This is a genomic window from Paenibacillus sp. LX16 (assembly GCF_036252815.1).
GTDB lineage: Bacteria > Bacillota > Bacilli > Paenibacillales > Paenibacillaceae > Paenibacillus > Paenibacillus polymyxa_B.
Genome location: NZ_CP141152.1, coordinates 2,295,772 through 2,411,114 on the forward strand (window position 1 = coordinate 2,295,772; position 115,343 = coordinate 2,411,114).

Below are 115,343 nucleotides of genomic sequence, written 5' to 3' on the forward strand. Positions count from 1 at the left end.
GGCTGGCGAGGTTCGACAGAAAATATCGCATTGAATACGTTTAAGGGAGAAATGCTGGATTGCCTGATTTATGGACATTCGCATATTCCGGTGGTCAAAACGATTGACGGTCAGCTTGTCCTTAATCCGGGGTCTCCGACGGACAAACGCGGCGAAGACGAATATTCATTTATCGTGCTGACGATTGAAGCTGGTCAGATGGAAGCACAGCTTGTTCTTTATCCAGATAAACATTGATTTAAAACCAACAACTGTTGATTAAAGGGGAAGCTATGGCCATTTTTGAATTAGAACCGATGAAGCATCATGTGTTGATCTGCAATGGAGGCACATGTATGCGAAATGAGGGTGAAGAAGTTACACAGGCAATTCGGGATGAAATTCGTAAACAAAATGCAGAAGCATATATTCACACGACTAGAACTCGCTGTAATGGGCGTTGTCATGATGCTGCGGTTGTAATCGTATATCCTCAAGGGGACTGGTATGGTCAAATGACCCCCGACTCGGGGACTCAACTGGTGCAGAAGCTCGTAACGGGAGAGAAGCTGGAACCTCATCTTTTTCATGAGTGTACAGGGCAATCCAGCTCGGAATAATCCAATCAACCATCTATAAGTACATGAGTAGAGAAAATCTTTGCGGAGATTTTCTCTTTTTTGCGTTTAATCCCCGATGTGAAAGGTAAAAGTATACTGTGGACACCAATCCGATAGGGAGGGAAGTAAAATGGCCCCATTTGAAGATAACCTGCACGATCAGAATGAGCAGAAAGGACAGACGGGGAAAGGAAGAACGGAGTCTAAACATCAGAAACAGTCGATCAATCGAGATCATGCAGAGCAGTATCCGACAGAGCAGGAAAGCTTGTTCGACCGTTTTGAGACCGAGCAGACGGTAGACGCCATTCCTGTAGAGGATTTGAAGATGGAAAGACAGGAGGAGAGAGACAAGGATGCAACCAAGCACACCTCTTCCAGTGAGAAAAAATACAATGGTGGCGTATAATCATCAACTAACTGGTAATATTTAAAAAGAAATCTCTTGACTTTAAGATATATGTAATGTATATTAAGTTACGAAAAGTAATTAATTTTTCTCAGGAGGTAACAAAATGACTAAAGACTTCTTTACAGCTCTGAAAGACAGACGCTCCTATTATGGTATTAGCAAAGAACAAGTCATTTCTGACCAACGAATTCAAGAAATTGTAGAGGAAGCTGTGAAGTACACACCTACCTCTTTCAACTCCCAAACTTCACGCGCTGTAGTGTTGCTTGGAGAGCATCATGACAAACTGTGGAATATTACAGAAGGTATTTTGCGGGAAGTGGTAGGCAATGAAGAACAATTCAAATCTACTGCTGAGAAAATGAACGGTTTCCGCAGCGGTTACGGAACAGTCTTGTTCTTTGAAGACAACAACGTGATAGCTGGTCTGCAACAACAATTCGAAGCCTATGCGGACAATTTCCCAATCTGGGCTAACCAATCTAATGGTATGCTGCAATTGGTTGTATGGACGGCTCTGGAACAAGAAGGACTGGGGGCATCCCTTCAGCATTACAACCCATTGATTGATGAAAAAGTGAAAAACGAATGGAACATTCCTGAGCATTGGAAACTGATTGCCGAAATGCCGTTCGGTAAACCGACATTCCAACCAGGTGACAAAGAATTCCAACCTATTGAAGAACGCGTAAAAACGTTTAAATAATTCAAACCGATACAACGACGATTCAGGTTCAGCCTGATTAGAGCACTGTGGTTATCTACAGTGCTCTTTGTCATTCCATTTTTAAGGCATGAAAGCTTTTGATATGTACGGACACAGGGGTTAATTCATCCGTTAGTGGGTGATATTATGTTTAAAATTGGATGAGAAGTTTACATAGGTGTTATTGCGGTTTTATGCAGACGTCTAGGATAATGCGCATTCAAAGGAGGAAAAGTGATGAACTATGATTGCATTATTGTTGGTGGGGGAATTGCCGGATTGCAAGCAGCGATTCAATTGGGGAGATACAGCAGTCATCGAGTTCTAGTGATAGATTCGGGCTATGGTCGATCTACGCTGTGCCACCAGTATCATAATATTTTGGGCTTTCCTGACGGAATTTCTGGTGAAGAGCTGCGACGGCTTGGACGTAGTGAAGCCACGAAACTAGGTACTGAATTTGTTGAAGAGAAGGCGGTAAAAGCCGCCAAAAGAGATGAGCTTTTTGACATTCAAGTGGAAGGTGGATCCGTGTATTCGTCAAAAACGCTGCTGTTGGCGACAGGGCTAACGGACCGTTTTCCAAAGCTGGATGGGTTACAAGCCTGCTTGGGCAACAGTGTATATGTATGCCCGGATTGTGACGGTTATGAGGTTCAGGATCGCAGCACGGTCGTTATGGGGGCAGGCAAAGCAGGAGCTTCCATGGCTCTGACTTTATCAGCGCGCACCGATCAACTTGTTTATGTCAATCATGAACGTTCAGAGGTGCCGGACGAGCTGATCTTAAAGCTGCGGGAAAAAGGGATTGGCTATAAGGAAGCAGCCATTTCTGAGATTATAACCGGAGAACCGGGCTGTTTTGAAGGAGTGCGGCTGGCTGATGGACAAGTGGTTCGAGCAGAGCGAGGCTTTTTAGCTTTTGGCAGCAATCATGTTCATTCAGAGCTGGCAGAGCAACTGGGTGTACATCTGCTGCACAATAAGCATATTGAAACTCATCCTCGCAGCAAAATGACAAATGTGGAAAATGTATGGGTAGCCGGGGACTTAGGAGCTCATGCCGAGCAAGCGACTGTGGCGATGGGAGAAGGAGCTATGTCAGCGATTTGGATACACAAGGTATTAACTGGTATGAAAACAAAAGTACCGCAGCTCTGAGAGCTGCGGTTTAGAACGATGGGCGTATACTCGTTGGGAGTTGAAGTTCAAAGCGTTTAAATTGATCGCTAATGCCATACTTACGTAAAATTTCCGCTTGTTTGTTGCCGATAAGATCAAAATGCGGATAGGGTTGACGCTGATGAATATATTGGGGGTCTAATCCGTTTTGGTTGCACCATAAGCGCAGCTTGTCCAAATCAGAACATCCTACCTTGGTGACAGTTGTAATGCCTGGAAAGCGATCATCCAGCCAGTAATGTGTCAGAAAAGCAATTTCACCATGACTGACCTTTCTTTTCCAGGCCATAAGTTCCTGGCGGGTAATGCCAAATGCCATCGTTCTCATCCTTCCTTGGCCCATTCTGAAATTATGAGATGCTGAGCGGTTGTCCCATTATTTTCGTACTATAGTTTGTATTATGATCCACATGGGGTAACACAATAACAGGAGACCCTGTGTGATGACCTCCTGTTAGCGGTTAAAGCCATCTCTCGGCCCAGCTCTCCACACCATTCAATGCATCACCTAGCTCTTTACCCTTGCGTGTCAGCGAATACTCAGTACGCACAGGCCGCTCTGTGATAACATTGCGAAGGATCAGGCCGGAAAGCTCTAGTTCCTTGATGCGTTCGTTCAGCATGCGTTTGCTAAGATCAGGTATGGAGACGTGAATTTCACTAAATCGTTTGGGATGTTCCATCAAAGTATGAATGATGAGAGCGGTCCATTTTTTGCTGATGATCTGAAAGGACTGTTCCACCTTACCGCACAAAAGCTTAGGCTGCCTGTCGTCGCTCATCTGAATCCCCTCAATTTCATTGTTGTTTTAAACAGTATACTAAAAGTAACTCTGTATACCAATAGTAACTATAACGCTTTGTATCAACTGTGACATATTTAACAGTTTTTTCTCTTTCCTTTCGTCAATCATACCACAGAAAACGTTATCATTACAGGATATATCGAATGTTCACGATTTCGCTAAAATTTGATTGACTTGCCCCTTATTTTGGGTGTATTATGGGTTACGTTAATTCCTCAGGTAACTTTTAATAACCTCATCTTTATAATGGGAAGAAGGAATATTTCATGGATTCAATGACATTTGTCTTATTTGGAGCGACAGGGGATTTGGCGAAACGCAAAATTTACCCTGCCTTGTATAATTTGTTTGTAGAAGGTAAAATTCCGGCTTCCTTTTCTGTAATTGGGATGGGGCGTCGTGAAGTGGCGGACGAGCAATTTCAAAGTAATGTAGAGCAATCCATTAAGGATTTTTCCAGACACGTGAATGATGACCGTGCACAGATGGATCAGTTCTTAAGTGCTTTCCGTTACAGCGCATTGAACGTCAACCACCCGGAAGATTATAAAAAGCTGCTACAGCTTGCTGAGCAACGTGAAAATGACTTGGGAATTCCGGGGAACCGCATGTTTTACTTATCGGTGGCACCGGAATTTTTTGATGTGATTGCCCTCAATATTCGGGAGAGTGGTTTAGCTGAAACAAAGGGTTGGAAACGGCTCATTATCGAAAAACCATTTGGGCATGATTTGGAATCCGCACGTGAGCTGAATGATCGCCTAAGCAGAACATTTGCTGAGGATGAGATTTATCGTATTGACCATTACTTAGGTAAACCCATGGTGCAAAACCTGGAAGCCTTAAAATTTGCTAATCCATTGCTCCAAGGAATATGGAACAATCAATACATCGCCAATGTGCAAATTACCGCTTCCGAGACTGTAGGGGTGGAGGAGCGAGCGGGATACTACGATCACTCCGGCGCTATTCGTGATATGGTACAAAATCACATGCTGCAGGTGTTGATGATGACGGCTATGAACAAGCCGGGACATGTCACGGCTGACCAGGTGCGTGACGAAAAAAGCAAGGTGATGGACGCGCTTCGTGCGCTTGATCCTTCCGACATTGCTTCCAACGTGGTTAGAGGCCAATATACCAACGGTGAGATCAACGGAAAAGCAGTTCCTTCCTATAAAGAAGAGCCGGATATCGGACCTGATTCGCAAAATGATACTTTCATTTCAGCTCGCCTATGGATTGACAACGAACAATGGTCGGGTGTGCCGTTCTATATTCGCACTGGCAAACGCATGAAAGAAAAATCGACTCGGATCGTCGTGGAATTCAAAAAGGACAGCACAGATCCTTATGCCGCTCAAGGGCAACCGACTGACCCGAACTTGCTGATCATTCATGTTAACCCGGATGAAAAGGTGACGCTGCGTCTGAACAGTAGAGACCCGCTGAACAATGGTCAACTGGAGACGGTTCTGATGAATTATCATTCCGAGGCCAAGGATGTACCAGAAGCCTATGAGCGCCTCATCTTTGATGCGCTACGCGGCGATTCCACCTTTTTTGCTCATTGGAACGAAGTTGAGCTTTCATGGGTGTGGGTTCAACCTGTACTGGAAGCTTTTGCTCGTGGTGAGGTTCCACTTCACACGTATGCAGCAGGCTCTTACGGTCCAGAAGCTTCAGATCAATTGTTAGAGGAGCAAGGCTTTACATGGTGGTTGGACGAAAAGTCCGAAAGCTCTGAGAAAGCAGTCGTTCGTTCTTAACACTTATAAGAAAGTATATACAAAATATGTTTGCTATGGCAGGAGGCCTTTACTATGCAAGTAGGATTAATTGGTTTGGGAAAAATGGGCTTGAATCTCGGAAGAAATTTGATCGATCATAAGCATGAACTTGTCGCTTACGACGTCAATGCGGCCGCAATTCAAGAAATGAAGGATTATGGAGCTAAAGGTGCTTCTACATTGGAAGAGCTTGTACAGGCAACTCAATCCCCTAGAGTATTGTGGATTATGGTTCCTCACCAAATTGTGGATTCTGTGCTGGATCAGCTTCAACCGATGTTGTCCAAAGGGGACATCATTATTGAAGGTGGTAATTCTCATTATAAAGAGTCTATTGCTCGTCATGCCCGTCTAAAAGAATATGGTATCAGTTTCATGGATGCTGGAACTTCAGGCGGGATGGAAGGCGCACGCAATGGCGCTTGTTACATGATCGGTGGCGATCCGGAAGCTTGGGCGGTTGTTGAGCCTATTTTCCGCGACACAGCAGTGGAAAATGGATATCTGTATGCAGGTAAATCCGGAAGCGGACATTTTCTGAAAATGGTTCATAACGGTGTGGAATACGGCATGATGGCTTCCATTGGTGAAGGATTTGAAGTACTAGAAAAAAGCAGCTTTGACTTTGATTATGAACAAGTAGCGCGTGTGTGGAACAACGGTTCTGTTATTCGCTCTTGGCTGATGGGCTTGACTGAACGTGCATTTTCCAAAGATGCAAACCTGGACGAAATTCGTGGGGTTATGCACTCTTCTGGTGAAGGAAAATGGACGGTAGAGGAAGCACTGGACATTCAAGCTGCAACTCCAGTCATTGCTTTGTCCCTGCTGATGCGCTATCGTTCTCTTGATGCAGACACGTTCAACGGGAAAGTGGTTGCTGCGCTGCGCAATGAATTTGGCGGTCACGCGGTAGAAAAGAAGTAATAACAATATAAGTTAGTATCTATCCCCGTAGCTTCACAACTGCGGGGATATTGCTATATGTTTTGTCGTTTATTGGATTTTTGCAAAACCAGCATATGCATATTTTTCCTTGTATATCCGCACAATAGGTGAAAAAGGCGGAAGGATGAATAGCAAATGTGCAAAAGGTTTTCGTTATCGGCTGATTTGGATGAGGTAAGGGATCACTTTGGTATACAACGGGTGATGTATTATTACAAAACACGCTATAACATGAGTCCCACTCAGCATGTTCCAATTGTGCTGTATCAGGATGGAGAACGGGTACTTGATGAATTTCGCTGGGGATTTATTCCCTACTGGGGCAAGGATTGTGTCAATGCAGACTTGAATACGGTTCGGGTAAATCCGAGTTATCGCAAGATGGCGGAAACCCGGCGCTGTATCATTCCATGCAATGGATTTTATTACTGGCGAAAATTAGGTAAACGTATGTGTGCTGTACGGGTGGTATTGCCGGAACAGAAGATGTTTGCGGTCGCGGGGCTATATGAAGTCTGGCAGGATAGTCGTAAGGAGCCTTTACGCACCTGTACGATGATGACAGTTCATGCCAATACGGATATACGTGAATTCGATACCCGTATGCCAGCTATTTTGGAAGCTGATCATATAGATTCATGGCTGGACCCGTCTGTCCAGAACATAGATGAGCTGTTGCCTCTACTGCGCACGTATGAGCAAGGCGACATGAGCATCTATCCAGTGACCCCACTGGTGGCCAATGATGAACATGATAACCGTGAATGTATTCAGGAAATGGATTTGCAGTGGTCCTGGATTAAACCTTAAACGTATGAAGATTTTCATCCATTATTGATCATAAGCTTCCCGCCACCTGCATAGGTATGTATTGGGGAACAAGCGTCATGATCCGGGGAGAGGGGAAACGGCCGAAGGAGTATCTCATATGGGATGGAGGCGATTGGAATGAGTAACGATACACTCATCCAGCTGCTGGTGCTCATGGTGACGATCATCGGTCTGGTCCAAAACCGGTAAGTGGCAGGTTCCAGAAGGCGGGAGAATTGCCGTAGGCAATCTTCCGTTTTTTTCTGTGCTAAAAAGCTCGCAGATTAAGGAAGCTTACGGTACAATAGATGCTAGGCTACAGGTGACAAGACACCTGAATATACGTCTACATACGATATACTTTTAAGGGAGAGCAAATCATGAGTGAATTAACTTCATTACCACCAGCCAAAAAAAGAAAATTGCTGTTTAGCGCAGGGCTTAGCTGGTTGTTTGATGCTATGGATGTGGGGCTGCTTTCATTTATAGTCGCAGCGTTGGCAAAGGAGTGGCATCTGGGATCGGAGCAAATTGGACTGCTGACTGCAATGAATTCGATAGGAATGGTGTTCGGAGCCGCTTTGGCGGGGATTTTGGCTGATCGTTACGGCAGACGCGCCATATTAGTGTGGACATTGTTGATTTTTTCTATTGCCAGCGGCTTATCCGCTTTGGCAACAGGTCTCGGAATGCTGCTGGTACTGCGTTTTATTGCTGGTGCAGGCTTGGGTGGGGAATTGCCTGTTGCTTCGACGCTGGTGTCAGAATCAGTGCCTGTGAAAGAACGAGGGAGAGCAGTTGTGCTGCTGGAAAGCTTCTGGGCGGCAGGTTGGATCCTTTCGGCTCTTATTGCTTATTTTGTTATTCCGAAGTATGGTTGGCAAATGGCATTTATTCTCGGCGCAGTACCTGCGCTGTACGCTCTTTATCTGCGCAGAGCTATTGATGATTCACCGCGTTACAAACAGCAAAGCGTCAAACTTCCGCTGCGTGCACGATTGGCGTCGATTTGGTCGGGACCTAATCGCAAGTCTACGCTGATGCTGTGGATTTTATGGTTCACAGTTGTATTTTCATACTACGGCATGTTCCTGTGGCTACCGAGCATGATGTTTATGAAAGGTTTCGAACTGGTTAAAAGCTTTGAGTATGTGCTGATCATGACGCTTGCGCAACTACCAGGTTACTTTACCGCCGCCTATCTAATTGAAAAGCTGGGACGCAAATTCGTACTGATCATCTACTTGCTGCTCACAGCAGTGTCCGCCATATGGTTTGGTACCTCGGAAACGGCAGGAATGCTGCTGGCTGCTGGTATTTGCTTGTCCTTTTTTAATCTCGGTGCATGGGGAGCCATGTACGCCTATACTCCGGAATTGTACCCGACAGCCGTACGTTCAACCGGTGTAGGTATGGCGGCTGCATTTGGTCGTATTGGAGGCGTTATCGGGCCGTTTGCGGTCGGTATACTCGTAGGACAGGGCGTAGCGTTACCATCTATCTTTGTGATTTTCTTCGTAGCTATCTTGATCGGTGCAGCGGCTGTATGGTTGCTGGGTACGGAAACCAAAAATCAGGAGATTGACTAACCTTTACATTCACCTGTGTAAAGATTCATAATATAAGAGAGAGGAGTGACCTGTAATGGAGCATACCTTTCTGCTCAAGGCAGACTGGAACGGGGGGCGCAACAGCGACGGCCGTATTGAGGCTGGACAGTTGCGGACTGCAATTTCGATCCCGGCTGAAATGGGAGGCCCTGGTGTGGGCACCAATCCAGATGAAATGCTGCTCGGTGCCGCCGCTACCTGCTATTTGATTACGTTGGCGGCGATGATGGAGCGCGCGAGTCTCCCGGTGGCATCACTGGCGCTGGAATCCGAAGGGATTGTCGATGTAACGAACAATATTTTTACATATCGCCGAATTGTGCATCGTCCGCAGGTTCAATTGGCCGCCGATGCGACAGAATCGCAGATCGAACAAGCATTGCGACTGGCAGAGCAGGCAGAAACCTCATGCATGATCTCGCGTGCCGTAGCGGGAAATGTGGCGTTGTCCACAGAGCCCGTGGTGGAGCGCGCCTCGTGAAGCGATATTTGTAACAGGAGCAATCATTCCAATTGCCCATCATTTTTTTAATCCAAGGAGGACACAACCATGACAGCACAACAAAAATTGCTCGTATTCGCAGGCTCTTACGCCGAATTGGAAGGTAACGGAGTTTATTCGTACACTTTTAATGAACAGACAGGAGCACTTACACTACAGGATGAGTTCTCCGGCTTGAAAAATCCTACATTCCTGAATGTGGACGTCAAAAATCGGAAGCTGTATTCCATTGGAGAGACGACTTCTGCTGCAGGAGTGAAAGTAGGCGAAGCCTCTGCTTTCGAAATTGACCCAGTTAAAGGAACATTTACATTGCTGAATCGTGCGGAAAACGTGGGTGCAACAACTTGCCACATTCAGCGTGATCCATCTGATCGTTACCTTATTGTAGTCAGCTACCACGGTGGTATGGTGGGACTGGTGTCTCTGACTGAGGACGGACGTATCGGTGAGTTGCTGGATGTTAAACAGCATGAGGGCAAAGGAGCGCACCCTGAACGTCAGGACCGTCCACATCCACATTCCAGTTTCTTTAGTCCGGACGGCCGCTTCCTGTTCGTACAAGATCTCGGTCTGGATCTGATCCGCGTTTACACCATTGATGACAGCAAAGGACAACTGGTGCTTCATGGTGAAACAAAAACCCATGCAGGTGCAGGTCCACGTCATTTGACGTTCCACCCGAATGGTAAATTCGCTTTTGTGATTAACGAAGTGGATTCTTCCATTACTTCTTTTGCATATGATGCAGAGGCTGGCAAGCTCACTGAGCTTGAGAGCGTACCGACATTGCCGTCTGACTTTACAGGTGAAAACACAACTGCTGAAATTGCGATTTCGGGGGATGGAACTTATCTGTACGGTTCCAACCGTGGGCATGACAGCATTGTGGTATACGCTGTAGACGAAGCAACTGGCAAGCTGAGCCTAGTCGAGCATGTATCTGCTGAAGGAGAGCATCCACGCCATTTTGCTTTGACTCCAAATGGTGACCATATGCTCGTAGCCAACCGCGACACCAACAACATCGTTACGTTCAAAGTGGACAAGGCAAGTGGACGCTTGACCTACACCGGGCAACAAGTAACCGTATCCAAGCCAGTATGCGTACAGCCTTTTTACTTTTCCGTGTAAAAATCGTTCTACATTAATATCATGCAGAGTGACTAAGTAACGGTATGCGGCTTGTGATCGCTACGAGAACGGATCATTCTTCCGATCGCTGTTGCTCCCAGATTTCTTGTTTGTATGTTCAAGGGTAGAAATCGGGGGGGGGCAAAGGCGAACGCTCCGCTTCTTCAGAACGATTCCGTTCTCTCCGCTGCTTTAGTGCTTTTGGCGACCATTTTTTTATGCAGAAACAATAAACGAATACGTATATGTTGATGATACTGATAGATTAACCAAGCATAGAAAATTTTTTAGTGAAAACGGCTCGTAGGATAACCTACAGCCGTTTTTATTTTAGGGCTTAGTCATTTCAAAAGAAGTCACTACCTACAAAAATAATATAAAATTTTATGGCTACAAATAAGATACGAATAATCTCGGCAGGAAAAGGGTACATATGTTATAAGCGGGACAAGAATCTCTCAAGCACTCCGATAATGCAAATCTAGGACAAGCATTGTGAGTTCCATATAAGGGTTAGAGGCTTAAAATAAAAGTATTATATTTGGCCTAAGTATTAGTTTAGGTCGTTGGCTTTTTTAGAGGCAAACTCATGAAAAATGAGCAATGGCAAGGATAAACTGAGTAACGAAGCGGGCAGATGGATTTCGGAGAAGCGATAGCGTTCGCCTTTGGAACTTGATTTTAACCATTAAAATATATTCAAAAAATCAAGCTCCAACAGCGATCGGAGAAACCATCTGATCGCGAAGTGGGCCTCATAGACCGATAAGAGTATATAAAGGAGGAAACGAAATGAAAATTATCATTACGCAAAAGGAAGCCGTCGACAAAGGAATATGGACAGAGATCATGGGGATGTTTGCTGTAACCAAAGAGGACGAGGTATGGCAGAATGAAGAGTTTATTCTCACCGAAGAACAGGCACGTCAGGTCGGGTTATTAAGATAGCAAAGATAAATAGGACATGTTATCAAGTTTTAAGACCAAGTCTTAAAAAATCGTAACTTCTTTTTTATGTATCTGATACACTTTTTAACCGTGCAACGTTTATGATGGGTACACAAGGGTAATGAAGCTTACAGACACCGTGCACATACCCAAACGGCAAGGAGAGATCAGACATGATGAAACTAGCTTCGAAATGGACCGTATTGGCTTTAATGATGATGCTGATTACGACGGCAGGGGCAACAGCGCAAGGCTACACACCCGTAATACCTGCTGAAAATCAGGAGACCGTATATATAAACCAAATGGAGATTCGTGACGGACAAATTTATTTGTCGGCAGACCCGATTGAATGGTATGAAGGCGCGGCAGCTGACAAAGCATTATTGGAGCATGAAGGAAATACAGGATTGGATGGAGCTCCAGATGGCTACTACATCGTAAATAATTCCGTACAAAATGACGTGTATCAGGTTGCACCAGATGCTTCGGTAGAGGTGCAGATTTATGATCACACGGGTAACATAGAAGATACAGACGTGCAATGGAACGAATCGATTCCTCTGGCACAGTTTGAGAAAGATTTTGCTAAAAAGGACGTTCTGGACCTCAGTCAATTTCCATACCATGTTACGCTTCGTGAAGGTAAAGTTGTAAAAATCGTGCAGCAATTCATTCCTTAAAATAGAAGTAATCTCATTTCACAAACACGTGCTTTCACTTGATTATAGATCAGGGGAGCACGTGTTTTTTTATACTTTATAACAAAAAAGAGGATATCCAGCCCATATAGGGCGCGGATATCCTCTTCTCTTCATAATATACGATTAGAACGATTTTGCTGTGTCTACTGCACGTTGTACAGCAGAAGCAACGATTTCTTGTGCTTGATCTGGAGCTTGGTTATGTCCTTCCAGTACAACTTTCACGATGTCTTTCACTCCGAAGAAGGATAAGATGTTGTTCATGTAGTTCAAAGACATTTCAGCTGCAGCAGCTGGTCCTTCGGAATAAACGCCGCCTCTTGCATTCAACAGGGCTACTTTAGTTTCAGTTACGAGACCAACTGGACCTTCAGCAGTGTATTTGAATGTTTTACCAGCTTGGTTCAGGTAGTCAATGTACGTATGCAGTACAGCTGGAATCGTCATGTTCCAGAGCGGGAAAGCAAATACGACTTTGTCTGCTGCCAGGAATTGATCCAGGTAGCCATTAGCGATGTTTGCTAGGCGAGCTTCTTCTGCGTTCAGCTCCATGCCTCTAGCGGATTTGAACGTGCCGTTGATCATGTTAGCGTTCAAATAAGGAAGCTCGACGGAGAACAGGTCCAGCTCAGTGATTTCATCAGTTGGGTGGGAAGACTTGTAGCTTTCTACGAAGGCGTTATACAATTTAACTGTTGCAGATTCTTCAGCTGTACGATCATTAGCTTTGACAAATAATACTTTAGACATGATTTATTTCCCCCTAAGTAAGTTGAATAAGTAAGTTAAGTTAGTAAGTTACCACGTAATATTACAATATAAAGATAATATCTGTCAACACTTTTATATTAAATTTACTTTGAAAAGCTACTTTATTTTTTACACTGTAAATTTTACGTGTTTCTTTTGCAAAATATCAGTTTTGCGGTAAAATTTAAATGTAAAGTTTAATGAAGAGAATGGTTTGAGTAGGCGAAGAAGAAAATGAACATGGTGCCTGCAAAATATGGCACAATAGTTGAACGAAAAAAGGTGAGTAGCTTGAAGATAGGTTTTTTTGATTCAGGATTGGGTGGAATTACAGTATTGTCCGAGGCACTAAGACGTTTGCCAAACGAAAATTTTGTATACATGGCGGATACCCTTCATGTGCCTTACGGGACGAAAACTCCCCAAGAGGTGCTTGGTTATGTCAAGGCTTCAGTAGAAACGATCCTTAAAGAAGATGTTAAGGCATTGGTAATTGCCTGCAATACGGCTACAAGTATCGCGGTTGCGGAGCTAAGGAAGGAATATCCTATTCCGATTATTGGTATGGAGCCAGCTGTGAAGCCAGCGGTCGAGATGAACCGAGCCAATGGTAAAAGAGTTCTGGTGTTAGCCACACCATTGACGTTGAAACAATCCTGTTATGCAGCGCTGGTATCCAGGGTTGACGATCATGGGAGCGTGGACTCACTACCTCTGCCGGAGCTAGTACATTATTGCGAACAGTTGAATTTTGACCGGGCAGAAATGTCCGAATATTTTAACCATGAGCTGTCTTCGTTCAATCTAGACATATATGGTACGGTGGTATTGGGATGTACTCATTATCCTTTTTATAAGGAAATTCTAAGGGAACTACTACCTTCTCATATTCAGTTAATTGACGGGAGCCAGGGAACAGTTAGACGGTTGAAACAGGTGTTGTCTGAGCGCAATTTGCTGGAACCTTCGCCAAAATCCGGTCCATCGCAAGAGGGACACATTACATTTCTATGTTCTAGTCAGGATGAGGCCTATATGCATAAGATGGAGCGGGCGCTTGAAATCTATGCGGAGCATGAAAAGATTTATTTTTAAAAGAATAGCGGCTGGCGAACGTGTGGGAGCTTAATGAAATATCCAATTCGCCAGCCGTATTGTGTGTCAGACGCATGGAGGGAGGCGTGAGATGGATGTTCAACTGATCCTGAATGAGCTTCACGAAACGGGCGTGCTTGAAAGCCGTATGCGAAATCTCAAACCACTGACCGGCGGAACTTCGAGCAAAGTGGTAGTTGTCATGGACGGAACTAAGCTGCGATACGTGATTAAGCAAAATGATCCCGCTGTCGTAGAAGCCGAGGCGGAATTCTTGCATACCTATGTACAGATTGAGAAACTATCGCGTTTGGTTTATGTAGATCCGTTGAACCGTTATTTGGTATACATGTTCAGGTCAGGGTTCACACAGTATCATGAACGAAACAAAAGCGATTTGTTGCTTCGTCTAGCAACGGAGGTGATCTCGCACTACAAGTCTTTTGGTGAGGAACGTCATTATGGTTATCCGGATCACCCGTTTGTGGAATGGAGAGATTTTCTGCTACATAGAACGAAGGAATCTGAAAAGATCATACAAGGCGTTTTACCCCGAGAGAATCATCGGTTCGTTCATACCCTTGTGGCTGGTTTGCCACAACGTAATATTAAATATTTGCTTCATGGTGACTGTGGAGTACATAATTTTGTGTTTACCGAAAACGGTACATTGACGGGTATTATTGACCCTGATCCAGTGGTAGGAGAACCTCTGTATGATCTGATATACGCCTTTTGTTCTTCACCGGATAGGCTGACCGTCGATACTATTTTGCCTGCCTTAGAGAAGCTTGAGCCGGAGATGACAGGGGAATACAAGCAGACAGGGAAGTGTTACTGGGATTATACTTTCGTGTAGCTACCTGCATTCGCCAGCATCCTAAAGACCTCGATAAATATACAGAAGCGTGGACCTATTGGCTAGACAGGGTTCGCTGAAAGGAATAGGGAACATGAGCATACAAGGGTGGAATCATATTTGCTTTTCGGTGTCTGATTTGGAGAAGTCTATACATTTCTATCAGAATGTACTAGATGGAAAACTGCTCGTTAAAGGACGTAAGCTGGCTTATCTGGACTGCCTAGGAATGTGGTTAGCTCTCAATGTGGAAGAGGATATCCCGAGAAATGAAATTCATCATTCCTATACGCATATTGCATTTTCGATAGCGGAAGCTGATTTTGAGAATATGCTCAACAAGCTGAGAACTTTTAATGTCACCATTTTGCCCGGACGAGAGCGGAATGAACAGGATAAAAGATCGGTCTATTTTACAGATCCAGACGGACATAATTTTGAATTCCACACAGGACAATTGCAGGACCGCTTGGAATATTATAAAAAAGATAAAAAGCATATGACTTTTTATGATTGATTAATTGACGTGTAGGTATTAAGTAATAATTGGGTCGCATTTAGGAGGAATACAGAAGGATGTCACTTTCTCAGGAAAACGGTTCCAAGCAAGCACAAGTCGTTAAAACGATGACGGTTTTTGCAATCACTTGGCCGATCTTTATAGAAATGTTGTTTCACATTTTGATGGGTAGCGTGGATACGTTCATGCTAAGCCATGTTTCTGATGAGGTTGTATCGGCTGTGGGTGTATCAAGACAGTTGATTGAATTTACGATTATACTTTTCAATCTGCTTGGTCTTGGAGTAGGTGTGATCATTGCTCAGCTATTGGGGGCGCAAAAGCATGTGGATGCAAGCCGTGTTACGGCTTCGGCACTAACCTTTAATCTGGTGTTTGGTCTGGCGCTGAGTTTGATGTTTATTGTGAGCCGGGATTTTTTGCTATCCTTTTACCATATTACCCCGACGATCAAGGAAAATGCAGAGATTTATATGATGCTGGCAGGGGGGTCACTGTTTCTGGAAGCGCTTATGTTAACCGCAGGTCCGGTTATTCGATCGCATGGTTTTACTAAAGACACGATGATCGTGGGCATTGGTATGAATATATTGCATATCGTGGGGAATGCGCTGCTCATTTATGGCTGGTTTGGTCTGCCGCAGATGGGAGTGGCGGGTGCAGCGATTTCAACGGTGATTAGCCGTGCTGTAGCATGTGTCTGGATTTTTCTACTGCTGTACAAGCGTGTGAGTGCGCCGATTCGCATCCGGTATTATGTACAGCTTCAATGGAGTAAGCTGGTAGCCATCCTGAAGATTGGTATTCCTGCCGGGCTGGAATGGTTGTCTTATCAACTTAGCCAAATGATGGTGACCCGGTTTGTCAGCTTTATGGGTACAACAGCGATCGCAACCCATTTTTATACGAATACAATTGTGTACTTTTTTATGGTATTTGGAATGGCTGTAGGTGAGGGGACGGAAATTATTGTTGCCCGCCTAATTGGAGCAGGAGACAAGGAAAAAGCCTATCATCAACTTTTACGGAGCCTTAAATGGTCTTTGGTCATTACGATTGCTGTGATCGTAGTAGTTTCCTTTTTCCGATATGAAGTGATGGCGATCTTTACAGATGAGCCGGCGATCATTCAATTAGGAGCAGCGATTTTGCTCTTCTGTATATTGCTGGAGCCGGGCCGTGTGTTTAATCATGTTGTCATTAACTCCTTGCGAGCAGCGGGAGATGTTCAGTTCCCGTTGATGATGGCCATTATTTCAATGTGGGGGATTAAAATCCCGCTAGCATATGTGCTGGGCATTCATATGGGATATGGTGTGCTGGGTGTGTGGATTGCACATGCCTGCGATGAGTGGGTACGAGGCATTTTCCACTATTTACGCTGGAAGGGTCGGAAATGGCAGCACAAATCGCTGTTATCTAAGGCTGAACTTCAGGCGGAATCAGTCTAAGGCTGAAAGAGATTCTACAACAGACATTCTCCAAGAAAATTGGGGGATGTCTGTTTTTTTACAAAAATAAGCAAAATGGGGATGTTAAAACTTTTCAAAAATTGCTAGAATATAGTAACCTCGAACGTAGTAGAGGTTTTCAAAGTTTCAAAGACGGATGGTTTCCGATTGAATCCATGAAGGAGGGAATAGGATGGAACGTAAAGTGCATATCATTCCTTACCAAGTGATCAAGCAGGAGCAACAAGTGAATGAAATACCGCGAGGGGTAGAGTTGATTCAGGCTCCTGCGGTATGGAACCAGACTCGAGGCCGAGGCGTGAAGGTGGCGGTGCTGGACACGGGCTGTGATTCGGACCATCCTGATTTGAAGGCGCGCATTATTGGCGGCCGGAATTTCACGGATGATGACCAAGGTGATCCGGAAATTTTCAAGGATTACAACGGCCACGGTACACATGTGGCAGGAACCATCGCGGCAGCGGAAAATGCGAATGGTGTCGTGGGTGTTGCTCCAGAGGCAGACCTGCTCATCATCAAGGTGCTAAACAAGCAGGGCTCCGGTCAATATGACTGGATTATTCAAGGCATCTATTATGCAATTGAGCAAAAGGCAGATATCATCTCGATGTCACTTGGCGGTTCTGAGGATGTGGCAGAGCTTCATGAAGCCGTAAAAAAGGCTGTGGCTAGCCAAATCTTAGTCATCTGTGCAGCTGGAAATGAGGGGGACGGTGACGACAGAACGGACGAGCTCGGCTACCCCGGCTGCTATAATGAAGTGATTAGCGTAGGTGCTATCAACTTTGACAGGCACGCCTCAGAATTCAGTAATTCTAATAATGAGGTGGATTTGGTTGCACCGGGAGAAGATATTTTGTCCACCGTTCCAGGCGGCAAATATGCGACCTTTAGCGGAACTTCGATGGCTACTCCGCACGTAGCAGGTGCATTGGCGTTGATTAAGCAGCTGGCGAATGCGAGCTTTGAGCGTGATCTCACCGAACCGGAATTATACGCACAACTCATCAAACGCACGATTCCACTCGGCAATTCTCCTAAACTGGAGGGCAACGGTCTACTGTACTTGACGGCAGTGGAGGAGCTCTCCCGTATTTTCGACGCACAGCGTGTAGCGGGAATACTCACTACAGGATCATTGAAGGTTAAATAAACCGTAACTTCAACTTCGGATATACAGCGGCTCTCCTAAAGGGAGAGTCGTTTTTTTTTGCGTTTCAGATCTTTTGGAAAATCTCCGTTTACATTGCATTCCAGTGTCGGGTAACATATATCACAAAGATAGAGGCGTAAGTTAGAATTGGAGGATTAGTATGAATGATATTATTGTGCAAGCCAGCGAGCTAAGACGCACAGGGCAAGCAGAGGAAGCGCGAGAGCTTCTATTGAAGGCATTAGAACAGCAGCAACATGATGGAGAACTGTGGTATCAGACAGCTTGGACGCATGACTCACTGGGCTTGGAGAGGGAGGCGGTTCCCTTTTATGAAAAAAGCCTAGGTATGGCACTATCCACAGAATCAAGGAAAGGAGCCATCCTGGGATTAAGCAGTACATATCGTGTATTGGGAGATTACGCCAAGGCGAAAGCGTGGTTGGACACAGGAATGAACGAATTTCCGGATTACAGACCGTTTCGGGTATTTTACGCGATGGTGTTATACAATCTGGGGGAATACGGGAAAGCCATGCAGGAGCTGCTAATGGAGGTGGCTGAGACGACCTCGGATTTATCTACACAGGAGTACTCACGTGCTATTCAATATTATGCAGATAAACTGGATCAGATCGAGGCATAGGTGAACCGGAGTGAGAGCATAAGCAGTAACGTATATATATGCTCGTACATAAAAAGATCACAGTCAGAGAGCAGTAATTCTCTTCCCTGACTGTGATCTTTTACTGTTTATTGTTTAGCTATAGGGTCCGTAACTTGAAGAGTTATATAACTGTGATTACTGCGCACCTTCAGTAACGGCGATTTCTTTTTCCAGGTTTTCTCTGGACAGGTTGGCCTTCAAGTAATCCGGTGTATCGGGTAGTACAAGATGCAAATTGGATTTTTGACAAATGCGGATGGTGCACTTTTCGACGGTAAAATCAAAGACATGCCCACCCCCAGTGCGTTCATCGTTAATAAAATGCAGATGAAATCCGGCTACCCCAATACCTTGAGCATAGGCAGGTGTCCAAAAACCTGTAATCACTCCAGAAGCGTCGTTAAAAGAGAACGTGGGCTGTGATTTGGTCGCCTCAATAAAAGGTTTGTAAGGCTTCACCTGGTGAGGGACGGTACGTGTTTTTACTTCACGAAAAACGCCATCCATACGGAAGGCATAGAACAGATTACGGCTTGGAAACAACTTTAACAGCAGGGCTTCCAACTCTTCGCGATGCATGGGGCGGTCAATAGTATATGTGAAATCTTCATGAAAAAAGGTGACGGTGGAAAAAGGTGTGGTTTCTTCCGGTTTTACGCGATGGGCCGTACCGTCTGGAAGCAAGTGATAGAATTCACCATCGAACGCGATCATCTCGCCATTCAGTTGATCAAAGGTACCAATTCCGAAATCCCCGTGCTTTTGCAACTCCTCAAAGGCAATAACTCCATCATAAAGACCATCTAATAGAGCAAGCATAGTGGACGTTTGGTAAATATCATGATCAGTTTCTTGCTTGGTTTCCAGTCCTGCAACGGTCATGGTAATACACTTCCTTTTGTAATTGTATGCATTTATTTTCTTTCTTTTTCAATAATAAACGTAAAGTTTCAGTGAATAACATGAATAACTCAAAAAAATCATAAAAAAAACGTTATACTCCAAAATTGTCATAAAGCCGTCACGAGTGAGACATGGTTAAGGTTAGTTTAATTGGTTAGGCAGCAGTTTACGTCCCAACTGGATGTTATCCTGGTAATCAATCGGAATATCGACAACCACAGGACCATCGGTATGAAGTGCCTGCTGCAATACACTTTCTAGTTCTTCAGGAGAGTGCACGCGTAATCCAGTGGCCCCGAAGCTTTCAGCATATTTCACTACATCAACATCTCCAAATTTTACACCAGACGTTCTGCCATATTTAATCTGTTGTTGAAATGCGACCATGTCATAGGTGCCATCTCTCCATACGATATGCACTAGCGGAGAGTTAAGACGTACAGCGGTTTCGAGCTCCATGGATGAAAACAGAAATCCTCCGTCTCCAGAAATAGAAACGACTTTTTGACCGGGATTGACGAGTGTGGCAGCAATCCCCCAAGGCAGTGCTACGCCTAACGTCTGCATCCCGTTGCTGAATAGAAGGTGACGCGGCTCATACGAACGGAAATATCGTGCCATCCAAATGTAGTGTGAGCCGACATCACAGGTGACTGTGACATTATCGTCAATCAGGCTGCGCAGTGTGCGAATGAATTGTAATGGATGAATCAGATAATCATGCTTGCGCACAGGAACAGCAGCTTGCTCGTTCAGATCATGGCGAAGACGATTTAATTGGCTGCAGGAAGCTTTAGATAGCTTTAAGGTAGGCAATTCTTCTGCAAGGCTACTTACAATCAGGGCTATATTTCCGATAAGCTCGTAATCCGGTTGATAATCATGATCAATATCTGCTTGATGATCATCCAGATGAATGAGTGTTCGGTTTGCAGGAATGTTCCAGTTTTTTGGATCATATTCAATAGGATCATAGCCTATCGTCAGTACCAAATCTGCGGCTCCCAGAAGCATGTCACCCGGCTGATTATGGAACAGACCGACTCTTCCAAAATAGTGACTTTCCAGTTCACGGGAGATGGCTCCAGCGGCCTGGAAGGTTTCGACAACAGGCAGATCTGTATCTCGGATGAGAGCACGGATAGCTGCGGTGGCTTCAGGCGTGCTGGCTTTCATGCCGAGAAGAAGTACGGGCAGCTTGGCTTTTTTGATTTGCTCTGCGACTTGTTTGATGAGTCCGGCGGGTGCGGTTCCGAGTTGGGGAAGAGAAACCTTCTCAATGACTGTTACTTCAGATGACGAAGTCAACACGTCCTGCGGCAGGCTGACGAATGTGGCTCCAGGCTGGGCTGAGGTCGCAATTCGAAATGCATTAGCAATTGCTTCCGGTACATTATCAGGATGTTCTACTTCTACACTGTATTTGGTGATGGGTTCGAATAGTCCGGCGTTATCCATAGATTGGTGCGTGCGTTTCAAGCGTTCGGATCTTGGGACTGCACCCGCAATGGCGACGACAGGATCACTTTCTGCATTAGCGGTGACAAGTCCTGTCGCCAAGTTAGATGCGCCTGGACCTGAGGTAACAATGCATACGCCCGGTTTACCGGTTAATCGACCGACTGCCGCTGCCATAAAGGCGGCATTTTGTTCATGACGACATACGATCAATTCGGGCCCCCGATCTTGAAGAACATCAAAAACAGAATCGATCTTGGCACCTGGAATGCCAAAAATATGGGTAACCCCTTGCTTGATCAAGCAATCGACAACAAGGTCGGCTCCTTTTGTATCGGATATAGTTTTAGTTTGAACAGCTTGCACTTTTGTACTCAATGCTACCACCTCTTCTTCTTCTCTGTGAAATAACTAATGAAATACTTTTAATGTAAATCAATGGATGTATATTGCAATTATAATACAATAACTGGTATTTTCAAGAAAGAAATTTTCAGAAAAAAGGAGAAAAATACATAAAACGTTTTCAAAGTTTGATCTATCACGGAAAATTAAAATTGTGGAATTTTCTTGTGGTGTCGGTCATCGAGAAGGTATAGAACAGATCTGTCCCAAATGGAGGCAGATCATTTTTATCCGCTCACATGATAAAAATCACTTTCCTCTACAAAGGATAGCGGTTACAATGTAATTGTTGTTAACGTAAACATTAAATTTAAGGTGAAGTAATCCAGCTTGCAATGATGTACAGGTATCGTATTATAGCTATATTATCTTATGTAATCACGAGACCTGCTATGTGGTGGAGAATGTTATTGTTGAAAAACAAGTAGAGCATGAACATTTTTGTTCACGTTAACAATTTATTGGGTAACACGATTATAGAAGGGATGAGAGAGTAATGACTAAAGCGTTTTTAGACGAAAACTTTTTGTTGAGCAATCCAACGGCTGAAATCTTGTACCATCAGTACGCCAAGGATATGCCGATTATCGACTATCATTGCCATTTAAGTCCACAAGAAATTTATGAAAATAAAGCGTTCAAGAATATTACGGAAGCCTGGTTGTACGGAGATCATTACAAATGGAGACTGATGCGGGCCAATGGGGTTGAAGAACGCCTGATTACGGGAGATGGCGAAGATTATGACAAATTTTTGGCTTGGGCCAAAACCGTACCTACACTGATCGGTAACCCACTGTACCATTGGACCCACTTGGAGCTTCAACGCTTTTTTGGTGTCTATGAGCTGCTGAATGAACAGAACGCACCAGTGATCTGGGAAAAAGTAAACCAAAAGCTGCAGGGAAAGGGCTTTGGCGCACGTGATCTGATTGTGAACTCGAAGGTAACTGTGGTGTGCACCACTGATGATCCGACAGACCATCTCGAATACCACAAACAAATCAGCAAGCTGAACGATTTCCCAGTGGCAGTGCTGCCAAGCTTCCGCCCCGACAAAGCTTTGGAAATTAATCGCGAAACTTTCCAGCCTTGGGTGGCTCGGTTGGGTGAAGTCAGCGGACTGGATGTTTCTGGCCTGGAAGGATTTTTGAATGCGCTGGCGAGCCGGGTGCGCCATTTCCATGCTGCCGGAGGTCGGGTATCTGATCATGCCCTCGATACTGTTGTCTATGAAGAAACGACACTGGAGGAAGCAGCAGCCATATTCAGCAAGGCGCTGGAGGAAGGTCATGTGACTCCTGTAGAGGAGGCGAAATATAAATCGTACGTTCTGGTTTTTCTTGGAAAACAGTATGCAGAACATGGCTGGGCAATGCAATATCACATTCACGCGCTGCGTAACAACAACACGGCTATGTTCCGTCATTTGGGACCGGATACAGGCTATGATGCCGTAAATGATGGCTCGATCGCACGTCCATTGGCGGCATTGCTGGACGCACAGGAGCTGGCAGGAGGATTACCGAGAACTATTTTGTATTCGCTTAATTCGGTTGATTATCCAGTACTGGCAAGTCTCGCAGGCTGCTTCCAATCTGGTGGAACTGTAGGGAAAATCCAGTTTGGTACTGCATGGTGGTATAACGACCACATCGAAGGTATGCAGGAGCAGATGAAGCTACTGGCTAACTACGGAGTGCTGTCCCGCTTTATTGGTATGCTGACGGATTCCCGCAGCTTCCTATCCTATACACGCCATGAATATTTCCGCCGTATACTCTGTGACTTAATTGGGACGTGGGTTCAGGAGGGTAAGGCGCCTGAGGATCTGGAACTGCTCGGAGCCATGGTACAAAACATTTGCTACAATAACGCTGAGCAATATTTTAATTTCCCAACGGTTGTTCATAGTAAGTGAAGTTATTGCCTAGGTGAGAACTCACTAACCTCATAAAAAATGGCTCTTGCCAGGAGCTTGTTTCAAAACTCCCGGTAAGAGCAATTAAAAATAAAATAGTTATCAACTGAGGATTTTGCAAAAATCTCATAAGCGACTTCCAATGAACAAGATATAGATCGAAATGGTTTAGTTCGTCTATATTTTGCACTTCGGAGCGACTGGAATCGAATTTTGCAAAATCCTGAACTAAATATGTGAAAATAATTACAAACATAGAGGAGTGTGTAGGTATGGGAGTGCCTATCGTGCAGGAGAGCGTCCAACCTGACAACAAGACAGGCGAGCTTATTAGCCTGAAAGAAAAGATTTCGTATGGTATGGGTGACTTTGGAAACGGATTCATGTTTGATTTGGGACAGTTGTATTTGCTGAAATTTTTTACAGATGTAGCTGGGGTTTCTGCAGGAGCCGCCGCAGGTATTTTCTTGGTCAGCAAGCTGTTTGCCGCCGTCTGTGATCCCATTGTCGGGTCCTTTGTTGATTACCGCAAACATATCGGTACACGTGGAAAATTTAGACCTTTTCTTATCGTTGGAAGCGTTATCCTTGCAATTCTTACGATCCTTACCTTTATTTCGCCGAATATTTCACCCACAGGCAAACTCATTTACGCCTATGCGTCCTATATGATCTGGGGGATCGGCTACTCTATTGTAAACATTCCATACGGCTCGCTGGGCGCCGCCATTACGCAGGATACTCATCAGCGTGCCTCATTGTCATCTTTCCGTCAGGCGGGATCGCTGGGCGCATTATTCGTCACCAGTGTCGTTGTCATGCCACTTATTTTACTGTTTCCTAACCATCATGTTGGCTATCCGGTTGTGATGGGGATTATGTCACTCATTGGTGTGATTGCTTTCATCATATGTTACCGAGGAACGAAAGAACGCATTGTTAGCCAGTCCGGGCCAAAAGAGAAGCTATCTATAGGCGTTATCGTGCATACCTTTACGAATAACAAGCCTTTACTGGTACTCGTTTTGATGACGATTTTCACCATATCCGCGTACAATATTAAGTCCGCACTGCTGATCTATTTTGCCGAATATAACTTGGGGCATGTAGAATTAATGGCTTATATGAATTTTATTATTATCGGTTCGTCGCTACTGGGTGTGTTGTTCCTGCCCAAGCTGGTACGGCGCTTCGGTAAACGTAAAACAGCCATACTGGGGATGCTGGTTAGTGTCATTGCCGACTCCATTAACTTTTTTATGCCTTCAAATGTATACATTTTCACAATCCTGGCCAGTATTTCGTTCATTGGTATTAGTATTCCTAATGGGGTTACCTGGGCCTTCGTGTCCGATATTATTGATTATGGCGAATGGTCATCCGGGGAGCGTAAGGAAGGGATTACTTACTCACTATTTAACTTTTCACGTAAATTGGCTCAATCCTTGTCTGGCTTTCTATCGGGCATTGGACTAGCGCTCATCGGGTATGTTCCGAATGTGGTTCAGTCCTCGGGAACGCTGCTTGGGATCAAAGCCTTGCTTTGTCTCTATCCGGCTGTTGCTTTGGCTTTGGCCATGCTGGTGATCGGTAAAATGTATAAGCTGACGGACAGCAGACATGCAGAAATGGTTCAAGAGTTACAGCGTCGACATGCGGATAAACGCGTATAATTTGTGAAAGTCTTCTTTTCCGGGCGGCTCCTGTGGTATGGTGGGTATATAATTTTTTTAGAGCCTCACTAAGGAAAGGATACGTATATGGCAGCTACCATTAAAGACATTGCCAAATTGGCTAATGTTTCCCATACAACCGTCTCCCGGGCGCTCAATAATAGCCCGCTGATTAAAGAAGATACGAAACGCAAAATTATGGAGTTGGCAGAGCAACTCAATTACATTCCAAATTTTAATGCCAAAAGCCTGGTTCTCCAGCGCTCGCATACGATTGGCCTGTTTTTCACCAGTATTTCAGAAGGCACCAGCTCCAGCTTTTTTGCGGATACCATCCGTGGAGTTAATCATGTCATCGGGGTGGATTACAATCTGTTTGTGCGAGGGATTGACGATTACGCCGATTTTTCGGCCATTCACCGCAAGCGTTTTGATGGTATCATTCTGATGAGCCAGAGCGAGGCAGACAACCCTTTTATTTATCATGTGCTCGGTCAAGGTATTCCGCTTGTTGTACTGAATCGGCAGGTGTCCGGGGCGGGGATTGTAAATGTGATTTCAAATGATAAGGAAGGCTCCTATGAAGCAGTCTCCTTTCTCATTGAAAGCGGGCATGAACGTATTGCGATCATCGAAGGGGTAGAAGGCTTTAAGTCTACCCAGCAACGCCGTGAAGGTTTCATGAATGCATTAATTGATAGTGGTAAGCCGATTCGACATGAATATATCGTGCAAGGTCATTATGATACTGAAAGCGGAAGCCAGGCAATGAAGCAACTGCTTTCCTTGCAGGAGCCACCGACAGCGGTATTTTGCTCTAATGATGATATGGCTATTGGGGCAATGAATGCGGTATTCGAAAACGGCTTGAAGGTACCAGAGGATATCTCTGTCATTGGTTTTGATGATATCGGATTCTCAATGTATACGACTCCACCATTAACAACGGTCAAAAGACCGATTGAGCAGATAAGTGAGCGCGGAGCCGCCTGCATTCTGGAACGAATTCAGTCACCGTCCAATGAGGGTGAGCTTATATTTATGGAGACCGCGCTCATGAAGCGGAAATCAACGGCAGACAGACCACGCTGAGTTTTGTTTGATTAACAGGCAGGACAAATGGGCAGAAACCATGCTAGATATATGGTTTCTGCCCATTTTAGGTTGAAATGCGTTCTGCTTCATCTGTATTTAACGAAAGAGATTGGTCTTAGCCAGTTCAACAATCTCGTCACCGCGTCCGTTCAGCATCGCTTTCATCATCCATAGTGTAAAGCCTTGTGCTTGTTTAAGATTAATTTTGGGTGGCATAGATAGCTCCTGACGGTTCACCACCACATCTACCACAACAGGACCGTCATGAGCCAATGCTTGCTGAATGGCATCCTCCAGCATGGTCGGATCTTCAACCCGGATGCCCTTGAGTCCCATGGCTTTCGCTACAGCACCAAAATCAGGATTCACCAGTTCAGTGCCGTTTTCCAGGAATCCGGCCGCTTTCATTTCCAGCTCGACAAAACCGAGAGCGCCATTATTGAAAACAATGACTTTAATAGGCAGCTGATGCTGCTTCAGGGTGAGCAGGTCGCCCATCAGCATCGTGAGTCCGCCATCGCCTGAGAGGGCAATCACTTGTCGGTCAGGCTCAGTGGCCTGCGCTCCGATTGCCTGCGGCAGGGCATTTGCCATCGTGCCGTGGTTGAACGAGCCGAGAAGCCGACGCTGTCCGTTCATCTGCAAATAACGCGCCGCCCATACAGTGGGAGTACCGACATCACAGGTGAAAATAGCATTTTCCTGCGCGGCGTCACTGATGACCTTGGCGAGATATTGCGGATGGATCGGCGTATGACCTGGTTTACCGATGGCAAGGTCATCCAACTCCTGGCGTACCTTGGTATAGTGGGAGACGGTTTTCTCTAGATGCTTGGAATCATGCTCTGACGTTAAATGCGGTAGCAGCATTTCCAATGTGGCTTTTACATCTCCACATAAACCATACGTCAACGGAGTACGTCTGCCGAGATGGGCTGGCTCTATATCTACCTGTAGGACAATCGCATCTTCAGGGTAAAACTGTCTGTAAGGGAAGTCTGTTCCGAGCATAAGCAGGACGTCACAATCCATCATCGCATGGTACCCGGAAGAATACCCGATCAGTCCCGTCAATCCAGCATAATAAGGGTTGTCATACTCCAGATATTCCTTGCCTCGTAGAGCGGATACCATGGGGGACTTTAGCTTGTCACATAGCTGCATGAGCAAGTCGTGAGATTGTGCACAGCCGGCGCCGCATAGTAACGTAATTCGTTTGCCTTTATTCAAATATTCGGCCAGTCGGGAAATTTCTGAAGCTGACGGGTGCACTACAGGTGCAGTGGGATGGTAGACATGTTCAGGGACGGGTACCTTTTCCGCCTCCAAAGCTGCTACATCACCGGGAAGAACAATGACGGATACACCTGAGCGTGAAATTGCCTGTTGAATGGCCATCGTCACCGTTCTGGGAATTTGTCGCGGTGTCGTAATAACCTCACAGAAGTGACTGCATTCTCCGAAAAGATGCTCAGGATGGGTAGCTTGAAAATATTCACTTCCGATTTCGTCGCTTGGAATATGAGCGGCAATAGCCAGTACAGGCACCCGATTGCGGTGGCAATCATATAAACCATTAATCAGATGTAAATTTCCGGGACCACTGCTTCCAGCACATACAGCAATGCTGCCACTAAGGTCAGCATCTGCTCCAGCTGCAAAGGCAGCCACTTCTTCATGCCTTACATGAATCCACTCGATTTGACCGTTGCTGCGAATGGAATCAACCATATTATTTAGAGAATCTCCAACAATGCCATAAATCCGCTTGACCCCTGCATTGACCAAAACTTGTACAATAGCATCTGCGATTGTCTTCATAGATGTTCCTCCTGCCTAGTAAGTAGTGTTATCCTGCCCGTGCTTTCTTGCGTCTATTCTTCTGAAATGTATATAAGAACAAGGTCTCGGGATAGGGTGATAGTTAGCCTTAACCGTCTTGGATCAGATGCGAAACAACAGAAAAAGGGCGATATACTTGCAGATTTTTATATAAACGTATATGTTAACGTGTTCATATTATTGTCATTATTATTTTTTTAAACTAAAAATGTTGATAAAACTATTTTGTTAACGTGTGCATTGTGATAAAATAATGATGAAATCATTATGGTAATTGTGGGAGGTTACTCCGGATGAAACAAGTAGATGAATTAGACCAATTAAACAGAAAAAGCTTTATTGTTACTGAACCATATCCCGAGAGGGTGCTGCAATTCGGGGAAGGGAACTTCCTGCGTGCTTTTGTAGACTGGCAATTTGACAAAATGAATAAGCTGGCAGAATGGAATACGGGAGTTGTGATTGTACAACCGCAGCCAGGAGGCCTCGTGAAGAAGCTTAACGAGCAGGATGGCCTGTATACGGTTATTCTTGAAGGGATTAAGGATGGGAAGGCCATGAAGGAGCATACCGTTGTGGAGTGCGTCACTCGTGGGATTAATCCGTACGGTTCGGACTTTTTGGAGTATGAAGCATTATCCCAAAAGCCGGAGCTGCGTTTTGTCGTGTCGAACACGACGGAAGCGGGAATCGCTTATGCCCCAGAGGATCAGCTAGAAGATCGTCCGCAAAAGAGCTTCCCAGGCAAACTGGCCGCCTTTCTGTACAAGCGCTTTCAATTTTTCAGGGGCGATCCGAGCAAGGGGCTGGTGATCATTCCGTGCGAGCTCATCGACCGTAATGGAGACGCTCTCAAGGAAATCGTACTGAAATATGCGGACCAATGGAAGCTTGGGGCTGAGTTTATTGCATGGTTGGAGGAATCGAATACGTTCTGCAACAGTTTGGTCGATCGGATTGTACCTGGTTATCCCAAAGACCGGATTCATGAAATTCAATCAGAATTGGGTTACAAGGACGATTTGGTTGTTGTGGGCGAACAGTATCATTTATGGGTTATTGAAGGGCCACAGTGGCTTAAAGAAGAATTACCTGCTCATTTGGCCGGATTGAATGTACTGATTGTCGACGATATGGCGCCATACCGTACACGGAAAGTACGCATTTTGAATGGAGCACATACGGCGCTTACACCTGTAGCTTATTTATATGGCCTGGACACGGTGGGGCAGGCGGTCGAGCATGATATTATGGGAAACTTTATCCAGTCGCTGATTCGAGAAGAAATTATTCCGACGTTGGACTCGCCAGAGGGTGATTTGAATGTATATGCCGACGATGTTATTGAACGATTCCGTAATCCATATGTAAGTCATTATGTCATGAGTATTGCGTTGAATTCGGTGTCTAAGTTCAAGACACGGAATTTGCCATCTTTGCTCCAGTATGTGGCACAACGTAAGGCGCTGCCTGTAAAAATCGTATTTTCACTGGCGTCCTTGCTCGTATTTTACCGGGGTGACAGAAATGGCGAGTCGATTGTGTTGGCAGACGAAGCTGAAGTGTTGGGTACGTTTGGTGAACTGTGGAGTCGATATGACGGTACTCTCGCCGGGGCGAAGCAATTGACTGCGCTGGTACTTGGCCGGCAGACATGGTGGGGTCAAGACCTGAACCAGATCGAAGGGCTGGCTGAACAAACGGCACAGCACGTGTATGAAATTACAAGCAGAGGAATGAAGGAGACGCTCGATTCTCTAACCGGGAACAGCGTGCCCAGAGCATAAGCAAGGAGGAGACCGGAATGCTGGAATTCATTCAAATTCATGATCAAGATAACGTGGCTGTCGCCTTGCGTGATTACAAGCAGGGAGAGACACTGGCGTGGGGAGCACAAGAAGAACAACGGGTGGAGCTTGCCGAGGATGTAGCACGTGGGCATAAAATTGCCTTGCAGGATATAGCTGAAGGTGGGCATGTTCTGAAATACGGATATCCCATCGGTCATGCCATTCAGCCCATTCAGGCAGGTCAGCATGTGCATACGCATAATACGAAGACGAACCTGACAGGCGTGGAGGAGTACACTTATAAGCCTAAGCCAGCTCCTCATTTATATGAACAGGAGAGCCGTACGTTTCAAGGTTTTCGGCGAAAGGACGGTCGTGTGGGGATTCGCAATGAGTTGTGGATTGTGCCGACGGTCGGCTGTGTGAACGGGATCGCTGAACTTATTTTAAATCGTTTCAAGCAGGAAGCGGGAGATATTTCACCTTTTGAAAATGCACTTGTGCTCAAGCATAACTATGGTTGTTCTCAGTTGGGTGACGATCATGCACATACACGCACGATTTTGATCGATGCCGTGAAACATGCGAACGCAGGTGGCGTACTTGTACTGGGTTTGGGCTGTGAGAACAATGAAATGAAAGAATTTAAGGAAGCCATCGGGGAATATGATTCGGAGCGGGTAAAGTTTTTGCTTTCCCAGGATGTGTCGGATGAAGTAGAGGAAGGGGTAAGGCTGCTCCACGAAATTTTTGCGGCCGTGCAAGAAGATCGACGGGAACCTGTACCTTTGTCTGAGCTGAACATCGGCTTGAAATGCGGTGGTTCTGATGGTTTATCGGGTATTACTGCCAACCCACTACTCGGACGATTGTCGGATTATATGGCCGCGCAAGGTGGAACAACGGTATTGACAGAAGTACCTGAAATGTTCGGGGCGGAGACGATTTTAATGGAGCGCGCTGCCGATGAGCAAGTATTTAATAAGATTGTACATCTGATTAACGATTTCAAACAATATTTTCTGGATTACAAGCAGCCAGTATACGAAAATCCGTCACCGGGCAATAAAGCAGGGGGCATCACGACACTGGAGGATAAATCACTGGGCTGTACGCAAAAATCCGGGTCTTCCACGGTCACTGATGTCATTCAGTACGGGGAACGTCTCAAGACCAAGGGACTCAATCTGCTCAGCGCGCCGGGCAACGATCTAGTGGCATCTTCAGCTCTCGCCGCAGCGGGCTGCCAGCTCGTCATTTTCACAACCGGACGCGGTACGCCGTTTGGCTCCTTTGTTCCGACGATGAAGGTCTCAACCAACTCGCCGTTGTATAAGGCTAAACCTCATTGGATCGACTATAACGCCGGTTCACTCGTGGAGGATGTCAGTATGGAAGATGCGCTCCGCAACTTTGTCGATTACATCGTCGATGTAGCCAGCGGAACCTGGGTGAATAATGAGAAAAACAATTTCAGAGAGCTCGCTATTTTTAAAAACGGTGTTACGTTGTAAAAGGCTGTAGTGTAAGGGAGGCGGAATTATTCCGCTTCCCTTTTTGTGTTTGTATGCTTCTAAAAAGGCATGTTAGACTTACTGCAAAACATGCAATATCGATTTTTAAATGAAGGGGGTAGTACAAGTGCAAAATGAAATTGTTGCTTATCGGGAAGAAAATCATGATCAACTCGTTGATATTTGGCAGCGGGCTGTACGCCGGACGCACACATTTTTGTCGGAAGAGGACATTCAATTTTATCATCATATCGTAGGCAATGGTGTTTTAAGAGAACTTGAAGTTTGGATGGAATGGAATACAAGTCAAGAACCAACAGGTTTTATCGGGCTGGACGGATTGAAAATAGAGATGCTGTTTGTGGACCCTGAACGGCATGGGCAGGGCATAGGCAGCCGACTCATCCAGCATGCTGAAAAAATAAAAGGGAAGCATCTCAAAGTGGACGTGAATGAGCAGAACGAGAAAGCGTATGCTTTCTACAGACATTACGGCTTTGTACAAACGGGGCGATCTGCACTGGATGGATCAGGTAGGGCATTTCCTTTGCTTCACATGGAATTGAACAAGTGAACGCTCCACTTTCATCGCTATTTTAAAAACTGGAATATATTATCATAATGCACTTGTCATATGTTTGATTTTATGATATAACTTAATTACGTAATAAATACGTAATTAAGTTATTTTTAGTTAGGATTTAGATCTTACTTTTGTTTGGTGAATATAAAAAGTCGGACAAGGAGGCGGGAACGGTGGATGATCTTGTTCACTCCGACATCACAGATCTAGACACACTTGTTAACATGATTAAGCTGTCTTTTTCATTTGCGGATGGTGCCAATATGATTGTTTTATGCGATCGGCTGTATAGCCAGGTCAACCAAAAGTATCAGGAATTGCAGCTCTACAAAGCGCGCAAGAAACCTATACAACCCATACATACCAAACGGCCGCTAGTCTACTACTACGGCTACAGTCATCTCATGAAAGGCATGGCCTTCCAAAAACAGGGCAAGTATGAGGCCGCTCGCGATTGCATCGAAAAATATGCAGAATTGGGCTGGTTTAATGGTCTTGATCAATATGGGGAAGCAGAGGTCGAATATTACCGCTATGCTGCCAGAGCTAATTTGTATGCTCTTGATATTTTGACAGGTCATGCCGAAGTGTTGCAGGAATACATCCAATTTCTTCGTAACAATCCGGAAGAGCTGTTACCGGGGCTTCTTTCCATCGTTGAGGGAGCGTCGAGATACGACTATCCTTTAGAGGCTGTGCTTAAATCATTTGCCGAACAAATTGAAGGTTTTAAATATTTTGAAGAGCCTGTGAATGTATCTTATTATTTTCGCTTCTGCTATCAACTGGCTCTTTATTATATCAAGCAACAACAGTTTACGGTTGCGTTGGGCTATATCCTGCAATCTCTCATGCTGTCCGATACTCTGGGTATGGAACATGAGCATGAGTTTAGGAAATGTACCGCTATATTTGAAATTTTCAGATCCCAAGCTACAGCAACACAGCAAGACCAATATATAACTATTTTAAAAGGAGTGTTAAAGGATGAAAAAATTGATTTTACGCCCTCTGTCGCTCAGTCTGTTTAGCTTGCTAGTGTTTGTTACAAGTCATGACCTCATCACGGTGTTTTATCATGGAGCCAATCATTAAGAAGGCAGAAGTAAAGTGGAAAATTAGTTGTTTTTGCAGGTAGGCAGTTGATTTGAAAATATGATGTGGAAGTACACCCAATAGCAAGTAAGCTCATTAAGATCAGGGCTCACTTGCTATTTGGTGTATTATGAAGACCGATCATAGCGTATATATAACGTGGCACATGTCCCAAAAATATTTAAGCTATTGTAGGTTTATGCAGCAAACCTTGTTCTGATGGATGCAATGAAATTCTTGTCTGTTGGTAAACGGGGAATGGTTCTTCCGTACTGTATGATCTGCTTTTTAACGCTGCATCCAGTGCCCGTAGCAAGGAACCAATGAATTGCTCTGGAGAAAAGAAAATGCTTTTCCCGACCATATGAATGTGAAGCTCGTTATGGTCACGGTTGCTTACAGACAGCAATAAACCTTGCCCCTGAAAACCCGTACCGATGGCGCGTATTTTGTTTATACCCGAGAGTAACATTTCTGTCTTCACCGCACGCCCCTGTTCCTCCACAAATACAGAAATCAGGCGTTTGTCTGTAACGATAACAATTTGGTTACCCCGAAATGTATGACTCAGGTGTAGAAAATCTTTATATACCCCAATAGTCTGCTCATGCGGAGAAACAATCCCCATCCGTACAAACTCCTCCAGCTCAGTGACATCGGGTTCCTGATGATTTTTAATACGTTTTTTGATACTGAACTGAATAGTCAGGATACCCAAGATAGCTATGAGAAAAGCGCTAAGTCGGACGTTAAATATAAAGAACATCAGGACAATAAGGCCGCCTACTAACCACTGTCCCCAAGTTAGATAGCGCAGCTTTTGTTGTACCGTACGGCGATAATAACCGTAGCCCTTTCCTGGTTGATACTCTTTAGTAAACTTTGTCATGCCACGCATCATGGTTAATCCATAGACGGATAAAATTGTCATCGCGAGCGCCAAGAGCGTCATAAGCCATTCCTGAGCTGCAATGCCAACTAAAGTACACAGGCCAAACATGATGAGCCCCGCCCAGCAGGCAACCCTTTTAATTCGAACCTGTTTCTGAATCGAACGAACCAATTCTTCCATTCTTAATCCTCCTGATCTAGGTATATAGGTAATGATTGGAATCACATATAGTCTTATCGTACCATCTGATAGTCTTTTTCGTAAATTAATAGATGTAAAAATCCAAAGGCTGGAAGAAAACTTGTGCGTATAGTCAGATCCCCACCTGAACTTTAGATACCAAAATCAAAAAATCCAGTACTACTCATTCGAAGTAAAAGCCTCTAAAATAATAAATGTAAGTGCTTACATTACAAAGAAGGGAGGTCTTCGTATGAGTACAGGATGGAAGAATCCGCAGCCACAGCCGCCGATTCGATCGCGTAGAGGAGCATCACTAGCGCGCAAATGGGTTCAACAAAGACATTTGCAGACTATGGCGCTGCTTGGGGTGGTTTGGATGATTATTTTTCATTACATTCCGATGTACGGGATATTGATTGCTTTCAAACATTTTGACATCATTGGTACCCTATCAAGCGCGCCTTGGGCGGGATTAGAGCATTTTCGGGCCTTTTTGGAGGATGATAACTTTTGGTACATTGTCAAAAACACACTGGGCATCAGCTTGCTTAAGCTGGCGATCGGGTTCCCGTTGCCTATTGTATTTGCTCTGTTCCTAAATGAAATACGATCTACTCGGTTCAAAAAATCTATTCAGACCATTTCGTACCTTCCTCACTTTTTATCTTGGGTCATTCTTGGCGGGATCTTAACAACGTGGCTGGCAGATACCGGGATGATCAATCAACTGTTGCTGGCCTGGGGGTGGATTGACCAGCCAATCAGTTATTTGGCAGAGCCGAGCTATTTTTGGGCTATCGTCGTTAGCTCGGATATTTGGAAGGAGCTTGGGTGGTCAGCCATTATCTATTTGGCAGCCATGGCGGGCGTATCTACGGACATGTACGAAGCGGCCACCATTGACGGAGCCGGACGGTTTCAGAAAATGTGGTACGTCACACTACCCGCTATCAAGGGGACAATATCCATTTTATTTATTTTGGCGGTCAGCGGCATATTAAACTCCAACTTTGATCAAATTCTCGTCCTGCGCAACTCGCTGAATGAAAGTGCAAGTAATGTAGTTGATATTTATGTATATCAGGTGGGTATTCAGCAGGGCCGCTTCTCGTATTCTACTGCGGTGGGTTTGCTGAAATCGGTTCTTGCTCTCATTTTGCTGCTAATTGCCAATTCGGTGACCAAGCGGGTGAATAATACATCCCTATTTTGAAGGAGGACGGCTGCATGCAGCTATTGCAACGCAGAACAGCAGGCGAAGCGATATTCGATTTCGTGAACAACGTCTTCATGCTGATCATTTGTTTTGTGACGTTGTATCCGGTGTGGTATGTGCTGGTGAACTCCTTTAACGAAGGAGCAGACGCTATGCGGGGCGGCATTTACTGGTGGCCGAGGGTCTTCAGTCTGGGCAGCTATCAGGCTGTGTTTGCCAACAACGGTATTATGACCGCGATGGGGGTGACTATTGCCAAGACGCTAATCGGCACGATTGTTCATGTGTTTTTTACCGCCATGATTGCATATGCATATTCCCGTAGGGAGCTGATCGGCCGCAAGCTGTATATGCTGATTGGCACCATTACCCTGTTTTTCGGTGGGGGATTGATTCCAACGTACTTGCTGATTCGTGATCTCGGACTGCTGGACAGCTTTTGGGTGTACATCATTCCTGCGATGTTCAGCTTTTTTGACCTCATTATTTTTATGGCTTTTTTCCGAGAACTGCCGGATGCATTGGAAGAGGCGGCGAAAATAGACGGTGCGAACGATTTCGGTATCTTTTGCCGGATCGTGCTTCCTGTTTCTATGCCGGTAGTAGCGACGATTGCGTTGTTTCATGGAGTATACCAGTGGAACGATTATTTTACTGGAATGATCTATATTAATAATACGGATCTTCAGCCGATTCAAACGTATTTGTACCGGGTTGTTGCTCAATCCAGCTCTAATCAGATGATGGCTGCTGCACCGGGGGTCGTTGCCCAGTCCGTCACTTCGCAATCGATCAAGCTGGCGACGATGGTTGTGACGACGCTGCCCATTGTACTGGTATATCCTTTTCTGCAAAAATATTTCGTCAAGGGTCTGATGATCGGCTCGATTAAGGGATAGCACATCATCCAAGGGGGAGATTTATAATGAACATTCGCAAATGGCAGAAGGGGCTGTTGGCTTCTGTTCTGCTGGTGGGTTTGCTCGCGGCATGTACGTCCGGTGGAGGCGGTACTGTCACGGAATTACAGGACGAGAAGACCAAGGCTACGGCAGATGCACCGGGATGGAAGGCGGATATGGAGCCGATTACGTTTGACTGGTATTTGAACTTTTCCTGGTTCCCGAACAAGTGGGGGACGGATATGACCTCGAAGTATGTTACGCAAAAGACCGGGGTCAGCGTCAATTTTATCGTACCCGCAGGAAATGAAAATGAAAAGCTCAACACCATGCTGGCCTCCGGCAAGCTGCCTGATTTTGTCACGCTTGGTTGGGGAGAGGACGCGGTCAAAAAAATGATTGAGGGCAAGATGGTGCTTCCGCTCAACAAGCTGGCCGAGAAATACGATCCATATCTGATTAAAATAGCTGATCCGGCGAAAATGTCCTGGTATCGCCAAACGGACGGGAATGTATACGGGTATCCTAACGCTTCTTCTTCACCACAGGATTATCAAAAATACGGCCAAAATTTTGTTTCCAACCAGACGTTTATGGTTCGGAAGGATATGTACGAGGCGATCGGCAAGCCGGATATGAGAACACCGGAAGGATTTTTGAAAGCGCTTCAAAAAGTGAAAGAGAAATTTCCGGAGGTGAACGGTCAGCCTCTTATCCCGATAGGATTTCATGAATTTACAGATAACGGAAATTATTCTTTTGAAGACTATTTACTCAATTTCCTAGCCATTCCTCATGAAAAGGACGGCAAGCTATACGATCGTCGTTCGGACGAAGAGTATATTCGCTGGCTCAAAACATTCCGTCAAGCCAATGAGCAGGGCCTGATCGCCAAGGACGTATTTATCGACAAACGTCCGCAAATGGAGGAAAAGGTGGCACAGGGCCGATATTTTGCCATGTTATATCAGCGTTCCGACTTTGCCACGCAACAGGTAATGTTATATGCGAAGGACCCGAACTCCGTCTATATCGCGGTGGATGGACCTTCGAACAGTAAGCTGGACCCGCCGACGCTGGCCGGGCCGGGTATTTCCGGTTGGACGGTGACGCTTATTTCGAAGGATGTCAAAGACAAGGAGCGGGCTATTGAATTTCTGACTTATCTGATTAGCGAGGAAGGAAATCGCGACCTGTATCTGGGAGAGCAAGGCAAGCTGTGGGACATGGTTAACGGTAAGCCAGCCTTCAAGCCGGAGGTGCAGGAGCTGCTGAACAAGGATCGTTCTGCTTTTGATAAAAAATATGGCGCCTCCTTCACCTTCTGGATGCTGATGGATACGAATATGAATTTGCAGTGGGCGCCGCCCAGCGTCGAGCCGTATAAGCAGCCAGAGGATTGGACGAAAGGCAAGACGAAAGGCTTCTCCCAATACGACAACATCAAACCGACCGGAACTTCGGCAGAGGGCATTGCGTCAGGCCAGATAGATAAAATTTGGGGCAAGGCATTACCGAAGCTGCTGCTGGCTTCCTCAGATGAGGAATTCGACCAGCTGTTTGCTCGCTTTTTGGAAGACCGCAGAAAAGCAGGATATGACAAAGTTATGGCCTATCAGCAAAAAGCATATGAGGAAAACCTTAAGAAAATTGAACAGTTCACCAAATGATTTAATTCAATGACTTAATCTATTGAACCCCTAAGGATGTGATTACATGCCAGGCCGTGCACGTTCACAGATGAAGAGCCTGCTGCGCCACACGATATGGCAGTGGATGAAGGGTACGGCCGATCGGCTTGGCGGCTGCTCCCTTCAAGTTAAGCTCATTGTCGCGTATATCGGCGTCATTTTAATCCCGGTGGTATTATTCTCGCTATATACCTTTCACCAACTGTACGAGAATACCATGCAAGACATCACCGTACAAAATCAGTATGTGTTGGATACAGAGCTGGCCCATATTCACAGCAATATGGAAATTATGGAGCGGACCGCACAGCTTGCGATCTCAGATCGCAACGTACTTCGTTATCTGACCGAGGAACGTGAAATAAGCAGCGATGAGCTAGTCCAATTCAACTTGAATGTGTTTCCAAATTTACAGCACTTGCTGTACAGTAATCCCAATGTAGAGAACATTCGACTGTATACGAATAATCCCCAGGCGCATGAAATATGGCCGATGATTTTTAATGAATCACGATTGCCTAAGGCTTCCTGGCTGAAAACGGCCCAACTCCGACAAGGGAAAATATGGTGGGAAATGTACAAGGGGCCCAAAAGCTTACTTCTGGGGCAATCCCGGCAGGAAAGTGAGACAGTGCAGTATATGGCACTGCTGCGTGAAATTCAGTCTACCGGAGGAAGACACGCAGGGTTGGTAGAAACAAATATGAGGCTGGAGCTATTTTCACCTCGAGTATTTGGAATCCCACAACGTGATCGCGCATGGCAAATGTTCATTCTGGACGGCGACGATTCCAGCTCACGGAACGCTGACAAACCAATGTCTTCTACCAATATAGCTACAGCTTCCTCTCAATCAGATTCACTTTCGATCCCTCTGTCCCATGTGCACCATCTGTTTCAGTCCCGTGTTAAGGGACCGGGTGGTGTTTTTGATTTTTCCTATGAGAATAAGCCTTATCTCGGTATGTACCGTTATATAGAAGGGTTGGACGCCTATTTGCTAAATGTGGTGGCGCTGGACGGTCCGCTGGGTGATCTCCGTCAGAAACGCAATGCCATGCTACTCATTATTTGTATGCTGATTTTGTTTATGTCCGTCATTTCTTATACCCTGCATGCCTTCATTCTCAAGCAGCTACATACACTGCGTGAATCCATGAAAAAAGTAGAGCAGGAGGGTGACTTTCAGCTTAGAATTCCAGTATATGGGCAGGGAGAAGTGGCTGAGCTGGCTCTATATTTTCGTAGTCTGCTGAGTCGGATTAACGGACTCATTGCCGAGGCAGTACACAAGCAGGCCGCTGCTCAGGAGGCTGAACTGCTAGCGCTCAAGCATCAGATTGATTCCCATTTTCTCTATAATACATTGGAAAATTTAAAAATGATGGCGGAGATAGAACGACAGTATCCACTGTCGGACGCCCTTACCTCCCTTGGCTCGATGATGCGTTATAATCTCCAATGGTCCGGGTCGTGTGTTGCGTTGCGGGATGAAATCCGCCATATCCAGCATTATGTGGCCATCATGAACATTCGCCACGATAACCAAATTGGATTGGAAATTCATCTATCGTCGGCGTTTATGGAACTGGAGATGCTGAAAATGTCGCTGCAGCCTGTAGTCGAAAATGCTATCAAGCACGGTTGGAGTACATTGCAAAGCCCATTCAGCATCACGATTGAAGCCTGCTCTAAGCAGGATATCATAGAATTGCGTATACAGGATAACGGAGTGGGGATATCTGAAGAAAGAAGAAACGCCATCATGGCTGGTCTAGCGCGAACGGATATGGATTCCCACGAGCCCGGGATGAATGGGGGAATCGGTTTGTATAATGTGCATCGCCGTTTAAGTATGCAGTATGGCGAAGAGTATGGCATAAGACTGGACAGCATCCCCGGACAATCGACGACAGTGACCCTAATTTTGCCTAGACGTTACATGATGAGGGGGGCGGACCATGACGACCAAGCTGTTGATTGCGGATGACGAGAAAAATATTCGAATGGGACTTCAAGCCATGATCGAACGGGAATTTTCCAGTCTCTATGAATGTGTACTGGTCAAGGACGGAAGGGAAGCCTGGCAGCATGTGAAGCAGTTTTTGCCCGAGTTGGTGATAACGGATATCCGTATGCCTGTTATGGATGGCATTATGCTGATGCAGCATATTCGCGAGCTGGAGCCGGAACGCAGACCTTTGGTGATCATTCTCAGTGGATATGACGAGTTCCAGTATGCGCGCGAAGCGATTCGCTGCGGGGCACGGGAGTATTTGCTCAAGCCTATCGTAAGGGAGGAACTGTTCGGTGCGCTGGCAGTTTTGAACGAGGAATTGAAGCAAAGAAACCACCTCACATACGATAATGTTGTCAGCGTAGAGAAAGATAGACTGGCTGGTGCGAGTGTCATCGCCGATAGAAACGGTAGCATGACACGTGCTATCCAATACATCCATGCTCATTACAGCGAGGATTTAAATATGGCAGTAGTATCCAATTCAGTATCCTTGAATTATACGTATTTTAGTCAGGCTTTCAAAGCCTATACAGGCCTTAGCTTTGTTCAATATGTAAAAAGGCTGCGCATTGCAGAAGCCAAAAAGCTGCTGGAGTGTCAAGGGGGCAAGATTTATGAAATTGCGGCTAACGTGGGTTTTGACAACGCAAAGCACTTTAACAAAGTGTTTCGTGAGCTAGAGGGGATGACCCCGCAGCAGTTTCGAGTGCAGAATCAAAAGGGTAATTAGTTATAAAGAGGCGGAAAACTTGCCTGCCTTTTTACCCTTATCCTGATATAATAAACGTAAGCATAACCATGGCCTTCGTCAGAGAGTTTGTACACAATCACACGAATCGCCGAACGGAAGGGGAGAGCATATGGTTATTTATGAAACGGACCAAGCTTATATCATGACAACGCAGCATGACCATGCCCATATTTCGGGTGAGTTGGCTTCACAATGGGAAGAGAGTGCCTTCAAGAATAGACGTCACAAGCAGGATTTTGTATATGCAGCAAGGGAGCATGATCGGGGTTGGATACAGTTAGACGCTGCTCCTTTCTGGAATGATCATTTGTCTGCACCTTATACATTTATTGATTTTCCGCTCAATCCGCGTTTTGTTTTCTATCGTCTTGGGATTGATGAAGTCGAACAAAGTAATACGTATGCGGCGTTGCTGTGTAGCTTGATGTACAAGGAGCTAGTCGGACGGACCGAGCATCAAAACGCTCAGGACAAGCAAATTACGCACGCTTATCAGGAAGCGGAGGCACAGCGTCGTCAGAGGCTCAAACAGGAGCTGGCATGTGGCGTAACCTTCGACCATCAAGTGCGGACGGATGTACGGAGAATGTTGTTTTGCGACGAATTGAGTCTGTTTTTGTGCAGTCGAGAGCCGGGTACGCCTACAGCAGATTATGAATGGTTTGCTGAAGGTTTGAGCTTCCCGGCTGTTCGACATGAAAGCGGGCGAGTTTGGGCCGAGTGGCTGTCGGATCAGACTGTAGGTCTATCCTTTTTTCCTTTCAGGGGCAAGGTAGGGATTACTCATACCTTTAAGATGGTGGACAAGGAGAAAATTCGTACCTTGGGTCTCCTAGAGGCTTACCGTTCTTCCGAATGGACGCATCGAACCTTTACCGTTGAACATATCATGGAAGTAGAAGAACATAAGGAGAATGCCTGACCGTCTACGGATACAGCCTCGAACAATATTTTGTTCGTAGACGCAGAAAAAAGTCAGAGCAAAGCCTCCCTGAACCATGATTCAGAGAGGCTCTTTTTTTCTAGCTTTAACATTTTACGATTTTGCAGATATTTTCGCACGATTGACAATAGTCTGTACCTTATTCAATACCTTATCGCGTGCCCCTTTATTTTTCATCAGATACGTAACACCCATTCCCAATGCTGCTACCACCCATTTTTTATTCTTCATGAATAACGCCTCCTTATGATCATGTTGTCATACACAAATGCTTAAAAGTATCCAAAATGTGAAAAGATGAACGGGATTTTACGATTTAGTGATTCCTTGCACTCGTTCCGCATAACTATGATTTTACCCTTCTCCATCACATCTTACCCGTTCCTTCGCCAATGAAACGATTACGACTGTCTTTTCATGTTTAATGGATATTATTAAATATCCCGCCACAATGGCTTCAGACGCACATGACAGGGAGGTCTTTGTTATGAGAAAGAAGGAAGTGGTTGCCATGCTGCTCGCCGGCGGACAAGGCAAAAGACTCAAAGGACTTACCCGTACACTAGCCAAACCGGCAGTGTTTTTTGGAGGGACTTACCGCATTATTGATTTCCCTCTCAGCAATTGCACTCATTCTGGTATAGACACCGTAGGCGTATTGACCCAATATGAGCCGTTGGTGCTTCATTCCTATATCGGCGTTGGGAGCGACTGGGATTTGGATCGCCTGGATGGAGGAGTTTTTGTTTTACCACCGCACGAGAAAGAAGATGGAAACAACTGGTACAGGGGCACGGCAGATGCAATTTATCGAAACCTGCATTTCTTGGATCAGTATGACCCAGAGCATGTACTCATTCTGTCAGGGGATCACATTTATAAAATGGACTACAGTCGAATGCTCCACTATCACAAGGAGAAGGAAGCAGACTGCACCATTTCTGTCATCAATGTCACGATTCAGGAAGCCCAACGATTTGGGATACTGAACGCCGACGATGATCTGAAAATATATGACTTTGAGGAAAAGCCTGAACAGCCGAAAAGTACATTGGCCTCCATGGGTATTTATTTGTTCAAATGGGAGGTGTTGCGTCGCTATTTACTGGAAAGCGCAAGTGATTCTGAATCCTCACATGATTTTGGCAAGGATATCATTCCGTTGCTGCTTCAGCATGGCCGGTCGCTGTATGCGTATCCGTTTGCTGGGTATTGGAAGGATGTGGGTACCATTCAGAGCTTGTGGGAGTCCAACATGGATCTTTTGGTTCAGGACCCGCCTTTGGATCTGAACGATCCTTTCTGGCGCATCTATACTCGCAGTCCCAATCAACCGGCCCAGTATATAACCCAACGGGCGATTCTCAAAAACAGTATTGTAAATGAAGGCTGCGTGGTGGATGGCGAAGTAAGGCATTCTGTACTATTTTATGGGGTCGAAGTAGGTGAAGGGAGCGTTATTACAGATTCTGTCATCATGCCAAACGTAAAAATTGGGCGCAATGTACGTATCCACCGGGCTATCGTGAATGAGAACATCGTTATTGAAGACAACGCGTTTATCGGACCTGAAGATAGTTCTATTGAGATTATTTTGTTCGATCAGGAAAGCCAGCTTCATGCACGAATTTAACCCGGATAAGGACGGTGTCTGCTATGAGCCGACTCATTGGAGTTATCAACCTAGATCACGAACTGGATCAGTTGAAAGAATTGACCTATTTTCGGTGCGGGGCCGCAGTTCCCTTTGCCAGTCGATATCGGCTCATTGATTTTACCTTATCCAACATGATGCATGCAGGGGTGCATGATATTGCACTGTTTATCCGCCGCAAATACCGTTCGCTGCTGGATCATCTGGGTGAAGGCCGTCCTTGGGATCTAGACCGCAGACGGGGCGGGTTGTTTATTTTGCCACCGGACTGGAATGATCCGACGGATGCATCACGTGGGGATTTGCAGCATGTGCACAACAATCTGGACTTTTTCCATCGCTCATCGGGGCAAACCATTGTTCACGCAGGAACTCAGCATGTCAATAAGGTTGATATTGAGGATGTATACCGTTATCATCGGGAGAAAAATGCAGATGTTACCCTCGTATATAAACCCATCGACCAGCTCGAATCTGAGCATGCTCCTTGTGCACGACTGGAGATTGATGAGAACGGACGAGTGACTGGTATTCATCAGGAGCAGGATCATCATAATATTTATCTAGAAATGTTCGTAATGGACAAAGGCTTGTATCTGGATCAGGTGAAGCATTGCATTGCCCATCAGGATAGTCATTTCTTTCGCGATGCCATCCAGAAAAACCCAAGTGGACTTCGCATTTATGCGTATCGTTATGAAGGTTATCACGCGGTCATCAATTCTATCGAGAGCTACTATAAAAATAGCATGAAGCTGCTGGATCAGCAGCAGTATCAAGCACTGTTTCAGAATCAGCCGGTGCATACCAAAATCAAGTATGAAGCCCCGACCCGTTATACGCATAGCGCCGAGGTGGATCATTCACTTGTTGCCAATGGCTGCACCATTGGGGGCAAGGTCGAGAACAGTATTCTTTTCCGTGGAGTGCGGGTAGAGGAGGGCGCGCGGGTAAGCAACTCGATTATTATGCAAAAATGTGTCATCCGTAAAGGGGCAGTTGTGGAGAATGTGGTTTTAGATAAAGATGTACAGCTTTCACCAGATCGAACTCTGATTGGCGACATTAGAGTGCCCTATGTCATTGCCAAGAATAGCGTAATTTAAAGGATATACTTAGCCATTAAAACGGAAATAACAGGAGGTACAACTTTGTTCAGCAATAAAGAAGCTTTTAAGCAGGCTTTTCGAGAGCAACTGGTCGGAAGGCTGGGCAAACCGATGCAGGAGGCTCAGTCGGAAGACGTATATAAGGTTTTGGGTGGCATGATTCGTGAACAAGTCGGCAAGAATTGGGCAGAAACGAACCAAGCCTACAAAGAAGGACAAGAGAAGCAGATTTATTATTTTTCACTGGAATTTTTGATAGGTCGTCTACTGGGCAGTAATCTGCTGAATTTGGGCGTACTGGATATGGTTCGGCAGGCATTGGGTGAACTGGGCTGGGATCTGGAGGAAATTGAAGAACAGGAGGCGGACGCGGGGCTAGGCAATGGTGGTCTTGGCCGTCTGGCGGCTTGCTTCATGGACTCGCTGGCATCCCTTGGCTATGCAGGACATGGCTGCGGCATTCGATATAAATATGGTCTGTTTGAACAGCGTATTGTGGATGGCAATCAGGTTGAACTGCCGGATTACTGGCTACAGAAAGGAAATGTCTGGGAGGAACGCCGTCCTGACAAAAAGGTCGAGGTTCATTTTTGGGGAAGAGTGGAAACCCGTGAACAGGAGGGACGTCTTGTATTCGAGACACAGGATGCCGAAACAGTCTGGGCTGTCCCTTACGATATTCCGCTGGTGGGCTATGGTCATGCGCAGGTGAATACGCTGCGGATTTGGAGTGCGGAATCAGCGCTTGATCCCGTTCGAGGACCGATTCGAGGCGAGGGCGGTTATTACCGCTTTCTCGACTACAATCGATCGGTGGAGTCCATCTCGGCATTTCTATATCCGGATGACTCCAATTATGAGGGCAAGCTGCTTCGCTTGAAGCAGCAGTATTTCCTGTGCTCGGCCGGATTGCAAAGTATTTTGCGTACGTTCGAGAAGCTTCGTTTACCTTATAGCCAGTTGCCCGATAAAATAGCACTGCACATTAACGATACACATCCGACGCTGGTTATACCGGAACTGATGCGTATTCTGATAGACGTGAAGGGCTTGGGCTGGGACGATGCATGGGATATTACGACGCGAACCGTTTCTTATACGAATCATACGATATTAAGTGAGGCGCTGGAACAATGGCCTGTCAATATGGTACGGGAGCTGCTTCCTCGTATTTCCTTAATCATTGAAGAAATTAACAAACGTTATTGCGCTATGCTACTGGAGCGTTACCCGGGTCAGGACATCAAAATTGGTGAAATGGCGATTATTCACGGTGAACAAATCCGTATGGCTCACTTGGCAATCGTCGGCAGCTACAGCGTTAATGGGGTAGCTGCGCTGCATACGCAAATATTAAAGGAACGAGAGATGAAGTCGTTTCACGAGCTGTACCCTGACCGTTTTAATAATAAAACAAACGGGATTGCCCATCGCCGCTGGCTAATACACGCCAACCCGGAGCTGGCAAGCTTGTACGATGAGACCATCGGCACACGTTGGAGGACCCGTCCAAGGGAGCTCATCGACCTGCTTCGTTACAGTGGGGACGAGTCGTTCAAAGAACGGATACAGGCGATTAAGCGAAATAATAAAGTCAGGCTCGCAGAGCATGTTTTTGCAAAACAGGGCGTGCGGCTGGATACGTCCTCCATTTTTGATGTACAGGTCAAACGGTTGCATGGTTATAAGCGACAGCTGCTCAACATTTTGCATGTGATGCATCTATACAGTCAGCTTAAAAGTAATCCTGGCCTGGATGTGACGCCACGCACGTTTGTTTTTGGAGCCAAAGCCGCCCCCGGTTATTTTCTCGCCAAACAGACGATCAAGCTCATTAACAACGTGGCGGACACGATCAATCGGGATGTAGATGTCAAGGACAAGCTGAAAGTCGTTTTCCTTGAAAATTATTCGGTCTCGCTGGCGGAGCTGATTATTCCTGCGGCGGATGTCAGTGAGCAGATTTCCACGGCAGGCAAAGAAGCCTCAGGCACAGGGAACATGAAATTTATGATGAACGGTGCGCTCACAATAGGTACATTAGACGGAGCCAATGTTGAAATGCATGAAATGGTAGGCGATACCAACATGTTCATTTTTGGATTGAAGGTGGATCAGATCGAGGCATATTACCGGGACGGCCAGTATTCGGCGCGCAAAACAGCCAACAGTGACGAAAGACTGCGTGAGGTGTTGGATCAACTCGTGAACGAAGCTCCTTTTACGCGGCATGAACGGGAATTTGAGGCCATATATCAATCCCTGATTGATCATAATGATGAATACTTTGTGCTCAAGGACTTCGCAGCCTATGTGGATACACAGGTTCATATTGAACAGGTGTATCGGAATCCCTCGGAGTGGAATCGACGTGCTATTGTCAATATGGCGCATTCTGGTAAATTCTCTAGTGATTGTACGATTCAGCAGTACGCGGGTGAGATTTGGGACATTGTACCTCTCCAAAACGATGTCAACAAGCGAATTCTGTCCTAAAACGGCGAAACAGGCGGAATAACATTGCTTTTCGAACGCTGAGGGTTATAATGACAGTATAGACATAAGTAAGGATGGGAGCTGTATTGACTCATTCCTAACTTGAATAGTACTGTTGAAGGAGTCCTCCTATTGATAAAGCTCAATCCGAAAAGGCTCAAACCTCATAAATCGAAGAAGAAATATAATATGTTTCAAAATATATGGCGTGCGATTCGGCTGAATTTCATCAAGCTGTTGCGCGCCCCTGGTGGAGTTAAAAAGATTTCTTTGGGCTTCGCCATTGGCTTTGCGCTGGAGATGATCGTGATTTCCACGGCTTCTCTGGTATACCTTGTTTTTTATCCGATTGTTCGTCTCTCTGGCGGCTCGCTGCCTGCGGCCATTGTGGGTAACGTTGTAGGTAAACTGACCTTTTTGCCAATTGTACTGATGCCATTCGCCAAGCAAGTGGGAGCTTGGATTTATCCATCTCATTATCCGGTACATGTCAGGGGCGGACGACTTCACGAGCATTCTTTTATGGAGCTGTTTCACGGCAACTGGTCTGTATTCAGAGACTTGCTGCACGGAGGCTTGCACATCCTGATCGGCATGTCGATTTTCGGTGTGGTGCTGGGCATTATCTCGTATTTTGTCATTCAGGTTCTGTATAATCGTTCGCTGCACAAACGGTTGGAAAAGCGGAAGTTGCGTCATGGTGCAGCATTTTCGGCGGCCAGACTGCTGAAGAATGGATAATGTAGTGAATGAGAAGCTCCTTGAGCCTATAAATTAGGCCTAAGGGGCTTCTTTGAGTTGGGGCAAGCAACTTTTATTTTTGAATGCTTTTATTCCCTAGAGGCTATGCCCGCGAATGGAGTTCGAAATTAAGCAGATTGATTTTATTGAAAAGCGTATGATCTCTATAAGTGTCATACGCTTTTTACATATTTTGTAACAGGATTGAATTCATTCGCTCGAATCGTTTACAATACGTGTGCATACAACAATGGACGACAGGTTAATGTACATACGAGGAGTGATGAAGTTGCGGAAGATATGGCAAATCTACTTAACAGACTGGAGAAATGTATTCAAAGTATCGACCGGGACTTTATTAGTCATTGGCATCATTCTTTTGCCTTCCGTCTATGCATGGGTGAATTTGAAAGCAATGTGGGATCCGTATGCGAATACATCTGGGATTAAAATTGCAGTAACCAGCCAAGATCAGGGTGCAGAAGTGAATGGTAAAAAGATTAATATCGGCGATGAGGTTTTGCATAACCTTCAAAATAACAAGAAGCTGGGTTGGACTTTTGTAAATGAAGCGGAAGCACGAAAAGGTGTGTTGGATGGTGATTATTATGCCAGCCTGCTGATCCCGAAAGATTTTTCAGAGAAAATTACGAGTGTGCTAACAGAAAATCCGCAAAAGCCGGAAATTGATTACGCCGTAAATGAAAAAATTAATGCAGTAGCTCCGAAAATTACATCATCGGGGGCAACCTCTCTGACGAACCAGATTAGCCAAAACTTTATTGAAACTGCCAGCCAGGCAGTATTGACAAAGTTGAAGGAAGCTGGAGTCAAGTTGGAAGAGGAGCTTCCGACGATTCGTAACATTGAGAATCGGGTGTTGGAGCTGAATAATCGATTGCCGGATATCGAAAGGTTGGGCAAACAGGCATTGGAGCTGGAGCAAAATCTGCCGAAAATAAAGGCACAGGGACAAAAGATTATTGCATTGAAGGAGAAGATTCCTGAAATTAACCGTGCCGGTGACCTGGTGCTCAAAATTGACAAAAACATGCCTGAGCTGGACAAGGTAGCCACTGTTATTTTGGATATCCAAAAAAGACTACCTGATATTCAAAAGGCCGGTGATCGAATTGTTGAACTGGATCAAAATTTCAGCAAGGTAGAAAGCGCACTGGCCACCGCTTTAGAGGACACGCAAACGGCTCTTAAAGTTATTAATGCTGCCCAGAAGGCACTGCCAGAAGTACAGAAGATAGCGGACACAGGCAAAGACTTTACAACCGGTTTACTTGAATATCTGGACAAAAACGAGGGTGCGCTTGATTCGGTGGGTACTGTAGTTAAAGAAGACTTACAGCTGGTACAACAAATTGCGAATGAAGTTTCTCAAATTACAGACATCATTCGTGGTGTGGATTTTGATCCTAAAGCAGCACAAGCTGCGGTGAATCGTGTCAGCGGTAGGCTGACAACTGCTGTGGGAGTGTTGGATCATATTTCTCAATTGCTGAACCGTGTGAACGGATATTTGCCAAGTCAACCTCTGGATTCACTTATTTCCCGTGTGAGCGGGGTAGAGGATCGTTTCCGTCGTCTGAATAACACTGTAACTAGCATCGGGGATGCCATTCAGCGCGGCGAAAAGCCTGCGCAAAATTTGCTGGATGACACTGATCGCCTTGCAGGAGAAATCAGTAGCGGAATTGACAGCATTTTGGGCAATTATGATACGGAGTATGCACCCGCTATTCAAAAAGCGCTGGATCAGATCAAATCCGTTGCCCGCAATTCTGCCAATGTGCTGACTACAGCTCAAGAGCAGCTACCGAATATTGAAAAGCTATTAAATGACGCACAGGCTGCAGCAGAATTCGGTCAGCAAGAGCTAACACGTCTTCAGCAGGATCTGCCACAATACCGTCAGAAGCTGCATGAAGCGGCGACGACGATTCAGGGACGTATGGGCGAATTTACGAATGCTGTGAACAAAGCGGCAGACTTTGTAAATAACGATTTGCCGGCGGTTAAAAGTAAAATTCATCAGGCAGCAGATTTTGTGCGTAATGATTTGCCCAAAGCGGAACAACAGTTTGTCAAAATGGCTGATTTAATTGAAAATAAATTTCCTGAGGCTGAAAAAGCGGTACACCAAGTAGCCAATTTTGTAAGGACCGATCTCCCAGCTGCCGAGGATTCCATACGTCAGGCCGCAGACACAATCCGCAAGCTTAAGGGTGAAAATGCACTCGGACGCGCTATTGCATTGCTCAAGGGGGATGTGAAAAAGGAAAGTGATTTTCTCGGCAGTCCGGTATCGTTGAAGCAGGAACGGATATACCCAATCCCCAACTATGGTTCGGCGATGTCACCTTTTTACACTACATTGTCGATTTGGGTGGGTGCGATGCTACTGGTCTCGATGTTCAGGGTAGATGTGGACGACCCGGAAGGACAATTTAAAAGCTACCAAGTGTATTTCGGACGGCTTATGACATTTTCCACGATTGGTATTTTTCAGGCGCTGAGCGTATCTCTCGGTGACTTGTTCCTGCTCGGGGCGTATGTGGATGCCAAAGTAGCCTTTGTACTGTCCTCTATGCTGATCAGTCTGGTGTTTACGGCGATGACCTATACACTAGTTTCTGTGTTCGGCAATATCGGCAAGGGACTGGCAGTCATCCTACTGGTGCTTCAATTCTCCAGTTCAGGAGGGACGTTCCCGATTGCGACGAGTACACCGTTCTTTCAGGCGCTGAATCCGTTTGTACCATTCACCTATGCGGTTAGTCTTTTACGAGAGACAGTAGGAGGGATGTTGCCTTCAACGGTGACACGGGATGTGGTGATGCTGTTTGTATTTATCGGTGTTTGCTTCCTGTTTGGATTGGTGTTTAAGAAGCCGCTCAGCAAGCATACGAAAAAAATGGCCGAGAGAGCGAAAGAAACGAAATTAATTCCTTGATTGTTAAAAAGAGAGTGAGTTACGGTGGTTGAAGTGAGCCGCTCCGCGTAGGATTTGATCTTACGATCGCTGTTGCCACGGGATTCTTTGGATTAGATAGACATGAAAAGGTAAGAATCCCGTGGCAAAGGCGAACGCTTCGCTTCTCCAGATTCAAATTCTCCGCTTCGCTGGCAACCACCGGAAAGTCACTTCTTTTAACATTCGACGGGTAGTGCAAAGGGGATGGCCTCCGCATGTAATGCTTCAGCATGGTGTGGGGGCTTTTTTGCATGCGTTATCTAACCTATAAAATGCATTTTGGGGTGTTTCAAAGTGGTTTGTTCTGGTGAATAAACTGAGTATGGTCTTTTTTGGTATGTAATTATGCGGAATTTTAAAATCCTTAGGCAAAGGCGGGAGGCAGTATGGAGTATTCATACTTAGGAAAGTCAGGCTTGAAGGTTAGTCGGTTATGTCTGGGCACAATGAATTTCGGACCGGAAACCGAAGAAAAGGATGCGTTTAAAATTATGGATGCCGCGCTGGATGCGGGCATTAACTTTTTTGATACGGCTAATGTATATGGCCATGACCGTAAAGGCTGGACAGAGGAAATTATCGGACGCTGGTTCCAGCAGGGCGGCGGAAGACGCGAGAAGGTCGTGTTGGCGACGAAGGTATACGGGGATATGAAAAATGAACATGACGGACCCAATGCAGGATCAGGCTTGTCTGCTTACAAAATTCGCCGTCATTTGGACGCGTCGCTGAAACGTCTTCAAACCGACCATGTAGAGCTATATCAAATGCATCACATTGACCGAAATGTGTCATGGGATGAACTGTGGGGTGTATTCGAGTCCGTGGTGGATCGGGGACAGGTTGATTATATCGGTTCCAGTAATTTTGCAGGCTGGCATATTGCGGTGGCGCAGGCAGAAGCGAAGGCACGGCGTTTTCTGGGGCTTGTATCGGAGCAGCATTTGTACAACCTGAACGAACGTTCCGCCGAGCTTGAAGTATTACCGGCAGCTCAGGAGCTGGGTCTGGGTGTGATTCCATGGAGCCCGCTGGCGGGCGGACTGCTGGGACGGAATGCGTTAGCAGGTACTGGTTCTCGCAGCGCACGTGCCAAAGAAAAGGTGGAGCAGAATCGTGCGAAGCTGGAGCAATTTGCAGCATTGTCCCGCGAGCTGGGTGAAAAGGAAGACGTGATTGCATTGGCTTGGGTACTGTCCCATCCGGCTGTAACGGCTCCAATTATCGGACCACGGACCTTAGAACAGTTAGAGGATGCTCTACGGGTACCTGAGGTCAAATTGAGCGAAGATGTGCTTGCCAAGCTAAATGAGATTTTCCCCGGTCCGGGAAAACCTGCGCCAGAAGCCTACGCTTGGTAATAATACTTCGTACTCGTCATAAAGTATCATTCTTTGTGAGAAATAATCGCCAAAAAAGCAGCAGATCGGGAATAGTCTCCTTGATCTGCTGCTTTTATACTAGTGTCCTATCCTAAATCGTGGTTGACAAAACGGCTATAATCAAGGGTTCATATTAAAGCTAATCGGAAAAGCTAACAACTATTCGCTAATCTTTCGCACTATTCGTACATACTCCCGGGGGAGAAAGGGAATGCTTATTAGAACAGGTTCAGCAAAAATGGCTGAACGGAATTTGTAACTTTCATTTGCTGAAACTTTTGGTTGCTCTTAACTGTTTTTTCATGAATATTATATTCAAGTCTCCAACCCACGACAAGCAACAGGATAAAGAGATTCGTGCAGATCATCACTTTGCGCATCAACATGTGAACCCCTCCTTTGTATGAAGATTCTCCATTTATACTAGGTGCTATACGCAAAAGGATTACCTTTACAATCTCTCCGGCAAACTATATAATTAAAACTAATTGTATATTGGTTTACCCGGAGGAGCCTGCCAACAGCGGGCTCTTTTTGTGTTTTTTCGTAAATTGGAAACAGGAGGCAGAGAAAATGTTGGCGGAGATGAACAATGAGAGCATTATGGTGTGTGTCCATTATGGTCCGCATGGACAGCGGTTAATTCAAAGAGGTAGCGAATTTTGTCAACGATTTGATTGAACAGCTGGGTCCTATTGATCTTCATATTGTGGCTGTACAGCGTTACCCCGAGCTTTTAGAGCACTCACATGAGAAGGGGGCTTCCGCTTATTTGGTGAAGCAGGATGGAAGTTATGTACTGAGCGAAGAGCCTGGTGGAGAAGATACGATAAAAGGGATATTTTTTCGTGAGTTGGATACTGATTTCAACAGCGGTCTATTCAAAATCGTTAGAAATGGCGAAGCCCAGTATTTGAGAATTCTGCAAAGTGAATGGGTAAAGCCGCATTCCTAGAAGTTCATATACAAAAAAATAAATTTATATAGGGGGGAGTGCTCGACTGTGTTGCATGCTGCAATTTTGATTCCATTTCTGCTGGCTGTCCTAATCCCGTTGACCAAGGGCATTTCGCGCGCTCATACAGGTTGGACAGTATTGCCCGTACCCACAGCTCTTTTCCTATACTTCCTGACAAGGATATCGGACATTCAGGCTGGAAATGATACGATGTCAACTATATCTTGGATGCCTTCGCTTGGGATTAATATTACGTTGCATTTGGATGGACTTAGCCTGCTGTTTGCTCTGCTGATTACGGGAATGGGTGCGCTGGTGATCTTGTATTCCATTTATTATCTTAATAAGCGGACGGAAGCGATTCGCCATTTCTACATCTATTTGCTCATGTTTATGGGAGCAATGCTCGGTGTCGTATTATCCGACAATTTGATGGTTCTATATGGATTCTGGGAGTTAACCAGTATTACGTCATTCCTGCTGATCGCCTTTTGGCACCGACGGGAAAGATCCCGTTATGGAGCGTTGAAGTCGATGCTAATCACTGTTTTTGGCGGGCTGGCGATGTTCGCGGGGTTCAATCTGCTCTACGTAATGAGTGGAACGTACAGCATTCGGGAGATTATAACCCAAGTCAGCTTATTGACCGAGTCCCCGTTGTTTGTTCCGGCGATGCTGCTGATTCTACTGGGGGCATTTACTAAGTCCGCACAATTTCCTTTTCACATCTGGCTACCCGATGCCATGGAGGCACCGACACCTGTCAGTGCTTATCTGCATTCAGCTACAATGGTTAAGGCGGGGATATACCTTGTGGCGCGTCTTAGCCCCATATTCGCTGGACAGTCCGAATGGTTCTGGTTGGTCTCACTTTCCGGTCTGGTCACACTTTTTTATGGATCGTTTAAAGCGATTAAACAAACAGATCTTAAAGCTCTGCTTGCCTATTCCACCATTAGTCAGCTCGGTCTGATTATGTGTTTGCTCGGGCTGGGATCGGCTTCTGCCTTTTTTTTCGGTACAGAGGAGTCGTTATTCTATACGACGGCTACTGCGGCGGCCATCTTTCATCTGATCAACCATGCCGTCTTTAAAGGCTCTCTTTTTATGGTGGTTGGTATTGTCGACCACGAGGTGAACACTCGGGATCTGCGCAAGCTCGGCGGTTTAATATCCTTAATGCCAGTCACCTTTTCTGTGGCATTGATGGGGGCTTTCTCCATGGCAGGGTTACCACCATTCAGCGGTTTTCTGAGTAAAGAAATGTTCTTTACCGCTGTGTTGAATATTCGAGAGTTGGATGTTCTGAATACACAGTCGTGGATGATTCTAATTCCGGTGATTGCATGGATTGCCAGTGTACTCACTTTTGTTTACAGTATGATTCTCGTATTTGATACTTTTACTGGTAAACTCCAGTCGGAGAAGCTCGATAAAATACCGCATGAAGCGCCGCTGGGTCTGTTGATTTCCCCAGTCCTGCTGGTTTCACTCGCTGTGGTATTCGGCTTATTTCCTGATCTCTTGTCTTATTCTCTGATTGAGCCGGCTATGGGCTCGATTTATAACGAGCTATTGTCGCCAGTGGAAACCTTCGGTGTCTCCATTCATTTCTGGCATGGTTGGACACCTGAGATATTCATGACACTGGGTGTTATCGCTGCCGGGACACTTCTCTATAGAAGATACAGCCGACTGCGGATTCTGGATCGGGGATGGAACGGTAGCAATTTTCTTAATCTCTTGTATGACGGATCTCTTCAAGTGCTGGAGCGTGGATCGAACCGCTTCACAAATCTCTATATGACGGGATCAAACAGACACTATTTGCTTTATATATTTGGCTTTTTCGTCATTGCCTTGGGAAGTGTGATGCTTGGGACGCAAGGGATATCGCTGGGTATGAGCCACTATGCTCCGTTAGCCTTTTATGAGGCTGTCATTGTTGTTGTAATGCTTCTAGCAGCATTTGCCGTACCCTTTGCTAAGTCGCGGGTCAACGCGATTTTGTTCACCGGTGCAGTCGGGTACATGGTGACCCTGCTGTTTGTTATCTTCCGCGCACCGGATCTTGCGTTAACACAAATGATCGTGGAAACAGTATCCGTCATTCTGTTCCTTCTGTGCTTTAAGTATCTTCCAAAGTTAAAGAAGGAGAAGGAGCGTCTGAGCTTTAGATTGCCGAATTTGATTATCGCTGTAGGTGTAGGAATTACGATGACACTCATTGCGCTGGCAGCCATGGGCAGTAGTCCATTCGCTCCCATTTCGGAGTTTTTCCTTAAAGAAAGCTATTCCTTGGCCGGGGGGAAAAACGTAGTCAATGTCATTCTCGTTGACTTCCGGGGATTCGATACTTTATTCGAAATTATGGTTCTGGCCATTGCATCCCTCGGCATTTATGCCTTGATTAACTTGAAAATGGAGCCTGGTATTTCACCCGCCAACAAAAATAAGAAGGGGGGAAGAATTGCCTTTCCGCTCCGGAGTAATGATGTGATCCTGCGAACCCTGTCCAAGGTTATCATAATCGTGATTCTCACCTTCTCAATGTATTTGTTCTTTGCCGGACACAATAACCCGGGAGGTGGCTTTATCGGAGCGCTGATGACTTCAGCTGCGCTTATTTTGATGGCGATCTCTTTCGGAATGGACACAGTTCGTAAAGTCCTTCCGGTGAATTACCGCATGATCACCGCGGTGGGGCTGCTCATTGCAATTCTGACTGCGGCTGGCTCGTTTGTTTTCGGAGCCCCTTTTCTCAGCCATGCTTTTGGTCACTTTGATCTGCCTATTATGGGTGATACCGAGCTGGCTACAGCAGTCCTCTTTGATCTGGGGGTATACCTGGCTGTAGTAGGTGTGACCATGAGTATTATTTTTACCATAGGGGGGGATGAGTGAAATGGAACTGATTATGGCTGTAGCAGTCGGTATTTTATTTACAATTGGAGTGTACCTGATTCTATCTAAGAGTCTTCTTCGTATTGTTTTGGGTACTTCCTTGCTAACACATGGCGTTCATCTGCTGCTACTGACGATGGCCGGACTAAAGACAGGAGCTGCTCCAGTATTAGGAGGTAAAGCGGAAACTTATGTGGACCCTTTACCGCAGGCGTTAATTCTGACCTCTATCGTTATCAGTTTTGGAGTCACTGCCTTTTTCTTCGTGCTTGCTTACCGCTCATACCAGACGTTGGGCACCGATGAAATCGACAGTGTTAAGGGGGAAGAACAATGACCAATCTCTTGGCACTACCGATTTTAATTCCCTTGTGTACCGCCGTTATATTGATTTTTCTGAAGGAGAAGATTCTGCTTCAGCGGCTCATTAGTACAGTTAGCGCCATTTTGAATATTATAATTGCTCTTGTGCTGATTTACCGCATTCATAGCGGGGGTATACAAACTTTGCAAATGGGGGGATGGGTGCCGCCGTATGGCATTGTGTTCGTGGGGGACATGTTTGCGGCTCTGCTTGTGCTGACCGCTTCAGTGGTAAGCTTGGGTATTCTCCTCTACTCCTTCCGCAGTATAGGGGCAGAACGGGAGCGTTTTTATTACTATACCTTTTTTCACTTCCTGCTTGTAGGTGTCTATGGATCATTTCTTACAGGAGATATGTTCAATTTGTTCGTTTTCTTCGAGGTTATGCTGATTTCCTCCTATGCCTTGATTTCACTGGGGGGAACGAAGCTCCAGCTTCGGGAAACGTCCAAATATTTGCTTATTAACATTGTGTCTTCCACACTCTTTGTGGCGGCAGTTGCTTATCTATATGCGGCTGTAGGCACCCTGAATATGGCTCATTTGTCTCAGCGGGTTGCTGAAGCGGGGCAGGGCGGCGTACTCAATGTGATCGCTGTTCTGTTCCTGATTGTGTTCGCATTGAAGGCGGGGTTATTCCTCTTTTTCTGGCTGCCGGGTTCTTACAGTTCGCCGCCGTCTGCTATAAGAGCCTTGTTCGGTGCGTTACTGACAAAAGTGGGACTGTATGCAATCATTCGGACCTTTACTCTTATTTTTGTGAATGATCCCGGACTCACGCATACGTGGATCGCCTGGATGGCGGCGGCTACGATGATTCTGGGAGGACTGGGAGCGGTAGCTTATAATGATATTCCCCGTATTTTTAATTACAACGTCATTATCAGTGTAGGTTTTGTGGCCTTCGGTCTGGCTGCAGCGACACCAGATGCATTGAATGGGGCGGTTTTCTATTTGCTTCACGATATGCTGGCGAAAGGATTAATGTTTATTCTTGGGGGCATCATTATCACTGCAGCGGGAACGGACCAATTAAAAGATATGGGGGGCCTCATCAAACGCTATCCCTTAATCGGCTGGATGTTCTTTACACTGGCCCTTGCACTTGTAGGTATTCCGCCGCTTAGCGGGTTTGCTGGTAAAGTGTTGATCACTCGGGGCGGACTTGATGCCGGGATGCTGACATTATCCTTGATTGGGCTAGGCTCGAGTTTCCTTGTACTGTATTCGCTGATCAAAGTATTCAGGCTTGCATTTTGGGGGAATGAACCCGAAGGCGACTTGCCGAAGATAGGGCTAAAAAGTGTGAATGCTGTGGCGGCCGGTTTGCTCGTCCTGGTTATATTGATGGGCATCGGGGCGGATTGGGTCTATTCCTATGTTGCACAAGCCGGTGATGTGCTAGCTCATCCCGCGCTATACATCGAAGCTGTAATAAAGGAGTAGATGAAGATGGTCTTTCAAATATTATTAAATCTGATGATTGCGTTGCTGTGGATGCTACTTAACAACGACTGGTCAGGGTCGCGGTTCACCATCGGCATTCTGCTAGGGATAGCCATATTGCTTGTTTTGCGTAAATTCCGTCCAGAACCTTTCTACCTGAAGCGTATATGGGCCATCCTAAAGCTGCTACTTCTGTTTATGCGGGAGCTAATCGTTTCCAGCTTTGCGGTTATCCATCATATTCTCCGCCCGAAGCTGACGATCCGCCCAGGCATTTTTGCCTATGAGACCGCCCTAAAGTCAGATTGGGAGATCACTATTTTATCGTGCCTCATTTGTCTGACACCAGGAACGCTCACTCTGGAAGTATCTGGAGAAGGTCAAATGCTGTATATTCATGCCATGGACATACAGGACGCGACACTGCTTTCTGAGCAAATTAGAGGGACATTTGAAAAAGCGATCATGGAGGTGACACAGTGATAGTTTCGGCACTTTTGACTGCATCACTGGCTATTCTCTCCTTAGCCATATTAGGTTGCTTGTACCGTTTGATTAAAGGACCGACCCGTCCGGATAGGGTAGCCGCGCTGGACACGATAGGTATAAATCTGCTAGCTATGATTGCTGTGATCTGCATGCAGCTGGAGACACAGGATTTTATTGAGATTGTTCTTGTTATAGGAATCCTGACATTTATAGGAACAACGGCGTTGGCGAGATATATAGAAAGAGATGCCGTCATAGATACTGGGGGTGATGAACTTGATCGGTGAGTTGCTTATTGCGATCCTTGTTTTATTCGGCGCTCTGTTCTGTGGATTGAGCGCGTTTGGATTGATTCGGCTGCCAGATGTTTATTTACGTTCTCATGCCGCAACCAAAAGTGCAACGCTTGGCGTGCTTTGCGTATTAACAGGAGCCTTTCTTTATTTTTTGTTTTATGTAGACGTGGTCAGCATCAAATTACTGCTTGCCATTGTGTTTGTCTTTATCACTTCTCCCGTAGCCGGACATCTAAATGGAAGAGCTGCCTACCGTTCGGGAGTCCCTTTATGGGAGAACAGTGTTCAGGATGAGCTGGCGCCGGTATTGGAACAAAATACGTCTTCAAAACAACCAAAATGAAAGCAGCCCATAGTGCAGGATTTGCGTCATGTCCGTCTGGATTGATAATAAATGTGGAGGGATCATGTGCACAATATTATTTCAGTCCAGCCAGCCGTATTACAAAGCGGAAAGGATCGTAACTCCGTTAAAACAGGAAACAGTCATTCATCGTCGAGTTTTACACTTGTATACAACTAAAATTGTATCAGCGTACCGGGAGTTTTCTCTCAATGAGGTATATGATATATCGTTTAAAAGTATCGGGCAGGGTCATGGTGTTCTTTATTTGCATACGAAACAAGGTGTATTTCCTTATACTGTAGAATCAGATCCTAAAGACTTTATAATCGAATTCAAAAAAATTGTAGAAAAGTAAGATCGTTCGATATAAGAAATTTAAAAAGACCGCATCTATTTTGCGGTCTTTTTCTAATGCCTGAAGTTACATAAAGCTTTTAGCATGTGTTACATAACTGCGCAGAATCATGCCGAGGATGACGATGAACATACTCATCCATGATAAAGGAGACGGCATGGGGATATACAAAAAAAAAATTCTCCCATTAATGCATAAAGAACTTCCAGAGATTGTGTTGCTTCTACGGTCCCAGCTTTTGCATATTTCCACGAACCTGATCTGTAGCTTTAAAAAATAAAACCGTAGCGATCACCCCCGAAAAACACAGCCACCAAGGCAGACTGAATCGTCTGATCCTTACTTGGCATTCCCGCGCTGAAAACTCCATATAACGAAAGCAGTAACCAGAAGGGTAAGCTGGCTAAAGTCATCCCGAGCACACGTTGATAGGCATCTAACCGCCCCGCACAGACTTCCATCATTTTGCGATTACCTAATGGATAGGCGAATGAGGCGAGTATGACAGGCAGAATACCGAATAAAAAATCTTGGGTAGAAATAGATTGCGATTGTTCGACTTGCATAACAATAATGCCGATTAAAATAACGAGAGACATCAACAGTCCTTGGATGGGGATTTTTCCTCGTACTTTGATTGGGCCGTTCTCCGTTTGTACAACCTCAGCAAATAAAGGGACAAGCAAAGATCCGGAAATAATGGTAATTTGCCAGGTTCCCGCGATCAACCAACCCGGTGAATAAGCCGATGCGAAACATAACGGAGCATAAAATAAGCCAAATCCGAGGAAGCTCCACCACAGCCACGTTCCCGGTTGTTCTTTCATGACTTTCCAAAGAGGCTTAAGCTTATGTTGGGTCATCACAATGACGATTAGAATAGGAAGCATAAACAGATATCGCAACGAAGCAACCTTAGATTATTCATTTCAAGAGTTTCTTTACAGTTGACAAGGTAAAAGGGATGCTGTATATTACTGAATGTTAATGTTAATAGTAATTATTACGATTTAAAGAAATGAAAATGATAAGCCTATATTAAAGGGAGCATACGAGCAATGAATAAGAAAGTAATACCGGTAACAGTGCTGAGCGGATATTTGGGTGCAGGAAAAACGACGATTTTGAATCATGTGTTAAACAATCGGGACGGAATGAAAGTGGCAGTCATCGTCAATGACATGAGTGAAGTAAATATAGATGCCGAGCTGGTTAAAAAAGAGGGCGGCTTGTCCAGAACAGAAGAAAAACTGGTCGAGTTATCTAATGGTTGTATTTGTTGCACATTACGTGAAGATTTATTGATTGAGGTCAAGAAGCTGACGGAACAAGGCGAGTTTGATTATATTTTAATCGAATCTACAGGCATCAGTGAGCCCGTGCCAATCGCTCAAACCTTTACGTACGCCGATGAAGGAACTGGCATTGATTTGGCTTCGCTGGCAAAACTGGATTGCATGGTGACCGTAGTTGATGCGAACCGTTTCTGGCATGATTTTGAATCAGGAGAAACGCTACTGGATCGTAGGCAGGCTACTGGTGAAGACGACACGCGTGATATCTCGGACTTGTTGATTGACCAGATTGAAACTTGTGATGTATTGATTTTGAATAAGTGCGATCTGGTTCAGCCTGTGGAGCTAGACAAGCTGGAGGGTGTGCTGCGGAGATTACAACCTGAAGCCCGAATCATTCGAACTTCTAAGGGAAAGGTCGCTCCTTCGGACATTTTGAATACAGGGCTGTTCAATTTTGACAAAGCTAGTCAATCCGCTGGATGGATTCGGGAGCTGGAGCTTGAAAGCCATACACCGGAAACAGACGAATATGGGATCAATTCCTTTGTATATCGCCGTAGAAGACCATTTCATCCTGCGAGATTGGCTGAATTTATGAGCTACTGGCCGGAGGAGGTCGTTCGCGCCAAAGGTTTGGCCTGGATTGCAACCCCGCAGGATTGGGCAGCGAGTATTAGCCAGGCAGGACCATCTATTCAATTTGGCCCTGCGGGAAGCTGGCTTGCTGCGTTATCTGAAGAAGAACGGCAGGAGATCGTGGCAGCCGATCCTGAGGCTCTGGACCATTGGGATGAACAATGGGGCGACCGCATGAACGAAATCGTCATGATAGGTATCGGAATGAATCGACCGGACTTGGAAGAAGAGCTAGATGAATGCCTACTGAACGATAACGAAATGGATATGGACTGGTCCAGTTTTGAGAATCCGCTTCCTTGGCCGACATGATGAAGCTAGTTGATCCATTCAGTAATAAAGTCCATACATTTTTTAGCGGCTGGAGAAACATTTTTTAAGGAAGCGGTAGCGATACCGATAGTACGGGAATGCCTTTCGTCCAAAGGTCGAATAGAGATGTCGTAAGGAATGTGAGACAGGATCATTTCAGGAAGAATACTCACGCCTAGGCCATTCTGCACCATAGCCATAATCGCATGGTCATCTTCTAATTCATATTTGATTTTAGGTGACATATTATGCTGTGAAAAAATATTTCTTACATCCGTGTCACAGCCTGCAACAGGCATAATGAAAGGCTCATCTCTGAGCTGTTCTATTCCAATTGAGGCTTGCTTTCCAAGAATATGATCGGAAGGAAGTAGACAAAGCATACTTTCTTCTTTTAATGGCAATGCCTCTAATGCGTCTAACGTGGGTAGGTTCACAAAGCCGAAATCAGCTTCCCCACTGACTATCCAGCTCTCAATTTCATGGTAGTTCCCATCGAGCAGTTTTACTTCAATAAGAGGAAACTGCTCATTGAATTTTTTTAGAATACGGGGCAGCCAATGAATAGAGACGCTTGAAAATGTGCCGATCTTTACGGTTCCGATTTCCAATCCTTTAATTAAAGCTACCTCTTGGTAGAGCTTTTCATCCATTTGTACAATCTCTCTAAATCGCTTCATTAATCTTTCCCCGTTATTGGTCAATCGGATGCCTGAACGACCTCGGATCAGAAGAGTCAACCCTAGTTCATGTTCCAATCCAGAGATCGCATGGCTGATTGCTGATTGTGTAAGATTTAAAACTTCCCCGGCCTTTGTGAAACTTCCCATTTCAACTACGCAAAGAAAAATCTTATATTTAAACAAATTCGTGTTCACTCCTATTTTTTATGAAATATATTCATGCATCATATCAGATATATTCATTTTTTTTATTTAATATTTATGATTATAATCAAATTAAAGAAAGGTTATTTAATTTTGTTTTAGGAGGAACATGTCATATGAACTCAATTGCTAAAACTCCTCGACCGCCTTATTATGCGGCTATCTTTACTTCTGAACGTACGGAAGGAGATGGCGGATACGGAGTGATGGGAGACAAAATGGTGGAACTGGCTGCCCAACAGCCGGGTTTTCTAGGTGTGGAAAGTGTTCGTGACCACAATGGAGTAGGCATCACAGTTTCCTATTGGGAGTCTCTGGACGCTATAAAAAATTGGAAACATAACGAGATGCACAAGGTAGCGCAGGAAAAAGGGAAATCCGAGTGGTATAAAACATTTGGTTTAAGAGTGAGCAAGGTAGAACGAGATTATTTTTTTACAATGTAAATAGGTTCAATATCCATGTTAGTGCTAGCATGAAGCCGAATCTGGAAATAAAGGTTTTCCATTATTCATTAAAAGGACATCCATGAGTTGAAGCCAAAGAAGTCCCATATGGGACTTCTTTGGCTTCTCTGTCAGAAAGGAATCGTCGACCATTTTGGGAAATGTAAACGGTTCTATTCATATTCAGTTCATAAACGTGGGTTATCCTCTCTATAGAAACCGTACAGGGAGGATATGAATGTGGATTATACAGACAGAAAAGAGACCTTGGCCATTGAAGCAAGGGGACTCGTAAAAGCTTTTGGTGACAAGCAGGCGGTTGACGGTGTCGATTTGAATGTACGTGCTGGCACGATCTACGGTGTGCTCGGTCCTAATGGAGCAGGTAAGACGACTACCATCCGAATGCTGTCAACATTATTGCGGCCTGATAGGGGATCGGCCCGTATCTTCGGGCACGATGCAGTAAAGGAACCGCAGGTGGTGCGTCAATTGATCGGGGTGACAGGCCAATACGCATCGGTCGATGAGTCGCTTAGCGCTACCGAGAACCTGATCATCTTCTCCAGACTGCTTGGGCTGGGACGTGCCGAGGCGCGTCATAAGGCAGCGGAGCTGCTGGAGGAATTCGGCTTGGCCGAAGCGGCCAAAAGACCGCTAAAGCATTTCTCCGGAGGTATGCGCCGCCGGCTGGATTTGGCCGCAAGTCTCATTGCCAAGCCGCCGCTGATTTTCCTGGATGAGCCGACTACAGGACTAGACCCGCGCACGCGTGTCCAGATGTGGGACACGATCCGGCGTCTGGTCAAGATCGGTTCCACCGTACTGCTCACTACCCAGTACCTCGACGAGGCGGATCAACTTGCTGATCGAATCGCGGTGATCGATCATGGCCGGGTAGTCGCTGAGGGTACGGTGGATGAACTGAAAGCGGCAGTGGGGGCGTCGACTCTGCAACTCAAAGTGCAAAATCAACAGGATATTGAGAGAACTGTTCAGATCGTCGAACAGGTGCTTTCAGTTAAGTCCAGCGTGTCAGTGGAAGCTGGAAAGATTATTTCTCCGATGGCCAATGCAGATCGGGTAACGGACCTGCTGATTGCCCTCCGTACTGGAGAGATTCGCCTAGCAGAGATGAGTGTGCAAAAGCCGACGCTTGACGAGGTGTTTTTGTCCATCACTGGTCATGGAGCACAAGTAAAAAAGCAGCAGACGTCCCAAGGAGCGCATGCTGTGGAGGGGGCGAGAGCATGAAGAGTACTACTGTTATGACAGGTTCTGATCGCACATTGAAGAAGTCTGTGAGTTTCAGGCAGGCGTTCTCCAATTCCATGACGATGGCCTACCGGGGCATTCTGAAGATCCGGCATACTCCCGAACAATTGTTTGATGTCACGCTCCAGCCGATCATTTTTACCCTGATGTTCACCTATATCTTTGGCGGCGCCATCTCAGGAGACGTGCAGCATTATTTGCCGGTTATTATTCCAGGCATCCTCGTGCAGACTGTGATCTCGACCTCCGTCGTTACCGGCGTTCAACTACGTGAGGATATGGACAAAGGAGTGTTCGACAGGTTCAAGTCACTCCCAATCGCACGTATTGCGCCTTTGGCTGGAGCTCTGCTGGCTGACAGTATCCGGTATACTATTGCAACTGTACTTACCTTCGCCATGGGGTATATTTTGGGGTATCAGCCAGGGGGAGGACTGCTGAGTGTCGCTATCGCGGCTCTTCTGGTCATCGTGTGTTCCTGGGCAGTCAGCTGGATTTTTGCCTTCTTTGGCGTGATTGCCCGCACTGCTTCTAGTGTACAGGGCATCTCCATGATTGTTCTGTTTCCGCTCACTTTTGTTTCCAACGCATTTGTGCCTGTCGGCACAATGCCTGGTTGGTTGCAGTGGTTTGTGAACGCCAACCCGATTTCACATCTTGTGAACGCAGTCAGAGAGCTTGCGAATACGGGAACGATTGGCGGGGAACTGGCGATCTCCCTACTTGGCGCTACAGTCATTGTGGCGATCTTCGCGCCGCTTACGGTGCGTGCTTATATGCGTAAAGCATAAGATGGCGGTCTTCTTGACGAGGACGAGAGATTTAAGGCAGAGTTAGTTAGGGGGGATTGAAATGACGCGTGTATTGGTCGTTGATGATGATCCGCATATTCGTGAACTGGTCGGACACTTTTTGAGAATGGAAGGTCTGGAGGTAGTCGAGGCGGTGGATGGTTTGGACGCGATGCGCATTTTTGATGAAATCAAGGTCGATTTGCTTGTTCTTGATATCATGATGCCGGGAATGGACGGTTGGGAGCTGTGCCGTAAGCTGCGAGAGCAGACCGACCTGCCGCTGCTTATGCTTACAGCCAAAGGCGAGACGTCACAGATCGTGAAAGGCTTCGCGCTCGGAACGGACGACTATCTTGTCAAGCCATTCGACCCCATGGTGCTTGTCGCACGAGTGAGGGCTTTATTAAAACGTTATCGTATCATGGCTTCAAAATCAGTAACTGTCGGAGATCTTGTCCTGCGCAGCGATACATTTGAGTGTCGGGCTGGAGAGAAGGAGATTACCCTGCCGCTCAAGGAATTTGAGCTGCTCTTCAAGCTGGCCAGCTATCCTGGCAAAACTTTTACCCGCGACCAGCTGATCGAACAGATCTGGGGTTATGATTATGAGGGAGACGAAAGAACGGTTGATGTCCATATCAAACGCCTTCGGGAACGGTTTCCGGAGGCAAGCCACTCCTTCCGGATCAGTACGATCCGGGGGTTGGGTTATCGGCTGGAGGTACGGCAATGAAGAGGGAACCGGGGTTACTCCATATTCTTGCCAGAGTCCTGCTGGTAGTATTGGTGCTATATCTTAGCTGGGCTGCCGCGTACTTTATTATGGAGGCGATCTATTCGCACATGTCATGGGCTCCCCATGGTTTGTTCGTCTTTCTTATGAATACGACGCTAGGCTTTTTCTTCTTCGGTATTATCAGTATGACGGTAAGGCGTTTCTTCCAGCCTAGAGAACAGCACGCTTTTACCGAAATGATCGATGCTTTAAAACGTATTTCGCAAGGAGACTTTCACATTAATCTGGATTGGGGCCTCGGCGGGCGGAACGGAAAACATCGGAGGCCGCATCCTTATGTACAGTTGGTGGACAGTATCAATGATATGGCTGCAAATCTGAAGGCTATGGAAAAACTGCGGGAGGAGTTTATTTCGAACGTATCCCATGAAATCGGCTCACCGCTGACCTCGATAATCGGATTCGCCAAAGCGCTCAAGGACGAAAATCTGGATCGTGAGCAACGAGATCGGTATTTGACGATCATTGAGACGGAGTGTATTCGTCTATCCAAGCTAAGCGATAATCTCATGAAGCTGGCGATTCTGGATTCGGAGCGGCATCTGTTTCGTCCGTCCCTTTATCGGCTGGATAAGCAGCTGATTTCGCTTATTCTCGCCTGCGAACCGCAATGGGAGGCTAAAAAAATCGATATGACTGTTGAGGTGGATATAGTTGAGGTCAACGCAGACGAGGATCTGATGGGCCAGGTTTGGGTGAATCTCCTTCACAATGCCATTAAATTTACACCACAGTGTGGAGGCGTATCTGTTTCTCTTTCAAGTAACGATGATCGGGCGGTTGTCTGCATTGCCGATACGGGACAGGGCATCAACGAACAGGATCAGCAGCGCATTTTTGAACGATTTTATAAAGCAGACCAGTCACGGGCCCGAACTGCAGGAGGCAGCGGCTTGGGACTGTCCATTGCTTATAAAATAACAGAGATGCATACCGGCTCTATCTCTGTATCCAGCAAGGTGGGAGAAGGAACGGTATTTACGGTTATGCTGCCGCTGCGCCAGAAAGGAATGAAAGGCAGCAACAACTGTGAAATGTACACCGGCACAGTAATATAAAAAGGAGCGTCTTCAAAGCCATAAGTGGCTGAAGGACGCTCCTTTTTAGTTCCCATGCTTATACTCTTATGGTTTATGCGTATGTGCTCAGGACTTAGATGTATTTACCGGCTGCATCTCCTGGATAGCTTCCTTCAAGTTGTGTGAGCATAGCTCATACAACTGTTTCCTTTGCTGTTCGCTGGAATTCGTAGCCAGTTTTTGCAGCTCGGTTGTACATTGCTGCAGCAGCGTCAACACAGCTTGATTAGAGTCCTGTGCCTTGGACATCTGTACGTTATCACTGTATTGGTCAATATATAGCTCCCCTTGCGTGTCCACCTGCGCGAAAAACACATCTTTGACCGTCAGGCTCTTTTCCTTTAGCTTGGCATCCAGCCATTGTTGAGTAATCCCCATATATGCCATTTGTTGCTCCATAAGTTGTCCATCCATAATGACTGCTGTGGGCTCCTTCTCCGGCAATTGCAGCATATTCAGATCCTTAAGCGTCACCGGCTGCTTGTCTTTGGTTAACAGCACATTGACTTCGCCACTAGTTTCCATAAGAGCAAATTCCACGTCAGCTACTTTGAATACATTCTTGCTTCGAAGCTGCTCCATGAGTTCATCCAGGGTGAGCCGTTCTTTTCTCAGATTATCCTCTAAAATTTTGCCGTCTTTGATCAGGATTGTTGTCCTTCCATCTGTTATATCTCTGATTTTCTTGCTTTTAATTTGCAAATATTCAATGCCAAGTGTTGTCAGTACCCATACTGACAAGGCTATGAGGCCTAGATACCAGGTGGATTCACGCTCCATAGGAATGGTAGCAGCCAGGTTACCTATCGTGATTCCTGTTATATATTCGAACAAGGAAAGCTGGGATACCTGACGTTTTCCAAGAATTTTGGTGATTAAAAATAATATAGCGACAGCCATTAATGTGCGTATAGCAACCTCGGCCCAATCCTGCATTTGCTCAACCTCATTTCATTTCGCCACAAGGGCGCTACTATTCCAAGGATATCCGCGTCAAGGCCCATTTAAACTCCAATTCCCCTAAATTTAAATAACCGAGCTGCCAACAAACCGATTGATTACGATATAAAATTAAAATTTTCTATCGTTGGATTGTCAATGTCTATTACACAAGCGATTGACGAAAAAGGGACGGCAGGATACATTATAAATATAATTCTTATTTAATTCATCGGGATTATAAACATTAAGCTCACGGAGGTATGTATATGTCGTCCAAACCTAAAGTTGTATTGTGGAGCAAAACCGGCTGTCATTTTTGTGGAGAGATCAAATCGTACCTGGAATCCCAAAATCAGCCGTATGAAAATATCCAAGTGGACGGAAATGATGCGCTGCGTGACGTGCTGGAGACCAAATATGGTATTCGTTATGTCCCTGTCGTCGAGGTAGGCGGCGATAACAAATATGAAGCATTGCTCAACCCGGATCTGGAAGAGTTGGGTAAAGTGTTGGAAAGTTACAATCAAGTGGTATAAGCCGACGGAAATCATTATTTTCAAGAGAGGTGGAAGAGTTATGGCTAAGAATAGACAAATTAAATTTGGTGCGATTATTCACGGTGTTGGGGGAAGCATGACGACTTGGCGTCACCCTGAGGTACCTGCGGATGCGAGTGTTAACTTTGAATTTTATAAAACGCAGGCACAAAAGGCAGAGGCAGGAAAGTTTGACCTCGTATTTATCGCAGATGGCCTGTTCATTAACGAAAAATCCATTCCCCACTTTCTGAACCGTTTTGAACCAATTACGATTTTGTCCGCTTTGGCTGGGGTGACGAAGCATATCGGACTGGTCGGCACACTGTCGACTTCCTATAGCGAACCGTTCACGGTAGCACGCCAGTTTTCTTCCATTGATCATATTAGCGGAGGTCGGGCAGGCTGGAATGTGGTGACTTCCCCGCTGGAAGGCTCTGCCCTTAACTTTAGTAAAGGCGAGCACCCGTCGCATCCGCAGCGCTATAAAATTGCAGAGGAATATTTGCAGGTTACCAAAGGACTGTGGGACTCGTGGGAAGAGGATGCGTTCGTTCGTGATAAGGAAGCCGGCGTATTCTTTGATCCTGAAAAGCTGCATACATTGAACCATAAAGGTGAGTTTTTCTCGGTGCAGGGTCCGCTGAATATTGGACGATCCAAGCAGGGACAGCCGGTTATTTTCCAGGCAGGTTCCTCGGAGGATGGCAAAAACCTGGCCGCCAAGGAAGCGGATGCTGTATTTACAGGACATGAAACGTTAGAGGAAGCGCAACAGTTTTATCGTGATGTGAAAGAACGTGCGGTACGCTATGGTAGATCCGAAGAGGATATTGTCATTTTGCCGGGCATATCGCCGATTATTGGCAGCACGACGGAGGAAGCGGAACGTAAGTATGAAGAGATCACTAATCTGGTGACGATTGAGGCTGCGTTAAAATATTTGGGACGTTTCTTCGATCATCATGATTTCTCACAATATCCGCTGGATGAGCCATTCCCTGAGCTTGATGGTATTGGCAGCAATGCGTTCCGCAGCGGTACAGATAAAATCAAACGAGTAGCCAAGGAACAAAACTTGACCTTACGCGAGGTTGCGTTGCGTTCAGCTACGCCGAGAACCTCTTTTATCGGAACCGCTGAGCAGGTAGCGGATCGAGTGCAGGAGTGGTTCGAAAGAAAAGGCGCAGACGGGTTTATTATTGGTTCAGATGTGCCATCGGGTCTGCATGACTTCGTAAATCTAGTTGTGCCTATTTTGCAGGAACGCGGTATTTACCGTCAGGATTATGAATTTAGCACACTGCGTGAAAACCTGGGCGTGCCTATTCCTGAGAACCGCTATACAGCAGCCAGATCCAAAGTGAAGATTGACGCATAACAGAAGGAGGAAAAAATATGTCCAAGGTTGTCATCCTATCAGGCAGTCCGTCTACACAATCCCGTTTATACGGCTTGATTAACTATACAACTGAGCAGTTGCAGCAGGCTGGAGCGGAGGTCACATTACTGAATGTGGTCGACTTGCCAGCGGAGGATCTGGTCACAGCTAACTTTAACAGCCCCGACGTCACAGCATCACTTGCATTGATTGCAGCAGCGGATGCCGTTATTGTGGCTTCTCCAGTCTATAAGGCGTCCTATTCAGGACTATTGAAAATATTCCTGGATTTGGTTCCGCAGGAGGGGCTAAGAGGGAAACCTGTCTTGCCTTTATTTATCGGAGGTACACTGGCTCACCTGCTGGTCATTGACTATGCCTTGAAGCCGGTTATTAATGCACTGGGCGGAAGACATATTCTTGGCGGGGTGTATGCAGTGGATCAGTGGATTGAACGTCTGCCAGATGGAGCATACGGGTTGTCCGAAGAATTGGTTGCACGGTTGGAACGCTCTGTTAAAGAACTAAATGAGCTATTTAAATTATAGATATTTTCAATATTTCCATTGACAGGTCGTTCAGTGAGTTTTATGATACAAAAAAACCAAGTTAACTTATTGGATAAATGTATATAAAACTTACTGGGGGACTTGCGTATGAATATCGAGAATATGGAAGCCTTTGTATACGTGAATCATTATGGGAGCTTTAATAAGGCTGCAGAAGCCTTGTTCTTGTCCCAGCCCTCTGTTACAGCCCGGATTCAGACGCTAGAGCGCGAGCTAGAATGCAAGTTGTTCGACCGCCAAAGCAAGCAAACGGTTCTGACGGAGGATGGACGAAAGTTTCTTCCTTATGCGGAGCAGATGCTTCAGGTGCTGCAAAAAGGGAAGCAAAAGCTCCAACAGCGTAAGAAAGCCCCTCAGCAAATTCGAATTGGCTGCACGATATCGGTGTCGAACTTCATCATTCCTGAAATATTAAAGCAACTTCGTGCCCGTTATCCAGAGGTTAACTACAAAATTGTGACGGCTACGACGGATCAACTGGTACATAAACTGTTGAACCGTGAGGTAGACATTAGTTTTGTCCGTAAAGTGATGCATCCGGCTATCCGTACGCTTGCTTTTCATGAAGATCCGATTTCCCTGTATGTATACGACGGCCATCCGTTTATGAAGACAGGAAAGGCCAGCATACAGGATATTCAACGTGAAACACTGGTGTTTTTCGAATGCGGATCACTAGATTGGATGAGAATTCATCGCGCTTTTGAATCACTGGAGCAGCCACCGGACATTGCTTTTCAGGTTGACAATGTGGTCACGGCCAAAAAGCTGGTATTGGAAGAAGCGGGTATTGCCTTTTTGCCGGATGTCTGTGTGAACCGTGAAGTGAAGGATCAGAAACTGTTCCGTATCCATGTTCCAGAGGTAGCTGGGGTGTCGATGCAGATTAGCATAATAGCGACCAAAGAAGACTGTGCAGTGACTTCGGATTTTGCAGATGCACTGACAGAAGGTTTCCGGGGTGCTGTTTTGTTATAGAAAAGTTCTATAGCTTGGTGGATTGACGTATAGGTTTTCAGGTGTTACATTAATCACATCCTAAAACCGATTAAACTTATAGGAATTATTAATTATTGGATGTTGTAGCTACCATGTATGTCGCAAACTGCTGATATACAAAGAGATGAGGGGGATTCATATGAAAAAGTGGTTTGCAATATTGTCTGTTATGGCAATCATCTTGGTGCTGGCAGGCTGCGGCTCCTCAGATAACGCGTCTAGCGCGTCAGGTTCAAGCGGAGACGTGAAGAAAATTATCGTAGGCACAGGTACTCAATTCAAAAATGTATGCTTTATTGACGAAAACGGAAATTTAACAGGCTTTGATGTGGAGCTGATTAAGGAGCTGGACGAGCGCCTGCCTCAATACGAATTTGAATTCAAAACGATGGACTTTGGAAATTTGCTGCTAAGTCTCGATGCCGGCAAAATTGATCTGGTATCGCATCAAATGGAAAAAAACCCGGAGCGTGAAGCCAAGTATCTGTTCAACAAAAATCCGTATAGCATTTTTCTGAACAGAGTCGCTGTAGCGAAGGATAACAATACCATTCACTCCATTGATGATTTGAAAGGGAAAAAGGTACTCACCAGCCCAACCAGTAATGCGGCGTATGTGCTGAAAGAGTATAACAAAACCCACGGAGATGCCCTAAATATCGTTTATACGAGTGGTGCAGCCAATGATACGGTGCAACAAATTACGAGCGGCCGTATAGATGCTACCGTTACGACAGACTTTGCGAACCGTTTTAACACCGATGAAAAAGGAGAAGTAGCTCTGAAAACCGTTGGTGGTCCTTTGACTCAATCGGATGTACTGTATGTACTGAACAAAAATGAGCAAGGGTTGGCGGATGACCTCGACAAAGCCATTCAGGAAGTGAAGGACGACGGTACGCTGTCGAAGCTGAGCATTAAATGGCTTGGAGAGGATTTCACTAAGTCTCTGGAAGATGTGAAAAAAGAAGGTAGCAGCAGTAAGAAGTAAGGATAGACTTGGATATTTCAGCGGTCAGGGTACTCTATGTATTCTGGCCGCTGATGTATAGAAAGGAGGCAGGCATATGAGCAGAGAGTTCAATATTGACTATGTTTTTAGCTTTATCCCGAAAATGCTGTCTTACTTACACATCACCTTGTTTATTGTGGCAAGCTCGCTTGTATTGGGGCTTATCATTGGTCTGTTGGTTGCGCTGCCTCGCATGTATAACATTCCATTTTTCAAACGTGTTTCTCAAGTGTATGTTTCCTTTTTTCGCGGAACACCTATTCTAATCCAATTGTTTCTGGTGTATTACGGCCTGCCAGAGCTACTGAAGCTGGTGGATATCAATTCCTCCAGATGGGATGTGCTGTGGTTTGCCGTAGCAACCTACGCGCTCAATAGTGGAGCCTTTATTTCCGAAATTATCAGGTCAGGAGTAGAGGCTGTAGATCGGGGACAAATCGAGGCTGCACAGTCCGTCGGCATGTCAGGCTATCAGACCTTTACACGTATCATTATGCCGCAAGCGCTGGCTGTCGTGGTTCCGGTATTTTCCAATCTGGTGATTGGCAATCTGAAGGATACTTCGCTGGCATTTACGATCGGAGCGATGGAGATGACAGGGAAATCACAGACATTAGGGTCGGCTACCCAGCATTTTGTTGAAACCTATATCGCGTTATCCCTTATCTATCTGGTGATCAGTCTGATTTTACAAAAATTGTTCAAGGTACTGGAAAATGCGCTTCTCCGGCATGAGCATCGGGACACAGTGCATAAAGAACCCGAAAAACGAAAAAGTTTTGTGGTGCGTTACCTGAGAAGTCCCCGTCTTAGTAAAGGAGGTAAAGGCATATGAGTCTGGATTTTGGATTTATATATACTGCCTTTTTAGGGTTGTTCTCCGCGTTGCCCAACACCTTAATTATTACGGTGGTTTCCGTACTGGCAGGGTTGGTCATCGGTATTATAACGGCGCTGGCGCGAATCTATAAGGTTCCTGTGTTGTCCCAGATTTCTCACGGTTACGTTACCTTTATCCGTGGCACACCGATGCTGATGCATTTGCTGCTTATTTATTTCAGTTTGCCTTTGTTGATTGATGCGGGAGCGAAGCATTTCGGCTGGCCGCTGCAATCCAAAGATGTTCCTTATATGGTATTTGCACTCATTTCGTTTTCCATTACCAGTGGCGCGTATATGTCTGAGGTCGTCCGTTCTGGAATTCAATCGGTCAACAAGGGACAAATCGAGGCAGCTTATGCTGTCGGTATGACGACGTGGCAAGTGCTGAGACGGATTGTATTTCCGCAAGCGTTCGTGGTGAGTTTGCCAAATCTGACGAATTCCGTTATTGGGATGCTTCATGGCTCTACCTTGGCCTTCACGGTTTCGGTCACAGAAATCCAGGCACAGGCTGAAATTCTGGCATCTACCAACTGGAAATATTTAGAGGTATATATCGCAGCTGCACTGCTATTTTGGGGCTTGACGGTATTGATTGAGCGAATATCCGGCTTGGTGGAGAAAAAAATCAATGTGTTTAATGGAGGTCGAGCATCATGATCCGTCTGCAAAATATTACGAAGTCGTTCGGCAAACATGAAGTGCTCAAAGGCATTGATTTGACCGTGAACAAAGGCGAGGTCGTCGTTATTTTAGGCCCGAGCGGTTCAGGAAAAACGACTCTGCTACGCTGCATTAATTATCTGGAAAAGCCAAATGATGGGGAAGTCAGCATTGGCGATTTTACAGTGAACTGCAAGCGACCTGCAAAGAGGGATGTTTTGGCTCTACGTCAAAAGACGGCTATGGTTTTCCAGCAATACAATTTGTTCAAGCATAAAACAGCACTAGAAAATGTCATGGAAGGACTTGTCGTTGTCCGCAAGGTCAAGCAGGAGGAAGCGAAAAAAATCAGCATTGAAGTGCTGGAAAAGGTCGGTCTGGGTGAAAAGCTGAATCATTATCCAAGCCAGCTATCCGGCGGACAGCAGCAGCGTGTCGGCATAGCGCGTGCTTTGGCGCTGAACCCGGAAGTGATTTTGTTTGATGAGCCGACTTCGGCGCTGGACCCTGAGTTGGTGGGTGAGGTGCTGTCGGTGATCCGCAAGATTGCGAAGGAAGGCATTACGATGATTGTCGTTACACATGAAATGGGCTTTGCGCGCGATGTTTCAAATCATGTGGTATTTATGGATGGCGGTCATATTATCGAGGAAGGCACACCGGAAGACATTTTTAACCACCCCAAAGAGGAACGTACCAAACAATTTCTGAAACGGATTACACCGGAATATAACTATTCAATTTAGACGGGAGAGGGAGACATGAGTATTAAAATCGGAGTATTGGATCAAAGCCCTATACACGAGGGGGAAACGGTAGCGCAGGCCCTTCGTAATACGATTAAGCTAGCACAGCGTGTAGAGGAATTGGGATTTACGCGCTTCTGGGTATCAGAGCATCACGATTCCGAGCAGGTTGCGGGCTCTTCGCCAGAGGTACTCATTTCCCACTTGCTGGCACGCACTGAGCGTATTAAAGTCGGTTCTGGTGGAGTGATGCTTCAGCATTACAGCCCTTATAAAGTAGCCGAAAACTTTAATGTGCTGTCCTCTCTTGCACCGGGTCGCGTAGATTTGGGAATCGGACGCGCACCGGGCGGGTTGCCGAAATCCACACAGGCGTTACAACGAAATGTTCATGATGCGCCTTCTCTCGAAGAAAAAATTGATGAAGTAAGTCGCTATATTCATAATATTCCGTCTGAAGAAGGACCGTTAGCCGGGTTACAGGCGAATCCGATTCCAGAAATACCAGCGGATATTTACGTTTTGGGTACAAGTACAGACAGTGCTGGAATTGCTGCGCGTCTGGGGTTGCCCTACGTTTTCTCGCAATTTATCAATAGTAATGAGCAGGTTGCATTGGACTCATTCCGTACGTATCGGGCGTCCTTCGATTATAGTTATGGACGTGAGCCGAAAGCTCTTTTTGCGCTTTCGGTCATCGTAGCGGACACTTCCGAGGAAGCTGCGGAGTTGGCAGGTGAGCACAAGCTGTACAAAATTCATCTGGCCAGTGGCAAAACGGCTACGGTGGGCACGCTGGAAAGTGCAGAAGAGTTTGGCAAGCAATCGGGTGAAGAATATACAATTGAAGCTACACAAGCGCAAATTAACAAAGGGAATAAAGACGAAATTTATGCTGTGCTGACGGAAATTCAAGCGAAGTATCAGGTCGATGAGCTGATCGTTACGACAGGAATAAGAGATATACACAAGCGCGTGCGCTCGTTCGAGTTGTTGCATGAAGCTTTTGCCGGATTGCCTGTGCAGTCCTAGAAATTGTTGGTCTGAGAGAATTGTAACTATTTTGGGTTCACGAAGGAGGAATAGGGATGAGTGGATCAACCGGGACGAAGGAGCAGGTTTTGGAGCAGAAGCTGGTGGACATTCGCCGCCATCTTCATCGAAATCCCGAGCTATCTAACGAGGAGGTTGAAACTACCGCCTTTATCCGTGGTCTGCTGGAAGAACAGAACATAACGATTCTGGATGTGCCGCTGCGTACCGGATTAGTAGCGGAAATTGGCGGACGGCAGGAGGGACCAACTGTCGCGCTTCGTGCAGACATTGATGCGTTGCCTATTCAGGAGGAGACGGGATTGCCTTATGCTTCGGTGCATCCGGGCAAGATGCATGCTTGTGGGCATGATTTTCATACTGCGTCCTTGTTAGGAGCAGCCATACTCCTGAAGCAGCGGGAGCAGGAGCTGAAAGGCACGGTTCGGCTGGTGTTCCAGCCAGCGGAGGAAAAGGCCAAAGGCGCTGCCCAAGTGCTGGACAGCGGTGCGTTGGCAGGGGTGCAGGCCATATTTGGCCTGCATAACAAGCCAGACCTGCCCGTAGGCACGGTCGGCATCAAAGAAGGTCCGCTAATGGCAGCGGCGGATGGTTTTTACATCGAGGTGGAGGGTCTGAGCACACATGCGGCAGTGCCGCATGCAGGGATTGACCCCATCGTGGTATCGTCACATATCATTACGGCGCTGCAATCCATTGTGAGTCGCAGCGTTAATCCGCTGGATAGCGCGGTCATTAGCGTCACCAAGCTGCACAGTGGCAACGCCTGGAACATCATCCCTGACCGTGCACATTTGGACGGAACCATTCGCACATTTGACGAGAACGTTCGCGCCCAGGTGACTGAACGCTTCGAGCAGGTCGTAAAAGGTGTTGCCGATGCTTTTGGCACGAAAGCAACCATTCGCTGGATCGAGGGCCCGCCACCTGTGCTAAACGACGGTAAGTTGGCCGCCATCGCGGAGGAGGTGGCCAAAGCGGTCGGTCTGGAAGTCGTTCGCCCCGTACCATCCTCGGCAAGCGAGGACTTTGGGTTTTATCAGAAGAACATCCCCGGTGTGTTTGTCTTTGTCGGCACTGCTGGAAGCCAAGAATGGCATCATCCTGCTTTTGATTTGGACGAACGCGCGTTGCCCGGAACAGCGAAGCTACTGGCTTCACTGGCTGAGTCGGCATTGATATCCATAGAGTAGGAGCGTGAGCCTAGCGGTGGTTTTCCTATGCCAACTATTATGTGGGCCGGAAATTCTCCCAAAATAACAGAGTGGGATACCTGAATGTTGCGTTATACCTGGAGCCGAGTCAAGAAGGATACCACTCGTTTTCCCACCCGCTAAAAAAAGCTAGAGTAGTGTGAAAAAGCTTATAAATAGAGCCGTTTATTCCAAAATCAAATTCTGTGATGGAATTGATTCAGTGAATAAACGGTTTTTTCATTTTATAAAATACCAGTTTTGTGCATGCAAAGAGTAAGTATATGTCCCAAAATACGATTAAAAATCCTAATTTAAATCATTAAGGAAAATATTGACGATGCAATAATCCAGTGATAATATGATTTGTGATTATTTACAAAAAACGACAAGGAGGATTGATAGTGTACTCTTGATCTCCTAGATTAGTTCGCAAACACGAAAAGAGAGCTGATAGAGATCATCGTTTCAGGAAAACTACTGCAATAATACAAATGGATATGGAGGTACATACATGTTGAACAGAAAAGGAATGATGATGGCTTCTTTTTCAGTAGTCATTGCTAGTTCATTACTGATGGGAAACGCTAGTTTTGTATCAGCGGATTCTCATCTAAACGGGGATTCTGTGGTTGCGGCAACGGGTGATTCGACATTGGCTGACATGCCAGCTTATCTCAAATCATCGGTGGAATGGGTTTGGAAGAATAGAATGTTGACCGAAGGCTCGACGGCTCGTAAAAATACGATTTTTGATCAAATTTTTGCGGGAAAAGGGACTCTTAATTATGTTATACGCTGGCAATCTTCTAAGCCCGTTACACTGAAGCAACGCCAAGATATTGCTAAAATGATAGATCGGCAGATGAACCATTGGACAGATCATCTTCAAGGATATGACGGCTGGCCTTATAAGAATATTAAAGTAAAAGTGGTAGGCTGGGCTGTTGCTGATCCTTCACTGCTGCTGGACAAGCAGCCGGATGAGGTCGTTTATACGGATACCATTACAGATACACTAGCTTCTGAAAAACCGGAAATTCCCGCTGCACTTCCCGTTGCGCCTAATGAAATATCCCGATTTGAGCATTTTTCGGACCCAAACTATTCTTATCCGGGTGGATTGGATAAACGCTTTGATATGTATCTCTGGGCCACAGAAAATTTTGACGGGGGAGCTGGCGGCGACTGGGGACAGCGTATGAATGATGAATACGTTCTGAGTACGGTGAATTCGGATGAGATTGAGATTACTGAACATGAAATTGGGCATGGATTTGGATTAAACGATTTTTATGAAGAACATGAGCGTCCACCAGGTGGATTCCCAACGAACACCATTATGTGGGCCGGTAATTCCGATCATATCACCGACTGGGATATCTGGATGCTGCGTTATACCTGGAGTCAGCTCAAAAAAGATACTTCCCGTTTCCCAATCACGACTAAAGACGACGATGGCCCAATTGAAACAGATCCTGATAAAATCGTGAACATAGCACCTGCGGCAACGGCTAGCAGCTCTTATACTTCATCTTGGGAAAATGTAAGCGCGCTAAACGATGGATTTGAACCTTCTAATTCCAATGATAGAAGTCATGCCGTGTATGGTAACTGGCCTGAGATAGGTACACAATGGGTTCAATATGATTTTGATCAAGAGTATACGGTGTCTCAAACGGATGTCTATTGGTTCCAAGATGGCGCGGGCATTGATGTTCCTAAGTCTTACAAGATTAAGTATTGGAATGGTCGCAGCTGGTCTAATGTCAAGCAGGCTAATGGATTGGGTACTTCGGCAGACCAGTATAATACGACTACTTTTACGCCTGTAAAAACAACGAAATTAAGAATTGAAATGGTATCCAAAGGTTCAGCATCCACAGGAATATTAGAGTGGAAAGTAGCAGCTAACAAACTTTAAACATCATATTATTTGTCCAAAGGTTGTCTCCTACGATATTTGTGGGAGACAACCTTTTCTAATTCATAGCTGAACAGTTAGAGTCTGATGAGATCAGGCTTTTTTTGCGCTTTGATTATGACGCTTATTACGTTCATATTTGTATCTGTGTTTTGCTAAACTCTCGTATGAAGGGACACTAAGAATGAACGGGTGTACGATAGTATGTATAATGGACATCAGACATGAAAGAAAAGAGGACAGAAAGCGATGAGTCATGACGTGAATGCTCCTTACGATGTACATGTAGCATATGGACCGGTGTTTGAACTGCTCAGCAGCTTACACACCTTTATTTGCCGCAAGGCTTACAAGAAGACCGATTTATCAGCCGGGTGGGCGGAGCAAGTGCGTGGAACGCTGTCTCCAGGTTTGTCCGAATTGCTGGAGTCCATGGAAATCAATGCAGATTGGAAGATCATTTATGGACTCGTCTGTATGCTTTCTGATCAGGGGAAGGTTGAAGAGGTCGTAAACCGTCTGGAGAACCGGACTGTACAGGAATTAAATGAACAGGCATCAGCCTATGGAATCCTGCTGCCTGACGACATGGAGAAGCTTCGCAAACTTGCTTTGCAACTGCTATCTGGCTGGGACGAAGAGTATTTTCGCCATGTGGATATAAGTATTCTAAGCGGTCTGGAACAAGAAGCTGAACGAAGAAATAAGGAGAAGGGCATATATAGCTCTATGGAGTGGGTGGATCGTACCACTAATGGCTTCCGGTTCGAGCCTTCCGAAGGACTGACGCGCGTGTTGCTGGTGCCTCAATACCATTTTCAGCCGATAAATATTATTTATCGATTTGGGTCTCTCCTGTTGTGCCATTACTCGGCAGGAATTTATGTTCAGGAGGACGATTTTTTATCCCCACAGGAATATCGAATGATCCGAAGCTTGGGGGAGAAGAGCAGGCTTAAGATTTTAAAATATTTGTATCAGAGCCAGTCTCCACGCACCTTTATTGAGATTGTCCGTCATCTCAAGCTGTCCAAGGGAATCACGCACGACCATATTTTTAAGCTTCGTGCCTCTGGCTTCATCCATGCACATTTTGATGGCGAAACACTGCTCGGCTACAGTGCACGGCTTGCGGCTGTGGATGAGATGTATGGAAGTATCCTTGGCTATATGGAGCGAATGTAGAATTAATCTTTTGTTTGCCAAGGTCCCATTGAGGAGTTCGATCGTTTTTGATTATGCAGAGAAAGCCTTTTTTAAGAGAAAGGCGTGTCTAATACAGTTGAAAATATAGTAAAAATGGATGCTGAACGCTATGCTTTGAGTCGCCAGATCCAGAGCGCCTTGGCGAGACCTGCCTGAACATTATGGCTTATGGAAAAGCGTGTACACGTGTTTCCGACGCTGGCAGATTGCCGGAATTTGGAATGGAATATTAAAGCATGTTTCTATCACACCTGACTTGAAAACATCATGTTAGCGGCTTTTTTGTTTTAAAAGTGCTGGTGCGTCAGTCTGTTTTCATAAAACTTCAACACGGTTTCCATTTATATCAATACCGAGAAATGTATGATATGATGAAGGATGATTTAAAGAAATCGGTATTGTAGTGAAGGGATGATTCGTATTGATAAATCACGATAATCTTGAAGAGTATCGAGACCCGATTAATTATGATCTTGAATTTGGCGGCGAGACTAACAAATACAATTTCTATCTTGATCTTGCTAGATTGAACCCAGGCGAGGTTTTGGAACTTGCATGTGGTACGGGATTGACAACCATTCATTTATCAAAATCGGGGATACATATAACAGGTGTTGATATTTCTTCATCGATGCTTGAATATGCGCGGGTTAAAGCTCAAGGTTTGCCTGTGGATTTTATTGAAGCTGATGCTCGTACATTCGATTCCGAAAAGCGTTTTTCCATGATTTATCTGACAGGAAATGCATTCCAGGCATTTTTGAGCGACGAGGATCAACGAGCTTTACTCGAAACTGTCTACAAGCACTTAGAGCCAAATGGGGTGTTTGTTTTTGAAACACGAAACCCCTTGGGAACCGATTTATCCAACCAAGAGGAAAGCATCTGGGGAAAATTTATCGATAAGGATGGAATTAAAGTTAAGGTATCTGGGACACAGTCGTATGATTCAAGTAGCCAGATCATGCACTGGGTCACGTTCCGTGATTGGGGATCGGAGAAAACAACTTCTCGAATTGCATGTCGCTTTACTGATAATGACACGCTTCAGCATTTATTAACGAGCCGCGGCTTTTGTATCGAAAATCAATATTCGGACTGGGATAAAACACCGTTCACTCCTTTATCTCCTTCCATCATTAGTGTTTGTCGAAAAAAACATGGAGCCTAAAACGAATAATCCCGGAATGTTCATCCCAAGTGTTTGACGACCGCGCGTAAGATATCCATGTCATTCGCATGTTTTTGAAGGAACAACAGGCTATTCCAGTGATTCTCGGAAAGAAAAATCGCCGAGTCATCCTAAAATAAGATCGGTGCGTTTACAAAAAACGTTATTTGGTGGAATGCTTCTTTAATGAAGTGAAGAATTTATCGTCGTCTGACGACTCACCATGATAAATTGGCGTGTACATTCAATAACCCTTTCTTTAATAACAGAGCAGATTATTTGTCCGCGTTCTAAACGATTCATTAGATCCATACTATAAAAAATAATATATCAAATGAGTAAGAGACTGCCTCTCAATCTACTATTAGGGATTGAGAGGTTTTATTTATATTTGTACATGAAATCGGATAGATATCTATGAACAGAGCTTTTTACATAAAAAAATGTAGTTCTCCCTTTACAGAACCCCAATAAATTCCTATAATGAGGTTTATCTTCTTAATCACAACTTGTTCTATCGGAATTTAATAATTTAACTCGGGGGGATTATGTTGAAAAAGAGTATTATTTTACTTAGCAGTCTACTTCTGGCGAGCTCTATTTTGCTGGCGGCTTGCTCTAACGGTGGACCGGACAGCTCCAACAATGCTACTGCCCAAAATAATGGGGACACACAGACAGCTACTACAGCGCAGCGATTAACAAGTTTGGTAAAGGCTTCTGATATGTCCAAATTGCCGGAAGTGTCCAAAAAGAGAAGCGACACGATTATTGTGGGTCTGACTGACCCAGCCGGGGTGTTTACTCCGTATTTTAACCAAAGCGGCTATGACGGCAACGTGATTTCGCAATTGTGGACTCCGCTGGTCACGGTAGACGAGAAGGGGCTTCCGCTGCCCAATCTGGCTAAGAGCTGGGATATTTCTAAAGATAATCTAACGTATACATTTCATCTGGTTCCCGGTACTAAATTCAGTGATGGCTCCCCTTTGACAGCAGAAGATGTCGCTTTTACCTGGACGTTGATCTATGACAAAGCCTATCCTGGCGACAGTCAAATCCGAAAGCTGAACATTAAAGGCGGCAACGCCTATGCGGAAGGCAAGGCCAAACAAATTGAAGGAATCAAGGTGATTGATGCGCAGACCATTTCTGCGACGTTGGAAAAACCAAACGCGCTGGCTCTGCCGATTCTGGGTGAATATGTACTGTCCAAAGCTTACTATGGCAAGGATTATAAGTTCGGACAACTGGATTATTTTAAAAATCTACATAGTACTCCTCTGGGAAATGGGGCTTATAAGTTAGAAAAATTTATTCCGGGACAAGAAGTTCGTCTGGAGGCGAATGATTACTTTTTCAAAGGCAAACCGAAAACACAGCATTTCATTTACAAAACAGCAGAAGGCGACGCTTGGCAATTCATAGAAACAGGCGATACCGATTTTGCTCAATTCACCGCAACTCAGGAAAATATCGATAAACTAAAAGGGCTTGGCTTTTTAAACATTTTGCCGTATACCCCTAGCACTTACGGATATTTGCAAGTAAATCTTGAAAATGAAAAGCTTAAGGATAAAAAGGTTCGTCAAGCATTGACCTATGGACTGGATCGGAAAAGCATTTATGTCGACGCAGCTCAGGGAGCAGGGGCGGTCGCAAATATTCCAGCTTCCCCAATATTCTGGTCTTACACGACCGATGGAATCAATCCATACAACTACGACCCGGAGCAAGCGAAAAAGCTGCTGGATGAAGCGGGTTGGATAGAAGGTAGTGATGGTATCCGTGAGAAAAACGGACAGAAGCTGACCATTCACCTGCTGACCTCTAAACGTCCAGAAACAGACACCTTTATTGCGCTTGCGGCTGAAAATTACAAAGCGATTGGTGTTGACCTTCAGCCGGAAATCTTTGCAGACTTTAATGCAATGGTCGCCAAAGTAGAAGGTAAAGATTATGATCTTGCCGCCTTCTCGACAGGCATGCTGACAGATCCATCAGATGGAATCGAGCAATTCGTCAATGGAGAAGTCAAGGGATATAACAATCCAAAGGTAAAAGAGCTATATGAAAAAGGCTTGTCTACGACGAATATGGAAGAACGCAAGAAAATATATCAAGAATTATATGTGCTGCTAAACGATGAACTGCCCGTTATTTTTACCAACTATAAGAAGACGGTGTATGCCTACAATGGTCGGATGGAACATGTAAAGGTCAGTCCGTTCATTGGCTTGTCTGGTAATCTGTTCGAATGGTCCCTTAAATAAGCCACATATGCGGGCCCCTTGTGAAGAACATCAGGTTCGGATCAAGGGGCCTCCCAAATGGGGGAAACGTAATGAGTAGCCTGACCTTGAATTGAAAGGAGTCTGTCATGAGCTCGTTTTTAACGAAAAGACTGACGTATATGGTTATTATTTTGTTGGCCGCTTCGATGATGATTTTTTTCCTGTATGCCATGACACCGGGAGATTTCATTAGCGGCAATCTGAAGCTGTCGCCAGAGAGAAAGGCGGAGCTGAGGGAAATTTATGGCCTGAATAAGCCTATTCTTGAACGCTATGGAAATTGGTTGGGCAATGCGCTGCATGGAAATTTTGGTTATTCGCTTGCCCAGCAGAAGCCGGTGCTGACCTTATTTAATGAGTATATCTGGAACTCGTTTTTGCTGGCCGTTGTATCGACCTTCCTGACCTGGTTTATCGCGGTCATTATCGGTGTGGTTGCTGCTTATAAGCAGTATTCATGGTTTGATACTTTGGTAATGGTGGTGATTTTCGCTGCCATGTCTGTGCCCTCTTTTTTTATCGGGTTGTATCTGATTAAAATCGCAGCGGTTGACCTGAAGTGGTTGCCACCCGGTGGCATGCTCAATACGGGCAGTAACGCTACAGGTATGGAGTATGTGAAGGAGGTTCTCCAGCATATGACCTTACCAGTGATCGTTATGACGCTGCTGGGACTGGGGTCGTTGACTCGCTACTTCCGTAGCAATATGATCGACGTGATCCAGCAGGATTATATACGCACAGCCCGTGCAAAGGGCTTAAAGGAAAGAAAGGTACTTTTTACGCACGCATTGAGAAATGCATTGCTGCCTGCCATTACGCTCGTTGGCTTCGAATTACCTGCACTGTTTGGCGGGTCCCTGATTATTGAAAAGATTTTTAATTGGCCGGGAATCGGTCAGTTGTACATGCAATCCTTTTCGCTCCGGGATTATCCGCTACTTATGGGCTTTACGATGCTAATTGCCATATTGAGCGTTATCGGGACACTGTTGTCCGATATTTTGTATCGCATCGCGGACCCGCGTGTGAAAGTGTAAGAAGGGGGCTAAGGAATGTCATCCGTGAGCAGTAATTTGAGCAAGAGCAACGGCAGACTGCGAACAACTGTTAAATCTTCAATGTGGCAGCAAGCGCTCCGGCAGCTGTTCAGAAACAAGCTTGCTATGGCTGGTCTGCTTGTCGTGGTATTTATGTTTTTGCTCTGTTTTATCGGTCCGCTATTTTCTCCTTATTCCGATAATAAAACAAATATATTAATGATGAACAAGGCGCCAAATATCCATCACTGGTTAGGAACAGACAAGCTGGGACGGGATGTGCTGACACGTGTGATGCAGGCAGGTCAAATTTCTCTTACCGTGGGTTTGGCTTCAATGGTATTGTCAGTCTTTTTAGGGGCTACGCTGGGGGTCATATCCGCATATTTTCGCGGGATTGCAGATCAGATTATTATGCGCGTTGCTGATTTGCTGCTGACAATTCCCAGTTTGCCCCTGCTATTTATTATGGGCGCGCTGCTATCTGACTGGAAGGTTCCACCCGATCAACGGATGTATATTGTCATGCTGATGCTTAGTCTGGTCAACTGGCCGGGGATTGCACGGATGGTGAGGGGCCAGATGCTTAGTTTGCGGGAACGTGAATTTATGCAAGCCGCGACGGTACTGGGACTCTCGAATCGTCGAAAGCTGTTCAAGCATCTGCTGCCGAATATTTTACCGTTGTTGATCGTTATCGCTACGTTGAATATTGGTGGAGCTATCTTGAGTGAATCTGTACTCAGCTTCTTTGGCCTTGGCGTGCTACCCACGACACCGACTTGGGGCAATATGATTGATGCCGCTAACAATGTGCTGGATTTTCAGCAACGACCGTGGTTGTGGATACCGCCAGGACTGTCTATTTTTGCTACAGTCATCGCTATTAATATTTTTGGTGACGGGCTGCGGGATGTACTTGACCCGAAACATAAGAGGTAGGTGATCATACACCATGGACAATTTACTTTCCATTGAACATTTAAGCACTCATTTTTATACAGAAGAAGGAACGGTTAAAGCGGTGGATGATATCAGCTTCCGTGTGAAGCCGGGGGAAACGGTATGCATTGTCGGTGAATCGGGCTGCGGCAAAAGTATTACCGCGATGTCGATCATGGGTCTCATCCAGAGTCCTGGTGGTAAAGTGGCAGGCGGAAGCATCCGTTTTGAGGAAACCGATCTGCTAGAGCTTAGCAGAAATGAGATGCGCACGATTCGCGGGCATGAAATATCCATGATCTTTCAGGAGCCGATGTCTTCATTGAATCCAGTCATGACCATTGGTGAACAGCTATCCGAACCACTGATTGAGCATTTGAAAATAGGCCGTAAGGAAGCTCGTAAGCGAGCACTGGAGCTGATCGAACAGGTCGGTATATCCCGGCCGGAGCAGATTTTAAAAAGCTATCCGCATGAGCTGAGCGGGGGGATGCTGCAGCGAATTATGATTGCCATTGCTGTTTCTTGCGGTCCCAAACTGCTTATCGCGGATGAGCCAACCACGGCGCTGGATGTAACGATTCAGGCGCAAATTCTCGATATGCTGCGTGAATTTAAAGCCCAATCCAATATGTCGCTCATGCTAATCACCCATGATCTGGGTGTTGTCGCCGAAATGGCTGATTACGTCATAGTGATGTATGCAGGCAAGATCGTCGAGGAAGGCGAAGTGGTACAGCTGTTCAATCATCCCAAGCATCCTTATACACAGGGGTTACTAAAATCCAAACCGGTGCTTAATCAGCGCCAAGAGGAACTGTATTCCATCCCCGGGCAGGTCCCTAATCCGCTGGAGCTGACGACTTCCTGTTATTTTCACGACCGCTGTGGGCATTGCATGGACATTTGCCGTATAAAAGAGCCTACATTAAAAGAAGTTTCAGCTCAGCAGAAAGCATCCTGCTGGTTATATGAGGAGGCGGTTGTTCATGGCTGAGCCGTTGTTGGAAATAGACCGCTTAAAAACGTACTTTCCGGTGAAGTCCGGATTTATGAACCGTACTTCAGGACATGTGCGGGCGGTAGACGATATTAGCTTTACGATCCGTCAGGGTGAAACCTTTGGATTGGTAGGGGAATCGGGGAGCGGTAAAAGCACGGTGGGCCGGACGATTGTTAGATTGACGGATAAAACGGACGGTACCGTAAAATACAAAGGGGTAGATCTGCACAGCCTGTCTGCCAAAGGGATGCAGGAACTTCGTCCCAAAATTCAGCTGATCTTTCAAGACCCGTACAGCTCGCTGAATCCGCGTGTACGGATTGGTGATGCCATTGGCGAGGCGTTACTGGATCACGGTATAGCAACGAAGGAGGAGGTCCGGCAGATTGTGCTGGACGTGCTCAAGCTATGTGGATTGTCAGAGTATCATATCGACCGTTTTCCCCATGAATTTTCGGGAGGTCAACGCCAACGGATCGGCATTGCCCGAGCGCTGGCGCTTCAGCCGGATCTAATTATCGCTGATGAGCCGGTATCAGCGCTGGATGTGTCCATACAGGCGCAGATTATTAACCTATTCGCCAAATTGCAGGCCGAACGGGGTCTGACATACTTGTTCATCTCGCATGATTTGAGCGTGGTGGAACATTTGTGTTCCCGTATTGGCGTAATGTATCTAGGCTCCATGGTCGAAACGGCTTCGCGTGACGAGCTATTCGGGAATCCGTTGCATCCGTATACGAAGGCGTTGCTGTCGGCTGTACCTATTCCGGTGCCGAAGCTGAAAAGAGAACGAATTTTGCTCAAGGGGGATATTCCTAGTCCGGTTAATCCGCCTTCGGGCTGCAAGTTCCACACTCGCTGCCCCTTTGCAATCGATCGTTGCTCTAAAGAAATTCCACTCTATCGTGAGGCTCGTCTAGATCACTGGGTAGCTTGCCATTTGGCTGAATGAACAGAGCTAGTCAACAAATTTTAAAGCCGTTGAAACGGCAGACCGATCACAAGAGTGAAGGGGGCTACTGTTTCAACGGCTTTTTAATGTTGTGTCAAACCGCTTGGTTGACAACACACCTAGAGTAACGTTATATTAAATAATAATCGTAATGATTACTATTTAATGTGAAATCAAGTCCATATCCGTGTTCATCAATCTCGTGGTAGTGATGGTGAACCTACATGATTGGCATATATCACAAGGAGGAGCTTTACATGGCCAAGAAGTCAAAAGTCGTAAAAGAGAAGAAACGCCAGGAAATTGTAGCTAAATATGCGGATCTGAGACGTGAATTGAAAGCAAAAGGGGACTACGAAGCTTTGCAAAAGCTTCCGCGTGACTCATCTTCAACCCGCCTGAAAAGCCGTTGCGAGCTGACAGGCAGACCCAGAGGATACTTGCGCAAATTCAAGCTGTCTCGTATCGCATTTCGCGAGTTGGCACATAAAGGCCAAATTCCAGGAATTACGAAATCAAGCTGGTAAACAGGCACTTATGTCGATCGTCAGCGCATGGAGATTATCTGTGTTGTTAACCTGAGGGTATGTCTGATAGAAGGTTGTAACGGGAATGCTTCATGTCGTAGGGGGACATAGGGCATTCCTTTTCCATGGAAAATATTATCGTTTGTATTGATTCTCCTCAGATGGTTAGGTAGAATATGGACGGGTTAAAAATAATACATAACAAACGATTATATATCAGATTATGTATACCTCAGGAGGAGCTACAAGATGGAAGTGAAACAGAAAGAGGACTCCTTTTGGAGTATGGTCAAAAAAGGAAACAAATCCTCGGGCTCGGCGGCGTTAGGAAATACTGGCATTGCCTTGATTAAGGGGATTGCTTTTGCCTTGACAGGTAGCGGTTCTATGTTTGCTACGATGATGCATTCCATTGCGGATGCAGTGAATCAAATGTTTGTATTTGCGGGCAGTGTACTGGCAGAGAAAAAACCGACAAAACGCTTTCCTACCGGCTTTGGACGAGTGATTAACCTGTTCTGTATGGTTGCCGTTATTGTCGTAACGATCATGGCCTATGAAACCGCATTGGAAGGCATTCATTTGCTTCAGCATCCGGCTGAATCAACACATGGATTTTGGATTAATGTAGTGGTGCTGATTTTGTCACTAGTGGTGGACGGATTTGTATGGAGCAAAGCGATGAAAGAAGTGCTGCATGAATCCAGAGTAGAAGCGAAGGGGCTAAGCATTTTCACCACTGCGTTCCGCCATGTGGGGCGTGCTGCACCGCCAACCCGGCTGGTATTTTATGAAGATTTGGTAGCAACAACAGGTGGGGTACTCGCCCTGCTAGCAGTGGTGGTCACATCGCTGACAGATTTTAAACTGTTGGACGGAATTTCGAGTATTCTCATTGGATGTTTGATGGTCGGTGTTGCTTTCCGGGTCGGTTACGACAACATGGTAGGTTTGATCGGTGTATCTGCTCCTCCTGATATCGAAGAACGTGTGGCTTCCATTATTCTAGCAGATACACATGTAACGGATATTTATCAAATGCGTATTCTGCAGGAAGGACGCTACTATCACGTGGAAGGATTGATTGAGCTTACACCGGGCATGACACTGGCAGATGCTGACGATATTAAATTTAGAGTCGAGGACGCTTTGCTACGTGATCCTAATATCTCAGATGCAGCACTGGGTATTCTGGAGGATGACGGGATTAGAAAGTGGAAACAGGAGGAACCCACAGTTTAGAAAACATGATCAAAGCGAATCTGGACGGAGATTGGCAATAGTGTTATAAAAGAACTTCCATGACCACGGCAACGGGGCTTGGAGGTTCTTTTATTTTTTCTCCATTGTTTTACTACCCCTTTGAATTTAGGATGATTGTTAGATACAATGAAAGCGTTAACAAAAAAAGAGGGTGAAACGAATGCTTCTCATGGGGAGGAAAGGCAAATGAGTCTTCTGAGGGAGGCTTGGCCTGCTTCGCGGCTCGTTAAGGCGCTGGCTGGCGGCTTGCAGGATTCAGCAAGGCAACGCTTAAGGAGTAATTGGACAAAAAGGCTACGGACGACTGTCTCTGAGCCGATGTACGCCGAGCTTTGGATGGATATTGAGCGTGTCTGTAAAGATAATCGGGAAGCATCATGGCCTGAACTACCGTTGTCTCTGTTTCGGGAATTTGCTAATACAGGAGAGCGCAAGCCGTATGAGGATGTGTACTTTGAACGGCGTGGACGACTGGTTGCTATAGTGCTGGAAGCTATTGTCAAGCCGGAGCCTCGAAAGATGAAAGAGGTGGAAAGCGGTCTGCTGGACATATGCAGCGAGTACACATGGGCGCTTCCTGCACACGTCAATGAAGAGGACACCGTAACACCGCCTTGGCAGCAGGTGGATTTATTCGCGTCCGAAACAGCACAAACGCTGGTTGAAATTTTATTGCTGCTAGGAGAACAACTGGCTAGCCATGTGGTCGCTCAGGTGCACGAAGAGATTGAACATCGTGTGCTGGAACCCGTTTTTTGGAAGCCACGTCATTTTGGATGGGAAACCGCAGATCATAACTGGTCGGCAGTATGTGCTTCCGGTTGCGGAATTGCAGCATTGCTGCTGGTAGAAGACGACTTTTCCAGAGCGGTAGCCATCGAGAGTATGCTGGGCGCGCTGGATTGCTTTTTGGCAGGCTACAGTGAGGACGGGGGATGTCCCGAAGGCGTAGGTTACTGGGTGTACGGCTTTGGTTATTTCATTTATTTTGCCGATATGCTGCATGAGTTTACCGAGGGAGCTGTGGATATTTTAAACTCGGAAAAGGTTAGGCAAATCGCAGCCTTTGCAGAGCGGGTTCATCTGTCGGATGGTATTTTTGCTAATTATTCGGACAGTAGTGAAACGGAACGATTACCTTCTGGACTCATCTCTTATTTGAATTCATTGCAAAAACGACCATCTACACTCCCTTTCCGCGTACCTGGTCTGTTGGAAGACCCCTGTCACCGCTGGGCTCATGTATTGCGTAACCTGGTTTGGACGAATCATTTGGCATTTGGGAGCGGTGAGACCGTTGCCAATTATTTGCCGCAACTCAGTTGGCTGATGTGCCGCAGCCGCAGTCCCAGACATAGTGGACCCGGAAGCCAAAAGGGTGAACCAGGTGTCATGCTTGCTTTTTCAGCGAAGGCTGGGCATAACAATGAACCGCACAATCATAACGATCTTGGACATTTCATCCTTCATGGCGGTGGCGAAAATCTATTGTGTGATCTGGGAGCAGGCTTGTACACAAAAGCCTATTTTTCACCGGGACGAGAGTCGATTATTAATATCTCCTCTAGTGGTCATTCCGTGCCTGTCATCAATGGGAGTATGCAGCAATCGGGTGCAAAGGCAAAGGCGGTTGTGCTGGATATTGCTATGGATGAGCAGGAGGAGGTACAGACGGGCACAAGGCTTAAGCTTGATTTGACATCTGCTTATCCCGTAGAAGAATTGGCGGTTTTCACCCGCTCCTTTACATGGAATGTGCTGGAGGGAAACGAGGGGGCAAGGCTTACCGTCACAGATCATTTTGAATTTGAAACGTCCGGCGTGAGCATGAAGCCATGGGATGTGGAGGAGCTTTTGATCAGCCGTATTCAGCCTAATCTGGGAGCAGGCTTCGTAGAATGGAAGGGAGCGAACGCAGTCGTCAGGCTAGATTATGATGCCAGCGTGCTGCGGGCGGGGGTGGAGGCTGTGAAGCACATAGATCATGACGGAGTTCCCTTTGTGTTTTATAAAACATCGCTGCAACTGGACTCCAAACACTGGAATGATTCTGCAAGCGTAGATTGCAATCTGTTTTTTACCATACATTAATTTTCATTTTGAATGGGAGGCAGACAGGATGAATAAGCTGCAGACAGGCAGCGTGTACCCTTGGCAGACGGAGCTGGAGAGATTTATAGAACAGGTGGAAAGCGCGCCAAATCGAGTGAATGACGGATGGACTCACCAACATAAGCTGGCCGTGCTGGAAAAGCTGGTTCGCGCATATGCCCTGCATCAGGATGATACCGGAGCTATCATTGACCCCCATTCTGAAAGTGAACGATACTACTCCACGCCGTCCTATGCGTTGGCTGCGGCGGTGTTGGTCAAAGAAGGCCGGCATGATTTACTGGAATCTGCTGCTGCGGCCTTGACGCATAGCATAGCTTGTGTAGTGGAGGAAAAAGCGCCAGATCACCACCCAGACTTTTTTCCAATTATGATGATGGGCGCGTATCGGCTCCTTAAAAATCTACTGCCAGAGCAAGCCACGGCTTGGAAGCAGCAACTGAGCAGGATTCAGCCGGAGCAGACCTACATTTTTACGATGAGCAAAATGAAAAATCCGAATCGGATGATCAACTGGAATGCGATTATGATTTCCGGCGAGTTTTTGCGTGCAGCGGAAGGAATTGCAGCCGATTCGGAATGGATGGAGACATATATCCGCAGCTACCATCTGCCTCGTTTTACCGGTTTGGGCCTGTACCAGGATGGACCGCTGGATCGGCCCAATAGCCCATTTGCCTACGATATCGTTACACGTTTTCATTTGGGCGTGATGCTGGAGAATGGATATGATGGCAGCTGCGCACTCGAACTGCGTGACCACCTTCGCAGGGGGGCGCTCAGCACATTACTGGCGCTATCCCCGCACGGGGAAATTCCGCCGCGTGGAAGAAGCGCGCAGCATCAGTGGAACGAAGCGGCGGCGGCCTTTGTCTTTACAACACATGCTCAGCAGGCTATTACAGCAGGAGAGAATGGGCTCGCAGGTGCGTTCCGACGGGCAGCAGATCTATGCTGGCAAGCGATTAGCCGCTGGCAGACCGATGACGGCAAGCTGCATATCGTCCGCAACCATTATTCGTCCGAGGCACGGCATGGCTTTGAGGTGTACTCGAATCATACCTGCTATAGTCTGTGGACGGCGGCTGTGCTGGCCCACACCCTTCTACATGGAGAGGAGTTGGCTCGCATTTCCCCAACCCTCATCCCGGCGGAGATCGGCAGCCGGGTGTTGGCAACGGATGGCTGGTTCCAGACTGTTATTGCAGCCGTAGAGGGGCAGCAAATGCTTGTGCAAACATCGGTCAACGATCCGTACAATGTTCCGGGCATCGTGCGTATTCAGCAGTCTGCACTGCCGTCGCTGATCGGTCCGTCCTCAGCAGGTCATGCAGACCGCGGCTTTACAGGCTTCGCGGAGGGAGATATTTTCCCGCTAAGCTATACCCCGGCCTGGCAAACGGAGGATGGAAAGTGGCACAGCTTGTCGGAAGGTATTCCCGGTACACTGGAGTTCGACCGGGATGGAGGGATTGACCCGCAGGATGGTGGAGGAACCGTACAGATGGAACAAAGCTCAGTGTCTGACGGAGCAACGGATTTTGCACTCCTGTGGAAAGGTCCATTCCCGGGAGTGAGGGAAATCCGAACGCATTATCGTCAGGTACCCGGCAAAATTGAAGTGGCGTATGAGCTTCAAGGCAATATTCAGAAGGTAGGGGCACTTATTCCCTTAATGGCGTATGACGGTCGGGAGCGCAGCGTTATTCATCATGTCATGTCAGCCGGGAAGGAAACGGAAAGCATTCGAGTAGAATACGCAGGTGCAAGCCTCGAAGTCATCCCGACGACGGAAGGAACGAACGTGGTATGGCCGGAAGATTTAGCTTCCGTGGCCTGTCGGAATGGTTTACTTAAGGGAGCGCGTCTGGAATGTGAAGGCAATCGCATTTCCTTTATCATTCGGTTACCTGAATAGATAGAGCTAGAGCCATAAATATGATTTAACATGTGGAAAAAGGAGAGGAAATAGAAATGACAAAAGCAGAAGCGTGGCTGGAGCAATCGTGGGAGCTGGCTTTGGATAAGACGCTTGCCTTGGCGGCAAGACTGGGGGAGGCTTTTCCACATGTTGCTGAGGGTGGACGTTATGATAATCGTGAAGAATCGTGGTGGACAGCAGGCTTTTATCCGGGGCTGCTGTGGCTGGCCAATCGGGCGCGTCCTGACAGTGTGGCCGCCGGGATTGCACAGCAGTGCGAGGTTCGTTTGGAAAAAATACTCTATAATAGCGAAGCTGTAGACCATGATCTTGGCTTTATTTGGCTGCTCAGCGGTGTGGCCGCCCATCGGCAGACCGGAGATTCAGAGTCCAGAAGACGTGGGTTGTTGGCTGCCAATCTGCTGGCTGCCCGTTTTAACGTGAATGGCCGTTTTATTCGCGCGTGGAACTTCCCCTCGAAGGACATGGATACACGGGGCGTTGCGATTATAGACAGTATGATGAATCTACCTTTGCTTTATTGGGCTTCGGAGGAAAGCGGAGATCCGCGTTTTGCCGCTCTCGCTGTGCAGCATGCAGATACCGTAGCACGTGAATTTGTCCGTTCGGACGGTTCTATCACACATGTGGTCGAATTCGATCCGGAGATTGGAAAAAAGGTCGCCGAGCATGGCGGACAGGGATTTGCTCCCGGTTCTGCCTGGGCGCGTGGCACGGCTTGGGCTTTGTATGGTTTTACGCTTTCGTATGGGTACACGCGTGATTCGCGTTATTTGAAGGTGGCCGAGAACACGGCTGACTTTTTCCTATCCCAACTGGGCGATGCCTGCCTGCCTGTGTGGGATTTTAGAGCAGAAGAAGAGCACCGCGGGGCATGGGATTCATCGGCTGCGGCAATTGCGGCCAGTGGTTTGCTGGAGCTGGCAAAATATTCGACGCGTGCGGAGCATTTTACAGAAGCAGCAGAATCTATTCTCAAGGGCTTGCATCATACGTGTACGGAGTGGGGCGAGGAGCATGAGGGATTGCTGATGAACGGGACCGTACATTATCCTGAGCAAAAACACATCAACGTTCCCATTATCTATGGCGATTATTTCTTTGTCGAGGCATTGGCAAAGCTGCGCGGTGAAGAAGGTTTGTTTAGTGTTGAATGCAAAAAAATATAGTGTATAAGCGTGCAAGAACGAACTCATTTTTAATCGTCCTATCGTTTGTCAGATTTACGGAATGAATTGTGAGACAGCGTGTGTGTAATTTTATTACATATACGCTGTTTTTTATGTATGAAAAGGCTGAATTTATTTCGATGCCAAAGTACTACTTATAGGGGGTTAAAAGATTGTAGCTGCGCTTAATTTGTACCCAATCAGAGAAAAATCATTGTATATAGACTCTTAACTCCTATGAAAATTTTCATTTTGATGCATGGAAATAGGTCCTTTTACTTGTTTAAGAGCATTTACTCTTAAATTGACAATATAGGTGGGTAACCGTATGATATCTTCTTGGGTAAAGGAATAAACTGGATTTTAAATCTCATTTGCAAAAGGAGTTATACATATCATGACAGGAACAAGTTATAGTACAAAAAGAATATACGGAGGATTTTGGATAAGAACGGCGGCGTTTTTGATTGATCTGATCATCATGACTTTATTAGTCATTTTAGTAGGGAGTATGCTTTCTATTACTCCAGACCTACTGGGCATAGAGGAGACTGGCTTCATATTAGAGTTTTTAATTTGGATGCCGCTGATTTTTTGGCTCGTGCTACCATGGCTGTATTGTGGTTTATGGGAATCATCGAAAGTACAGGCTACACCGGGTAAGCTTGTGTTCTCTTTAGTTGTCGTGGACAAGGAAGGAAAACGCCTTGGATTTTTACACGCCTCAGGGCGTTATTGGATTAAAGCTATTTCTTTTGTAATTGTTCATATTATTTATATTGTGGTTGCTTTTACTGCCAAAAAACAGGGACTCCACGATCTTTGTTCCAACACCTTGGTTGTGAATAAAAAAGAGTTGCAGCGACATGAGCAGCAATTGTCTTTTCTGTAAGTATCGGAGGAGACCACCAAAGCTTCTGTTTAATGCATATTTTTCAATTAACAAGAAACCAGCTAATGCTTGCAATACATTAGGTGGTTATTTGTTTTTTCATTTTGTTATGATGGTTTACTTTTTTTGTCAGGAAAGCAAGACATTTTTCATTTATAAAATAACGATACAACTGTGGTGTGCAGCGTAGTGGAGGATTTGAATCTGGAGAAGCGAAGCGTTTGCCTTTGCCATGGGATTCTTACCTTTTAAAAGGTTTTTGAAAATCTGAGAACCCCGGGCCAACAGCGATCGTAGGATCAAATGCTACACGTAGCGTCTCACTCAGACGAAAGTATGTCCCTTTATTTTAAAGGGTTTTCTTATACCAACATAAAAAATGTAAGCTGTTCTTACAGTTTTCATGTTCTTTTTAGCTTGTTTTGCGTTATAATGAAAGGATGCACATTATGAACGAATTGGAGGCACAGCCCGATTGACTACTTACCCTTTTGCCTTTGATCCGTCCAAGCCGTTTATTGAGCAGGCAAGTGACTGGATTGCGGATGTATTTTATGAAGTTTTGCCTGAAGTCGGCTTTGAGGTTCGGGATGAACAAATTTATATGGCATTCCAGCTAGAACGTGCCTATAAGGAAAAAAAGACCATTTTTGCAGAAGCAGGTGTGGGCACTGGTAAAACGCTGGTATACCTGCTGTACGCTATTGCATATGCCCGATACATGAGAAAACCGGCGATTATCGCCTGTGCAGATGAATCGTTAATTGAACAATTGGTAAAGCCGGAAGGGGATATCGCCAAGCTGGCACAGCATTTGAATCTGACGATTGATGCCAGATTGGGGAAGTCGCCGGATCAGTATATTTGCCTGAATAAGCTGGATGAGGTGCGAAGCGGACTGGATGAGGACGCAGATGTTTTTCGTGATATTTATCAGGAACTGCCGGATTTTGTTCATTTTCCAGATACGCTACAATCTTTCACTCCTTACGGGAACCGAAAGGAATATCCCGAGCTAACAGATGGACAGTGGAGTAGACTCGGATGGGATGTATTTCAAGACTGTCTCGTTTGCCATCAGCGCCATCGTTGCGGCCAGACGTTGTCTCGTGATCATTACCGCAAAGCGGCAGATCTGGTCATCTGCTCTCATGACTTTTATATGGAGCATGTATGGACCTACGAAGCGAGAAAGCGCGAGGGCCAGCTGCCGTTGCTGCCGGAGCACAGCTCTGTCGTCTTTGACGAAGGGCATTTGCTGGAGACAGCGGCACAAAATGCGCTTACCTACAAGCTTAAGCACGCTCAGTTTGAGTCTATAATTACCCGATTGCTGGAGGGAGAAGTACGGGAATCTTTGGCAATGACGATCGAAGATGCGATCTCCCAAAGTGAGGCTTTGTTCGCTGCGCTTGATAAGAACAGTCAGCCTGTACAGGGTTCTAATCGCAAAGAGTTCATCCTGAATGAGTCACTGATTCGAGAGGTAAACCGCTTTGGTGAACTGATCGGCACGATCGAAGAAGAGCTTGTATTTGAAAGCGGGCTATTCTCTTTGGATGAGTACCAAGTCAAAATTGTGGAAGAACATTTGGAAATGATTCAAACCGCGTTGGCTTTGTTTAAGCGTCCTGAACTTCTCATTTCGTGGGTGATGGAGGATCAGGATGGATTAACGCTTGTGGTTATGCCGAAGATGGTAAAAGAGATTCTCAAAGAACGAGTATTTGCGCAGCATATACCGATCGTATTCTCTTCAGCTACGCTTTCCGTAGAAAGCTCTTTTGACTATATGGCACAGAGTCTCGGTATTGAAAATCCGCTAACGTTTTCTGTTGCTTCACCTTATGACTACAGCGATCAGATGCAAGCTGCACTGTACCCGTTGCAAGCGGGGGATGATCCAATCCCGAGAGCGCTGGCACTGCTGGAGAAATCGCAGGGAAGAGCGCTTATCCTGTTTCCTTCACAGGAGGAACTGGCTGCATTCCAAACGGGTCTCGTTGCTTACCCGGAGGCGTCTGCCTATCGTTTTCTGTACGAAGGTTCGGCTGAAATCAGCCATCTGATCTCAGCTTTTCAGAATGATGAGGAAAGTGTGTTGTGCGCTGTTACATTATGGGAAGGATTGGATATTCCTGGACCTTCTCTGTCGCACGTGATTATCTGGTCACTGCCATTTCCTCCGAATGATCCGGTTTTTACGGCTCTGCGCAAGGATGCAGCAGATCCGTTTAATCAGATAGATATGCCTCACATGGCACTTAGACTCAGACAAGGCATAGGACGTTTAATCCGCTCGCGTAATGATCGGGGCTGGATATCCATCATGGGCCAGGATTTGAGTCGCCAAGAAGTACGTACACAAGTTGAACAACTACTGCCTGCGGGCGTAGAATGCACCGTAATTGAAGGAAACCCGGGGGGAATAAAAACATGTTGAACTTTACAACGTACACAGTAGATCAGATTAAAGATGCTTTTGGCATTTTGACTGGACAGCGTTATGAATTTATCATTGATGTAGAGGTAGAGGAGGACGACGAGCTATATACTGAAAACGGACTGTATATCCGTTGTCTTTATTTAGTAGACGAAGAAAAGACGGGACTGCTAAAGTATGAATTAATTGAAAAAGTAACGAATCGTTACATTGATCTTGAACTTGAAGATGATGAGCTGCAAGCTGTTGAGAACTTCTGTAAAGAACATGTACAGGATGAAACAGTGAAGTAACCGTATAGAACACTTAGCTAGCAAAGCTGGTATATAGCTAACATATAATGAAGATATCAAGGAGTCCTGACATGATCAGGCTCCTTTTTTTATGACCAATGAAGAGAACTTATTTGCACTAGCGTAGTCTATCCCACACATTCACCATAAACAGTAATGTCCCCCCCGAGAGTAACACCCACCCTATGACGATCCAAACTCCAGCCTCTGGAACCTTGTAATTTTCACCTATAATCGCCAATATCAATACAGGCAGACCGATATTATGCATCCAAAAATGGATATGTGCCAGAATAGTAACTGAAAGTGCAGGAAAGGTCACATAGATCAGACCTATAATTCCAAGAGCCATCCAACCCAACAAATGGATATGAGACTGAACATTGGACAGGCTGTGATCACCCGACAAACCAATAATTACACTAAGCAGCACACTGAGGGCAAAATATACGGCAGCTATCTTCAGAAATTGCTTTCCCATATATGAACTCCTCCTTATGTTGCACGGGGATATTTTGTGACATCTTCTCTATCATATCGAGCAAGCAGGCAGGGGGTGTGGGTATTGTGACTGGTCCATTTGACAAAAGCTTCAAATACACATAAAATCTTATTGCATCAATACTTACCGTATTACTGTGTTTTCTCGGAGATGATAGCGAACTTCTCCGACAATAGGCGTTAATTTTTGACCATTGGTTTATTTTGGATTCGCCATTAAAAGGAGCTTGAAATTATGAATGTATATCAAAATACCCTTGAACTCATCGGACGTACGCCATTAGTGGAGCTGAACAGCTATTCTCTACCGAGAGGAATTCGCTTGTTTGCGAAGCTGGAGTTTATGAATCCCGGCGGCAGCGTTAAGGATCGGGTGGGTAAGGCTCTAATTGAAAAAGCATTAAAAACAGGTCAGCTGAAGCCAGGTGGGACATTAATTGAAGCAACAGCAGGCAACGCAGGTATTGGTCTTGCGATGGCGGCGCTTCATTATAATATCTCGGTTATTTTTGCTGTGCCTGAGAAGTTCAGCCAAGAGAAGCAGGACCTGATGAAGGCATTGGGAGCACGCATCGTTCATACCCCGACAAGTGAGGGGATGAAAGGAGCTATCGAAAAAACAAAAGAATTAGCTGCTGAAATAAAAGATGCATACTTGCCACGGCAATTCAGTAATCCGGATAATCCCGAGGCATACTATGCGACAATGGGACCTGAAATATGGAACGATCTAGACGGCAAAGTAGACGTATTTGTGGCAGGTGCAGGCTCGGGGGGAACGTTTATGGGAACCTCGCGTTATCTTAAGGAACAAAATGCAGCCCTTAAAACGGTCATCGTGGAGCCCGAAGGGTCTATTTTGAATGGCGGCGAGTCAGGCCCACATAAAACGGAAGGAATTGGCATGGAATTAATCCCTGAATTTGTGGATAAAGGATATTTTAATGCCATTCACACCATTAGCGATGTCGATGCTTTTGACCGTGTCAAGGAACTGGCTGCACGTGAAGGTCTTCTCGTTGGCAGTTCTTCTGGGTCTGCTTTACATGCCGCTTTACTGGAAGCAGAAAATGCACCGGATGGCGCACATATTGTTACCATTTTCCCGGATAGCAGCGAACGTTATCTGAGCAAAAAAATATATGAAGGCGGGATATAAAATGAAACGCAAAACAAAACTGATTCACGGCGGGCTTCCTACCGATCCCCATACAGGCGCGGTTAACGTTCCTATTTATCAGGTAAGCACTTATGAGCAAGAGGAAATTGGCGTCCATAAGGGATACGAATATTCGCGTACAGGCAATCCGACCCGGTTTGCCCTGGAGGAGCTGATCAAGGATCTGGAGGAAGGAAAGCGTGGTTTTGCTTTCGGTTCAGGTATGGCAGCCATTCATGCGGTATTTTCACTGTTTAACGCAGGAGATCATATTTTGCTGACCGATGATGTATACGGGGGCACCTACCGCATTGTAAGCAAAGTCCTCAGTCGGATCGGAATTGAATCCACATTTGTGGATACGACTGACCTGGAAGCCATCTCCAAAGCAATTCGTCCGAATACAAAGGCATTGTATGTCGAAACGCCAACGAACCCGCTTTTGAAGGTTACTGATATCCGCGCTGTTTCGGAGCTTGTAAAAAAACATGATCTTTTACTGATCGTCGACAACACATTTGCTACCCCTTATTGGCAGACGCCAATTACACTTGGGGCTGATATCGTCATTCACTCTGCTACCAAGTATTTGGGCGGCCACAGCGATGTTGTAGCCGGTCTGGCTGTTGTGAACAGCGACGAGCTGGGAGAACAACTTCATTTTCTGCAAAACGCCATTGGTGCTATTCTGGGCCCGCAGGATTCTTGGTTATTGATCCGCGGTATTAAAACATTGGGTCTGCGTATGGAAGCGATTGAGCAAAATGCGAAGGAAATTGCAGCCTTTTTGGAAAAACATTCGAAGGTTAGCAAAGTGTACTACCCTGGACTGGAAAGCCATGCACAACATGAACTGTCCAAAACCCAGGCTGAAGGCTTTGGCGGCATCATTTCCTTTGATGTAGGTAGTGACGCTAACGCGGTTGCACTTTTGAAAAAGGTGAAATATTTTACACTGGCTGAAAGCTTGGGAGCGGTTGAAAGTCTGATTAGCGTTCCGGCACGTATGACGCACGCCTCTATTCCGGTAGAACGTCGTGCAGAGCTAGGCATTACCGAAGGTTTGGTGCGGATTTCGGTTGGGATCGAAGATCTGGAAGATTTGATCGAAGACTTACAGGCAGCATTGTAAGAAAATAAGTGTAATGATCAAGAGAGGTAGCTGAGGCTGCCTCTTTTTGTGTATTTTAAAGAAAGTATTGCTTTTCCTTAATAACCGAGTATAATACTCGGTAATAGATTGAGCCATAAAGGAGAGAGACCCTATGAAACAGTTAAAAACATGCAGTTACCTGCAGGTAGATGACTATCTGGATCTTCTTAATTATGCGAAACAATTGAACGATATAGAGTGGCAACAGGAGCTCAAAGAAGCCTTGCGACATCAATTGCTGGAGAATGGCAAGGAGACTAAAGATTCTGAAATTAATACGCTATGGTGGCATTTTGACCAGATTAACGATGAATTGCTGAGGTTGTTTGATCTCTTACGGAATAGTAATAACGCGGCGGAACGAAACTCGTGGAGCGAACAGATTTGGGAACTGAAGTTAGAACGCATTAAGTTGGAAAAGCAAATTCAGGCAAGTTATGCACATTTTTAAAATAGTAATTTCACCCTAAACATACTATACCCTAGTATTGTTAGCAACAATCATGGCAGCATTAAATAGTTTTTAGATATAGAAATTTTTGATAACGAAGTGAAGCACTCTGCTTTCTTCGTTTTTTTGTTTTATCATAGCTACTTTTTTGAGAAGAACAGAGGAGTACGTAGAGGTAATAACGAATAGTTTTATATAGTTAAATTGAGTGTTAAACGGAATATAACCGCGACTACGTCTCTGAGGAAACAAAAACCTGGAGGGGGAATGTTATGAGGTTCACACATCTGGAAAAAGCAACTACTGTGCTGTCGGATCATCCGGTACGTCTGGCGTCTGCTTATGCAGTCGGTCCAGTCGAGCTTCCGGAAAATTGCGGTGTGGGCAGGGAATGGTCAAGTTATTTTGCCCATGAGGATTGGAATTTGGAAAAGGCTTGTGGTGAAGAAGGAGTAGAGCTTTCAGCCGGAGGAAAGGCAGCGTGCCGATTATTGACCGAGCTGGACCCTCGGACTGCGGAACTGAATCTAGGTGTTTTTCCGCCTTTGGCCGAACAAGAAAGGCTTTTGCTGGTTTCAAATCTTCGTTGTATGGCTGCACAGGAAGTGATTTTCAGACCCTTTGAAGGAACGGGACAAATATGGATAGATGGCACACTGGTATATGCGGAATCCGGTCCTTTTCGCTTGTATCTGGAGGAAGGCGATCACACGGTAGTTATCATTGCTGCGTTTATTCCCGAGGAGGCCCGCTCTATTCGTATCAGTGGAAATCAGGTATGCGACGAACCAGATGTGATAGAACTGCATCGTGAATTTGTAGAGCGTAATATACGTTTTCATGTGGCATGGCTAGAGGTTGAGAAAAGTGCTGGCAGGGAGGGTGAAGACAGCCCGATCTTATTTTATTTACTGCGTAAGGATCGGATAGATCTTCCCTTAGATCAAACGTTATGGGTCGAGGTAACGAATGATGAGGGCATGAAGCTGGATCGCTTTCCAGCACATTGGGAGCAGGAGCAAAGCTATGACTGGGATGAGGAAAAGGCCGGGAATACGGGAATGCTGCACTTCACCGTTACATATCGGGATCATGAGGCTATGGAGCATCATTCTGTGTATTCGGTACTTGTGCGGCCTTTATCAGTGGTCGTGGAGGGCTTGCAGGAAGAGTATGACCGGTACATTCAAGCCCGCGCTATAGATATTCTTCATTCTGCGCAGAAAATACAAATAGAGGGCCTGCTTGGGGAATTAAAAAGGTTAACGGATTTGCCGGAAGATCCTTTTGAAATCTGGGATTACCGGGTTGTACGTGAATATATCAAGTTATTAAAACAAATCTTCACGTGTGGACATACCGAACAGCCACACTACCCATCCTTACTTCAAAAAGAACACATCTTTTTATCTAATGACGGAATTGGGGAAGGTTTTTTTGTTTCCCGCTTGGACAATAGTTTGCAACGCTATACAATTCAGCTTCCCAGAAGCTACTCGACTGACCGACAGTATCCTCTGATCGTCCTGATGCCAGGCAAGCGATATGAGCTGGGCTTGCCGGATTTTCAGAATCGAGGTTTTGGGCAAGGCTGGGAAGAGGAAGCTATATTTGTTACTTTTTCGTGCCGTGGTGTAACGTTGGGTAGTTATATCGGAGAAGCTGCTTTTTTGGAGGCGCTGGATGTCATACTGCAAGCATACCGAGTGGACGAAGAGCGGGTCTATCTTACGGGTTATTCGAACGGAGCATATGCTGCCTGGGCAATGGCACAGGCTTATCCTTCTCGGTTTGCGGCTATTGCGGTTATCTCTGGAGCGCCACATCCCAAGCATCTGATAAATCTGTTGAATATGCCAATATTGAATGTATGCGGAGATCAGGATTACTTATTTGCACAAGCATACACAGCCCCTGTAACAGAGCTTCCCTCAGATCATTTTAAAGGGGTTGTAGAACGGCATTCTAATCACTGGGATACGCATGAGTTGAGACTTCTGGACGGCGTACTGGGTTGGCTTATGCAATGGAAAAGAGATGCCGTACCTCAGCGTATTGCCTATCGGACGGAACGGGGCCGACATAACCGGGCTTACTGGCTGGAACTGACGCGAATGGATGAAAATGAGGAATATGCCGAGTTGTACGGTGAAATGAGTGCCACAGGTGAGTTGGATATCGAGGCAGTTCACGCCGAAGAATTTATCATTCATCTTTCTCAAGAGGTCATGCCCTTGGAGTTGGCCCAGGTTCGTATTGGAGCTCGTATTTTCGTGTTGGATTTGCGGGAATACAGCCGCTTTCGCTTTGTTAAAACACAGTCACATAAACGTCCCTCACCTGAATACCGTTTGATCGCTGAACGGGAGGAAGAAAGCAGTAAATGCTTTACAAAAGAATCGGATGCCACAAAGAAAATTGTGGATTTGAAAAGCGTGGGAAGAAACGTTTTGAGCCATGGAATGGGTGTGCTTGACGTGTATATGGATCGTCTTCACATTGTCCTTCCATCCAGTTATGCTACACCGGAGGAAGAGGAGGCGGTGAAACGGACAGCGAACGCCTTGGCTAGCCCCCGAACAGCGACTTGGAATCCGTATATTGGTGTTCATTATCCGGTGGTGTCTTCCAATGACATTACGGAGGAAGCACTGGCTGATAGCAACGTGATTTGTGTCACTTCGGGCTTGTCCAGACATGAGCTGCTTCAGAAGCATCAAGCCGACCTGCAAATTACATGTACAGAGGAAGGGTATACATTGGGCGACGATTTTATGCCAGGCGAGTATTGTCTGTCATATATTCAACCTAGCCCATGGTCTGCAACCCAGCAAATGCTTGTCGTAGCGACCAATTCACCACGGATGCTGGGTAAAAATCTATTTATGCGCAGACTGATTATGCCTGGATATTTTAATGGTCTACACCCATATTTGAATAAAGAGATTATTGTGTATGATAGCAAGGGAGTGCGTGCTTTTAACTTTACTTCCCTTAGACATGCGCAGCAAAAACTGCAAGGCCAATAAAAAAGATAACAATGTTATAATAATCCATAATTAAAAAAACCGTCTGGAGGCACGTTGGCGATCCTGACGGTTTTTTGCTGGTTCATTGCAGTGATTTGTGATCGAGATGACGTCATATATAGAAGGGCGTTAGGACAGGTCAGTTTTTATACTGCTCCATCAGGTACATGATCTTTACTTCATCGGCTAAATCTCCAAAGGGTTCTAACGGATTCTCCTGAATGATATGATATAAACGCTGGATTCGTTCCTTTGGCAACTTGCGTACATATCTGGAAATGAAAGCAGCATGGATGACTACGTAGCGCTTTTTACGGACGGCCGCACTGGCTACGCGGACGAGAATATCTTCGCCTCCTGCCAATTCTAGAATGCGGCGCTCATAAAAGACTACGTATCGGAATGTCCGGTCCTTGATCAGCTCACGATTGAGTCTGGCAATCTCTCCGATATATCTGACCATAAGCGGCTCGAAGCTCTTGATCAGGAGAGGATCAAGCGTTAATTCCATGTCTTTACGGAGAACAAAAGATTGCAGCAGGGCGACCTGCTGGAGCCTTATCCGATCATTGTGAATGAGTACAGCCATCTCACGCAGCATTTCATAGGAGACACGCTCACTGAGCTGCCGCAGGGCAACCGCGTTTTTATGATTAACGTTTAGTCCTTCCTGGATCTGCCCTATACGACCTCTGAACAGACGTATAAGCTGCCTACGCTGTTCATAAGGATAAATACCCTGCTGTAGAAGCACCAAGGGCAGCAGAAGAAGCGCACCGACGATACCGCACAAAAGCATTTGTTGCGGCGAGTGGCCGAAAAAGACAGTAGCGGCCAGCAATATGACACTGACAGCAAGGTCTTTACGAAAATAACGTTTGGCTCTGAGTCTGGCATATTGCTCTACAGGAACTAGTGTATCCCGACCACATGATGTGCACTTTTCTTCCCAAAGGGCGGTAAATTGCCCACAACGCTTGCAGACTCTTAGCTTTTGGAAGGCGTGCTCTGTGCGGGTAAATGGGCGAAATTGTACAGCTTGTTTGGAACTATTCATTGCGCTCACTTCTCCGGTTCAGCAGTGCCAGAAGCTCGGTGTCGATTTGTGTAATCGACGGGGCGCGTTTTTTATGTATATAGTAAATTAATGATTTGATGGCGACAAAAAGAAACATAATCGCCAGACATCCGTATGAGATCATAGTGTACTTCCTCTTTCTATTTGGATTTTTACTTCAATATTTTACATGGGCGGGTTTCGCTACTGTCATTTTTGTCGTATAAAGGAGAAGGCTGGTGCCCGATTGCCCTTGTTGGGGTATAATTATATCATTACTGCAGGATATTGGTAAAATCTCGCGGTATAACAGGCTTTTTGGTTGGGTTCAGACCATTCGGGCAGTATTTTCAGCTGGCGCTCATGTAAAACTCATTATAATTTAATAGTAGGGGAGTACAACTGTAATTTAGAATGAGAATTAACCGGCAAAGGGGTACAAGCGATGTTTAGTAGAGACAGAAAATGGTTTTTGGTCATCGGAATCATATGTACAATGATCATGACCTCGATTTTGGCATGGCAGCCACAGATGGCAAATGCCGCTTCACCCTCTGCTTCTAAGGTGGATGCGGTGCTGGTCGTCGATGTAAGTAATTCGATGAACACCAGTGATCCTGGGAAAATTGGCAATGAAGCCATGAAAATGTTCATTGATATGCTGTCGACGCAAAATGACAAGGTCGGGATTGTAGCGTATACGGATGTCGTACAGCGCGAGAAAGCCTTGCTTAATATTACATCCGAAGCGGATAAGCAGGAACTGAAGACGTTTATTGACGGACTGAACCGGGGGGCGTATACTGACACCTCCGTGGGTGTCAAGGAAGCGATCCGCATTTTGCAAGATGGTAAAACAGCTGGACATGCGCCTATGATCGTCATGCTTGCCGACGGTAACAACGATTTTAATAAGACGACAGGCAGAACAGAAAGCCAATCTGATCAGGATATGGCAGAGGCTGTAGCCGAGGCTAAAAATAACGGCGTTCCAATCTACACCATCGGTTTGAATGCAGATGGAAAGCTGAATAAAAACAAGCTCGCCGACATAGCGCAGCAAACGGGTGGCAAGTCCTTTATTACAAGCTCAGCGGATGACCTGCCGAACATTTTGAGTGAAATTTTCGCCAGCAATTTGAAGTTGAAAGTGGTGCCTTTGCAGTCCATTACGGCAAACGGCGACTATCAGGACGTAACGGTAACCGTACCGAACGATAGTGTGCTGGAGGCTAACATTTCGATCATGTCCTCGAAACCGGTGGATGCGAGACTGATAGACCCGTCGGGTAACACCAAGCCGATTCCTTCGAGTGATGTGCTGCTGTCCAAGTCCAAAAGCTACTCGCTGATTAAACTGCTTAAGCCTGTGGCTGGTGACTGGAAGCTCCAAGTCAAGGGAGTCCAGCAGGATCAGATTGATATTAATCTGGTGTTTAACTATGATTTGGAGCTGAAAATGGACGCACCGTCCGCCAAATCATACAAAAAAGGCGATGCGGTTCAAATTCGTTCCTACCTGACGAGCAATAGCCAGCAGCTTCAGGATCAGGAATTGTATGCAAATATGAATGCTGTTCTGAAGGTCAAGGATCTGGATTCCGGTACAACGAATGAGGTGCCGTTAACCAATGCAGGGGATTCTTTTACCGGTTCCTATACGATTCCAGATGAGCATGACTACGAACTAACCGTTAGAGCAGAGGAGAAGAGCTTCTACCGTGAAACACAGCCTGTAACTATCAGTGCTAAAGCAGGGGCGACGAGCGGTACGAATACAGGCACGACGCAGCCAACAAAACCTGCTGAAAAGTCCAGGCTAATGCCACTCATTCTTTTAGGGCTGGGACTGCTCGTTCTGCTGGTTGCCGCATATTTCATCTGGAAGGCTGTCAAAAAGGCCAACCGCGGTTTTGTCGGTCAAATCGTACTGGAAATCCGGGATGAGAACACTGGCGAAAAAACGTATCCGCAATACAAGAAGCTGAACACCTTCCGGGGCAAATTTAATCTGCACCAGTTGCTGCAACTGGCACCGGAATTTGCTGGAACCGACAAGGTCGTGTTCACACCAGCTAATCAGGATCGTATCATTGTGCGCAGTACCCCCGAGATTACGATTGAAAAATCCGGGCGGGCTGTAGACACAGGCAACGGTCTTGAACTCAAAAACGGTGATCGTCTGACCATCCCGTTAGCCAGTGTGGACAAAACCATTTTACTGGAGTTTATTTCAGTAAACAGCTAAACGAACCCTTAGGAGGTCATATCTATGAAACCAGTAGTTAGAGAGCATATCCAACAATTAGACGTATCACTCGGCGGAGGGATCGTAAGCGATAAGATCAGAGTTGATACTATTGATAATCCTATTTTAATTATCGGACTCGGAGGTACGGGGATTGATGCCCTTCTCCGCTTGAAATATCAAATTAACCGTAGATTCAAGCTTCCAGCAGATCCGATTTCCAAGAAAAAGAGCGATAAACCGGACAATGTGGAATTTCTCGCATTTGAAACGAATGAACAAGACCGCAACAAAAAATACAAGGGGATTGGTTTGGACCCCATCAATGAGTTTGTATTGCTGTCCAATGCGGAAATCGGCGGATTGCTGCAAAACCGCAGCATTCTAGAGCCGTACATTACCGATTGGCTGTCTCCAGAACTGAGCATTACCGATGGTATGAACGGGGCGGCAGGGGTACGTCAGGCTGGACGATTGCTATTGTTCACCAAAATCAATCAAGTCGTACAAAGCATTGACAAAAAAATCAAAACCTTGTCTGAAGGCACCAATAAGAAGCTTATGGTGTTCCTGCTGTCCGGTTTGTCCGGCGGTACAGGAAGCGGTACCTTCCTCGATATCTCATATATCGTCCGAGGAATTATTGAGCGTGACTATGGCTCTGCAGGTGTAGACCGTGTAAATACATTAGGTTATCTGTTTACACCAGATATTAATTTGGCGAACAAAAGCCTGAGCGAGCATACCCGTGAATATATTAAAAAGAACGGCTATGCTGCACTGAAAGAACTGGACTATTGGATGAATGTAGACAGCCGTGGTGAACGTTTTAAGCAGCAGTACGGCAACATTTTGACCGTGAACTCGCCGCTTCCGCCGTTTAATCTGTGCCACCTCATTTCGGCCACGAATACGGAAGGCAAGCTGTTGGAAAATGCTTATGATTACTGCATGAATGTCACCGCTGAGAACATCACTAACTTTATGGCGAGTGAGGAAAAACAGTCGGGCGAAGAGTTCGCCATTCATGACTATATCAGCAATATCCGTACCAACATCGCACAAATGAATAAGGCGTATCCGGCAAACTACGATTACAATATTATCGGGGCTTCCTCGGCGGTACTGCCTATGGAGGAAATGACGACATATTTGGCCTATCGAATGTTTGGCAAAATGTCCAAAATGTTCGAGCAATCGCCAAATCAAGAGGATGTAGAGAAGTTTGCCCGCAAGCTGGGCGTGGATCTGGATAGCATGATCAAAAACTTTGAATCCCGTGTACCTGAGCCGCTTCCGGGCTTTGAAAACAGTGAACGGTTAAGTTATAGCAATGTCGTTAAAATGCAAGTTGTCAATATGGACACCGAGCTGGAGCAAACGTTCCTGACGCGTGCCCGCGAAGAGTATATCAAAGCGAAGAAGCAGCTTCCTGGTGAAATTACAGGACAGTTTACGGATCAAATTCGCCGGATGTTTCTCCATCCTGAGCAAGGGCCGTTTTATGTATCCCGCATGATTTATACTGAAAAAGGATTTAGCTTGCTGAAAATGCTGCTTTCATATGTTGAAACGTTGCGGGAATCACTGCACCGTATTCCAACGGACATTGAATGGGCGCGTGAGCAGGCGAACGAAAAGCTGGGCGATGCCAAGAGCGCGTTTGTGTCCAAGGATAAAAAGAAAAATGCGTACATTGAAGCGAAAATTAATGAATATTGGCTGCGGGCTGATGTGGAACGTACAGAGCAGCTCATTGAATTTTATGAAGACCTGTATGACTTGTTGAACAAGGAAAATAGCCGGATTTATAATGTATTTACTGAAATTTTGAACGCATTGAGCGCAATTTTCGAGAAGAATGGCGATCTGCTGATTAACGGCGAGGAACAGTCCGATCACAAAGGTAACAAAACGTACTATTGGAATCTGGTAAGTGTACCGGATATTTCTGAAGTTGTGACCAAGCTGCTGGATAACCGCAACGGTGATGATTTGATTCGTGATTTTGCCCAAGAATTGCTGGAAAATTCAGATCAATGGGTGAAGGATCAGGATATGGACATCATTAGCTCAATCTCCAACTTCTTGACTGATAAGTTCGGTGATCTCATTACCCGTTCCATGGAGGATTTCCTCGTCATGAAATACGGGCAAGATGAAGCCATTGAAAAATTTGTGGAGCGCTACATTGCGAGCAAACTGGATGAGGAAGCTGTACCTGTGTTCCATCTGAGTAATAGCTCTGGCAACTTGTACTTCCCATCATGGGGATTCGTTTCAGTACCTGTACAGTCGCCTAATATCCTGAAGGGCGTTCGCAATTATCAAAATAATGCAATTGGCAAATCACACTTTACTATTAAAGAGAGTGAAGTTCGTAATCGGATTTTCTGGCTCAATACGCGTAATGGTGTTCCTCTGTTTGTATATACGCCGCTCAAAGTGTATGAAGAAAGCTATGAAAAAACGATTCTTGACCGCGAAGGTATTGGCCGCCATCTGGTGCAAACAGGTCAGAACAACTGGACTAATCTGCCGTCGCCGATTCCTGAAAAGTCATGGGGCGAAACTTACGTCAATTCGCGTGTGCAAGCTTACAATGCCCGCATTCGTAATGATTTTGACCGTGCCAAGTCACTTGGCGTGATTCGGGAAAAGGATGTCGATCAGAATACAAGCAGCCGCTTCACTGTAATCCGTTCACATGCGCTAGATCTGAATGCGCTGCTGGCAGGCTACGATATGCGCTTGCAGGAATCCAAGCCGAATTTGGGTGAGGTGAAAAGAGCATGGTCTGAGTTGAAACGTCTGCTGGCTGAAGGGCTGGAGCAGGCAGGAAGCAAGGACATCTTTGGTAGCATCAATGAAGAGATGGCGAAGGAAAACCTGATCCGTTCACCGGAGTTAACACAGGTGGTTCGTGAAGAACTGGCGAAGTATACAGAAATTGAAGCGAAAGCCGCTGAACTGGAAGCTTTGCTGGGCAAATATCAGGATGAAGAAAAATGGCTGGATCAGTTCATTCAGGCTCTCTATACAGACACGATTACGAAAAAAGGCGCTTTGTATGTCTATGATCGTGACGAAGAGGAAGAGGCTTGGGAGCCGTTTGCGAACGTCATGAAGAGCCGCAATTATGTGGAGTTTGAAGTGTTTACAAACTTCCGTGGTTTAGAGGAAAAGAAATTTGCAACTCTAATGCGCAAGGCGGATCGCCGTGATGCTGTATTGACTTCATCTGAGGATATTACACCATTGCTGGCGAAGCTGGATGAACTGGCTGCAACTTACACAGAGGCCCGCAATCAATTGGAATATGAAAAGGTGGAGCTGGCTAACGGAGCGGAACTTTATGCATTCTATGCTCAAATGGCTGGAAAATTAAACGACATCCGCAGAAAGTTGAAGTAAAGTATGAGAGAGCAGCTGTTACGTTATGCGGCTGACTATGCAGCCGCAGAGGACCAATTAATCGGAAGCGGGGATGGACGCAGCAGCATCCATTTCCCGTCCGTGTTTCTTTTTATCGGTGATCGCATGAACCCGGTGATGAACACCATTGCAGATATCAACCGAACCAAGTGGGATAACAGCACGGGAGTAACGTATATTCAGATTCGCTCGCAGGAAGAACATGCGGCTCTAGATCGTTCGGTGGATGCTATTGTTCATACGATAGCGGTACCGGAGGAAAGTGGCCACCAAACGATACGCCGTGACTTACACCAAGCTTTTTATACACATGAATCACAGCTAATAGAGCTTAACACCGCGTTGCGCCGGGCTAGTGGACATCTGGCAGATTACGGTCGGTTGTATTCTTCGTTCGAGCGTGTCCATTTGTCGATTTTGACGACAGCGGATGACCCCATGAACGTATTAATCCCTGAAATTACGCTGTTGGCGGAGTATATTTTTGCACAGTCTTTTAAATCGGTACAAATGGATCTGTATGTGTTGGTGAATGAAAGCGATCAGGCTGTCCAATTCGGCTACAGTAGTGCAACGTCCGTTGCTTTCATGCGGGAGCTGGACTATATCCAGAGTCCAGAGTATACGTTTACGGCACCGCTTCATATGACCGAGGACAAATTGACCATTCCAGTATCCCATGCTCCATCACCGTTGTTCGATCTCGTCTATGTGCTGTCCGACAAGAACGAACGCGGGGTAACGGTGCCGAATAGCCTGCGAGAAAGCTGCGACATCATTTGCCACATTCAGCTTCTTAAAAACCGCTATCAGGCAGGAGATTCCTATCGGTCACAGGATGGGGGATACAACAATACATCGTTTAAAAACAACATCATGACGGAATCCGGGCGGCAGGGTTATGTGTCGGCTGGATTTTCCCGAGTCAACCGCCCTAACCAGTCAATCGCACTTACGGTGCTGTATCACTTTTATGTGAAGCTATTAGAGCGTATGAGAACAGAGCAGGAGTGGGACATACGCGATAAGCTGAATTATTTTGGTTTAGATGCTGCTGAGCGCGGTCGCACGCGAAATGATCTAGTTCCTGGTAATGAAGCGATCACGGACATGAGTGCACTGATGACCAGCGGAGCCAGCTACGGCTCGTTGAAGCGAATGACATTACGTGAGGCGGAGGAAGCCTTGTTTGGTCAGGGCTGCGAAGCCTTTTTCCGTGATAATTGTGAACGAATTGTGCACAAACGGTTGGGAGATTTTCAGGCGGAATCAGGTCTGCAGTCGGCTGTGAATGCAGCTGCTAAGGAATATCCTGAAATCGGCTTATTCGAGTTGACAGACTGGACGGATGAAAATAAAACTGGGAATGTGCTTACGGCTATTCGGGGGCTGATTCGGGATACGTCCAATGACTTGCAGATTAGTACCGCTGAACTAGACACCCTGTATAGCGGGCGGGTGGAGGACCAGCCTTTTCAACGACTGCCACTCATGGATAAGCATAATGTGCGCAGCTTGATTCGTTACCTGACCGAGACGGTTTACGGGCACAAACTGCACATGCTGCGAATTCAAGCCGATTTGGAGCTGCTTCGCCGCTATGAACTGGCACTAGAAAAATGGCATGCACAGGCGAAGCATATTACAGTACAGCTTTCCAGCCTGGAGCGTGAACTGCATCAAGCTGCAACGGATAGTATTCGGCAGGCTGATAGTTACACAGGTCAAAACCTGTTCGAGTATTACGAGCGTGTGACGGAGGATGTCATGCGTGAGCTGGAAAGCAAGCGGGGAAAATCTATATTCTTTGATGCCCGGCATATGGGGCCTGTATCCGGATTGCTGGACGGGGGCCTGTCCGCATTGGTGGATCGACTTACGCAGACCTGTCGCACCTTGATTCTCAGTTCCCAGCCGTTTAATCAGACCTTCGAAGAAGAATTATTGCGGCGTGCCAATGTAGCTGCTGCATATGAAAATCGGCTGGTCGTTCCGAAGGATGAGTTGTTTAAAAAACTGTATCAAACGTTGGAGGAACATGGCGGAATTAACGTACGTTTGCTCGACTATACCCATGAGCATCGGTATGAAGAAAAGTACTTCTTTGGTGACTACGAAGGTGAATTTCTTCCTTACGCTATGGATGTGGACATTACTTCGCGTATTTACAAGCTGGGTTTTGTACATGAGCGTCGCAGCAGCGGGGTGGAAAAGCTGCATTTGATGGGCGGCTTCCATCTGGAGGATCTGATGGTTTACCGCAACGGCAAAACGTATTATGAGACATATACTGCGAATGGTTTCGTGTTTCACGGAATCGACGTGGACCGGTTGCCGGAATTGCGGTAGCCACATATTCATCCTACTTTAATGATGGAAGGAAGCAATGATTCTTATGAAGCAGCGAAAATTTAACGTTCTCCTATTGCTGTTCGGCTTGCTGGGCGCTGTAGTAGGCTTCATCTTGGGAGAGCTTATTCTTCACAAATTGATAGGGCACTGGCCGCATATCGTCGTAATCGGGCTGTATTTTGGCATCATGGCCCTGTGCATTGGCCTAGGCTGTCTGATCGGCGAACTAATTTCGCCACAGTTAAATGGACACTCATGGCGGCAACGCTACTCCGGGTTATCCTGGAAGTTATTGGTGCCTGCTACGCTGGTGATGTTGTTCGTGGCAGGCCTGCTATTGGAGCTGGGCTATCAGGTTAATCCTGAAGGGCGCAAGAGCGTACAGGACCTCGTGCTGGTGATTGACAATTCCGGGAGTATGCAGCAAACAGATCCTGATAATGAACGCCTAACGGCTGCCAAGAGTCTAATTGGCCAAATGGATGGAGACAAGCGGGTAGCCATTGTTTCATTTGATTCTACTGCGCAGTTGGTTCAGCCGTTTACTCCAATTCGCACAGATGCAGAGAAGCAAGCGGTTAATTCCAAAATTGATAGTATGCAGACTATCATGTCAGGCGGTACAGAGATCGGGCTTGCTTTGGACGAGACGATCAAGGAGATTGAAACCCAAGGCAATGCAGAAAAAGGTTCTCTCGTTATTATGCTCTCTGACGGTTTTAGCGAGCTGGATACCCAGACGGCATTGGCTCCTTATATCGCCCGCCAGATTCCGATCAATACGATTGGGCTGAAGCTGGCAGAGTCGGATGGTATAGCCTTATTGCAAAATATTGCTGACCTGACAGGCGGAACTTATTCTAATGTAGCCAATGCCCAAGGACTTACGCAGGCGTTTGGTAAAATATATAACAAAATCGGTGATCGCACACTGGTAACGGAGCGGACAGGTGAGTATGCCGACAGTCTGTATTTTGCCATTTATCGCGTAACGGCTCTGGTCATTATCGGCGCTCTATTGGGATTGGCTCTTGGGCTGATGTTCGATAACCGTTTTCTCGCGCGGAATTTTGCGATTGGAGGAGTCCCGGCAGGCTTGCTCGCTGGTTTTATTTTGGAAAAGGGACTATCTGGCTCGCCTATAGGCGACTTGATGATTCGTTTGGTGGCAGCGCTCGTACTGGCGGCCCTTATTGCTGTCTTTTCGCTTGTTCTGCCGATTGCAGAAAATACTCGCCGATCTTCCGGTGGAGGAAGTCAGGGTGCGCCGTCAGGACGCCGGAGAGGGGCACCGGAAGCCCCGACGCGCAATCGACGCAGCAGTGGATTTTAGAACGGGAGGCTGGAACTTATGCAGTATAGGGAAGCACAGCCCGGTGATCCTATTATTTCGGAGCTGAGCCACAAAATTGATGACAACCGGGTTGTGTTACGCTGGCAGTGGCCTGAGGGCGCAGCCGTGGTATATATTGCGAAACAATCAGCCGATGTAGGGGGGAATGGGCAAAATGAGGGTGAAGTTTTACCACCTTTTTCAAGCCTAAAACTTTTTACACGCGAGGAATATAAGGCTGCTGGCAGCTATCGTGACCGAATTGAAGGCATTGGACGCGTGCGGTATATCGTATATCCGGCTGTTCGGGAGAATGGAGACACTTACGTGATCCGTCAGCAAGACGGAGCCAACCAACTAGAGTTGAGCACCGGGAGGGCTAAAATCAGATATGCGGTTCACCATAAAAAAAGCTGGTTTCGTAGCCGCAAAACCGTCCAGATTCAGGTGACAGCCGAAGTTCCTGTCCCGCAGGAGGCGCTTTGCTACGTAAAGAAGCGCGGGGGCTATCCGGCAGATCGGGACGATGGAACCTTGTATCCGTTCACGGCACCTTTTGCTGCGGGACGGAATGTTTTACCCGCTGTTGAAGTGGGGGGAGATGAATATGTGCGGCTGTTTTTTACGGACGGCCAGAAATATGGCACGGTATATGAATTAGTCCCTGAATGAAAGGAGGCCGCAACCGATGAGTTTTCTTAGCAATTTATTCAGAAGAAAGCCACAGGCAGCGCCAAGGCCGTTATTTTATGATATTGTGTGCCCTTATTGCTTTAGTAAATTCTCCCCGGAGGACGTGGTATTCCGTGCTTCTCATCACCGTGAAGATGACGAGGACTATGCTTTGGGTGAAGATGAGCTGTTGAACAAATATCGGGAGC

The 115,343-nt window shown here is 46.0% G+C and carries 101 protein-coding genes and 2 pseudogenes (2 of these 103 only partly in view); 88 read left to right on the forward strand and 15 right to left on the reverse strand.

What is annotated here, in order from left to right:
- From T3H97_RS10605 to T3H97_RS10625, 5 genes are all read left to right on the forward strand, one after another.
- A protein-coding gene (locus tag T3H97_RS10605; RefSeq protein ID WP_328802477.1) for a metallophosphoesterase family protein crosses the window boundary here: on the forward strand, positions 1–237 show its 3' portion. 264 nt of this gene lie to the left of the window's left edge; the window shows 237 of its 501 coding nt (coding positions 265–501); the start codon falls outside the window, past its left edge; it ends in the stop codon at positions 235–237.
- Positions 238–272: 35 nt separating this feature from the next.
- Positions 273–599 carry a (2Fe-2S) ferredoxin domain-containing protein gene (locus T3H97_RS10610; RefSeq protein WP_254325780.1) on the forward strand — a complete coding sequence of 109 codons (327 nt, stop codon included), beginning with the start codon at positions 273–275 and terminating at the stop codon, positions 597–599.
- 130 nt (positions 600–729) lie between these two features.
- The gene (locus tag T3H97_RS10615; protein WP_328802478.1) at positions 730–1,008 is read left to right on the forward strand and encodes a hypothetical protein; all 279 of its coding nucleotides are present in this window, start codon (positions 730–732) and stop codon (positions 1,006–1,008) included.
- Between the two features lie 106 nt (positions 1,009–1,114).
- Positions 1,115–1,717, forward strand: a complete 603-nt coding sequence (locus T3H97_RS10620; RefSeq protein ID WP_250244839.1) for a nitroreductase family protein — start codon at positions 1,115–1,117, stop codon at positions 1,715–1,717.
- A gap of 237 nt (positions 1,718–1,954) precedes the next feature.
- Positions 1,955–2,878: an NAD(P)/FAD-dependent oxidoreductase gene (locus T3H97_RS10625; protein ID WP_328802479.1), complete on the forward strand. Its 924-nt coding sequence runs from the start codon at positions 1,955–1,957 to the stop codon at positions 2,876–2,878.
- Between the two features lie 10 nt (positions 2,879–2,888).
- Here T3H97_RS10625 and T3H97_RS10630 read toward each other — a convergent pair whose 3' ends face one another.
- Both T3H97_RS10630 and T3H97_RS10635 read right to left on the reverse strand, forming a co-directional pair.
- On the reverse strand, positions 2,889–3,218 hold the full coding sequence (locus tag T3H97_RS10630) for a hypothetical protein (protein WP_328802480.1): 330 nt from the start codon (positions 3,216–3,218) through the stop codon (positions 2,889–2,891).
- 142 nt (positions 3,219–3,360) lie between these two features.
- The gene (locus tag T3H97_RS10635) at positions 3,361–3,681 is read right to left on the reverse strand and encodes a winged helix-turn-helix transcriptional regulator (RefSeq protein WP_007430161.1); all 321 of its coding nucleotides are present in this window, start codon (positions 3,679–3,681) and stop codon (positions 3,361–3,363) included.
- A gap of 290 nt (positions 3,682–3,971) precedes the next feature.
- On the opposite strand from T3H97_RS10635, the gene zwf reads away from it, so the two are divergent.
- The 8 genes from zwf (at position 3,972) to T3H97_RS10675 (ending at position 12,130) form a co-directional block, all read left to right on the forward strand.
- A complete protein-coding gene (zwf, locus tag T3H97_RS10640) occupies positions 3,972–5,474 on the forward strand; it encodes a glucose-6-phosphate dehydrogenase (RefSeq protein ID WP_190299146.1) in 1,503 nt (500 codons plus the stop codon).
- A gap of 54 nt (positions 5,475–5,528) precedes the next feature.
- Positions 5,529–6,422, forward strand: coding sequence for a phosphogluconate dehydrogenase (NAD(+)-dependent, decarboxylating) (gnd, locus tag T3H97_RS10645; RefSeq protein ID WP_134902702.1), 894 nt, complete (start codon positions 5,529–5,531; stop codon positions 6,420–6,422).
- Between the two features lie 156 nt (positions 6,423–6,578).
- Positions 6,579–7,253 (forward strand): SOS response-associated peptidase, encoded by a 675-nt coding sequence (locus T3H97_RS10650; RefSeq protein WP_103047805.1) that lies wholly within the window; start codon positions 6,579–6,581, stop codon positions 7,251–7,253.
- Between the two features lie 380 nt (positions 7,254–7,633).
- A complete protein-coding gene (locus T3H97_RS10655; RefSeq protein WP_328802481.1) occupies positions 7,634–8,842 on the forward strand; it encodes an MFS transporter in 1,209 nt (402 codons plus the stop codon).
- A 55-nt stretch (positions 8,843–8,897) separates the two neighbouring features.
- A complete protein-coding gene (locus tag T3H97_RS10660) occupies positions 8,898–9,344 on the forward strand; it encodes an OsmC family protein (protein WP_013310026.1) in 447 nt (148 codons plus the stop codon).
- 69 nt (positions 9,345–9,413) lie between these two features.
- Positions 9,414–10,499, forward strand: coding sequence for a lactonase family protein (locus T3H97_RS10665; protein ID WP_328802482.1), 1,086 nt, complete (start codon positions 9,414–9,416; stop codon positions 10,497–10,499).
- Between the two features lie 792 nt (positions 10,500–11,291).
- Complete coding sequence (locus T3H97_RS10670; RefSeq protein WP_023988309.1) at positions 11,292–11,447, forward strand: hypothetical protein; 156 nt, start codon at positions 11,292–11,294, stop codon at positions 11,445–11,447.
- A gap of 173 nt (positions 11,448–11,620) precedes the next feature.
- On the forward strand, positions 11,621–12,130 hold the full coding sequence (locus T3H97_RS10675) for a hypothetical protein (RefSeq protein ID WP_250244845.1): 510 nt from the start codon (positions 11,621–11,623) through the stop codon (positions 12,128–12,130).
- 144 nt (positions 12,131–12,274) lie between these two features.
- On the opposite strand, the gene T3H97_RS10680 is transcribed toward T3H97_RS10675, so the two are convergent.
- On the reverse strand, positions 12,275–12,901 hold the full coding sequence (locus tag T3H97_RS10680; protein ID WP_043882169.1) for an FMN-dependent NADH-azoreductase: 627 nt from the start codon (positions 12,899–12,901) through the stop codon (positions 12,275–12,277).
- Positions 12,902–13,141: 240 nt separating this feature from the next.
- Between T3H97_RS10680 and murI the strand changes: the two genes are divergently transcribed.
- The 6 genes from murI to T3H97_RS10710 all read left to right on the forward strand — a co-directional run bounded on the left by murI (position 13,142) and on the right by T3H97_RS10710 (position 18,646).
- Positions 13,142–13,996: a glutamate racemase gene (murI, locus tag T3H97_RS10685; RefSeq protein ID WP_328802813.1), complete on the forward strand. Its 855-nt coding sequence runs from the start codon at positions 13,142–13,144 to the stop codon at positions 13,994–13,996.
- Between the two features lie 91 nt (positions 13,997–14,087).
- Positions 14,088–14,855 carry an aminoglycoside phosphotransferase family protein gene (locus T3H97_RS10690; protein ID WP_328802483.1) on the forward strand — a complete coding sequence of 256 codons (768 nt, stop codon included), beginning with the start codon at positions 14,088–14,090 and terminating at the stop codon, positions 14,853–14,855.
- A 94-nt stretch (positions 14,856–14,949) separates the two neighbouring features.
- On the forward strand, positions 14,950–15,372 hold the full coding sequence (gene fosB / locus T3H97_RS10695) for a metallothiol transferase FosB (protein ID WP_328802484.1): 423 nt from the start codon (positions 14,950–14,952) through the stop codon (positions 15,370–15,372).
- Positions 15,373–15,431: 59 nt separating this feature from the next.
- The gene (locus T3H97_RS10700; protein WP_069291764.1) at positions 15,432–16,826 is read left to right on the forward strand and encodes an MATE family efflux transporter; all 1,395 of its coding nucleotides are present in this window, start codon (positions 15,432–15,434) and stop codon (positions 16,824–16,826) included.
- A gap of 193 nt (positions 16,827–17,019) precedes the next feature.
- Complete coding sequence (locus tag T3H97_RS10705; RefSeq protein ID WP_328802485.1) at positions 17,020–18,000, forward strand: S8 family peptidase; 981 nt, start codon at positions 17,020–17,022, stop codon at positions 17,998–18,000.
- Between the two features lie 160 nt (positions 18,001–18,160).
- On the forward strand, positions 18,161–18,646 hold the full coding sequence (locus T3H97_RS10710) for a tetratricopeptide repeat protein (RefSeq protein WP_328802486.1): 486 nt from the start codon (positions 18,161–18,163) through the stop codon (positions 18,644–18,646).
- A 156-nt stretch (positions 18,647–18,802) separates the two neighbouring features.
- Here the strand turns inward: T3H97_RS10710 and budA are convergent, their stop codons facing one another.
- A complete protein-coding gene (gene budA, locus T3H97_RS10715) occupies positions 18,803–19,549 on the reverse strand; it encodes an acetolactate decarboxylase (protein ID WP_250244853.1) in 747 nt (248 codons plus the stop codon).
- Positions 19,550–19,711: 162 nt separating this feature from the next.
- Entirely contained in the window at positions 19,712–21,415 is a 1,704-nt protein-coding gene (alsS, locus tag T3H97_RS10720) for an acetolactate synthase AlsS (protein ID WP_328802487.1), read from the reverse strand.
- 514 nt (positions 21,416–21,929) lie between these two features.
- Here alsS and uxaC point away from each other — a divergent pair.
- From uxaC to T3H97_RS10735, 3 genes are all read left to right on the forward strand, one after another.
- Positions 21,930–23,354 (forward strand): glucuronate isomerase, encoded by a 1,425-nt coding sequence (uxaC, locus tag T3H97_RS10725; protein ID WP_328802488.1) that lies wholly within the window; start codon positions 21,930–21,932, stop codon positions 23,352–23,354.
- 272 nt (positions 23,355–23,626) lie between these two features.
- Positions 23,627–25,027, forward strand: a complete 1,401-nt coding sequence (locus T3H97_RS10730; RefSeq protein WP_328802489.1) for an MFS transporter — start codon at positions 23,627–23,629, stop codon at positions 25,025–25,027.
- An 87-nt stretch (positions 25,028–25,114) separates the two neighbouring features.
- Positions 25,115–26,119: a LacI family DNA-binding transcriptional regulator gene (locus T3H97_RS10735; RefSeq protein ID WP_103047795.1), complete on the forward strand. Its 1,005-nt coding sequence runs from the start codon at positions 25,115–25,117 to the stop codon at positions 26,117–26,119.
- 99 nt (positions 26,120–26,218) lie between these two features.
- Here the strand turns inward: T3H97_RS10735 and poxB are convergent, their stop codons facing one another.
- Positions 26,219–27,943, reverse strand: a complete 1,725-nt coding sequence (gene poxB / locus T3H97_RS10740; RefSeq protein WP_328802490.1) for a ubiquinone-dependent pyruvate dehydrogenase — start codon at positions 27,941–27,943, stop codon at positions 26,219–26,221.
- Between the two features lie 314 nt (positions 27,944–28,257).
- Here poxB and T3H97_RS10745 point away from each other — a divergent pair, with 314 nt between their 5' ends.
- The 4 genes from T3H97_RS10745 to T3H97_RS10760 all read left to right on the forward strand — a co-directional run bounded on the left by T3H97_RS10745 (position 28,258) and on the right by T3H97_RS10760 (position 32,882).
- Positions 28,258–29,751: a tagaturonate reductase gene (locus tag T3H97_RS10745; protein ID WP_328802491.1), complete on the forward strand. Its 1,494-nt coding sequence runs from the start codon at positions 28,258–28,260 to the stop codon at positions 29,749–29,751.
- A gap of 17 nt (positions 29,752–29,768) precedes the next feature.
- Positions 29,769–31,268 (forward strand): UxaA family hydrolase, encoded by a 1,500-nt coding sequence (locus tag T3H97_RS10750; protein ID WP_013310046.1) that lies wholly within the window; start codon positions 29,769–29,771, stop codon positions 31,266–31,268.
- Positions 31,269–31,395: 127 nt separating this feature from the next.
- Complete coding sequence (locus tag T3H97_RS10755) at positions 31,396–31,842, forward strand: acetyltransferase (protein WP_103047792.1); 447 nt, start codon at positions 31,396–31,398, stop codon at positions 31,840–31,842.
- A gap of 182 nt (positions 31,843–32,024) precedes the next feature.
- Positions 32,025–32,882 carry a DNA-binding protein gene (locus tag T3H97_RS10760; protein WP_190299151.1) on the forward strand — a complete coding sequence of 286 codons (858 nt, stop codon included), beginning with the start codon at positions 32,025–32,027 and terminating at the stop codon, positions 32,880–32,882.
- Positions 32,883–33,127: 245 nt separating this feature from the next.
- On the opposite strand, the gene T3H97_RS10765 is transcribed toward T3H97_RS10760, so the two are convergent.
- Positions 33,128–34,018, reverse strand: coding sequence for a hypothetical protein (locus T3H97_RS10765; protein ID WP_328802492.1), 891 nt, complete (start codon positions 34,016–34,018; stop codon positions 33,128–33,130).
- A 253-nt stretch (positions 34,019–34,271) separates the two neighbouring features.
- Here T3H97_RS10765 and T3H97_RS10770 point away from each other — a divergent pair, with 253 nt between their 5' ends.
- The 6 genes from T3H97_RS10770 to T3H97_RS10795 all read left to right on the forward strand — a co-directional run bounded on the left by T3H97_RS10770 (position 34,272) and on the right by T3H97_RS10795 (position 41,523).
- Positions 34,272–35,234 (forward strand): ABC transporter permease, encoded by a 963-nt coding sequence (locus T3H97_RS10770; RefSeq protein ID WP_103047789.1) that lies wholly within the window; start codon positions 34,272–34,274, stop codon positions 35,232–35,234.
- A 14-nt stretch (positions 35,235–35,248) separates the two neighbouring features.
- Positions 35,249–36,136 (forward strand): carbohydrate ABC transporter permease, encoded by an 888-nt coding sequence (locus T3H97_RS10775; RefSeq protein ID WP_103047788.1) that lies wholly within the window; start codon positions 35,249–35,251, stop codon positions 36,134–36,136.
- Positions 36,137–36,162: 26 nt separating this feature from the next.
- Positions 36,163–37,809: a type 2 periplasmic-binding domain-containing protein gene (locus T3H97_RS10780; protein WP_328802493.1), complete on the forward strand. Its 1,647-nt coding sequence runs from the start codon at positions 36,163–36,165 to the stop codon at positions 37,807–37,809.
- 46 nt (positions 37,810–37,855) lie between these two features.
- The gene (locus T3H97_RS10785) at positions 37,856–39,820 is read left to right on the forward strand and encodes a sensor histidine kinase (RefSeq protein ID WP_328802494.1); all 1,965 of its coding nucleotides are present in this window, start codon (positions 37,856–37,858) and stop codon (positions 39,818–39,820) included.
- The gene (locus T3H97_RS10790) at positions 39,792–40,580 is read left to right on the forward strand and encodes a response regulator transcription factor (RefSeq protein ID WP_328802495.1); all 789 of its coding nucleotides are present in this window, start codon (positions 39,792–39,794) and stop codon (positions 40,578–40,580) included. The genes T3H97_RS10785 and T3H97_RS10790 overlap by 29 nt, the downstream gene beginning before the upstream one ends.
- A gap of 130 nt (positions 40,581–40,710) precedes the next feature.
- Positions 40,711–41,523 carry a DUF3891 family protein gene (locus tag T3H97_RS10795; RefSeq protein WP_328802496.1) on the forward strand — a complete coding sequence of 271 codons (813 nt, stop codon included), beginning with the start codon at positions 40,711–40,713 and terminating at the stop codon, positions 41,521–41,523.
- 114 nt (positions 41,524–41,637) lie between these two features.
- On the opposite strand, the gene T3H97_RS10800 is transcribed toward T3H97_RS10795, so the two are convergent.
- On the reverse strand, positions 41,638–41,775 hold the full coding sequence (locus tag T3H97_RS10800) for a hypothetical protein (protein WP_179085945.1): 138 nt from the start codon (positions 41,773–41,775) through the stop codon (positions 41,638–41,640).
- 256 nt (positions 41,776–42,031) lie between these two features.
- Here T3H97_RS10800 and T3H97_RS10805 point away from each other — a divergent pair, with 256 nt between their 5' ends.
- The 6 genes from T3H97_RS10805 (at position 42,032) to T3H97_RS10830 (ending at position 51,891) form a co-directional block, all read left to right on the forward strand.
- Entirely contained in the window at positions 42,032–43,177 is a 1,146-nt protein-coding gene (locus T3H97_RS10805; RefSeq protein ID WP_328802497.1) for a glucose-1-phosphate adenylyltransferase, read from the forward strand.
- 23 nt (positions 43,178–43,200) lie between these two features.
- The gene (glgD, locus tag T3H97_RS10810) at positions 43,201–44,304 is read left to right on the forward strand and encodes a glucose-1-phosphate adenylyltransferase subunit GlgD (protein WP_025722957.1); all 1,104 of its coding nucleotides are present in this window, start codon (positions 43,201–43,203) and stop codon (positions 44,302–44,304) included.
- A 45-nt stretch (positions 44,305–44,349) separates the two neighbouring features.
- Positions 44,350–46,803, forward strand: coding sequence for a glycogen/starch/alpha-glucan phosphorylase (locus T3H97_RS10815; RefSeq protein WP_328802498.1), 2,454 nt, complete (start codon positions 44,350–44,352; stop codon positions 46,801–46,803).
- A gap of 189 nt (positions 46,804–46,992) precedes the next feature.
- Positions 46,993–47,544, forward strand: a complete 552-nt coding sequence (locus T3H97_RS10820) for a DUF2062 domain-containing protein (protein ID WP_028542387.1) — start codon at positions 46,993–46,995, stop codon at positions 47,542–47,544.
- A 289-nt stretch (positions 47,545–47,833) separates the two neighbouring features.
- Positions 47,834–50,509 carry a YhgE/Pip domain-containing protein gene (locus T3H97_RS10825; RefSeq protein WP_328802499.1) on the forward strand — a complete coding sequence of 892 codons (2,676 nt, stop codon included), beginning with the start codon at positions 47,834–47,836 and terminating at the stop codon, positions 50,507–50,509.
- A gap of 407 nt (positions 50,510–50,916) precedes the next feature.
- On the forward strand, positions 50,917–51,891 hold the full coding sequence (locus T3H97_RS10830) for an aldo/keto reductase (protein WP_023988341.1): 975 nt from the start codon (positions 50,917–50,919) through the stop codon (positions 51,889–51,891).
- Between the two features lie 239 nt (positions 51,892–52,130).
- On the opposite strand, the gene T3H97_RS10835 is transcribed toward T3H97_RS10830, so the two are convergent.
- Complete coding sequence (locus T3H97_RS10835) at positions 52,131–52,298, reverse strand: hypothetical protein (protein WP_328802500.1); 168 nt, start codon at positions 52,296–52,298, stop codon at positions 52,131–52,133.
- 287 nt (positions 52,299–52,585) lie between these two features.
- Here T3H97_RS10835 and T3H97_RS10840 point away from each other — a divergent pair, with 287 nt between their 5' ends.
- Genes T3H97_RS10840 through mnhG form a run of 7 tightly spaced genes read left to right on the forward strand, consistent with a single transcriptional unit; the run spans position 52,586 to position 58,711 of the window.
- Positions 52,586–52,867, forward strand: coding sequence for a hypothetical protein (locus T3H97_RS10840; RefSeq protein WP_328802501.1), 282 nt, complete (start codon positions 52,586–52,588; stop codon positions 52,865–52,867).
- A 48-nt stretch (positions 52,868–52,915) separates the two neighbouring features.
- Positions 52,916–55,774 (forward strand): Na+/H+ antiporter subunit A, encoded by a 2,859-nt coding sequence (locus T3H97_RS10845; protein ID WP_328802502.1) that lies wholly within the window; start codon positions 52,916–52,918, stop codon positions 55,772–55,774.
- Position 55,775: 1 nt separating this feature from the next.
- Positions 55,776–56,111 (forward strand): Na(+)/H(+) antiporter subunit C, encoded by a 336-nt coding sequence (locus T3H97_RS10850; protein ID WP_134902158.1) that lies wholly within the window; start codon positions 55,776–55,778, stop codon positions 56,109–56,111.
- Complete coding sequence (locus T3H97_RS10855; RefSeq protein ID WP_328802503.1) at positions 56,108–57,583, forward strand: Na+/H+ antiporter subunit D; 1,476 nt, start codon at positions 56,108–56,110, stop codon at positions 57,581–57,583. The genes T3H97_RS10850 and T3H97_RS10855 overlap by 4 nt, the downstream gene beginning before the upstream one ends.
- Before the next feature lie 6 nt (positions 57,584–57,589).
- Positions 57,590–58,066: a Na+/H+ antiporter subunit E gene (locus tag T3H97_RS10860; RefSeq protein ID WP_328802504.1), complete on the forward strand. Its 477-nt coding sequence runs from the start codon at positions 57,590–57,592 to the stop codon at positions 58,064–58,066.
- Complete coding sequence (locus tag T3H97_RS10865) at positions 58,066–58,359, forward strand: Na(+)/H(+) antiporter subunit F1 (RefSeq protein WP_134902156.1); 294 nt, start codon at positions 58,066–58,068, stop codon at positions 58,357–58,359. The genes T3H97_RS10860 and T3H97_RS10865 overlap by 1 nt, the downstream gene beginning before the upstream one ends.
- Positions 58,343–58,711: a monovalent cation/H(+) antiporter subunit G gene (gene mnhG / locus T3H97_RS10870; RefSeq protein ID WP_250273820.1), complete on the forward strand. Its 369-nt coding sequence runs from the start codon at positions 58,343–58,345 to the stop codon at positions 58,709–58,711. The genes T3H97_RS10865 and mnhG overlap by 17 nt, the downstream gene beginning before the upstream one ends.
- 424 nt (positions 58,712–59,135) lie before the next feature.
- On the opposite strand, the pseudogene T3H97_RS10875 reads toward mnhG, so the two are convergent.
- Positions 59,136–59,980 (reverse strand): annotated as a pseudogene (locus tag T3H97_RS10875) (DMT family transporter); the annotation flags it as partial.
- A 147-nt stretch (positions 59,981–60,127) separates the two neighbouring features.
- Here T3H97_RS10875 and T3H97_RS10880 point away from each other — a divergent pair.
- Positions 60,128–61,315, forward strand: a complete 1,188-nt coding sequence (locus T3H97_RS10880) for a GTP-binding protein (protein ID WP_328802505.1) — start codon at positions 60,128–60,130, stop codon at positions 61,313–61,315.
- 5 nt (positions 61,316–61,320) lie between these two features.
- On the opposite strand, the gene T3H97_RS10885 is transcribed toward T3H97_RS10880, so the two are convergent.
- Positions 61,321–62,181, reverse strand: a complete 861-nt coding sequence (locus tag T3H97_RS10885) for a LysR family transcriptional regulator (protein ID WP_328802506.1) — start codon at positions 62,179–62,181, stop codon at positions 61,321–61,323.
- Positions 62,182–62,318: 137 nt separating this feature from the next.
- Here T3H97_RS10885 and T3H97_RS10890 point away from each other — a divergent pair, with 137 nt between their 5' ends.
- From T3H97_RS10890 to T3H97_RS10910, 5 genes are all read left to right on the forward strand, one after another.
- Positions 62,319–62,648, forward strand: a complete 330-nt coding sequence (locus T3H97_RS10890) for an antibiotic biosynthesis monooxygenase family protein (protein WP_328802507.1) — start codon at positions 62,319–62,321, stop codon at positions 62,646–62,648.
- 234 nt (positions 62,649–62,882) lie between these two features.
- Positions 62,883–63,902, forward strand: coding sequence for an ATP-binding cassette domain-containing protein (locus T3H97_RS10895; protein ID WP_328802508.1), 1,020 nt, complete (start codon positions 62,883–62,885; stop codon positions 63,900–63,902).
- Positions 63,899–64,714, forward strand: coding sequence for an ABC transporter permease (locus T3H97_RS10900; protein ID WP_250272002.1), 816 nt, complete (start codon positions 63,899–63,901; stop codon positions 64,712–64,714). Before T3H97_RS10895 ends, T3H97_RS10900 begins: the two co-directional genes overlap by 4 nt.
- Before the next feature lie 61 nt (positions 64,715–64,775).
- Positions 64,776–65,450: a response regulator transcription factor gene (locus T3H97_RS10905; RefSeq protein ID WP_328802509.1), complete on the forward strand. Its 675-nt coding sequence runs from the start codon at positions 64,776–64,778 to the stop codon at positions 65,448–65,450.
- Positions 65,447–66,571 carry a sensor histidine kinase gene (locus tag T3H97_RS10910; protein ID WP_328802510.1) on the forward strand — a complete coding sequence of 375 codons (1,125 nt, stop codon included), beginning with the start codon at positions 65,447–65,449 and terminating at the stop codon, positions 66,569–66,571. Before T3H97_RS10905 ends, T3H97_RS10910 begins: the two co-directional genes overlap by 4 nt.
- Before the next feature lie 87 nt (positions 66,572–66,658).
- Here T3H97_RS10910 and T3H97_RS10915 read toward each other — a convergent pair whose 3' ends face one another.
- A complete protein-coding gene (locus T3H97_RS10915; RefSeq protein WP_328802511.1) occupies positions 66,659–67,528 on the reverse strand; it encodes a DUF421 domain-containing protein in 870 nt (289 codons plus the stop codon).
- Between the two features lie 272 nt (positions 67,529–67,800).
- Here T3H97_RS10915 and T3H97_RS10920 point away from each other — a divergent pair, with 272 nt between their 5' ends.
- From T3H97_RS10920 to T3H97_RS11050, 27 genes and pseudogenes are all read left to right on the forward strand, one after another.
- Positions 67,801–68,070 carry a glutaredoxin family protein gene (locus T3H97_RS10920; protein WP_023988351.1) on the forward strand — a complete coding sequence of 90 codons (270 nt, stop codon included), beginning with the start codon at positions 67,801–67,803 and terminating at the stop codon, positions 68,068–68,070.
- A gap of 40 nt (positions 68,071–68,110) precedes the next feature.
- Positions 68,111–69,451 carry an LLM class flavin-dependent oxidoreductase gene (locus T3H97_RS10925; RefSeq protein ID WP_328802512.1) on the forward strand — a complete coding sequence of 447 codons (1,341 nt, stop codon included), beginning with the start codon at positions 68,111–68,113 and terminating at the stop codon, positions 69,449–69,451.
- Positions 69,452–69,468: 17 nt separating this feature from the next.
- Positions 69,469–69,999, forward strand: coding sequence for an NADPH-dependent FMN reductase (ssuE, locus tag T3H97_RS10930; RefSeq protein ID WP_328802513.1), 531 nt, complete (start codon positions 69,469–69,471; stop codon positions 69,997–69,999).
- A gap of 108 nt (positions 70,000–70,107) precedes the next feature.
- Complete coding sequence (locus tag T3H97_RS10935; RefSeq protein ID WP_328802514.1) at positions 70,108–70,998, forward strand: LysR family transcriptional regulator; 891 nt, start codon at positions 70,108–70,110, stop codon at positions 70,996–70,998.
- Positions 70,999–71,158: 160 nt separating this feature from the next.
- Complete coding sequence (locus tag T3H97_RS10940; protein WP_328802515.1) at positions 71,159–72,010, forward strand: transporter substrate-binding domain-containing protein; 852 nt, start codon at positions 71,159–71,161, stop codon at positions 72,008–72,010.
- A gap of 76 nt (positions 72,011–72,086) precedes the next feature.
- Positions 72,087–72,866, forward strand: a complete 780-nt coding sequence (locus tag T3H97_RS10945; RefSeq protein WP_328802516.1) for an amino acid ABC transporter permease — start codon at positions 72,087–72,089, stop codon at positions 72,864–72,866.
- Positions 72,863–73,573, forward strand: a complete 711-nt coding sequence (locus T3H97_RS10950; RefSeq protein WP_061830372.1) for an amino acid ABC transporter permease — start codon at positions 72,863–72,865, stop codon at positions 73,571–73,573. The genes T3H97_RS10945 and T3H97_RS10950 overlap by 4 nt, the downstream gene beginning before the upstream one ends.
- A complete protein-coding gene (locus T3H97_RS10955; protein WP_250244878.1) occupies positions 73,570–74,322 on the forward strand; it encodes an amino acid ABC transporter ATP-binding protein in 753 nt (250 codons plus the stop codon). Before T3H97_RS10950 ends, T3H97_RS10955 begins: the two co-directional genes overlap by 4 nt.
- Positions 74,323–74,337: 15 nt before the next feature.
- Positions 74,338–75,354 carry an LLM class flavin-dependent oxidoreductase gene (locus T3H97_RS10960; RefSeq protein WP_328802517.1) on the forward strand — a complete coding sequence of 339 codons (1,017 nt, stop codon included), beginning with the start codon at positions 74,338–74,340 and terminating at the stop codon, positions 75,352–75,354.
- A gap of 56 nt (positions 75,355–75,410) precedes the next feature.
- Complete coding sequence (locus T3H97_RS10965; protein ID WP_328802518.1) at positions 75,411–76,568, forward strand: amidohydrolase; 1,158 nt, start codon at positions 75,411–75,413, stop codon at positions 76,566–76,568.
- Positions 76,569–77,082: 514 nt separating this feature from the next.
- Positions 77,083–78,492, forward strand: coding sequence for a discoidin domain-containing protein (locus T3H97_RS10970; protein ID WP_328802519.1), 1,410 nt, complete (start codon positions 77,083–77,085; stop codon positions 78,490–78,492).
- A 249-nt stretch (positions 78,493–78,741) separates the two neighbouring features.
- On the forward strand, positions 78,742–79,677 hold the full coding sequence (locus T3H97_RS10975; protein WP_328802520.1) for an ArsR family transcriptional regulator: 936 nt from the start codon (positions 78,742–78,744) through the stop codon (positions 79,675–79,677).
- 139 nt (positions 79,678–79,816) lie between these two features.
- Positions 79,817–79,954: pseudogene (locus T3H97_RS10980) on the forward strand (transposase); the annotation flags it as partial.
- A gap of 165 nt (positions 79,955–80,119) precedes the next feature.
- A complete protein-coding gene (locus tag T3H97_RS10985; RefSeq protein WP_328802521.1) occupies positions 80,120–80,869 on the forward strand; it encodes a class I SAM-dependent DNA methyltransferase in 750 nt (249 codons plus the stop codon).
- A gap of 548 nt (positions 80,870–81,417) precedes the next feature.
- Positions 81,418–83,142, forward strand: a complete 1,725-nt coding sequence (locus T3H97_RS10990) for an ABC transporter substrate-binding protein (RefSeq protein WP_328802522.1) — start codon at positions 81,418–81,420, stop codon at positions 83,140–83,142.
- Between the two features lie 107 nt (positions 83,143–83,249).
- The gene (locus T3H97_RS10995) at positions 83,250–84,203 is read left to right on the forward strand and encodes an ABC transporter permease (RefSeq protein ID WP_023988364.1); all 954 of its coding nucleotides are present in this window, start codon (positions 83,250–83,252) and stop codon (positions 84,201–84,203) included.
- 15 nt (positions 84,204–84,218) lie between these two features.
- On the forward strand, positions 84,219–85,145 hold the full coding sequence (gene opp4C / locus T3H97_RS11000) for an oligopeptide ABC transporter permease (protein WP_069079650.1): 927 nt from the start codon (positions 84,219–84,221) through the stop codon (positions 85,143–85,145).
- A 13-nt stretch (positions 85,146–85,158) separates the two neighbouring features.
- Positions 85,159–86,142: an ABC transporter ATP-binding protein gene (locus T3H97_RS11005; protein ID WP_328802523.1), complete on the forward strand. Its 984-nt coding sequence runs from the start codon at positions 85,159–85,161 to the stop codon at positions 86,140–86,142.
- Positions 86,135–87,103, forward strand: coding sequence for an ABC transporter ATP-binding protein (locus T3H97_RS11010; protein WP_025724171.1), 969 nt, complete (start codon positions 86,135–86,137; stop codon positions 87,101–87,103). Before T3H97_RS11005 ends, T3H97_RS11010 begins: the two co-directional genes overlap by 8 nt.
- Positions 87,104–87,360: 257 nt before the next feature.
- Positions 87,361–87,630 carry a 30S ribosomal protein S14 gene (gene rpsN / locus T3H97_RS11015; protein ID WP_025724172.1) on the forward strand — a complete coding sequence of 90 codons (270 nt, stop codon included), beginning with the start codon at positions 87,361–87,363 and terminating at the stop codon, positions 87,628–87,630.
- A gap of 249 nt (positions 87,631–87,879) precedes the next feature.
- Positions 87,880–88,872: a cation diffusion facilitator family transporter gene (locus T3H97_RS11020; RefSeq protein WP_272640569.1), complete on the forward strand. Its 993-nt coding sequence runs from the start codon at positions 87,880–87,882 to the stop codon at positions 88,870–88,872.
- Between the two features lie 207 nt (positions 88,873–89,079).
- On the forward strand, positions 89,080–90,984 hold the full coding sequence (locus T3H97_RS11025) for a heparinase II/III family protein (RefSeq protein ID WP_328802524.1): 1,905 nt from the start codon (positions 89,080–89,082) through the stop codon (positions 90,982–90,984).
- Positions 90,985–91,012: 28 nt separating this feature from the next.
- Complete coding sequence (locus T3H97_RS11030; RefSeq protein WP_328802525.1) at positions 91,013–92,923, forward strand: glycosyl hydrolase; 1,911 nt, start codon at positions 91,013–91,015, stop codon at positions 92,921–92,923.
- Between the two features lie 56 nt (positions 92,924–92,979).
- Complete coding sequence (locus T3H97_RS11035; protein WP_328802526.1) at positions 92,980–94,116, forward strand: glycosyl hydrolase; 1,137 nt, start codon at positions 92,980–92,982, stop codon at positions 94,114–94,116.
- 397 nt (positions 94,117–94,513) lie between these two features.
- Complete coding sequence (locus T3H97_RS11040) at positions 94,514–95,008, forward strand: RDD family protein (protein WP_328802527.1); 495 nt, start codon at positions 94,514–94,516, stop codon at positions 95,006–95,008.
- Positions 95,009–95,483: 475 nt separating this feature from the next.
- A complete protein-coding gene (locus T3H97_RS11045) occupies positions 95,484–97,451 on the forward strand; it encodes an ATP-dependent DNA helicase (protein ID WP_328802528.1) in 1,968 nt (655 codons plus the stop codon).
- Complete coding sequence (locus T3H97_RS11050; RefSeq protein ID WP_013310098.1) at positions 97,445–97,744, forward strand: DUF6509 family protein; 300 nt, start codon at positions 97,445–97,447, stop codon at positions 97,742–97,744. Before T3H97_RS11045 ends, T3H97_RS11050 begins: the two co-directional genes overlap by 7 nt.
- A 118-nt stretch (positions 97,745–97,862) precedes the next feature.
- Here T3H97_RS11050 and T3H97_RS11055 read toward each other — a convergent pair whose 3' ends face one another.
- The gene (locus tag T3H97_RS11055; protein WP_328802529.1) at positions 97,863–98,225 is read right to left on the reverse strand and encodes a hypothetical protein; all 363 of its coding nucleotides are present in this window, start codon (positions 98,223–98,225) and stop codon (positions 97,863–97,865) included.
- 255 nt (positions 98,226–98,480) lie between these two features.
- On the opposite strand from T3H97_RS11055, the gene T3H97_RS11060 reads away from it, so the two are divergent.
- The 4 genes from T3H97_RS11060 (at position 98,481) to T3H97_RS11075 (ending at position 104,037) form a co-directional block, all read left to right on the forward strand.
- Entirely contained in the window at positions 98,481–99,404 is a 924-nt protein-coding gene (locus T3H97_RS11060) for a PLP-dependent cysteine synthase family protein (RefSeq protein WP_250244896.1), read from the forward strand.
- A gap of 1 nt (position 99,405) precedes the next feature.
- Complete coding sequence (locus T3H97_RS11065) at positions 99,406–100,536, forward strand: bifunctional cystathionine gamma-lyase/homocysteine desulfhydrase (protein WP_328802530.1); 1,131 nt, start codon at positions 99,406–99,408, stop codon at positions 100,534–100,536.
- A 133-nt stretch (positions 100,537–100,669) separates the two neighbouring features.
- Positions 100,670–101,008 carry a hypothetical protein gene (locus T3H97_RS11070; RefSeq protein ID WP_328802531.1) on the forward strand — a complete coding sequence of 113 codons (339 nt, stop codon included), beginning with the start codon at positions 100,670–100,672 and terminating at the stop codon, positions 101,006–101,008.
- 272 nt (positions 101,009–101,280) lie between these two features.
- A complete protein-coding gene (locus tag T3H97_RS11075) occupies positions 101,281–104,037 on the forward strand; it encodes a PHB depolymerase family esterase (RefSeq protein ID WP_328802532.1) in 2,757 nt (918 codons plus the stop codon).
- A gap of 139 nt (positions 104,038–104,176) precedes the next feature.
- On the opposite strand, the gene T3H97_RS11080 is transcribed toward T3H97_RS11075, so the two are convergent.
- Positions 104,177–105,094, reverse strand: coding sequence for a hypothetical protein (locus T3H97_RS11080; RefSeq protein WP_328802533.1), 918 nt, complete (start codon positions 105,092–105,094; stop codon positions 104,177–104,179).
- Complete coding sequence (locus T3H97_RS11085; protein ID WP_023988385.1) at positions 105,087–105,239, reverse strand: hypothetical protein; 153 nt, start codon at positions 105,237–105,239, stop codon at positions 105,087–105,089. Before T3H97_RS11085 ends, T3H97_RS11080 begins: the two co-directional genes overlap by 8 nt.
- A 300-nt stretch (positions 105,240–105,539) precedes the next feature.
- Between T3H97_RS11085 and T3H97_RS11090 the strand changes: the two genes are divergently transcribed.
- The 6 genes in view from T3H97_RS11090 to T3H97_RS11115 are tightly spaced (at most 46 nt apart) and all read left to right on the forward strand, a layout consistent with a single transcriptional unit that may run on beyond the window.
- Positions 105,540–107,342 (forward strand): vWA domain-containing protein, encoded by a 1,803-nt coding sequence (locus T3H97_RS11090; protein ID WP_328802534.1) that lies wholly within the window; start codon positions 105,540–105,542, stop codon positions 107,340–107,342.
- Between the two features lie 24 nt (positions 107,343–107,366).
- Complete coding sequence (locus T3H97_RS11095) at positions 107,367–110,756, forward strand: tubulin-like doman-containing protein (protein ID WP_328802535.1); 3,390 nt, start codon at positions 107,367–107,369, stop codon at positions 110,754–110,756.
- 3 nt (positions 110,757–110,759) lie between these two features.
- Complete coding sequence (locus T3H97_RS11100; RefSeq protein WP_328802536.1) at positions 110,760–113,126, forward strand: transcription initiation factor TFIID; 2,367 nt, start codon at positions 110,760–110,762, stop codon at positions 113,124–113,126.
- Positions 113,127–113,172: 46 nt separating this feature from the next.
- Complete coding sequence (locus T3H97_RS11105) at positions 113,173–114,462, forward strand: vWA domain-containing protein (protein ID WP_328802537.1); 1,290 nt, start codon at positions 113,173–113,175, stop codon at positions 114,460–114,462.
- 18 nt (positions 114,463–114,480) lie between these two features.
- A complete protein-coding gene (locus tag T3H97_RS11110) occupies positions 114,481–115,134 on the forward strand; it encodes a beta-mannanase (protein ID WP_328802538.1) in 654 nt (217 codons plus the stop codon).
- A 16-nt stretch (positions 115,135–115,150) separates the two neighbouring features.
- Positions 115,151–115,343 carry the beginning of a TRAFAC clade GTPase domain-containing protein gene (locus T3H97_RS11115; protein ID WP_328802539.1) on the forward strand. The gene runs 1,073 nt beyond the window's last position, so 193 of the gene's 1,266 nt are visible here — the first part of the coding sequence; its start codon is at positions 115,151–115,153; its stop codon lies off the right edge, out of view.

Coding starts and splice junctions, on each gene's coding strand:
- T3H97_RS11110 (WP_328802538.1), top strand. CDS start 114,481: ATGCAGTATAGGGAAGCACAGCCCGGTGATCCTATTATTTCGGAGCTG.
- rpsN (WP_025724172.1), top strand. CDS start 87,361: ATGGCCAAGAAGTCAAAAGTCGTAAAAGAGAAGAAACGCCAGGAAATT.
- T3H97_RS11070 (WP_328802531.1), top strand. CDS start 100,670: ATGAAACAGTTAAAAACATGCAGTTACCTGCAGGTAGATGACTATCTG.
- T3H97_RS10805 (WP_328802497.1), top strand. CDS start 42,032: ATGAGAAAGAAGGAAGTGGTTGCCATGCTGCTCGCCGGCGGACAAGGC.
- T3H97_RS10700 (WP_069291764.1), top strand. CDS start 15,432: ATGTCACTTTCTCAGGAAAACGGTTCCAAGCAAGCACAAGTCGTTAAA.
- T3H97_RS10925 (WP_328802512.1), top strand. CDS start 68,111: ATGGCTAAGAATAGACAAATTAAATTTGGTGCGATTATTCACGGTGTT.
- T3H97_RS10745 (WP_328802491.1), top strand. CDS start 28,258: ATGAAACAAGTAGATGAATTAGACCAATTAAACAGAAAAAGCTTTATT.
- glgD (WP_025722957.1), top strand. CDS start 43,201: ATGAGCCGACTCATTGGAGTTATCAACCTAGATCACGAACTGGATCAG.
- T3H97_RS10675 (WP_250244845.1), top strand. CDS start 11,621: ATGATGAAACTAGCTTCGAAATGGACCGTATTGGCTTTAATGATGATG.
- T3H97_RS10990 (WP_328802522.1), top strand. CDS start 81,418: ATGTTGAAAAAGAGTATTATTTTACTTAGCAGTCTACTTCTGGCGAGC.
- T3H97_RS10880 (WP_328802505.1), top strand. CDS start 60,128: ATGAATAAGAAAGTAATACCGGTAACAGTGCTGAGCGGATATTTGGGT.
- T3H97_RS10860 (WP_328802504.1), top strand. CDS start 57,590: ATGGTCTTTCAAATATTATTAAATCTGATGATTGCGTTGCTGTGGATG.
- T3H97_RS10920 (WP_023988351.1), top strand. CDS start 67,801: ATGTCGTCCAAACCTAAAGTTGTATTGTGGAGCAAAACCGGCTGTCAT.
- T3H97_RS11060 (WP_250244896.1), top strand. CDS start 98,481: ATGAATGTATATCAAAATACCCTTGAACTCATCGGACGTACGCCATTA.
- T3H97_RS10900 (WP_250272002.1), top strand. CDS start 63,899: ATGAAGAGTACTACTGTTATGACAGGTTCTGATCGCACATTGAAGAAG.
- T3H97_RS11010 (WP_025724171.1), top strand. CDS start 86,135: ATGGCTGAGCCGTTGTTGGAAATAGACCGCTTAAAAACGTACTTTCCG.
- T3H97_RS10890 (WP_328802507.1), top strand. CDS start 62,319: ATGAACTCAATTGCTAAAACTCCTCGACCGCCTTATTATGCGGCTATC.
- T3H97_RS10650 (WP_103047805.1), top strand. CDS start 6,579: ATGTGCAAAAGGTTTTCGTTATCGGCTGATTTGGATGAGGTAAGGGAT.
- T3H97_RS10895 (WP_328802508.1), top strand. CDS start 62,883: ATGAATGTGGATTATACAGACAGAAAAGAGACCTTGGCCATTGAAGCA.
- T3H97_RS11035 (WP_328802526.1), top strand. CDS start 92,980: ATGACAAAAGCAGAAGCGTGGCTGGAGCAATCGTGGGAGCTGGCTTTG.
- T3H97_RS10620 (WP_250244839.1), top strand. CDS start 1,115: ATGACTAAAGACTTCTTTACAGCTCTGAAAGACAGACGCTCCTATTAT.
- T3H97_RS11075 (WP_328802532.1), top strand. CDS start 101,281: ATGAGGTTCACACATCTGGAAAAAGCAACTACTGTGCTGTCGGATCAT.
- T3H97_RS10610 (WP_254325780.1), top strand. CDS start 273: ATGGCCATTTTTGAATTAGAACCGATGAAGCATCATGTGTTGATCTGC.
- T3H97_RS10750 (WP_013310046.1), top strand. CDS start 29,769: ATGCTGGAATTCATTCAAATTCATGATCAAGATAACGTGGCTGTCGCC.
- T3H97_RS11050 (WP_013310098.1), top strand. CDS start 97,445: ATGTTGAACTTTACAACGTACACAGTAGATCAGATTAAAGATGCTTTT.
- uxaC (WP_328802488.1), top strand. CDS start 21,930: ATGACTAAAGCGTTTTTAGACGAAAACTTTTTGTTGAGCAATCCAACG.
- T3H97_RS10665 (WP_328802482.1), top strand. CDS start 9,414: ATGACAGCACAACAAAAATTGCTCGTATTCGCAGGCTCTTACGCCGAA.
- T3H97_RS11105 (WP_328802537.1), top strand. CDS start 113,173: ATGAAGCAGCGAAAATTTAACGTTCTCCTATTGCTGTTCGGCTTGCTG.
- opp4C (WP_069079650.1), top strand. CDS start 84,219: ATGTCATCCGTGAGCAGTAATTTGAGCAAGAGCAACGGCAGACTGCGA.
- zwf (WP_190299146.1), top strand. CDS start 3,972: ATGGATTCAATGACATTTGTCTTATTTGGAGCGACAGGGGATTTGGCG.
- gnd (WP_134902702.1), top strand. CDS start 5,529: ATGCAAGTAGGATTAATTGGTTTGGGAAAAATGGGCTTGAATCTCGGA.
- T3H97_RS10830 (WP_023988341.1), top strand. CDS start 50,917: ATGGAGTATTCATACTTAGGAAAGTCAGGCTTGAAGGTTAGTCGGTTA.
- T3H97_RS10940 (WP_328802515.1), top strand. CDS start 71,159: ATGAAAAAGTGGTTTGCAATATTGTCTGTTATGGCAATCATCTTGGTG.
- poxB (WP_328802490.1), bottom strand. CDS start 27,943: ATGAAGACAATCGCAGATGCTATTGTACAAGTTTTGGTCAATGCAGGG.
- fosB (WP_328802484.1), top strand. CDS start 14,950: ATGAGCATACAAGGGTGGAATCATATTTGCTTTTCGGTGTCTGATTTG.
- T3H97_RS11030 (WP_328802525.1), top strand. CDS start 91,013: ATGAATAAGCTGCAGACAGGCAGCGTGTACCCTTGGCAGACGGAGCTG.
- T3H97_RS10775 (WP_103047788.1), top strand. CDS start 35,249: ATGCAGCTATTGCAACGCAGAACAGCAGGCGAAGCGATATTCGATTTC.
- T3H97_RS10945 (WP_328802516.1), top strand. CDS start 72,087: ATGAGCAGAGAGTTCAATATTGACTATGTTTTTAGCTTTATCCCGAAA.
- T3H97_RS10615 (WP_328802478.1), top strand. CDS start 730: ATGGCCCCATTTGAAGATAACCTGCACGATCAGAATGAGCAGAAAGGA.
- T3H97_RS10655 (WP_328802481.1), top strand. CDS start 7,634: ATGAGTGAATTAACTTCATTACCACCAGCCAAAAAAAGAAAATTGCTG.
- T3H97_RS11080 (WP_328802533.1), bottom strand. CDS start 105,094: ATGAATAGTTCCAAACAAGCTGTACAATTTCGCCCATTTACCCGCACA.
- T3H97_RS10660 (WP_013310026.1), top strand. CDS start 8,898: ATGGAGCATACCTTTCTGCTCAAGGCAGACTGGAACGGGGGGCGCAAC.
- T3H97_RS10835 (WP_328802500.1), bottom strand. CDS start 52,298: ATGTTGATGCGCAAAGTGATGATCTGCACGAATCTCTTTATCCTGTTG.
- T3H97_RS11095 (WP_328802535.1), top strand. CDS start 107,367: ATGAAACCAGTAGTTAGAGAGCATATCCAACAATTAGACGTATCACTC.
- T3H97_RS10800 (WP_179085945.1), bottom strand. CDS start 41,775: ATGAAGAATAAAAAATGGGTGGTAGCAGCATTGGGAATGGGTGTTACG.
- mnhG (WP_250273820.1), top strand. CDS start 58,343: ATGAACTTGATCGGTGAGTTGCTTATTGCGATCCTTGTTTTATTCGGC.
- T3H97_RS10915 (WP_328802511.1), bottom strand. CDS start 67,528: ATGCAGGATTGGGCCGAGGTTGCTATACGCACATTAATGGCTGTCGCT.
- T3H97_RS11025 (WP_328802524.1), top strand. CDS start 89,080: ATGAGTCTTCTGAGGGAGGCTTGGCCTGCTTCGCGGCTCGTTAAGGCG.
- T3H97_RS11055 (WP_328802529.1), bottom strand. CDS start 98,225: ATGGGAAAGCAATTTCTGAAGATAGCTGCCGTATATTTTGCCCTCAGT.
- T3H97_RS10950 (WP_061830372.1), top strand. CDS start 72,863: ATGAGTCTGGATTTTGGATTTATATATACTGCCTTTTTAGGGTTGTTC.
- T3H97_RS10635 (WP_007430161.1), bottom strand. CDS start 3,681: ATGAGCGACGACAGGCAGCCTAAGCTTTTGTGCGGTAAGGTGGAACAG.
- T3H97_RS11090 (WP_328802534.1), top strand. CDS start 105,540: ATGTTTAGTAGAGACAGAAAATGGTTTTTGGTCATCGGAATCATATGT.
- T3H97_RS10790 (WP_328802495.1), top strand. CDS start 39,792: ATGACGACCAAGCTGTTGATTGCGGATGACGAGAAAAATATTCGAATG.
- T3H97_RS10960 (WP_328802517.1), top strand. CDS start 74,338: ATGAGTATTAAAATCGGAGTATTGGATCAAAGCCCTATACACGAGGGG.
- T3H97_RS10630 (WP_328802480.1), bottom strand. CDS start 3,218: ATGGCATTTGGCATTACCCGCCAGGAACTTATGGCCTGGAAAAGAAAG.
- T3H97_RS10970 (WP_328802519.1), top strand. CDS start 77,083: ATGTTGAACAGAAAAGGAATGATGATGGCTTCTTTTTCAGTAGTCATT.
- T3H97_RS10710 (WP_328802486.1), top strand. CDS start 18,161: ATGAATGATATTATTGTGCAAGCCAGCGAGCTAAGACGCACAGGGCAA.
- T3H97_RS10730 (WP_328802489.1), top strand. CDS start 23,627: ATGGGAGTGCCTATCGTGCAGGAGAGCGTCCAACCTGACAACAAGACA.
- T3H97_RS10770 (WP_103047789.1), top strand. CDS start 34,272: ATGAGTACAGGATGGAAGAATCCGCAGCCACAGCCGCCGATTCGATCG.
- T3H97_RS10670 (WP_023988309.1), top strand. CDS start 11,292: ATGAAAATTATCATTACGCAAAAGGAAGCCGTCGACAAAGGAATATGG.
- T3H97_RS10850 (WP_134902158.1), top strand. CDS start 55,776: ATGGAACTGATTATGGCTGTAGCAGTCGGTATTTTATTTACAATTGGA.
- T3H97_RS10625 (WP_328802479.1), top strand. CDS start 1,955: ATGAACTATGATTGCATTATTGTTGGTGGGGGAATTGCCGGATTGCAA.
- T3H97_RS11065 (WP_328802530.1), top strand. CDS start 99,406: ATGAAACGCAAAACAAAACTGATTCACGGCGGGCTTCCTACCGATCCC.
- T3H97_RS11020 (WP_272640569.1), top strand. CDS start 87,880: ATGGAAGTGAAACAGAAAGAGGACTCCTTTTGGAGTATGGTCAAAAAA.
- T3H97_RS11040 (WP_328802527.1), top strand. CDS start 94,514: ATGACAGGAACAAGTTATAGTACAAAAAGAATATACGGAGGATTTTGG.
- T3H97_RS10905 (WP_328802509.1), top strand. CDS start 64,776: ATGACGCGTGTATTGGTCGTTGATGATGATCCGCATATTCGTGAACTG.
- T3H97_RS10735 (WP_103047795.1), top strand. CDS start 25,115: ATGGCAGCTACCATTAAAGACATTGCCAAATTGGCTAATGTTTCCCAT.
- T3H97_RS10820 (WP_028542387.1), top strand. CDS start 46,993: ATGTTTCAAAATATATGGCGTGCGATTCGGCTGAATTTCATCAAGCTG.
- budA (WP_250244853.1), bottom strand. CDS start 19,549: ATGACCGTTGCAGGACTGGAAACCAAGCAAGAAACTGATCATGATATT.
- T3H97_RS10765 (WP_328802492.1), bottom strand. CDS start 34,018: ATGGAAGAATTGGTTCGTTCGATTCAGAAACAGGTTCGAATTAAAAGG.
- T3H97_RS10975 (WP_328802520.1), top strand. CDS start 78,742: ATGAGTCATGACGTGAATGCTCCTTACGATGTACATGTAGCATATGGA.
- T3H97_RS10680 (WP_043882169.1), bottom strand. CDS start 12,901: ATGTCTAAAGTATTATTTGTCAAAGCTAATGATCGTACAGCTGAAGAA.
- T3H97_RS11005 (WP_328802523.1), top strand. CDS start 85,159: ATGGACAATTTACTTTCCATTGAACATTTAAGCACTCATTTTTATACA.
- murI (WP_328802813.1), top strand. CDS start 13,142: ATGGTGCCTGCAAAATATGGCACAATAGTTGAACGAAAAAAGGTGAGT.
- T3H97_RS10965 (WP_328802518.1), top strand. CDS start 75,411: ATGAGTGGATCAACCGGGACGAAGGAGCAGGTTTTGGAGCAGAAGCTG.
- T3H97_RS11100 (WP_328802536.1), top strand. CDS start 110,760: ATGAGAGAGCAGCTGTTACGTTATGCGGCTGACTATGCAGCCGCAGAG.
- T3H97_RS10785 (WP_328802494.1), top strand. CDS start 37,856: ATGCCAGGCCGTGCACGTTCACAGATGAAGAGCCTGCTGCGCCACACG.
- T3H97_RS10995 (WP_023988364.1), top strand. CDS start 83,250: ATGAGCTCGTTTTTAACGAAAAGACTGACGTATATGGTTATTATTTTG.
- T3H97_RS10795 (WP_328802496.1), top strand. CDS start 40,711: ATGGTTATTTATGAAACGGACCAAGCTTATATCATGACAACGCAGCAT.
- ssuE (WP_328802513.1), top strand. CDS start 69,469: ATGTCCAAGGTTGTCATCCTATCAGGCAGTCCGTCTACACAATCCCGT.
- T3H97_RS10690 (WP_328802483.1), top strand. CDS start 14,088: ATGGATGTTCAACTGATCCTGAATGAGCTTCACGAAACGGGCGTGCTT.
- T3H97_RS10910 (WP_328802510.1), top strand. CDS start 65,447: ATGAAGAGGGAACCGGGGTTACTCCATATTCTTGCCAGAGTCCTGCTG.
- T3H97_RS10935 (WP_328802514.1), top strand. CDS start 70,108: ATGAATATCGAGAATATGGAAGCCTTTGTATACGTGAATCATTATGGG.
- T3H97_RS10705 (WP_328802485.1), top strand. CDS start 17,020: ATGGAACGTAAAGTGCATATCATTCCTTACCAAGTGATCAAGCAGGAG.
- T3H97_RS11085 (WP_023988385.1), bottom strand. CDS start 105,239: ATGATCTCATACGGATGTCTGGCGATTATGTTTCTTTTTGTCGCCATC.
- T3H97_RS10855 (WP_328802503.1), top strand. CDS start 56,108: ATGACCAATCTCTTGGCACTACCGATTTTAATTCCCTTGTGTACCGCC.
- T3H97_RS10780 (WP_328802493.1), top strand. CDS start 36,163: ATGAACATTCGCAAATGGCAGAAGGGGCTGTTGGCTTCTGTTCTGCTG.
- T3H97_RS10955 (WP_250244878.1), top strand. CDS start 73,570: ATGATCCGTCTGCAAAATATTACGAAGTCGTTCGGCAAACATGAAGTG.